A 112,828-nucleotide genomic window follows, 5' to 3' on the forward strand; every position below is an offset into this window, starting at 1 on the left:
TGGACAAGGGGGATCTCCGTTGTTTTTGTTGGATCGCTTTTTGCGATCTCTAGAGGGGAAGGCTTTCAGCCGTTCCGATCCTGATTGTCATCCCGAGGCCGCAGGCCGAGGGACCTTTGCCGTTCGCGAAAGGTCCCTCGCTACGCTCGGGATGACATCTTTATCGTGACGCCAACCGCACAACCGTTAGCGGTTGTGCGTGCCGACGATCTTGTCGCCTTCGAGCTTGGTGAAGGGCACGAACGGCACGATCTTGCCGCCGTAGATGTCCTCGCGGCTCGTCGTGATGGAGCCGTCGGCGCCCTGGGTCTTGGTCACCTTGAGCACGCGCTGCGCGCCCGGGGGGCCGACCGGGATCACCATCAGGCCACCGGACTTGAGCTGCTGCAGCAGCGGCGGCGGCACGTGGTCGATGCCGCAGGTCACGATGATCTTGTCGAACGGGGCGGCCTCTTCCCAACCGTAGAAGCCGTCGGCCGCCTTGGTCTTGATGTGCTTGAACTCGGTGTAGCCCTTGTCGATCAGCTTGTCGTACAGGCCGCGCGTGCGCTGGGCGAGCGGCGCGATGATCTCGATCGTGTAGGCGTTCTCGGTGAGGTTGGCGATGTACGCCGACTGCACGCCCGAACCGGTGCCGATCTCGAGCACCTTCTCGCCGCGCTTGACGTCGATGACGTTGGTCATGCGGCCCTGGACGTGCGGGCCGGACATGGTCACGCCGTAGCCGATGTCGAGGAAGGCATGCTCGTAGGCGCGCTTGGCGATCGCCGGGCTGATCGCGGAAAACTCTTCGCGCGGGGTGAGCAGGAAGGCGCGCATGGTCGCCTGGCCCCAGATGTCCTTGTTCTTGATGAGCGCCTGGAAGCGGTCCCAGCGCTGGCCGAGGAACACGGGGTCTTCACCGCGGGCCTTGCCCCAGGCGATGAAGTTTTCGCGCGAGTCCATCGGCGGGTTGAGGTCCCAGCTGTAGGGCTTGATCGTGGCGGCGATGGCCGGGGCGGCCAGGGCACCGGCGGCGAGCGCAACCGAGCCGGAGACGAAAGTACGTCTCTTCAAGATATTCCTCCTTGGCGCGGACCCATTGAACGAGGGGAGAAAACCGCCGGAAGAGCCCGGCGATTCGGGGCGGCCGCGCGTCGAATAGATACGGGAATTGTGGCGGATTTGCCAGCGCGGCCATGCTAGGTCGTCGGTAACAAATACGAATCAAGGGAGGAATTCGAGTGACCCGTAGACTGTCCCGCCGTGCCGCCTTGGGCGCCGCCGCGGCCCTGCCCGCCGCCGCCCTGCTGCCCCGCGGGCTGCAGGCCCAGGCCGCCTGGAAGCCGACCCAGAACGTCCGCATGATCTGCCCGGCGGCGCCCGGCGGCACCACCGACATCGTGGCCCGCATGCTGGCGGCCTACCTGACCGACGCCTGGGGCCAGTCCTGCGTCGTCGACAACAAGTCGGGCGCCGGTGGCGTCATCGGCTCGGCCGAGGTCGCCAAGTCGGCGCCGGACGGCAACACGATCCTGATGGGCAATATCGGCCCGCAGTCGATCGCCTACTCCCTCTACCGCAACATGCCCTATACGCCGGCCGGCCTGATCCCGGTGTCCAACGCCATCACGGCGCCCAACGTGCTGGTCGTCCACCCGTCGGTCCCGGCCAAGACGGTGCCGGAGTTCGTGGCCTGGCTGAAGGCTCAGAACGGCAAGGCCTCCTACGCCTCGTCCGGCACCGGCCAGTCGCCGCATCTCTGCGGCGCGTGGTTCCTGCAGCTCACGGGCACAAAGGCCGAGCATATCCCCTATCGCGGCGCCGCCCCGGCGCTCAACGACCTGACGGCCGGCGTCACCCAGTTCTTCTTCGACAACCTGACGACCGCCATCGAGTTCGTGCGCGCCGGCAAGCTCCGGGCGCTTGGCCTCACCTCGGCCCAGCGCAACCCGCTGACCCCCGACCTGGTCCCGATCTGCGAGACCATGCCGGAGCTGAAGCCGTTCGACGTCTCGACCTGGTTCGGCGTCTTCCTGCCGGCCGGCACGCCCAAGCCCATCGTCGATTCGCTCAACGCCCAGATGAAGGTATGGCTCTCCGACCCAAAGACCCTGGAGCGCTTCAAGACCATGGCGGGCTTCCCCGCCTACGGCACGCCCGACCAGTTCAACGCCTTCGTGAACGCGCAGATCGCCCAATGGAAGGGCGTCATCGACAAGGAAGGCCTGAAGCTCGACGTGAACTGAGGGCTGGGGGCGCGCCACTCCAGTGGCGCGTCTTTACTGCGAAAGACGAAGATCGCGCCACTGGAGTGGCGCGCCCCCAGCGGTTCAGCCCTTGAGCCACCGGGCGGGAATTGGATGGGCGGCGCTTTCCTTGTCCCAGGCCTGCGCCGCGATCCGCCATCTTCCCTCGCTTTTGACCAGCAGCAGCATCTCGACGTTGCGGCTGGTCTCCGTCCCGTTCTCGAGCAGCTTGCAGGGCGCCACGGCGACCGCGACGGTGCCGTAGACGAGGATCTCGGCGCCGAGCACGGTCTCCTGCAGGGAGCGCAGGCTGCTGCCGGCGAGACCGTTCATGCGATCGAGGAACGCCGGCACGGTCTGCGGCACCGCCGGCCGCGCCGAGGGATAGAGCGGCGCACCGGCGATGAAGTCGTCGGCAAAGCCGTTCCAGTCGGCAGGCGCTTCCGGCCCCCAGCTCAGACTGGCAAACTGCCGCTCGATGAGTACCCGGATTTCCGCCTCGTCGTCCGCGATCATCAAATACCCCTCGCCTACATGATCTGATTCACCACGCCACCGTCGACGCGCATGGCGGCACCCGAGGTGCCGGAGGCCGCCTCGCTGCAGAGATAGACGCCGAGTGCCGCCACCTCCTCCGACGAGGTGAAACGGCGAATGAGCGTGGTCGGCCGGAAGTCACGCAGGAAGCCTGCTTCGACCTCGGCGACGCTCACACCCTCGGTCTTCGCCCGCTCGGCGCGCATCCTGTCGGTGTTCTCGGTGTGCGTCGGACCGGGCAGCAGCGCGTTCACCGTGACGCCGGTGCCCGCGAGTTCCGTCGCGAACCCGCGTGACAGCGAAAGCTGGGCGGTCTTGGTCATGCCGTAGTGGATCATTTCCTTGGGAATGTTGAGTGCCGACTCGCTGGAAACGAAGACGATGCGCCCCCAGCCGCGCCCGGCCATGCCCGGTGCGTAATGGCGCGTGAAACGCACGCCGCTCATCACGTTGACCTCGAAGAAGCGCTGCCATTCGCCGTCGTCGATCTCGAAAGCCGGCTTGCGCCCGTAGATGCCGAGATTGTTCACCAGAATGTCTATCTCGGGCACTTTGCCGAACACGATCCGTGCGCCTTCCGCCGTCGCGCAATCGGCGGCGACGCCCGTCACCCTGGCGCCCGGCACGGCATCCGCGATGCGCTTCAGTGCAGCATCGACGCCGGCCTGCGTGCGGCCCGTTATCACCACGCTGGCCCCCTCGGCGGCCAGCCCCTTGGCGATCGCGTAGCCGATGCCGGCGGTCGAGCCGGTGATCAGCGCATGCTTGTTGCTTAACCCCATATCCATGACGCTCTCCGCCTAGCTCCGACCCATGAGGTGCGACGTTCCCTTGAGGCGATAGCCGATACGCTCGTAGAAGGCCCGTGACCTGTCGCGATCGATACGAGTGTAGAGCGCGGTCGAGGGAAGGCCTCTCGCCACCGCCCAGGCTTCGGCCTCGCGCATCAATGCTTCGCCGATGCCGGCGCTGCGGTGCCCGCGATCGACAACGAGGGCCTGGATGACGGCTTCGCAGGGCTTCTCGAGGGCCGGCCGCTCGAAGACATGCAGCACGCCGACGACCCCACCTTCCTCCTCGGCCACGAGGATGCGATGGCTTTCGGTTGCCAGCACCCGATCGAGGCGATGACGGAACTCTGCCTCGTCCGTCGGATAGCCCAACTGGCCGATCAGCCGATGGACCGCGTGAAAGTCGGCCACCCCGATATCGCGGATGATCATGGTTCGATGGCCTCAGGTGTACTTCCGGACGTCGTCGATCACCTTGCCGTCGTTGGGCAGGGAACCGGGTGCTGTGAACTCCACGGCGCCGCCCACCTTGCAGACGGCGCGGACTGTCTCGGTCACCGCCTTGGCGAGATCAGGTGTCGGCGCGGACGCCTCGACCTTGAGCACCATCGTGTCGGCCTGGTTCACCCAGTCGATGACGAGGCGCAGGCGGCCGAGGCCGGGGTGCTTCCGCGCGATCTCGGCGATCTGCTCGGGATCGACGAACATGCCGCGCACCTTGGTGCGCTGGTCGGCGCGGCCCATCCAGCCCTTGATGCGCATGTTGGTGCGGCCGCACGCGCTCGCGCCCGCCAGCACGGCCGTCATGTCGCCGGTGCCGAAGCGGATCAGCGGATAGGCGCGATTGAAGCTGGTCACCACCACTTCGCCGACATCGCCATCGGGCACCGGATCGCCGGTGCCGGGCCGCACGATCTCCACGATCACGCCCTCGTCGACGACCATGCCCTCGACCGTGCCGTCGGGCGCGGCGGATTCGTAGGCGATGGTGCCGAGATCGGCGGTGCCGTAGCTCTGCAGGCAGCTCATGCCCTTGTCCTGGAACAGCTTGCGCAGCGACGGCGGCAGCGCCTCGGCGCCGACGAAGGCGTGCTTCAGCGAGGAGATGTCCTTGCCCAGCTCCGCCGCCTTCTCGATCAGGATCTTCAGGAACGACGGCGTGCCGACATAGCCCTTGGGCCGCAAGGCTGCGATGGCATCGAGCTGCAGCTCAGTGTTGCCGACGCCGCCCGGCACGACGGCGCAGCCCAGAGCCCGTGCGGCCGATTCCATCATCATGCCGGCCGGCGTCAGGTGATAGGCGAAGGTGTTGTAGACGAGATCGCCCGGACGGAAGCCCGCCGCATGCATGGCGCGCGCGCCGCGGAAATAGTCGGGCTCGTCGGTGTCGATCTCGAAGATCGGGCCAGGCGACATGAAGACGTGGCGCACCTTCTCCATCGGCACGGTGATCAGCCCGCCCATCGGCGGCTTCTTCTTCTGCACTTCGCTCAGGGTCGACTTGCGCAACACGGGCAATCCGGCGAGCGCGGCGCGCGAGATCACCGAGGCAGGATCGACGTCCTTCAGCCACTTGGCAAAGAACGGCGCGTTCGCCTTGGCGTTGGCGATCTGCTGCGGCAGGGCGTTCATCAGCGCCGCCTCGCGCTCGGCGGGCGTGCGCGTCTCCAGGGTGTCGTAATGCCGGGACATGGGTTTCCTCGCCTTTTGAGGCACGGTAGGCGGCGCTCCGGGCCTTGCCAAGCGGCGGTCCACGCTTAATATCAGTACTCTGATATATGGAGTCGCCGATGTCCCAACCCCGCCTCACCTACGATGCCTTCGCGAAGATCGCGCCCGTCGCCCAGCAGTCGCTGATCGCCATGGGCAGGCAGGCCGACGAATCGGGCATCGACAAGCAGATCATCGAGCTGGTGAAGCTGCGCGTCTCGCAACTCAACAATTGCGCCTTCTGCCTGCAGATCCATCTCAACGTCTCGCGCAAGCTCGGCCTGCCGCAGGAGAAGCTCGACCTGGTCGCGACCTGGGAAGAGGCCGGCATCTTCTCCGAGCGCGAGTGTGCAGCCCTCGCCTGGGCCGAGACACTGACCCGCCTCGTAGGCCACAGCGTGCCGGACACCGCCTACGAAGCCGTGCGCCGCCACTTCAGCAAGGAGGAGGTCACCTTCCTCTCGGTCTCGATCGCCACGATCAATGCCTGGAACCGGCTGGGCGCCGCCTTCCGCTTCGCGCCGCCGATCCAGAAGGCCGCGAAGGCAGCAGCATAGGGCTCGCTACCTCACAGGTAATTGCCGGTGCCCGCGCCGGCGGCCGAAGCTCGGCGGCATGTGGATCGCCATCGCCCTGCCCCTCGCCTTCGCCATCGTCGGCGCCATTCACCTGATGCCGGTCGCGCCGGTGTTTCTGCCCGAGACGCTGCAGCGTCTCTACGGCATCGCGCCGACCGACACGACAATGCTGGTGCTGATGCGCCATCGCGCGCTGCTGCTGGCGCTGGTCGGCATCCTCTGCCTGTGGGCCTGCTGGTGGGTCCCGGTGCGGCCCGCCGCGCTGCTGGCCGCCGCCATCAACGTCGTGGGCTTCCTGGCCTTCTATGCGCTCTACGGCAATCCGGCCGGCGCGCTCCGGGTCATCGCCATCGCCGACCTGATCGCGCTGCCGTTCCTGGTCTTCGCCGCCTGGGGGACCCTGCTGCGCTAAGGAAATATTGCAACTGACAATCGTTCGCACATGAGCTAGAGGTGCTGTCATGCCTGACATCACCCATGCGCGCGAGCCTCGTCTGCTCGCCCTCGACGAATTGCTGTCCCGCCGCTCGGTGGGACTGCTGCAAGAGCCGGCGCCCGAGGGCGCCGACCTCGACCTGATCCTCGATGCCGGCCTGCGGGCGCCCGATCACGGGCGGCTGAAGCCCTGGCGCTTCGTGGTCATCCGCGGCGAGGCCCGCCTCGCCTACGGCGAGAAGCTGGTCGAGGCCGTCGCCGTGCGCGATCCGGCCAATGCCGCAACGTTCGCCGAGCGCTATCGCGCCTGGGTCCGACGCACGCCGATGCTGATCGCCGTCGGCGCGATCGTGAAGCCGGGCAACATCCCCGAGATCGAGCAGCTTCTCGCCGCCGGTGCTGCAGCCATGAACATGCTGAACGCGGCCCACATGCTGGGCTATGGCGCCATGTGGGTCACGGGCCCGAACGTCTACGACGCCAACGTGAACAGGCTGCTGGGCTTCGAGGCGCCGTCGCGCCTCGTCGGCCACCTCACCCTCGGCACACCCGCCCCCTCGACCGCCCCGATCCCGGCGCGGCCCGACCGGGCCGCGCACGTGGCCGAATGGACGCCCTGAACTAAGCCGCGCTCTTCAGCTTGCCGGCGGCTTCGAGAGCCTGCGAGAGATCGGCAAGGATGTCGTCGATGTGCTCGATGCCGATCGACAGGCGCACATAGCCGTCCGACACGCCGGTCGCGAGCTGCTCCTCGACGGAGAGCTGCGAATGCGTGGTCGAGGCGGGATGGATCGCCAGGCTGCGCGCGTCGCCGATATTGGCGACGTGATAGAGGAGCTTCAGCGAATCGATGAAGCGCCTTCCCGCCTCGCGGCCCGCCGCCAGTTCGAAGCCGACCAGCCCGCCATAGCCGCCCTTGAGATAGGCGTCGGCCCGACGGCGAGTCTCGCCCTTCTGCTGCGACGGATGGATGACCTTCGCGACCTCGGGCCGGTTGACCAGGAAGTCGGCGACGGCCTGGGCGTTCTTGACGTGGCGTTCCATGCGCAGCGCCACCGTCTCGATGCCCTGCAGGATCAGGAAGGCATTGAAGGGCGACAGGGCCGAGCCGAGATCGCGCAGCAGGGTCGTGCGTGCCTTGATGATGTAGGCGACCGGACCGATCGGCTTCACCGCCTCGACCCAGACCGCGCCGTGATAGCTGGGATCGGGCGTGTTCAGCGCCGGCTGGCGCTTGGGATGCGCGGCCCAGTCGAAATTGCCACCGTCGACGATCAGGCCGGCGATCGAAGTGCCATGGCCGCCGAGATACTTGGTGCCGGAATAGACGACGATCGCCGCGCCATGATCGAGCGGCCGAGTCAGGATCGGCGCCGCCGTATTGTCGACGATCAGCGGGATGCCGAGCGGCCGGCCGATATCGGCCACCTCCTTGATCGGGAAGACCGCGAGCTTCGGGTTGGGCAAGGTCTCGGCATAGTAGGCACGCGTGCGATCGTCGGTGGCGCGGGCGAAGGCCTTCGGATCGGACGGATCGACGAAGCGGACCTCGATGCCCTGGTCCTTCATCGTGTGAGCGAACAGGTTCCACGTGCCGCCGTAGAGATCGGTCGAGCTCACGACATTGTCGCCGGCCTTGGCGAGGTTCTGGATCGCGAAGGCCGAGGCGGCCTGCCCCGAGCTCACCGCCAGCGCGGCCGCGCCGCCTTCGAGGGCCGCGATGCGCTGCTCCAGCACGTCGACCGTGGGATTGCCGATGCGCGTGTAGATGTTGCCGAGTTCCTTGAGCGCAAACAGGTTCGACGCGTGCTCGGTGTCGCGGAACTGGTACGAGGTTGTCTGGTGGATCGGCACGGCAACCGAACCTGTGGTGGCGTCGGCGCGCCAGCCGGCGTGCAGGGACAGGGTCTCGGGATGGCGGGAATTGGTCATGATGGCCTCGCTTTGCGACGAGCGGCCAACGTCATGGCAGCCGGCGTCGCAGTCAAAGGGAATGGCTGCCGACGCCCGACTGTTGGACGACAGGTCCGGCCTGTGGGCCGCGACCGTGGTAGGAAATCCTTCTCCTCCGGGCTTGTCGAGTCCCGAAAGCGGTAACCACAACTTCCGATTACTGTCGCGTCGCCGACGTATTCTGCGGGGTCGGCGGCGGGAAAGCGGGCGGCGCCGGATTGGGCTGGTTGAGGCCGCCGATCGGCACGGGAGGCGGCAGATCCTCTTGGCGCCAGCCGCCGCCCAGCGCCTTCACCAGGTTGGCGCTGGCGACGAGGCGAGAGAGGCGGATGGTGAGCAGGGCCTGCTCGGCCGAAAGTGCGGCGGCCTGTGTCTGCACCACGGTCGTGTAGGGCACGGTGCCGACGAGATATTGATTGAGGGACAGCCGCTCGGCTTCGCGCGCGGCGGCGACGGCGGCGCGCTGCACCCGCTCCTGCGCGACCAGGATGCGCTGCTGTGCGAGCGCATCCTCGACCTGCTGGAACGCCGTCAGGATGGTCTGGCGATAGGTGGCGACCGTGGCGTCGTAGCTGGCGCGGGCGCCCTGGACCTGCGCCGCCATCGCGCCGCCGTCGACCAGGGTGCCGGCGATCTGCGGGCCGACCGACCAGGCCGCGGTGCCGAGCTGCAGCAGCGAGCCCAGGCCGCCGCTCAGGAAGCCGATCGTGGCTCCCAGCGAGATCTGCGGATAGAAGGCGCCCTTGGCCACGCCGATCTGGGCATTCGCCGCCGCCATCTGGCGCTCGGCCGAGGCGATGTCGGGCCGCCGCTCCAGCAGGGTCGAGGGAACGCCGGAATCGACCGTCGGCACGGTGAGCTGGGTCTTGGCCGGCTCGATGGTCACCTCCGACGGCGCTTTGCCGACGAGCAGCGCGATCGCGTGCTCTAGCAGCGCGCGGTTGATGCTCTCGTTCACGAGCTGCGCGCGCGTCTGTTCATATTGCGTCTGCGCCTGCGCGAGGTCGACCCGCGAGACGATGCCGGCATCGACCTGGTTCTGCGCGATCTGCATCGAGCGCAGATAGGCCGCGACGGTTGCTTCATAGAGCCGCTTGCGATCGTCGGAAATACGCAGCGAGGCGTAGTTGGTGACGAGATCGGTCTGCGCCGACAGGCGCGCATTGGCGAGATCGCCGCCGCTCGCCTGCGCCGCCGCCGAATCGCTCTCGATCTGGCGACGCAGCGTGCCCCAGAGGTCGATTTCCCAATTGAGCGTAAAGCCGGTCGAGAACTGGCCGACCGTGGAATCGAAGCGCTGCAGAGTCGATGTGCTTGTGCTGGTGCCGGTACCGCGCAGGCCGCCGGTGCCGGTCTGCTGAGCCGAGCCGGTGCCGGAGATGCTGGGATAGAGCGCCGACTGGTCCTGGCGGATCAGGGCCCGCGCCCGGCGATAGTTGGCCTCGAAGATCTTGAGGTTCTGGTTCGAGACGTCGATCTGCGCCGCGAGGCTGTCGAGCGTGGGGTCGCCGTAGACCTGCCACCACCGTCCGCGATCCGCCCCGTCGCTCGGCTGGGCCGGGCGGAACAGCGAGGACGCACCCGACGGTAGCTCCGCCTCTTTGTATTGGGGCGCCACGGGGCTGGCCGGCGGCGGGCGCTCATAGTCGGGCCCGACGAGGCAGCCTGAGACGAGCAGCAGGGGAAGAAGCGCCGCGCTGCGCCTCATGCCGTTGCTCCGGCACTGCCCATGGCTCGGGCGACGCGGCTCGGCCGGTCGCGGTCACGGCGGCGGAAACGGTCGAGATAAAGATAGATCACGGGTGTGGTGTAGAGGGTCAGGATCTGACTCACGATGAGGCCGCCGATAATCGAGATGCCGAGGGGGCGACGCAACTCCGCGCCGTCGCCATAGCCGAGCGCCAAGGGCAGCGCGCCCAGGATCGCCGCCATGGTCGTCATGAGGATGGGCCGGAAGCGCAGCAGCGCCGCCTGGTGGATCGCGACAGAGGGTTCGAGTCCCTCGGCGCGTTCGCGCTCCAGCGCCACGTCGATCATCATGATGGCGTTCTTCTTCACGATGCCGATCAGCAGCAGCACGCCGATCATGGCGATGATGCTGAACTCCACGCCGGAGAATTGCAGCGCCAGCAGCGCGCCGATGCCGGCCGACGGCAGGGTCGACAGGATCGTGATGGGATGGATGTAGCTCTCGTAGAGGATGCCCAGCACGATGTAGACGGCAGCCAGCGCCGCCAGCACCAGCACGAGCTGGTTGCCGAGCGATTGCTGGAAGGCGCGCGCCGTGCCCTGGAAGGATCCGTGCAGGGTCGAGGGCACGCCGATCTCGCGCATCGTATCGTTCACATATTGCACGGCGTCGCTCAGCGTCTTGCCCGGCGCCAGATTGAACGAGACGGTGCTGGCCACGAACATGCTTTGATGGTTCACGGCCAGCGGCGTCGTGCCGTACTCCCAGCGCGTCACCGCCGACAAAGGCACCAGCGTGTCGGGCGTGGTGCTGATCGCCGCGCCCGTGGAGGCCGAGCTCTTGCCGCTGACCGCGATCTGGTTGGTGCGCAGGTTACGCACCGCCTGGGCCGGATCGATGGTCAGTGCGCCCGTTCCGGCCGCGCCGGTCGACGTTGGGGTTGTCGTCGTGGAGGCGATGCCGCCCGTCGACTGCGTGCCGCTCAACGCACCGCCCGAAGTGCTGACATAGATGTCCTTCAGCGACTCCGGGCTTTCCCACCATTGCGGCGCCACTTCCATGACCACGTGATACTGGTTCAGCGCATTGTAGATGGTCGAAACCTGGCGCTGGCCGAAGGCGTCGTAGAGCGTCGCCGAGATATTGCGCGTCGATATGCCGAGACGGCTCGCCGAATCGCGATCGATCGTCAGGTTGAGTTGCAGCCCGCGCTGCTGCTGGTCGGAATCGACATCGGTGATCACCGACGTGTCGGCCTGCAGCGCCTGGGTGAGCTTCGGCCCCCAGGTGTAGAGGTCGGGCAATGAATCGGCCTGCAGGGTGAACTGGTATTGCGCATTGCCCTGGCGGCCGCCGACGCGGATGTCCTGCACCGATTGCATGAAGAGCATGGCGCCGGGCACCTGGTTGAGCTTCGGTCTCAGGCGGGCAATGACCTGGTCGGCGGTGACATCACGCTCGCTGAGCGGCTTCAGGGTGGCGAAGATGAAACCGGAATTCGTCTGCCCGCCGCCGGTAAAGCCCGCGACGCTTTCGATCGCCGGATCCGACCGCACGATCTCGACGAATTGGCGGAACTTCCGGCGCATCGCCTGGAAGGAGATGCTCTGGTCGGCACGGATGCCACCCATCAGGCGCCCCGTATCCTGCTGCGGGAAGAAGCCCTTGGGGATCGTGACGTAGAGATGGATGTTGAGCAGTACGGTCGCCAGGAAGACGAACATGGTGAGCAGCGGATGGCGGAGCACCAACCCCAGGCTGCGGCCATACGCCCACTGCAGTCCGCCCAGGCCGCGCTCGCTGAGGCGTGCGAAGAAGCCGGGCTTGTGCTTGCCCGGCGCCTTCAGCACATAGGCGCACATCATCGGCGTCGTGGTGAGCGACACGACCATCGAGATCAGGATGGCGATGGACAGGGTCACGGCGAATTCGCGGAACAGGCGACCGACGATGCCGCCCATCAGCAGGATCGGGATGAAGACGGCGATCAGCGAGATGCTCATCGACACGACGGTGAAGCCGACCTCGCGCGCGCCCTTCAGTGCCGCCTCGATGCGCGACATGCCGGCCTCGAGATGGCGGGTCACGTTCTCCAGTACGATGATGGCATCGTCGACCACGAAGCCCGCGGCGATGGTCATCGCCATCAGCGACAGGTTGTTCAGGCTGAAGCCCAGCAGGTACATGCCGCCGAAGGTGGCGACCAGCGATACCGGTACCGTGACCGCCGCGATGAAGCCCGCCCGGGCCGAGCGCAGGAAGGCGAAGGTCACCAGCACCACCAGCAGGACGCCGATGAGCAGCGACATCTCGACTTCCTTGAGGGCGGCGCGGATCGTCGTCGTGCGGTCGCTCACCACCGTCAGCTCGACGTCGTTCGGCATCGAGGCCTGCAGTTCGGGCAGCAGCGCCTTTATCTCGTCGACCGTCTCGATGATGTTGGCGTTGGGCTGCTTGTAGATGATGACCAGCACCGAGCGCTTGCCGTTGGCCTGGCCCTCGTTGCGGATGTTCTCCGTCGAATCAAGGACTTCGGCCACGTCCGACAGCCGGACGGGCGCGCCGTTGCGCCAGGCGATGATCAGCGAGCGATACTCGTCGGCCACCGTCGCCTGGTCATTGGAATAGATCTGCAAGCGCCGGTCGCCGACCTCGATGGCGCCCTTGGGCGAATTGGCGTTGGCGGCGGCGAGCGCGGCCCGCACGCTCTCCATGCCGATGCCGTACTTGTTGAGGGCCGTCGGATTGAGCTCGACCCGGACCGCCGGAAGCGAGCTGCCGCCCAGCGTCACCTGGCCGACGCCGCTCACCTGGCTCAGCTTCTGCTGCAGGATATTGGAACCGGCATCGAACAGCCGCCCCTGGCCGAGCGTGTTCGAGGTCAGCGCGATCACCATCACCGGCGCGTCGGCGGGATTGACCTTGCGATACTGCGGATTGCTGCGCAGGTCGGCCGGCATGTCGGCGCGGGCGGCGCTGATCGCCGCCTGGACGTCGCGGGCCGCCCCGTCGATGTCGCGCGACAGGTCGAACTGCAGGGTGATGCGCGCGTTGCCGACGGTGCTGGACGAGGTGATCTCGGTGACACCCGCGATCGCGCCCAGCCGCCGCTCGAGCGGCGTCGTCACGCTGGTCGCCACCGTCTCGGGCGAGGCGCCGGGCAGGCTCGCCGTCACCTGGATGGTCGGGAAATCGACGGCGGGCAGCGGCGAGACCGGCAGGCCGAAGAAGGCGAGCAGGCCGGCCAGCGCCAGCCCGATCGTCAGCAAGGTCGTGGCGACCGGGCGCGCGATGAAGGGCGCCGACAGGTTCACGGCGCGCCGCTCTCTTCCGCCTCAGGCCGCACCGGATGGAGCGGCGTGTCGACCGGTACGCCGCGAATGCGGCGGCCGAGCCGGTCGAAGGCAAGGTAGATGACCGGCGTCGTGAACAGCGTGAGGAGCTGGCTGACGATCAGGCCGCCGACGATGGTGAGGCCGAGCGGCTGGCGAAGCTCCGAGCCGGTGCCCGTGCCCAGCATCAGCGGCAAGGCGCCGACCAGGGCCGCGACGGTGGTCATCAGGATCGGCCGGAAGCGCAGCAGGCAGGCCTGGTGGATCGCCTCCTTGGGCGCCTTGCCCTCGTTGCGTTCGGCGTCGAGGGCGAAGTCGATCATCATGATCGCGTTCTTCTTCACGATGCCGATCAGCAGCACGATGCCGATGATGGCCACGATGCTGAGATCGGTGCCCGCCAGCATCAAGGCCAGCAGCGCACCGATGCCGGCCGATGGCAGGGTGGAGAGGATCGTGATCGGATGGATGTAGCTCTCGTAGAGCACGCCCAGCACGATGTAGACGGTGACGATGGCGGCCAGGATCAGCAGGAGCTGGCTGTCGAGCGACTTCTGGAAGGCCAGCGCCGCGCCCTGGAAATGCGTCGTGATCGAGCGCGGCATGCCGATCTCGCGCTGGGCGCCGACGATGGCGTCGACCGCCTGGCCCAGTGCAAAGCCCTGCGCCAGGTTGAAGGAGATCGTCGTCGACGGGAACTGGCCGAACCGGTCGAGCCTGAGCGGCGCGGTGCGCTCCTCGAAAGTGGCGATGGCCGACAGCGGTACCTGCTTGCCGCTCGCGGAGCCCGGCAGGTAGAGATTGTTGAGCGACGCGATCGAGCGCGCCATGTCGGGCTCGACCTCGTAGATGACCCGGTACTGGTTCGACTGGGTGTAGACGGTCGACACGATGCGCTGGCCGAACACGTCGTAGAGCACGTTGTCGACCGTGGCGGCCGTGATGCCGAAGCGCGCCGCTGCATCCCGGTCGATCCGGATGAACATGGACAGGCCCTTGTTCTGCAGGTCGCTCGTCACGTCGACGAGCTCCGGCAGCTTCTCGAGCTTGTCCATCAGGCGCGGCACCCAGGTGTCGAATTCGGCGGCGACCGCCGATTCCAGGACGAACTGATACTGCGTGCGGCTCACCGTCGAATCGATCGTGAGGTCCTGGGCCGGCTGCATGTAGAGCGAGATGCCCTGGATGCCCGACGTCTCGCGCTGCAGCCGGCGGATCACCTGGGTGGCCGACAGCGTGCGCTCGCCGCGCGGCTTGAGGTTGATCAGCATGCGGCCCGAATTGAGCGTCGGATTGGTGCCGTCGACGCCGACGAACGAGGTCAGGCTGGCGACGTCGGGATCCTTGAGGATCGCTTCGGCCAGTCGCCGCTGGCGCTCGCTCATCGAGGCAAAGGAGACGCTCTGCGGCCCCTCGGTCACGGCCTGGATCAGGCCGGTGTCCTGGACCGGGAAGAAGCCCTTGGGGATGACGATGTAGAGAAACGCCGTCAGCGCCACCGTGCCGATCGCGACCAGCAGGGTGAGCGCCTGGTGCCGGAACACCACGATCAGGCAGCGGTCGTAAAAGCGGATGAGGCGGGCGAACCAGCCCGTGCCCATCATCTCGGCTTCGGCCGAGGCGGACGCCTCCTCATGCACGGCGCCGGGCGTGTGCGGCCGCTGGCGCAGGAACTGCGCGCACAGCATCGGCACCAGGGTGAGCGACACGACCGCCGAGATCAGGATCGTGACCGAGAGGGTGACGGCGAACTCGCTGAACAGGCGGCCGACCACGTCGCTCATGAACAGCAGCGGGATCAGCACGGCGATCAGCGAGACGGTGAGCGACACGACCGTGAAGGCGATCTGCTTGGAGCCCTTGAGCGCCGCTTCCTTCGGATCCTCGCCGCGCTCGATGTAGCGCGCGATGTTCTCGATCATGACGATGGCGTCGTCGACCACGAAGCCGGTGGCGATGGTGAGCGCCATGATCGACAGGTTGTTGAGGCTGAAATCCGCCAGGTACATCACCGCCAGAGTGCCGATGAGCGATAGCGGCACCGACAGGCTGGGAATGAGCGTCGCCCGTGCGTCCCCCAGGAAGGCGAAGATGACCGCCACGACCAGCACGACCGCGAAGCTCAGCTCGATCTGCACGTCGTGCACCGAGGCGCGGATGGTGATCGTGCGGTCGGTGAGGACGGCGATGTCCAGCGAATTGGGCAGGGTCTCGCGCAGGGTCGGCAGCAGTTCCTTGATGCGATCCACCACCTCGATGACGTTGGCGCCGGGCTGGCGCTGGACGTTCACAATCACCGCCTGGGTGTTGTTCACCCAGGCAGCGATGCGGTTGTTCTCCTGGCCCTCCTCGACCGTCGCCACGTCGCGGATGCGCACCGGCGCGCCGTTGCGATAAGCCACGACGATGTCGCGGAAGGTGTCGGGATCGGTGATCTGGTCATTGGCGTTGATGGTGAGCGCGCGCGCCGGCCCGTCGAAATTGCCCTTGGGCGTGTTGACGTTGGCGTTGGAGATGGTCGTGCGCAGGTCATCGACGTTGAGGCCGTAGGCAGCCAGCGCGGTCGGGTTGGCGCGGATGCGCACGCCGGGTTTCTGGCCGCCCTCGAGGCTCACCAGGCCGACGCCGGGAAGCTGCGAGATCTTTTGGGCCAGCCGCGTATCCACCAGATCGTGGACCTTGGTGAGCGGCTCGGTTTTCGACGTGACGGCCAAGGTCAGCACCGGCGCATCGGCCGGATTGAACTTGGCGTAGGTGGGCGGCGCCGGCAGGTCGCCGGGCAGCAGGTTGCCGGCGGCGTTGATGGCGGCCTGGACCTGCTGCTCGGCTATGTCGATGCCGAGCTTGAGATCGAACTGCAGGGTGATCGACGAGGCGCCGGCCGAGCTGGTCGACGTCATCTGGTTGAGGCCCGGCATCTGGCCGAACTGGCGCTCCAGCGGCGCCGTCACCGAGGTCGTCATAACCTCCGGGCTGGCGCCCGGATAGAGGGTCAGGACACGGATCGTCGGATAGTCGACCTGCGGCAGGGCCGACAGCGGCAGGAAGCGATAGGCGATGATGCCGACGAGCATGATCGCGACCATCAGCAACGAGGTTGCGACCGGCCGTTCGATGAAGATCCGCGACGGATTCATGTCGCGGCCGGGTTACTGGTTGGTCTGTGTCGCCGGCCGGCCGGGATTGGGCCCGCCCCCGCCGCCGGCACCACCGTTGGCCTGTTGCCGCCGGCGCTGCCCCTCCACCGGAGGAGTCTGGGCGTCGGGCGGTGCGTTGGCGACCGGCGGTCCGGCCGAGGCACGCGGCGTGGGCGTCGGGCGGCGGATCTTGGCACCGTCGCGCAGGCGGTCGACGCCGTCGATCACGACCTGGTCGCCGACCTGCAGGCCCTTGAGGATCGCCACCTTGTCACCGTCGGTGGCGCCCAGCTCGACGACGCGAATCTCCACCGAATCGTCGGCCTTCGCGAGGTAGACGAAGGTGCCGGGCTGGCCGCGCTGGATGGCGGCGACCGGCACGACGACGGCGTCCTTCACCGTGTCGGCCAGCAGGCGGACGTTCACGAACTGGTTGGGAAACAGCGATTCGTCGGTGTTGTCGAAGATCGCGCGCAGCTTCACCGTGCCGGTCGTCAGGTCGATCACGTTGTCGGTCGTGTCGAGGCGGCCGACGCCCAGTTCGACCTTCTGCGAGCGGTCGAGCACGCGCACTTCGAGGTTCTCGCCGGTCTTCAGGCGTTGCCGCACCAGCGGCAGGGAATCCTCGGGGATCGTGAAAAGGACCGAGATCGGCTGCACCTGGATGATGACGCAGATGCTGCTGGCATCGCCCATGGTGACGTAGTTGCCCTTGTCGACCATGCGCAGGCCGATCCTGCCGGTGAGCGGTGCCACGATCCGCGTATAGGTGACATTGAGCTTGGCGGCATCGACCTGCGCCTGGTCGACGACCAAAGCCGCCTCGTACTGGCGCACCAGCGAGACCTGGGTGTCGTATTGCTGCCGCGCGATCGAATCCTGCTGGACGAGCTTGCGATAGCGTTCGAGGTCCGCCTGGGCGTTCTTGAGAAGGGCTTCGTCACGCTGCTGCTGACCGAGGACCTGCTGCAGGGCGACGTCATAGGGCCGCGAATCGACCAGGGCCAGCAGGTCGCCCTGCTTCACCATCTGGCCTTCCTTGAAATAGACGTCGACGAGCTGGCCGGTGATCTGGGTCTTCACGTTGACGGTCTGCAGCGGCGTCACCGTGCCCAGGGCCCGCAGCACGATCGGAATATCGCCCTTGCTGGCCGTGGCCAGTCCCACGGGGACGGCCGCGCCCGCGGCAAAACGGCCAGCCCCCTGACGGGGCGGGGGTGCAGTACCGGACTGCGAAATGTACCAGCCCGCGCCAGCCACGATGGCCAGCCCGAAACCGATCCCGAGAAGGGTTCGCAGCCGTGTCATTCGTCCCATACACCCCAGAAAGACAGCTCGTTACACATACGAACTGAACTGGTGGAGTCTCCCCCACGGAAATGGCGGACGCAAGGCAGGCGCCCACCTAACCGGGCACTCAACGTCCGAGAGGCCAAAAAGACCCCTCAGACGCCTGATAAAGATTATCAGTCCGTAAGTTTGCCCTCGACATAGAGACTGCCGCCGCCGGCCCGGAACTTGGCGCTCATCTCGTCCATGCCCTTCTTCGCATAGTCCCTGATGTCCTGGGTGATGCGCATGGAGCAGAACTTCGGCCCGCACATCGAGCAGAAATGCGCCGTCTTGTGGGCCTCCTTGGGCATCGTCTCGTCGTGGAACTTCTCGGCCGTGGCGGGATCGAGCGACAGGTTGAACTGGTCGCGCCAGCGGAAGTCGAAGCGCGCCCGGGACAGCGCATCGTCGCGCAGGCGGGCGGCCGGATGGCCTTTCGCCAGGTCGGCGGCATGGGCCGCGATCTTGTAGGTGATGACGCCCACCTTCACATCGTCGCGGTCCGGCAGGCCGAGATGTTCCTTGGGCGTCACGTAACAAAGCATCGCGGTGCCGAACCAGCCGATCATGGCGGCGCCGATACCCGAGGTGATGTGGTCGTAGCCCGGCGCGATGTCGGTCACGAGCGGCCCCAGCGTATAGAACGGCGCCTCGCCGCATTCGCGAAGCTGCTTGTCCATGTTGGCCTTGATCTTGTGCATGGGCACATGGCCCGGCCCCTCGATCATGACCTGGCAGCCTTTGTCCCAGGCGACCTTGGTGAGCTCGCCCAGGGTCTCCAGCTCGGCGAACTGCGCGGCGTCGTTGGCATCGGCGTTGCAGCCCGGGCGCAATCCGTCGCCCAGCGAGAAGGAGACGTCGTACTTGCGCATGATGTCGCAGATGTCGCCGAAATGTTCGTAGAGGAAGCTCTCGCGATGCTCGGTGAGGCACCACTGCGCCATCATCGAGCCGCCGCGGCTGACGATGCCGGTGACCCGGCTGGCGGTCAGCGGCACATGCGCCAGGCGCACGCCGGCATGGATGGTGAAGTAGTCGACGCCCTGCTCGGCCTGCTCGATCAGCGTGTCGCGGAAGACTTCCCATGACAGTTTCGTCGGATCGCCGCCGACCTTTTCGAGCGCCTGGTAGATCGGCACCGTGCCGATCGGCACCGGCGCGTTGCGCACGATCCATTCGCGCGTGTCATGGATGTTGCGGCCCGTCGACAGGTCCATGACGGTGTCGGCGCCCCAGCGGATCGACCACACCATCTTCTCGACCTCTTCCTCCATCGAGGAGGAGACGGCGGAGTTGCCGATATTGGCGTTGATCTTCACCAGGAAGTTCCGGCCGATGATCATCGGCTCCAGTTCCGTGTGGTTGATGTTGGCCGGGATAATGGCGCGACCGGCGGCGATTTCCTGGCGGACGAACTCCGGCGTGATGAACGCCGGCAGTGCAGCACCAAAGCTCTCGCCGTCGGCCAGACGCGCCTCGGCCTCGTCGAGCACGGTCTTGCGGCCGAGATTCTCGCGGGCCGCGACATAGATCATTTCCTTGGTGATGACGCCCGCGCGCGCCCATTCGAACTGGGTGATCGGCTTGCCGTCGAGACCACGCAAGGGCCGCGGCGTATGCGGAAACGGTCGCAGCACCGATTCCTTCACGTTGCCGTTGTCGATCGGCTGGATGGCGCGGCCGGCATATTCCTCGACGCCGCCGCGCTCGAGGACCCAGGCACGCCGCGTCGGGGCGAGACCCTTGCGCACGTCGATCGCGACATCAGTGTCTGTGTAGGGACCGGTCGTGTCGTAGACACGCACCGGCGGTTCGGATGGCGACGAGAGCTCGATCTCGCGCAGGGGAACGCGCAGGTCGGGCGCTGCTTCAGGCGTTGCGTAGACCTTGCGTGATGCAGGCAGCGGCCCCGTCGTGACGGTCGGAGCTGGTGTGGTGACGATGGTGTCCATGATGGATCTCCCGTGGCTGGTTGGCAGACGGAGATCCGGTGTTGTCGTGCAAAGGATGTATCCATTCCCTTCGCCGGCATGACCCGGATCAGGTTCAAAGGGTCACCGCGCCGACGCCAGTTGGGACTGGCGACCATCGGTATCTCAGCCCCTTGCGGGACCCCCCTTGGACGGGATGAGCCTAGTGCGCCGGGATTTCGATCTCAAGCACGCGTTCGCAAACTGTCGCCTGCCTGGCGCAATTCCTTAACGGCCCCTCTTTAAGCCTCGACCCGCAAGAGCGGGGGAGTAGCCAATGTTGCGAGCACCACTGTCCACCAGGGTGACTGGCTGGCTTGTTATGGCTTTGCTCACCGGGGCGCCGCTCGCGCCGGCATACGCCCAGGATCGCACAGAAGCTGCAGAACCACCGGCCACTGGCCTCAAGGCGGAATTACAGCGCTTCCTCTACGATGAAGCGACGGCCGTCCTGCACCTGCGCAGCTACCTGTTCGATAGAAACCAAAACCAGACGCCTCCCAACGCGGCGGCTGCCGTCACCGGCGGTTGGGTCGGCCTGCAGACCGGCTGGTTCTATGACACCCTCCAGCTCGGCGCCGTTGGCTACACGACACAACCGGTCTGGGCGCCGCAGGGCCAGTACACCACCTCCGACGGCACGTCGCTGCTCAAGCCGGGTGGATACGGCTACTTCACCCTCGGCCAGGCCTACGCCTCGGTCCGCTGGCAGAAACAGACCGCCACCGTGTTCCGCCAATACATCGATGAACTCGAAGTGAATCCGCGCGACGACCGCGAAATACCGCAGACCTTCGAAGCGTATGCGATGCGTGGCGTCCTCGGGCCGGTCAACTACTTCGCGGGCTACGTCGCCGCCATGAAGCCGCGCGACTACTCAGCCTTCATCAATATGGGCGAAGCGGCCGGCGCGCCGAACGTGAACAAGGGCATGGCCCTGTTCAGCGCGAAGTACGGCAGCATGAACGATATCCAGGTCCGCGCGTCGACCTATTATGTCCCGGACGTCCTGTGGTCGAGCTATGGCGATGTCGGCGGCATAATCAAGGTGAACGACGACCTCAAGATCTCGCTCGCCGCGCAGTTCGCCGCCCAGGGCAGCAACGGCATGAATCTCCTCACCGGCCAGCCCTTCAGCACCTTCTGGGGAGGCTTCCGCGCCGACGCTTTCTGGGGTCCGTTGGCCTTCCGCTTGTCCTACACGCAGGTCGGCTCAGCGGCCAACTGGCGTTCGCCCTATGGCATCTTCATTGGCTACAACAAGATGCAAGTGCTGGACTTCAACCGGGCCGGTGAAATGGCAGTGACCTTCGGCCTCAGCTACGATTTCAAGGGGGCCGGCCTGCCGGGCTTTGTTTTGATCGGGTCGGCAACCAATGGCAGCAACGCCGTCAATCCCGCCACGGGGCTCGGTGTGGCGACCAACTGGGAATACAATTTTGAGCTGGCCGTCAGGGGCGACGCCATGACGGACGCGCCCGATTGGCTGAAGCCGTTCAACCTGCGCAACCGGGTCGCCTTCGTCGAGCAGTACCAGGGACGCACGCTCACTTCGTTTACGGAGTATCGCATTCAGCTCAACTACGAGCTGACCTGGAAGGGCCCGCGCCTGCGCCAGGAATCAACGCACTAGAGGCTTTCGCTTCGGAAGGCCGAGCTTCGCTCGGCCTTAGACGACCTTGCCGTCGCGCATCTCGGCGATCTCGGCGGCGGAATAACCCGCTTCCTTCAGCACCTCGTCGGTGTGCTGGCCGAGCGTCGCCGGCGGGCGGTCGATCGAGCCGCCGCCATGCTCCAGCCGGAAGCCGGAGCCGACGACCTTGATCGGGCCATGCTCGGTCTCGACCGTCTGCAGCACCGTGCGATGCTTGAAGAGGTCGAGCTGCGCGGTCTCCGGGATCGAATGCACGCGGCCGGCCGGCACGTCGGCCTTGGCGAAGCGCTCGATCCAGGTGCCGGACTCCTCGGTCTTCATCGCCCCTTCGACGATCTCGTGCAGGGCGGTATTGTTGGCGATGCGCGTCGCCCAGTCGACGAAGCGCGGATCGTCCAGTGCATCCTCGCGGCCCAGCACCTTCATCAGGCGCTTGAACTGCGGATCGGTCATGACGGCCAGCACGATCCAGCCGTCCCTGGTCTTGAAGAGATTGCCCGTGGGCTTGCGCGTCACCGACAGGTTGGCGGCCTGGCCGTGCACGCGGCCGGTCATCATGTGCTCGGTGAACTGTTGCGCGAGATAGCCCATCACCGAGTCGATCATGGCGACGTCGACGAGCTGGCCCCTGCCGGTATGGGTGCGCTGGTAGAGCGCCGAGGCGATGCCCAGTGCTGCCGTCGCACCCGACATCACGTCGGCGCCGGCGAAGCCCACCCTCGTCGGGCCGTTGTTCTCGAAGCCGGTGATCGACATCAGGCCGGACATGGCCTGGATCATGCCGTCGAAGGCCGCCGTCTTGGAGTCAGGCCCGACCTGACCGAAGCCCGACACGGCGCAGTAGATCAGCTTGGGATTGATCTTCTTCAGCGTCTCGTAGCCGATGCCGAGCTTGTCCATGACGCCGGGACGAAAGTTCTCGACGACGACGTCGGCCGTCTCGACCAGGCGCTTGATGACCTCGATCGCCTTGGGCTGCTTGAGGTCGAGCGTGATCGAACGCTTGTTGCCGTTCACCGCGACCCAGGGCGCCGCCAGGCCGCGCTTCTCCCAGTCGTTGGACCGGGTGCCGAAGCGCATGTCGTCGCCTTCGCGCGACTCGATCTTCACCACATCCGCGCCGAGCAGAGCGAGCTGGTAGGAGCTGTAGGGCCCTGCCAGCACGCGCGTGAAATCGACGACCTTTACGCCCGCAAACGGCTTGCTCATGTCACTCCTACGCCACACCCGCCTGCTTGCGCTGGCTGAGCGCGACCTGCTTCACCTTGTCGAATTCGGCGCGCCGCTTGGCGACTTCTTCCGGAGGCATGCGCTCGAGGTTGTTGTAGTCGTTCTTCCAGTCCCCGTCCTCGTTCCAGCGCAGCGGCGACTGGACCGTCGTGCGCGGGCCGATCGAGCTTTCGAGGACCTTCAGCGCCAGATCGAGCGTGAAGCGCTGGGTATCCGGTTCGTGCGGCTTGCCGCAGGAATTGCCGAGCGGGAAATCGCTGTACAGGAAGCGGGGCACGCCCGCCCATTCGACGATGTCCTTCGCCGCCCCCATCACCACGGTGGGGATGCCGTTCCGTTCAAGATATCGTGCGACCAGACTCACGGTCTGGTGACAGACGGGTCACGTAGGGACAAGCAGCGCGGCGTCGACCTGGTCCTGGCGGCAGCGCGCGAGGATTTCCGGCGCATCGGTTTCCAGCGTGACGCGCTGGCTGCGGTTGGTCGGCGCGCCATGGAAGCGCGGGGCCAGCTTGAAGCGGCCCTGGCTTGCGAACTCGCGCATCAGCGGCAGCGGGAACCAGGTGTTGCTGTCCTTCGCCGTCGTGTGCTTGCGGTCGTAGCCGATGTGGGAGATGCGGGTGTCGTGGTCCTGGGCGGTATCGCCCGAATAGACCGAGTAGAACTTGGCGCCGGCGTTGTAGAGCGCGCCGGGACCCTGGTCGCCCTTGTCGGGCTGGTAGGGGGCCGCGGTCGAGATCAGCGCCAGGGTGCTGTCCTTCAGCGGCTTCGTGAGCGGCGTGAACGGCGCGTCGGTGTAGTGCGCCCAGCGATAGGGATTGTCGTAGCCCAGCGCGAGATAATACTCGCGGGTGCGGCGCATGTATTCGAGCGGCGCGTCGTATTCCGGCGCAAAATCTGTCGTATCGACCATGGGCGAAAACTGAGCGCTGGAACGGGCGAAGTCAAACAAGCAGACGCGAGTATTCGCATGACGATTTGTCAGGCGAGGCCGTTCCAACGGCTGGAAAGCTGACCCCGATGTAACCCCCCGGCCATAGTGCGGCCCAACTCCACCGCGCTATATATGAAACGAGGTCAGACAGGCTGGGGAGCGCATCGCATGGCGATCAGACGGCGCAGCGTATTGGCGGGCGGAGCGGCCCTTTGGGTCGGCGCCCCGGCGATTCTGCGGGCCCAGACTCCCCCGGCCCCCAAGCCCGATCCGGGTACGATCCATGTGAGCCACGGCTTCGCCATGCATGGAGAGCCTAAATATAAGGCAGATTCCGGCCCGCCGGACTATCTGAACCCGAATGCCCCCAAGGGCGGCACCGTCCGGCTGGGCGCCCGCGGCACCTTCGATTCGCTGCATCCCTTCATCATCAAGAGCGTTCCGGCGGCCGGCATCAGCCAGCTCTGGGATACGCTCTGCTGGAACTCGCGCGACGAGGCCTCGACCGAATACGGGTTGATCGCCGAGACCATCGAATGGCCCGAGGACCGGTCATGGGCAGCCTTCACCCTGCGGCCGCAGGCGCGCTGGCACGACGGCAGCCCGATCACGGTCGAGGACGTGATCTTCTCGCTCGACATCCTGAAGACGAAGGGCCTGCCGAACTACGCCTTCTATTACAACGACGTGCTCAAGGCGGAGAAGGTCGGCGACCGCAAGGTGAAGTTCACCTTCCGCGACGACACCAACAAGGAACTGCCGCTCATCATCGGGCAACTCCCGATCCTGCCGTCCAAGTGGTGGGCCGGCCGCGACTTCGAGAAGGTGTCGCTCGAGCCCGCACTGGGCAGCGGCCCCTACAAGGTCGATTCCTTCGATGTCGGCCGTTCCATCGCCTATCGCCGCGTCGACGACTGGTGGGCGAGGGACCTCTGGATGAATCGCGGGCGGAACAATTTCGAGGTGATCCGCTATGAGTATTACCGCGACGTCACCGTGCAGTTCGAGGCCTTCAAGGCCGGCGATCTCGACATGCGCCAGGAGAACATCGCGCGCAACTGGGCGACCGCCTACGACATCCCGGCGGTGCGCGACGGCCGCATCCAGCGCGCCGAGATCCCGCACGAATTGCCGACCGGCATGCAGTGCTTCGCCTTCAACACGCGCCGCGACTATTTCAAGGACAAGCGCGTGCGTGAGGCGGTCGCCACGATGTTCGACTTCGCGTGGGCGAACAAGAACCTGTTCTACGGCATGTACAAGCGGAACATCTCGTTCTTCGGCAATTCCGAGCTCGCCTCGTCGGGCCTGCCCACGCCTGCCGAGCTGAAGTATCTCGAGCCGCTGCGCGGCAAGATTCCCGAGGAAGTCTTCACCAAGGAATTCAAGCTGCCGGAGACCGACGGCACCGGCAACGTCCGCGACCTGGCGCGCCGCGCGCTCGCCCTCCTCAAGGAGGCCGGCTGGGAGATCAAGGACGGCAAGATGACGGAGACGAAGACGGGCAAGAAGCTCGCCTTCGAGATGCTCCTGAACGACGCCAGCTTCGAGAGGGTCGTGCTGCCCTACAAGCAGAACCTCGAGCGCATCGGCATCGACATGAACGTGCGCACCGTCGACACCGCGCAGTTCAAGCGCCGCGAGGACGATTTCGACTACGACATGATGGTCGACGGCTTCGGCCAGTCGCTCTCGCCCGGCAACGAGCAGCGCGACTTCTGGGGCTCGAAGGCCGCCGACAGCAAGGGCAGCCGCAACACGCTCGGCATCAAGGATGCCGCGATCGACCAGCTGATCGAGACCCTGATCGCCGCGCCCGACCGCGAGAGCCTGATCAACGTCACGCGCGCGCTCGACCGCGTGCTGTTGTGGAGCAGCTTCGTCGTGCCCAACTGGCACAGCAACACCGCCTACGTCGCCTACTGGAACCGGTTCGACCGGCCGGCCAAGAGCGCGAAGTATGCCCCGGTCGCCTTCGATACCTGGTGGATCGACGAGGCCAAGGACCGCGCCCTGCAGCGCGAGAGGAAGTAGGCGTCCGGCCAATCCATGATCGCCTACATACTGCGCCGTCTCATGCTGGTGGTGCCGACCCTGTTCGGCATCATGGTGATCAACTTCTTCATCATCCAGGCCGCTCCCGGCGGTCCGGTCGAGCAGATGCTGTCCCAGATCCAGGGCACCGCGGTCGACGCCACGGAGCGCTTCTCGGGCAGTTCGAGCGGCGGCGAGACAATTCGCAAGGGCGGCTCGGACTCGTCGAGCGGCACCTATCGCGGCGCCCGCGGCCTGCCGCGCGAGCTGATCGAGCGTATCGAGAAGATGTACGGTTTCGACAAGCCGCTCGGCGAGCGCTTCGTGCTGATGATGAAGAACTACCTGGTCTTCGATTTCGGCGAGAGCTTCTTCCGCAACAAGCGGGTTGTCGACCTCATCATCGACAAGATGCCGGTGTCGATCTCGCTCGGCCTTTGGACCACGCTGCTGATCTATTTCGTGTCGATCCCGCTCGGCATCGCAAAGGCGGTGCGCGACGGTTCGCGCTTCGACGTGTCGACCTCGACCACACTGATCGTGCTGAACGCCATCCCTGGCTTCCTGTTCGCGCTGCTGCTCGTCGTGCTGTTCGCCGGCGGCGGCTATTTCAAGTGGTTTCCCCTGCGCGGCCTGGTCTCGGACGACTGGAGCTCGCTCGGACCCATCGACAAGGTGCTCGACTATTTCTGGCATATGGCGCTGCCGATCGGCGCCATGGTGATCGGCGGCTTCGCGACGCTGACCTTCCTCACCAAGAACTCCTTCCTCGAGGAGATCCACAAGCAGTATGTGCTGACCGCCCGCGCCAAGGGCCTGGTCGAGCGTCGCGTGCTCTACGGCCACGTCTTCCGCAACGCCATGCTGATCGTGATCGCGGGTTTCCCCGCGGCCTTCATCGGCGTGCTGTTCACCGGCTCGCTGCTGATCGAGGTGATCTTCTCGCTCGACGGGATCGGCCTCCTGGGCTTCGAGGCGGCGCTGAACCGCGACTACCCGATCATGTTCGGCACGCTCTACTTCTTCGGCCTGATCGGCCTCGTCATGGGGATCCTGGGCGACATCATGTACACGGTGGTCGATCCCCGGATTGATTTCGAGGCGCGCGGCTGATGAACCCGATGAACCGTCGCCGCCTCGCGGCCTTCCGTTCCAGCAAGCGCGGCATGATCTCGCTCGCGATCTTCGGCCTGCTGTTCTTCGTCTCGCTGTTCGCCGAGCTGCTGGCCAACAACAAGCCGATTCTCATCCGCTACGACGGCGCCTTCTATTCGCCGCTGGTGAAGGACTATCCCGAGACGACCTTCGGCGGCGATTTCCCGACCAACACCGTCTATTCCGACCCGGAAGTGCAGAAGCTGATCGAGGAGAAGGGCTGGATCCTCTGGCCACCCATTCCCTACAGCTACGACACGGTGTTGAAGGGCGACGGCCGCACGACCCTGCAGCCGCCTTCGAGACAACACTGGCTGGGCACCGACGATAGCGGTCGCGACGTCATGGCCCGCCTGATCTACGGCTTCCGCATCTCCGTCCTGTTCGGGCTCGCCCTCACCGTGGCCAGCACGGTGATCGGCATCGCCGCCGGCGCGGTGCAGGGCTATTTCGGCGGCGTGGTCGACCTGCTGATGCAGCGCTTCCTCGAGATCTGGTCGAGCATGCCGACCCTCTACCTCCTGATCATCCTGGCGAGCTTCATCCAGCCGGGCTTCTGGGTGCTGCTGGGCATCATGCTGCTGTTCAGCTGGATGGCCCTGGTCGGGCTGGTGCGCGCCGAATTCCTGCGCGGCCGCAACTTCGACTATGTCCGCGCGGCCCGGGCGCTGGGTATGATGGATGCGCGCATCATGTTCCGGCACATCCTTCCCAATGCGATGACGGCCAGCCTCACCTTCCTGCCCTTCATCCTGGCGGGCTCGGTCACGACGCTGACGTCGCTCGACTTCCTGGGCTTCGGCCTGCCCGTGGGTTCACCCTCGCTGGGCGAGCTGCTGCTGCAGGGCAAGAACAACCTCACCGCCCCCTGGCTCGCCTTCACCGGCTTCTTCGTGATCGCGCTCATGCTGTCCCTGCTGGTGTTCATCGGCGAGGCGGTGCGCGACGCCTTCAACCCGCGCAAGGTGCTGGCGTGAGCGACGATCCCATCCTGCTCGAGGTCAAGGACCTCTCCGTCGACTTCGGCGCCGGCGCCAAGGCCGTGCATGCGGTGCGCGGCGTCAGCTTCGACATCAGGCGCGGCGAGACCGTTGCGCTGGTGGGCGAATCGGGTTCCGGCAAGTCGGTCACGGCGCTGTCGGTCCTGCAGCTCCTGCCCTATCCGGCGGCCAGCCATCCCACGGGCAGCATCCGCTTCCAGGGCAGGGAGCTGGTCGGCGCCTCGACGCGCGATCTGCTGTCGGTGCGCGGCAACCGCATCTCGATGATCTTCCAGGAGCCGATGACCTCGCTGAACCCGCTGCACACGATCGAGCGGCAGGTGAACGAGGTGCTGATCCTGCACAAGGGCCTGTCGCGCGACGCCGCCCGCAAGCGCACGCTGGAACTGCTCGACCAGGTCGGCATTCCCGACGCCGCCAGCCGCCTCGACGCCTATCCGCACCAGCTCTCGGGCGGCCAGCGCCAACGCGTGATGATCGCGATGGCGCTCGCCAACGAGCCCGACCTGCTGATCGCCGACGAGCCCACGACGGCGCTCGACGTCACCATCCAGGCCCAGATCCTGAAGCTGCTGAAGTCGCTGCAGGCGCGCTACGGCATGGCGCTTCTCTTCATCACCCACGACCTCGGCATCGTGCGCAAGATGGCCGACCGGGTGTGCGTGATGACCCAGGGCCGCATCGTCGAGCAGGGCCCGGTGGCCGAGGTCTTCGACAATCCGCAGCACAGCTACACCCAGCACCTGCTCTCGGCCGAACCCAAGGGCCGGCCGGCCGCCGCCGACCCGTCGGCGCCCGAGATCCTGCGCCTCGACGAACTCAAGGTGCATTTCCCGATCCGGCGCGGCGTCATGCGCCGCACGGTCGGCCACGTGAAGGCGGTCGACGGCGTCAGCCTCGCGCTGCGCGAGGGCCACACGATCGGCCTGGTCGGCGAATCGGGATCGGGCAAGACGACGCTGGGCCTCGCCTTGCTGCGACTGGAGCGCAGCGAGGGCGGCATCCGGTTCGACGGCCGCGACCTGCAGGGGCTCGGCCAGCGCGAGCTGCGGCCGATGCGCCGCGAGATGCAGATCGTCTTCCAGGACCCGTTCAGTTCGCTGAGCCCGCGCATGTCGGTGGGCGAGATCGTGGGCGAAGGACTGGAAGTCCACGGCATCGGCACGAAGGAGGAGCGCAACGTCCTGATCGAACAGGTGCTGCGCGAGGTCGGTCTCGATCCCGCGAGTCGCGATCGCTATCCGCATGAATTCTCCGGCGGCCAGCGCCAGCGCATCTCGATCGCCCGCGCCTTGGTCCTGAAGCCGCGCCTGATCGTGCTCGACGAACCGACCTCGGCGCTCGACATGAGCGTGCAGGCCCAGATCGTCGACCTGCTGCGCGACCTGCAGCAGCGGCACAAGCTTGCATACCTCTTCATCAGCCACGACCTGAAGGTCGTGCGCGCGCTGGCCGACGAGGTCGTCGTCCTGCGTCACGGCAAGGTCGTCGAGCGCGGACCGGCCAGCCGGATTTTCGAAGCGCCACAGACGCCTTACACGCAGGCGCTCATCGCCGCGGCCTTCAATCTCGAAGCAATCGGCGGCGACAACCGCGTGGTCGCCACCTAGTTAATTTCAATTGCATTGAAATTTCAGGGGTCTTGCAGGCTTCGCGCGACAAAACTATGAGGAGGGCCTGAAAGGGAGGACGTCATGATCGGCCTTCGCCGCGTCTTGCTCGCCGCTGCTCTTGTCGTCGCCGCTCCTCTCACAGCCCTTGCCCAACCGCAGCCTCTTATCCTGGGGACCGCTTCCGTCGGCGGCACCTACTATGTCTATGGCGGCATCGTCGCGAGCTTGCTGAGCGACAAGGCCGGCCTGAAGGTAACGACGCAGCAGACGCAGGGGCCGAACCAGAACGTCATCATGATCGACGAGGGCAAGCTCGCGCTCGGCATGACCACGATGGGCGTCGCCCTGCAGGCGCTCCAGGGTTCCGCTCCGTGGACCAAGGGCAAGAAGTACGACGGCATCCGCGCGCTGTTCCCGATGTACGACACGCCGATGCAATGCGTGTCACTCAAGAAATCGGGCATCACGAGCTTCAAGCAGCTCGACGGCAAGACGGTCGGCACCGGCCCGAAGGCGGGCACGGCCGGCACCTATTTCCCACTGATCTTCGACGTGCTCGGCATGAACGTGACCGCGCGCAACGGCCAGAGCGCCGAGGTCGGCAACCAGCTCAACGACGGCTTGATCGACGCTTTCTGCTTCGGCGCCGGCGTGCCGGTACCGATCTTCACGCAGCTCGACTCCGAGCAGGCGGTGAACTTCTTCACCTGGACGCCGGAAGAGATCGCGCTCATCCGGGCCAAGATGCCGGAATTCACCGAGGCGACGATCCCGAAGGGCCTCTACAGGCAGCAGGCGGAAGACCAGAAGACGATCGGCCTGTTCAATTTCGCGATCTCGGCCAAGGACCTGCCGGAGGCCACGGCCTACACGATCACCAAGACCATTCTGGAGAACAATCCGGCGATGCTGCGCGCCCACGCGGCGGCCAAGGAGTCGATCGCCGCCAACGCCACACGCAACACCATCCTGACATTCCACCCCGGCGCCGTGCGTTATTACAAGGAAAAGGGAATCAAGCTCGACCCGGCGACGCTGCCTCAGTAGAAGAGGGAATGGCCGACGCTATTGCCTATCTCAGCCGCGATACCGACGGCGTTCTCTGGAAAAAAGTCCTCGAAGCGGGCCTCGGTCCGCTCGATTTCCGCACCCGCGACAATCTCGGCAACAGGGACGATATCGAGGTCGTCCTCGCCTGGAAGCCCGATCGCGGGCTGATCGCCTCCTTTCCCAACGTGAAGCTGATCGTGTCGCTGGGCATGGGCGTCGACCACCTGCTGGCCGACGATCAACTCCCGGCGGGCGTGCCGATCACCCGCATCATGGACGACGGACTGGTCGGCCAGATGAGTGAATACGCCATCTACTGGGCGCTGCGGCACCATCGCGACATCGACAAGTACGCGGCCAGCCAGCAAGCCAAGCAGTGGAAGCCCGAGGACTTCGTCGACACGATCGATCGCCGCATCGGCATCACCGGCCTCGGCACGATCGGCCAGGACACGGCGAAGAAATTCGCGGCCCTGGGCTTCCCGACCGCCGGCTGGAGCCGCACGCAGAAGACGCTGCCCGGCGTCGAGACCTTCCACGGTCCGGACGGGCTGGCGGCGTTCCTCGCCCGCACCGACATCCTGGTGAACGTGCTGCCGCTCACGCGCGACACGAAGGGCCTGCTCGATGCCAGGCTGTTCGCCGCGCTGCCGAAGGGCGCCTACGTGATCAACATGGGTCGCGGCGGGCACGTGGTCGACGACGACCTGCTGGCGGCGATCGACTCGGGCCACCTCGCCGGCGCCGCGCTCGACGTGTTCAACACCGAGCCGCTGCCCGAGAGCCATCCCTACTGGACGCATCCCAAGGTCAAGGTGACGCCGCACATCGCCGGCGCCACCAACCCGCGCACCGCCTCGCCCGGCGTGATCGAGAACATCAAGCGCGTGCGCGCGGGGCAACCGACGATCAACACAGTCGACCCGGTTACGGGGTACTAAAACAAGCCGTCGTCGAGATGACGGGCTTTGCTTTTTGGGCTCAGCCCTCTCTCACCTACTTCCCGAACCTGTCGGCGATTGTGCGATAGATCGCGCGCGAGACCTGGGCCTCGCCGCCTTCGGGGCGGCCCGGCCGGCTGGTGTTGTTCCAGGCCATCATGTCGAAATGCGCCCACGGCACGTCGTCGGGCACGAACTCCTTGAGATAGAGCGCGGCGGTGATCGAGCCGCCGAAGGCGCCGGCCGAGACGTTGTTGATGTCGGCCACCTTGCTGGCCAGCATCTGGCGATAGGGCGCGAACAGCGGCATCCGCCACATCGGATCGGTGACCTGCTGGCCCGCCGCGATCAGCGAGTCGGCCAGCGCGTCGTTGTTGCAGAACAGCGCCGGCAGGTCCGGTCCCAGCGCCACGCGCGCCGCCCCCGTCAAGGTCGCGCAGTCGATCATCATCGCGGGCTTCTCCGACGCGCCCTCGTGCAGCGCATCGCACAGGATCAGCCGTCCCTCGGCGTCGGTGTTGCCGATCTCGACGGTGATGCCCTTGCGCGTCGTGATCACGTCCATCGGCCGGAAGGCATTGCCCGACACGGAATTCTCGACCGCCGGCACCAGCACGCGCAGCCGCACCGGCAGGCGCGTCGCCATGATCATCGACGCCACCGCGAGCACGGTCGCAGCACCACCCATGTCCTTCTTCATCATCAGCATGCCGGCCGCCGGCTTGAGGTCGAGGCCACCGGTGTCGAAGCACACGCCCTTGCCGACCAGGGTCACCTTGGGATCGCTCGCCTTGCCCCAGGTGAGGTCGATCAGGCGCGGCGCGCGCGTCGAGGCGCGGCCCACCGCATGGATCGTCGGATAGTTCTGCTTCAGGAGATCGTCGCCCACGATCACCTTGATCTTCGCCTTGTGCGCCTTGGCGAGGCCCTGCGCCGCCGCCGCCAGCTCGGCCGGGCCCATGTCGGAGGACGGCGTGGTGATGAGATCGCGCGCCATCGAGATCGCCTCGACGATCGCGGTCGCGCGCTTCTTGTCGGCGCCCTGGGGCCACACGAAGCGCGGACCCGCCTTGCTCTTGGTCGCGCGATAGCGCTCGAACTTCCAGGTGCCGAGCCCGATCGCCACGGCGACATCGGTCATCGAGACCGGTGCCGTCTCGCCTTCCAGATGCCATGTGGCGACCGGCAGTTTCGACGCGAGCGCGCCGAAATCCCACAAGGTCGGGGCATTGGGAATCACAAGAACTGCACCTGAAGCCTTGCCGTCATCGCCCGGCAACACGACCAGGTCGCCCGGAGCGCCCGAAATACCGAGCGATTCGATCCACGCACGCTGCGCGGCGGACTGTACCTTCAACCAGGGCTGCCACGTCGATTGACCTACAAACTGCAGGGGTAAGGAGGAAGAAGAACGGTCGACGAACGGCAGCGACATGGCCATGCTCACAATCATCATGGAGAAGGACTAACATTGCCGGCCAAACTCCATGGCTGGCAAGGAGGGCGTCGATGGCCGAGTTCACCGTCGTGATCGGCAACAAGAATTATTCGTCGTGGTCCTTGCGCGGCTGGCTGATGGCCAGGATCGCCGGGATCGAGTTCGACGAAATCGTCGTGCCGCTCGACCGGCCCGAGACGCAGGCGGCGATCCGCAAGCACTCGCCGTCGGGCCGCGTGCCCGTGCTGCTGCACCGTGGCCTCGCGGTGTGGGATTCGCTCGCCATTGCGGAATACCTGAACGACATCAAGCCGGAAGCCGGCCTGTGGCCGCCCTCGGCCGGGGCGCGCGCGCATGCCCGCTCGATCTCGGCCGAAATGCATTCGAGCTTTCCCGACCTGCGCAACAACATGCCGATGAACATCCGCGCCTCGTTTCCCGGCAAGGGCATGACGCCGGGCGTGCGCGCCGACATCGAGCGCATCACCTTCCTGTGGCGCGACTGCCGCAAGCGCTTCTCGGGCGCGTTTCAGAAGGACGAGGGATTCCTGTTCGGCACCTTCGGCGCGGCCGACGCGATGTTCGCCCCCGTGGCGACCCGATTCAAGACCTACAGCGTCACCCTCGACAGCGACGCCGACGCCTACTGCACGGCCCTGCTCTCCCATCCCGCGATGAAGGAATGGATCGACGCCGCCCAGCACGAGCCCTGGCTGATCGACAGCTACGAGATCAAGTAGCGGTCACGCCCGGCGCCTTTTCCTGCCGATCCCAGTCCTGCCGTTCTTCTGGCGTCATGAACATGCGCCAGCGGCGGGCGCCGACGCCGAGGCTGCGGCGGCTCGACAGGACGGCGAGCAGCGGGGCCAGCAGAAGGCCGGCGACCACCGGCAGCAGCCAGTAGAGGAACGACGGCGCCCAGTAACCCATCACCGCGACCGCGGCGATGCCCAGCACGATCTGGCCGAGATGCCGGCCAAGTGCCACTTCCCACGACATGCCGCGATCGCCGCGTTCCTGCGGCGGCCAGCCGACGGCGTGACCGCCCAGGATGCCCAGCACGAACACCGAGTGGAACAGCATCATCACCGGCGCCAGCAGCATCGAGAACAGCGTCTCCAGCAGCACGCTGCCGATCAGCGCCAGTCGACCGCCATAGGCGCGCGCCGGCGAGAACAGGCCGAGCACCATGGCGAGCAGCTTCGGGAGAAACAGCATGACCGCCGTCACCAGCAGCAGCCCGTGCACGTGGCCGGTATTGTATTGCGGCCAGTTGGGGAACAGCGACGGCACGTTGCCGAAATAGACCGGGCCGACGATCTCGTGTTCCAGCACGATGGCGGCGCTGATCAGCAGCGAGCCCAGCCACAGCGGCGAGGCGAGATAGCCCATGATGCCCATCACCAGGTGGAGCCGGCTCACCCAGTGCAGGCCGCGCGCGGGCACCAGTCGGGCATGCTGCAGGTTGCCCTGCATCCAACGCCGGTCGCGGATCGCATAGTCGATCACGTTGGTGGGCAGTTCCTCGTAGCTGCCGCCGAGGTTCGGCAGGTTCCAGACGAAGAAACCGGCGCGGCGGATGAAAGCCGCCTCGACGAAATCGTGGCTCAGGATCTCGCCGCCGAACGGCGCACGGCCCTTGAAGACAGGCAGGCGGCAATATTCCGAAAAGGCCGCGACGCGGATGATGGCGTTGTGACCGAAGTAATTGGCCTCGCCCATCTGCCAGAAGGCGTGGCCCGTCGCCAGCATGCTGCCGTAGAGGCGCGAGGAGAATTGCAGGACACGGGCGAACAGCGTCTCGCGCCCCATCGCCACCGCATGGGTCTGGATGATGCCGGTGCGCGGGCTGGCTTCCATCAGCGCGGCCAGACGCACCATCGTATCGCCCGACATCACGCTGTCGGCATCGAACACGATCATGTGGTCGAAGCGGGCGCCGTGAGTGTCGACCCAGTCCATGATGTTGCCGGCCTTGCGGTGGATATTCTTCCCGCGCCGGCGCCAGTGCAGCCGCTCGCCGATGCCCAGCTGCTGACGCAGCAGCTCGATGCCCGCCGCTTCTTCCGCCGCGATCTCGTCCTTCGTCGTATCGCTCAACACGAACATCTCGAAGGCATCCGACCGGCCGGTCGACTCGAGCGAGCGCCAGGTGGTCGCCATGCGGGCAAAGACTTCCGACGGCTCCTCGTTGTAGACGGGCACGAGGATCGCCGTGCGGCCACGCAGGACCGGCACCTCGCCATCGCCCGCACCCTGGCGGCGCAGCGACAACGGATGCAGGCCGAAGACCTTAAGCACGAAGCCGATCAGAGCGGCCCAGAAGGAGAGCGTGATCCAGCCGAAGCCCAGCGCGAACACCACGAGCAGGGCAATGGCCAGCCCATAAGGCACCTGCGGCCCCAGCGCCGTCGCCAGCAGATGGATGCCGCCCACCGTCGTCGCGGTTGCCAGAACGAAAAGGATGAACCGCCGCCAGCCCGCACGCCCCGCATGCCGGTCGAGGTTCCAGTGCGTGCGGTCTTCTGTGTGTTCCATGGGACGCGCCCTCCTTGGGGCCAAAGCTGGGACACGAATCGGGGTTACTGCCGTATCTGGATGCTGAGGGTCTCGCTCAACCGCTTGCCGTCCATGGTCAGGAAGGCGCGGACCTCGGCGGTCCGGCGGCTCTCCGGTTCGACATCGATGAACAGACGCCGGTTGGTCGAGCCCGGCGGGCGGTCGATCTCGACCCGCACGAGCTTGCCACCGTTCACCTCTACGTTGGACTCGACCAGCCGTTGCTCCGGCAGCCTGGTCAAAGTGTCGCCCTCGAACTCGATGACGAGGCGGCGTGCCTTGTTGTTGCCGTCGACCGGCGCCTGGCGCGTCGCCACCACACGGGCTTCGGGCGAAAGTGCCGCCTCGTCGCTCAAGGCCGAGAGGCGATAGCGATATTCCAGCGGCTTGCCCTTCTCGACCGGCCACTTCGAGACCCAGAAGGCCACGATATTGTCGTGATATTCCGACGGCGTCGGGATCTCGACGAGGCGCACCTCGCCCTCGCCCCAGTCGCCCTTGGGTTCGACCCAGAGGCTGGGCCGTGTCTGGTATTTGGCGACCGTGTCCTGATAGCGGTCGAAATGGCGTTCGCGCTGCTGCAGGCCGAAGCCGCGCGGATTGTTGTCGGCAAAGGACGAGACCTGCAGCGAGCCGGGATTGCCCAGCGGCCGCCAGATGCGCTCGCCCTTGCCGGTCAGCAGCGCGAGCCCGTCGGAGTCGTGGATCTCGGGCCGGAAGTCGTCACGCCACGGACCCATCTTGCCCGACAGGAACATGCTGGTGAGCGGCGCCACGCCCAGCATCGACACGTTGTGGCGCAGGAAGAGGCGCGCATCGACGTCGACCGTTGTGCGCGACCCCGGCGTCACGGTGAAGGCATAGGCGCCGCTGGCGCCCGGCGATTCGAGCAGCGCGTAGATCGTCAGCGATTTGTCGCCGGGCGCCGGCTCGACCAGCCAGAATTCGCGGAACTCGGGAAACTCCTCCGGGCGTGACGTGGCCGTGTCGATTGCCAGTCCACGCGCCGAGGCGCCATAGGCCTGGCCCTTGCCGATCGGCCGGAAATAGCTGGCGCCGAGAAACGAGACGATCTCGTCGAACTTCTGGCCGTTGTTCAATGGATGGGTGACCTTGAAGCCCGCAAACCCGACCTTGGCGGGCGGTACGGCCTTGCCGAAATCGAACATCTCGGGCGATGCCGAGAGCGCCGTTGCCGCCCCCGCCGTTGCTGCCGTTTGGCCGCGCCGGATCACGTACATCTTCACCGGCGTCTGATAGAGGAAGCCAGTGGGAAAGAACTCGACGTGGAATTTGCTGCCGGCGTAGCGCCACAGGATGGAGTCGGGACGGAAGCGGATACCGCGATAGGTGTCGTAGCCCAAGTTCGCCGTATCGGGGACCGGCGCCTCCTTGGCGTAGGCCTGCGTGGCCGAGACCTGAGCCCGCTCGATGAGCTTGTCGAAGAATCCGTCGGCATGAGCGGTCGAGAGACTGGCGCCCACGAACACGACAAGCAGCGCGAGCAATCGGACCACGGTATCTCCTCATACAACGATAGCAACGACGTGCCGCAACGCAGCATTGTCGAATTCGGTTGCTGTCCGGATGGTCACAGGGCGCGGCGCAAAGCCCGGCCGAAGCAGAAGACGGATCGCTGTGGCGCGTGCACCACAGTTCGCTCTCTCCCGCTCCGTTCGCCACGGTACATGACCGTCCCGTGAGCGAAAGTTGAGGAACGAAAACCGCTCAGAGCACGTTGGCGGCGCGCGACCATCACGGCGTTCGCCCAGGGAGAACCAGATGTCCGACCTAACCCAAACTCACGAAAACAAGAACGCCAAGCCCGATCTCGGCGCGGCGGTTACCGAGATCAAGACGGCGCTGACCGGCAAGGCCGAGGAACTCGCCAGCCGGTCGACCGAGAGCGGCGCCGCCGCCGTGTCGGCGCTGGGCAAGACCGCCGAGACGCTCGCCGGTTCGCTGCAGGACCAGTCACCCGCCGTCGCCGACTACGTGCGTTCGACCGGACAGCGCATCGACCGGCTGGCCGACGACCTGCGCGACAAGTCGGCCGGCGAGCTGCTGACGATCGCGACCGACTTCGGCAAGCGCCAGCCGCTCGCGCTGCTGGCCGGATCGGCCATCGTGGGCTTTGCGCTGGCGCGCATCGTCAAGGCGGGCATCGGCGCCGCGGCCGACGCGCCGGGTCCGCGCGCGGATGAGTCCAATGTCGGCCGCATCGACGTCTAGGAGGCCCACATGAACACAACCGAAAGACCGGGCGTCGTTGCCCTCGTCACGGACGCCCTGGGGCGCAGTGCCGACCTGATCCAGACCGAAATCCGCCTCGCCCGGGTCGAGCTGGGCGAAAAGGCCGACGCGTTGAAGACCAGCGTCGTCAGCGGCCTCGTCATGATGCTGGTGGGAACGGTGTTCCTGATTGCGGCCCTCATCCTGGTTCTCCAGGCGCTGGTCGCCGCGCTGATCGAGAGCGGAGTCGCTCCCGCCCTCGCCATCCTCATCGTGGCAGGCGGCTCCGCCGCGGGCGGCATCGTCATGCTTATGGCCGGCAAGAAGACGATCGGCGCCGTCGATCCCACCCCCACCCGTACCATCAACTCCCTGCAGAACGATGCCCGCATGGCGAAGGAGAGCCTGACATGAGAGAGAGCGCCCAACTCCAGCGTGAGGCCGAAGCCCAGCGCGCCGGCCTGTCCAACACCCTCGGCCAGCTGCGCGACGGCATGACGACCTCCGCCATTTCGAACGAGCTGGTCGGCGTCCTGCGGGACAGCAGCCTCACCCTGGTGAAGAGCCTGGCCGATTCGGCGCGCAGCAATCCCGGCGCCGCCCTGCTGATCGGCGCAGGCCTCACCATGATGCTGACCAGGACGACCGGCGCCGACGTCATGTCGGCGGCAGGCTCGGCGCTCAAGGCCACCACCTCCGCCGGTGCCGATGCCGCCGTCGCGGCGGCCAGCGGCGTGAGGAGCGCCGCCGGTTCGGCGGCCGACACGGCCCGTTCTCTGGCCGGCCAGGCCAGCGACACCGCGAAGTCCCTCGCCGGGCAGGCGAGCGACAAGGTGACGGACATGGCCGGTAAGGTGACGGACAAGGTCACCGGCCTGGCGAGCGGTGCCACCCAGTCGCTGAAGGACACGGCCACCAGCACCGCCGACTCACTGCGCGGCACCGCCGACACGTTGCGCGACAAGGCGGGCGAACAGGTCGATCAGGCCCGGCGCCTGGTCCATGACGGCCAGGATGCCGCCCAGCATCTCGAGCAGGATGCGACGCGCCTCGCGGCCGACACCAAGCAGGCCGTATCCCGGCTGCTTGAAGAACAGCCCATCCTGGTCGCGGCCATCGGCACGGCCCTGGGCGCGATCTTCGGCGCCGCGCTGCCGGTCTCCCAGGCCGAGCGCAACGTGCTGGGCAAGGTCGGCGCCCAGGCGATCGACAAGGGCCGCGAGGCCCTCGAAACGGCCAAGGAGTCCGTCAGCGAACAGATCGCCGACGCGCATCTCGGCGAGAAGGTCGGCGACATGGCCGGCAAGCTGGTCGACACGATGGTGCCGACCTCGCCATCGCGCACGGCCTGAGCTTCGCCGAGCCAACCCATGAAAAAGCCCGGCGAATTGCTTCGCCGGGCTGCTTGGGGAGGATTCACCGCGAAGGGTGAAGGATCACGAGTTGGGCTTGGGCAGTGATGTCGGGCTGATCCGAAGGATCTTGTAGCCGACCTGCTCCAGCTTCACGGCCTCGGCCTGGGCTTCCGCCAGGCTCGAATAGCCGATGCCGATTTCAGACTGGGTGCGCGGGTCTACCGTCCACACCATGTGCTTGCCGAATGCTTCGTTGCTCATTGCCCCTTGTACAGGCCTTCAGGTCCGGAGTCCGTACCCTCTCATACCGCCCGCCGCTCAATGCGCCAGCAGTAGCGGCACGGGGCATGAAGCGATCACCTTCGCCGTCGCGCCGCCGAGACCCAGGAAGTTCGACAGTCCGCCATGGCCATAGGCGCCCATGATCAGCAGGTCCGCGTCTTTCTCCCGCGTATAATCCAGCAGCGCCCGGCCACGGGCACGACCCGACACGTCGCCTGGATCCATTGTCTCCACCGTCGCCGCGATACCGTGGCGGCCGAGCGTGCGCACGAGGAACGCCGTGCCGACAGTATCGGACGGCGCGCCGGCCACGACGATCGTCACCGTCTTCGCCCGGGCGAGAAAAGGCAGGGCATAGCCCACGGCACGCGCGGCCTGGGCGCTGCCGTTCCAGGCCACGACGACCGAGGACATCGGCCAATCGCCGCGATGGGGCGGTGCGATCATCACGGGCCGTGCGCACTCGTAGAGTGCCGCATGAACGGTTTCGGGGGCGATGTTCTCGGGATCGGTGCCGGGCCGGCCGAGCAGCAGCAGGCTCGATTCGCGGCCCATGGCGACGAGCCGCTGGCGCTTCAGGCCGGGGCCGCTGAACGTCGCGCCGGCGAGCGGCGCGATCAGCTCGCGGTAGGCCCGCTCGGTCTCGGCCGCGCGCCCCTCGACGCGGGTGTCGGACTCGGTCTTGAGGAAGGGCATCGACTGCAGCGCGATGTCGGCATCGCCCCGTTTGACCTCCGAGAAATGGACCGCATCCACCGTGGCGTCGAACAGCCCGGCGATCTGCGCGGCGAGGCGGAACGACATGGCCGCATCCGGCCCGCCCTCGGAAATCGCCAGAATGGATTTGTACATGGACCGGCCTCCCCCACCGTTATCGATGAGGAATTAGCACAGACCGGACATCATCGGGCAGAAAGACGGCCTTCCCCCAGCACGGAGGACGGCGCGGCGGTTCGGATCGGGTCGGCGCGGCCTCAGCCGTCCACCTTGGCGCCGCTCGCCTTGACGATCGGCGCCCACACCGCGATCTCGCTCACGATGCGGTCCTGCAGGCCCTTGGGCGACATCGGCCAGGGATCGGTGCCGAGCGCGGCGAACTTGGCCTTCACGTCGGCATCCTCGAGCGCCTTGGTGCCGGCAGCCGCCAGCTTGTCGACGATCTGCTGCGGCACGCCGGCCGGGCCGCCGAAGCCCATCCAGACTTCCACGACATAGTTCGGCACGAATTCGATGATCGCCGGCACGTCGGGCGCCGCCTTGTTGCGCTCGCGGCTGGTGACGCCCAGCGCGCGCAGCTTGCCCGCCTGCACATGCGGGAAGCAGCTCGGCATGTTGTCGAACATGATGTGGACGTTGCCGGCGATGAGATCCTGCATCGCGCCGGCGCTGCCCTTGTAGGGCACGTGCACCATGTCGGTGCCGGTGAGCTGCTTGAACATCTCGCCGGCCAGATGGATCGTGGTCCCCGAACCGGACGAGGCCATGTTGTACTTGCCGGGGTTCGCCTTCAGCAATGCGATCAGCTCCGGCACGGTCTTGGCCGGCACGCTGGGATGGACCACCAGCATGTTCGGCCACACCGACATGCCGGCCATCGGCGAGAAGTCCTTGGCCGAATCGTAGGGCAGCTTGGCGTAGAGGGCCGGCGCCATGCAGAACATGGAGATGGTGACGAGGCCGATCGTGTAGCCGTCGGGCGCTGCCTTGGCGATCGCGTCGGTGCCGATCGTGCCGCCGCCACCCGCCCTGTTGTCGATCAGCACCTGCTGGCCCAGCAGCTCCGAGACCTTGGCCATGACGATGCGCGAGATGTTGTCGGTCGCGCCGGCCGGCGTGTAGGGCACGATGAACTTGATCTGCTTGTTGGGGAAAGCGTCCTGCGCGCGCACGACGCCCGGCGCGGCGAGGGTTGCAGCGGCGCCGGCAAGAACGGCACGACGGGTAGCCTTGAACTCGAACATGACTCCTCCACACACGACTTTTCTTATCTATGGCGCGGACGCTAACAGTCCGTCCGGCGGGCGTCACGCGAACCCGTCCCGCCGGCTCGCGCTGCGGGTCGGGAAGCAGAAATTTTCATCCCGCCCCTGGAAAACATCGTTGGCCGGGCCGGCCCATAGCAGCAAGCATCATGGCGAAAAGGAGATGCAAATGCTCGCCTACAGGACTCCCGCCGAGATCGTCGCTCACGACGCTTCGATGCCGACGACCGCAGCGGCGGGCGCCCGTATCGCCGCGACCTTGCGCGGGCTCGCGATGCGACTCCGCGCGCAACAGGCGCGCGGCGTTTTCTATTTCGTCGGCGATGCGTTGAGCGCCGTCGACATCTACTGGACCACGGTCATGAACATGATGCTGCCGCTGCCGGCGGCGCAGTGCCCGATCCGCGAATCGTCACGCCCGGCCTTCGCCGCCAGCGACCCGCAGATCGTGGCGGCGCTCGACCCGATCCTGATCGAGCATCGAGACCGCATCTTCAAGGCGCACTTCCGCGACCCGATGGAGTTCTAGGGCAGGCGCGCGTCGATCCACGCGGTGATATCGGCCATCACGCCTTCCTTGCCGGTGTCGGCCAGCAGGTCGTGGAAGTGGTCCTTGTAGAGCTTCAGGGTTTTGTCGGCGGAGCCGGCCGTGTCGTAGAAGAACTGGCTGCCCTCGCAGACGGTCGCCTTGTCGGCGGTGCCGTGCATGATGAGGACGGGCAAGGTAATCTTCGGGAATTCCTCGCGCAGGCGCTCGTCGGCGCGCACCAGTGCGGCGACGGTGGCGGCCGGCTGGATCTCGTGGGCGGTGAGCGGATCGGCGTTCAGGGCCGCCACGGCCGCGGGATCGCGCGAGAAATCCTCGTTCTTGAGCTTCAGCACCGGCAGGCGCGGCGCGATGTGGCTCAGCCCCTTGATGGCGGCGAGCGCGAAGCCCGGCGCCGGCACCTGGAAGGCGAAGCTCTCGCAGATGAAGCCCGCGAGCTCGGCCTGGTTGTCGAGCGTGTAGGTGGCGGAGACGACGCCGCCGGCGCTGTGGCCCAGCAGGAAGACCGGCAGGCCGGGATGGCGCGCCTTGGCGATCTTCACGACGCCGGCCACGTCGGCGACATAGTCGGCGACGTCGTCGACATAGAAACGCTCGCCGTCCGACTTGCCGCGGCCGCGCAGGTCGAGCGCGAAGACGGCATGGCCCTTCTTCACGAGTTCGCCCGCCGGCCAGAGATACTGGCCGCCATGCGAATTGACGCCGTGGCAGATGATGACGACGGCGCGCGGCGCACCCTCGGGCTTCCACGAGCGCAGATGGATCTTGAGGTCGCCCTTGCTGTCGAAAGTCTCTTCGGTCGCGGTCGTCATGGTGTCTCTCCCCCAGGCTGAAAAACTTAGGGGCAGAGTTTTACTGTGCGATTACTGCATCGGCCATTCGACCTTAGACAAGCCACCGAAATCCCGGGAATCGGTTCCCGGGGGTGTCCGTTTCGTTCGTTGCGTTTATTTCGTTTGTTTCGTTTATGCGTCTTGCGCTCTAGTCGAGCCAGCGCAGGCAGCCGGTTTCAGCGAGCACGGGATCGAGCCGGTGCCGCACGTCGACCGGCAGAGCGGCGAGCTTCTTGCGCAGCGCGTCGTAGCACTTCACCTGGTAGCGGAACGGCGCCTGACTCCACTTCCGGCCGAGAATGTCGAGATCGACCGACGGCGCGCCGCGTTCGAGCGCCGCGCGATTGGCGGCGAGGAACGGCAGGTAGGTCTCGCCGCAATGTTTCAGCAGGGCCGTCACCGCCTCCGGCAACGGCGCATCGGCCGCCAGCCATTCGCCCTCGACGCCCGAGGCATCGTCGAGACGCATCAGCCAGCAATAGACGTCGGGCGCGCGTTCGCGCATCTCGGCCATCGGCGTCGGATCGACCGACAGGATCTGGAGTTGGCCGAACAGGCCGAACTCGGCCAGCGACGGCCGCGAGCCGAACAGGAACTCCATCTTTCGGACATGGGCATCGAGCGCGTCGAGGATGATGCGATAGCTGTCCTCGATGATCGGCCGGTTGGCGTCGGTGCAGCCGACCATCGCCATGCGGCCGACCTGGCGGTCGTTGAACGCCTGCATCGCCTCGCGCCGCTCGGCGTCCGGCATCTGCGGATCGCGCGAGGTGATCACCCATCCCTGCGCGAACGCCCGGTCGGGCGCGTAGTACCAGCGATAATGGAACATGATCTTGGTGACCCACTCGTCGCCAAAATCCTCCAGCAGGTCGCTGAGATAGGCGTGCGCCGGATCGTCGGGCACGATCGAGCGCTGGCCGGGATGCGCGCGCTCCAGCGCATAGGCGAGCGGCGTCGAATCGTTCATCACCGTGCCGTCGGGAAACGTCAGCGCCGGGATGACCGGCGGCAAGCCGGCCGCGACCGCGACGTCGCGCGGCCAGCCCACGGCCTTCCAGATAAAGGGCAGCCGGCGATAGCGCAGAATGGCACGCATCTTCACCGAATAGGGCGACGGGCCGAAGCCGTGAAGGATGTAGGGCTGGTTGCTCATCTCACCACTGTCCAAAGAAGATGCCGTGCTGGCGATGCTTGGCCGTGCGTGCCGCGACGTAAGTGTCGTCGACGGTGACGCGACTCTTGCGCGCCTTGGCCCAGGCGTTCAGCCGCTCCTCCATCTCGCGGAAGATCGGCGCGTAGGTCAGGTCGCCGCCGAGATCGCACCGCTCCTTCGGGTCGTTGGCGAGATCGAACAGCATCGGCCTGAAACCCTGCCACCAGACATATTTCCAGCGTTCGGTGCGGACCATGATGGCGCGGCACTCGTTGGGCTTGCGGCCGAGGATCGTGCGCGCCTCGCGGAAGGAATAGTCGAGTTCGGAGAAGACAGCGTCGCGCCAGGTGTCGAGATGGATCTTGCGCAGGAGCGGCAAAAGAGATCGGCCCTCCAGCAGGTGATCCTGCGGCGGCAGGCCCAGCGTCTCGAGGATGGTGGGCACGACATCGATCGCCTCGACGAAGCGCTCGTCGACCGTGCCGCGCGTCAGGTCGGCCTCGGGATCGGGATCGACCACGATGAAGGGCACGCGCTGCGCCTCTTCGTAGAACATCTCCTTTTCGCCCAGCCAATGGTCGCCCAGGAAATCGCCGTGGTCGGCGGTGAAGACGATCAGCGTGTCGTCGAGCCGGCCGGCGCGCTCCATGTGGGTGAACAGGCGGCCGAGCCAATCGTCGAGCTGGGTGATGAGGCCCATATAGGCCGGCCGCACGATGCCCGGCGCCTCGGGCCGGCTGAAGGAGACCGATTCCTCCATCTCGCGATAGGCGGCGAGCACGGGATGCTCGTTGACCCGCTCCCGCTCGTCGCGGTTCAGCGGCAGCATGTCGGCGGCACCGTACATGTTGTGATAGGGCGCCGGCGCCATGTAGGGCCAATGCGGCTTCACGTAGCTGAGATGCAGGCACCATTGCTTGGCGCCCATCTCGTCGATGAAGCGCATCGCCTCGCGCGTCATGTAGGCGGTCTCGGAATGCTCCTCCTTCACGCGCGCCGGCAGATGGACGTTGCGCATGTGCCAGCCCGAGGCCTTCTCGCCATTGGGCCCGTCGGCTGCGATCACGAAGTCGCTCCACGGATCCTCGGAGACGTAGCCGTGGCGCCGCAGATATTCGGGATAGCCGCTCTCCGCACCCGGCGGCGAATGGCCGTCATAGCGGTCCAGCTCCTCGAAGCGGCCGGCCCGCATCAGCGCCTCCAGCGCCGAGCCGCCCTCGATGCCGAAGCGCTCCAGCGCCTCGAGGTCGGGCAGGATGTGGGTCTTGCCGGCCAGCGCCACCTTGATCCCGGCCATCGACAGGAATTCGCCGAGGGTCTTTTCGCGCAAGGAGAGCGGCACCCGGTTCCAGGTGGCGCCGTGGCTCGACACATAGCGGCCGGTATAGAAGCTCATGCGGCTCGGCCCGCAGACGCCCGACTGCACATAGGCGCGCGGGAAGCGCACGCCGCGCGCCGCCAGCGCGTCGATCGCCGGTGTCCTGAGGTGCGGATGGCCGGCGCAGGACAGGTGATCCGCGCGCAGCTGGTCGCACATGATGAACAAAACGTTTCTGGCCTTGCCCACGGTTTCCTCTCTCGACGGGTTCTGTGCGCCCTGTCTACCTTAAGACGCATGACACAGACGCCGTCCATCCGCGACATCATCGATTTCTGGTTCCTGCCGCTCGGCCATCCCGACCACGGCAAGCCGCGCGACATCTGGTGGAAGAGCACGCCCGAATTCGATGCCGAGACCATCGGCCGGTTCGGCGGCGCCATCGAACGGGCCATCGCGGGCGAACTCGACGCCTGGAAGGATTCGCCCGAGGGCGCCCTGGCGCTGATCCTGCTGTGCGATCAGTTCACGCGGAACTGCTTCCGCAAGACGGCGCGCGCCTTCGCCGGCGATAACAAGGCCATCGAGATCGCGCGCTACGCGGTGGCGCGCTTCTATCCGTCGGTGTTCCCGGTCGACATGCGGCTGTTCTTCTACATGCCGTTCGGCCACAGCGAGCAGCTCGCCGACCAGCAGTTCGCCTGCGCCCTGTTCGACACGATCGGCGGCGAGGACAATCTGAGGTCAGCCGCCGACCACCGCGACGTCGTCGCCCGCTTCGGCCGCTTCCCCCACCGCAACGAGGTTCTGGGCCGAGCCACGACGTCGGAGGAGCTGGAATACCTGAAGAACGCCAATCGCTACGGGCAGTGACGGTAACAACGGAGCGCGCAACTCCAGTTGCGCTCATCCTCTGTGCCTCGACGAAGCTTGAGCGCCACTGGAGTGGCGCGCTCCATTGATAGGCTAAGCGCCGACGATCTCGCGATAGACGTCGGCGGTCGCCTTGTCGAAGCAGCAGAAGATCACGTGTTCGGGCATGCGGATCATGTTCACCTCGTGGACGGCGATCTCGGCGGCTTCCTGCTTCGGGTAGCCGTAGATGCCGGTCGAGATGGCGGGGAAGGCGATGCTGTGGAGGCCGTGCACGATCGCGAGCGCCATGCTGTTGCGATAGCAGCGGGCCAGCAGTTCGGGCTCGCCCTGCGTGCCGCCGTGCCAGACCGGGCCGACCGTATGGATGACGTGGCGCGCCTTGAGGCGATAGCCGGCGGTGATCTTCGCTTCGCCCGTGGGGCAGCCGCCAAGCGTGCGGCATTCGGCGAGCAGTTCGGGGCCGGCGGCGCGGTGGATGGCGCCGTCGACGCCGCCGCCGCCCAGCAGGCTCTCCTTGGCGGCGTTCACGATGGCATCGACGTCGAGGCGCGTGATGTCGCCCTCGACGATTTCGATGCGGCTCATGGTGTTACCAGTAGCGGACGGGACCGGTGTCGAGATGCACGAAGCCGGAGCGCGGGTAGAAACCAACGCCGCCCATGTTGAGCGACCGCGCGGCCTGGCGGATGCGGAACACCGGGACGCCGGGGAACCGGATGTCCATGGCGTTGCCGTTCATGTGCTGGCTGTCGCGCGCCACGCCGCGGCTGACGCTGGCCAGCCAGGCATTGCTCTCGGGCGAGCGGAAGGCCGACAGGACCTCGATCTGGCCGGCATAGCCCGCGATGCGGGCGGTGTGCCACAGCACGTCGAACAGCAGCGGATCCATCTCGGTCACGCCGCTGTCGCGGCTGTCGCGCAGGAACTGGTTGAGCTGGTCGAGCGCGGTGCGGTGATAGGAGCCGTTCGACCAGTAGGTGACCGTCACCTCTTCCTTGGTGTTGAAGTTCACCAGGCTGAGGCTGCGCGGGCTGGAGAGGTCGAGATCGGGCGCCGGCAGCGGCGCGGCCAGGGCGGCGGCAGAGGGTGCGAAACCGCCATAGCGGCCGGCGCGGGACGAGGTGGCCGGTGCCTTCTTCTGCTGGGCGGCGGCCTTCTGGATGTTCGCCGACTTCGCGGGTGCAGCAGTCGTCTTCTTCGTGGTAGCAGCCTGGGTCGTCGCGGTGGCGGCGGTCTTGACCTTGGGAGCGGTCGAAGCGCCTGTATTTGTTTGGGCGAAGCCCGTGCCGGCAAATGCCAACAGTGTCGCCAGGCTCAGTACAAAACTACGCATCCCTGCCCCGGTGTTGTTGCATTTTTGTCACAGACACCCTTATCAGAGACCCATTCTCGACTCAAAGCTTAATTCCTGGTCACGGCTGAGGGCCAAGCCGACCACTTCACCCACCATGCAGAGCGTGGGACCGCTCAGGTAAGCCCGCTGCGCCTGCCGATCGATCGTGGCCAACGTCCCGACGACCCGACGCTCGCGGTCCGTCGTGCCGTTCTCGATCAGCGCGACGGGAGTCGAAGACGGCAGGCCGTGGGCGATCAGTTTCGAGGCGATCTGCTGCAGCGCACCCGCCCCCATATAGATGACGACGGTCTGCCGCGGCCGAGCGAGCATCTGCCAGTCGAGATCGACCGTGCCGTTCTTGAGATGGCCGGTGACCATCACGCAGGCCTGGGCATGGTCGCGATGGGTGAGCGGAATGCCCGTGCTGGAGGCACAGCCCAGGGCCGCCGTCACGCCGGGCACCACCTCGACGGCGACGCCCGCTCTCACCAGCGCTTCGACTTCCTCGCCGCCGCGGCCGAACACGAAGGGATCGCCGCCCTTCAGCCGCACGACGCTCTTGCCGGCACGCGCCAGCGCCGCCAGCCGGTCGTTGATCTCCTGCTGCGGCATGCAATGGTTCGCCCGCCGCTTGCCGACATAGACGCGCTCGGCATCGCGGCGCGCCATCGCCAGGACCTCGTCGGAGACCAGCCGGTCGTAGACCACGACGTCCGCCCGCTGCAGCAGGCGATGCGCCTTCAGGGTCAGCAGGTCGGGATCGCCCGGCCCGGCGCCGACCAGATGGACCATCCCGGCCGACGGCGTCTCGCCGCGCACAGTGTCGAGCAGGCGGATCAGTTCGCGGCGCGCACCGATCTCGTCGCCGGCCAAAGCGAGCTCGCCGACCCGGCCCTCGAAGACGCGATCCCAGAAGCGGCGGCGCGCCCGCGGCACGACGAGGGTGCGGCGAACCTGTTCGCGGAAGATTTCGGCGAAGCGCGCCAGCCGGCCCAGCGCCGCCGGAAGGCTGCGCTCGAGCTCGGCGCGGATGCGGCGGGCGAGCGCGGGCGACGTGCCGGCGGTCGAGATGGCGATGGTGATCGGCGCGCGATCGATGATCGCCGGCATGATGAAGGTCGAGAGCGCCGGCCGGTCGACGACATTGACGGGAACGCAACGCGCCTGGGCGGCGGCCGACACACGTGCCTGCACCGACTCGTCCTCGGCAGCCACGATGACCAGCGACACGCCCTCGAGATCGTCGTCGTCGAACGCGCAGCCGGCCCAGGAAATATGCCCCTCGGCAATGAAATGGGCGACCTCGCCACAGACGGTCTCGGCGATCAGCGAGACCTGGGCGCCGGCCTTGAGCAGCAGCTCCGCCTTGCGCGCGGCGGCCTCCTCGCCGCCGACGATCAGCGCGCGGCGGCCCTGCAGCGAAAGGAAGAGCGGGAAAGTCTGCATCACGCGGCCTTCACCTGGCGCGCGGCGCGCAGCAGCGCGCGAATCTCGGGACGGCAGGAGCCGCAATTGGTGCCGGCATGCGTCTTCGCGCCAACGGCAGCCAGCGAGGTCGCACCGTCGGCGATGGCCGCTTCGACGGCACCGCACGACACGCCGAAGCAGGCGCAGATCTCGCCGCCGCGATGCATGTCGGTCCCGCCCTGCAGCAGCGCGTCGCGCTGTTGCATCGTGAGGCGGTCCATTGCCATGAACGGTGCGAAGCGATCGCGCGCCTCGGCCTGGTATGTCGACCCCAGCGTCATCACCGCTTCGACCCGGCCGTCGCTGACGACCGCGCCCACGCCATCCTCGCCCGCGAGCCAGGGGCCCGGATTGGCCGTGCGCACGGCGGCAGACAGGGCCTGTTGGGCCACGGCGAGAGGCTGGTCGCCCGCAACGATGTAGGCGTGATAGCCGGCGCCTCTGATCCGCGCCCAGTAGGAAATCTCCGGCAGCATCACCGCGCGCCGAGCGAGAATCGTGCCATGCCAGCGCATATCAAGACGACGAATCTCGACAGGGGTGTGCTTCAACTCCGGCTGGCCGGAAATAGGATCGACGGCCGGATTCACTGCAGCGTTGATGCGACCCGCGCGGCTCACCTGCGCGGTCCAGTGCATGGGCCCGAAGGCCTCGCCCTTGCGTAACGAGTCCGTCACATGAACACGCAGCACGCCCCGCCCCCAGGCGCTCGTCACTTCTGCGATGTCGCCATCGGCCAGGCCGCGCACCGTGGCGTCGCGCGGATGCAGTTCGATCGCAGGCTCGGGCCGATGACCGGCAAGCCGCACCGACTTCCCGGTGCGTGTCATCGTGTGCCACTGGTCGCGCACGCGACCGGTATTGAGGATCAATGGCCGCGCCTCGTTCGGTGCGTTCACCGGTGCGCGCGCCGTGGTGGCGATGAACCGCGCGCGCCGGTCGGCATGGAAGAAGCTGCCATCGCCGAAGAAGCGCTGGTCCGCGCCGCCGCCCCAGGTGAAAGGCTGAAGCGACTCGTAGGCCGCATCGTCGAGCGTGGCGCGATCGCCGATGTCGAAATCGCGCGTGCCGGCGTTCTCGAAGCCCGAGAGCGCGGCATGCTCGCGGAAGATGTCGGCGACGCCGCGCCACGCGAAGGCGTCGCCATGACCGAGGCGCCGAGCGACTTCGGAGAGGATCCACCAATCCTGTTTCGCCTCGCCGGGCGGCGGCAGGAACGGCCGCTGGCGCGAGATGCCACGCTCGGAGTTCGTCACCGTGCCATCCTTCTCCGCCCAGGCGAGTGCCGGTAGCCGGATACGGCAGGCATCGACGGTGTCGGTGGCGCGGATCGCCTCGGAGACGATCGATAAGTCGCACCCGCGCAACGCCTCGCGCACGGCATCGGCATGGGGAAGGCTGGCGACGGGATTGGTCGCCATGATCCACACCGCCTTGATGCGGCCGGCACGCACGGCTTCGAACAGGTCGACCGCCTTGAGGCCGGGCCTGGTCGCCATGTGCGCGGCGCGCCAGAAGCGACCGACCCTGTCGATCTCGGTCGCACCGAAATCCATATGCGCGGCGAGCGTGTTGGACAGCGCACCGACCTCGCGGCCGCCCATCGCATTGGGCTGGCCGGTGATCGAGAAAGGCCCCATGCCCGGCCGACCGATGCGACCGGTCAGCAGGTGGCAGTTGATCAGCGCGTTCACCTTGTCGACGCCGGCGCTCGACTGGTTAACGCCTTGGGAATAGAGCGTCACCACCTTTTCGGTGCGGGCGAACCAGTCGAGGAAGGTCGCGATGTCGGCCGGCGGCAAGCCACAGGCCGCAGCATCCGTTGCACGCGCGGCGGCGAGCGCCGCATCGAGGCCCGACGTATGCCGGTCGACGAAGTCGCGGTCGGTCACGCCGCGCTCCGCAAGACCCGCGAGCAGGACGTTGAACAGCGCCACGTCGCTGCCGGGCTTCAGCGCCAGATGCAGATCGGCGATGTCGCAGGTCTCGGTGCGGCGCGGATCGATTACCACGACCTTCATCGAGGGCCGCGCGCGCTTGGCGGCTTCCAGGCGCTGGAACAGCACGGGATGGCACCAGGCGAGATTGCTGCCGACCAGCACCACGAGATCGGCCTGCTCGAAATCCTCGTAGCGGCCCGGCACCGTGTCGCTGCCGAAGGCACGTTTGTGGCCCGCCACAGAGGAGGCCATGCAGAGGCGCGAATTGGTGTCGATGTTAGCGGTGCCGAGGAAGCCTTTGATCAGCTTGTTGGCGACGTAATAATCCTCGGTCAGCAACTGTCCGGAGACATAGAAGGCGACGGCATCGGGCCCATGCTGCTCGATCGTCTTCCGAAAGCCCTCCGCCACCGTGTCGAGCGCGACCTCCCATGAGACGCGCCGTCCGTGGATCTCGGGATGCAGCAGCCGGTCTTCGAGCGACAGCGTCTCGCCCAGCGCCGCACCCTTCGAGCACAGCCGTCCATGATTGGCGGGATGCGCGCGGTCGCCTGCAATGGCCGCCCCGCCCTTCCCGTCGGCCGTCGCGACCAGCCCGCAGCCCACGCCGCAATACGGACAGGTCGTGTGGACGCCGGCGGCGGTCATGACGAAAGGTCCCTCGCTACGCTCGGGATGACAAAAAAGCGTGTCATCCCGAGCGCAGCGAGGGACCCTTGCTCGGTCGTACGACTAGTAAACATCACGCTGATACCGGCCGGCCTTCGCAAGACCGTCAAGCCAGGCTTTCGCCTCCGACTCACTCTTGCCGCCCGGCCCCATCGCGACGTCGAGCAACGCCGTCTCGACATCCTTGGCCATGCGCTTGGCGTCGCCGCAGACATAGAAGTGCGCGCCCTGCTCGAACCACGCCCACAGCTCGGCGGCGTTCTCGCGCATGCGGGTCTGGACGTAGATCTTCTCGGCCTGATCGCGCGAGAAAGCGAGGTCGAGGCGGGACAGCACGCTGCGCCGCTGCCAGTCGATGATCTGGTCCTCGTAGAGGAAATCGGTGGTGCGCTTCTGGTCGCCGAAGAACAGCCAGTTCCTGCCCTTCGCGCCGCGCGCGTCGCGCTCTTCGAGGAAGGCGCGGAACGGGGCAATACCGGTGCCCGGCCCGACCATGATGGCTGGCGCCGCATCGTCGACCGGTGGCGCAAAGCCGTGGGCCTTCTGCACGAACACCGGGATGACGTCGCCGGGCTTGGCGAAGTCGGCGAGATAGCAGGAGCCGATGCCGGTGCGGGTGCGCTCGTTGGTATCCCAGCGCACGGCCGACACGGTGAGATGGACTTCGCCCGGATGCGCCTTGGGCGACGAGGCGATCGAGTAGAGGCGAGGCTGCAGCCGGTCGAGCGACTTCAGCAGGCCGGGCAAGGAGGGCGACACGGAGGGGAAGGCCTGCAGCAGGTCGAGCAGGTCGGCCTCGGCCAACTCGGGTGGTCCCTCGCCCGATGCCAGCGCCTGCAGCTTCAAGGCTTCCTCGCCGTCGAAGGCGCGGCTCGCCAGGAACAGCATGCATTCGTCGCTCGGGCGTGCGATATCGACCTTGCTCAGCAGCGCCTGTCGCAACGGCAGTGCCTCGTGGTCCACGCCGACCATCTCCTCGCCGGTGGCGCCCAGCCGGTCGAGAACGGCCTGGACGAGTTGCGGGTTCTTGCGGGCGAAGACGCCGAGACTGTCGCCCGCCTCGTAGGTGACGTCGCTCGCCGAAAGATCGAGCACAACATGACGCACATCCTTTTCGGAACCGTTGCGGTTCAGCGGATGGGCATCGACGAGGGTGGCGAGCGCGGGCCGGTCACGCGAGAAGCCGACCTGGCCGGCGGGCTTCACCGACGGCGCGGCCATGGCCGACCCGTCGCGCATCGGCTCCAGCGCGGCGACGAGTTCCTTCACCTTGCGCTGTGTTTCCTTGCCGCCCGGCACGCAGCGGCCCATGTCGGCCTCGGCGCCAGACCACACGGCCTCGGCATAGGTCTGGCAGAGATAGCCGCACTGGCCGCAGTCGAGCTGGGCCATCGCCGCCATCAGCTGGCGCTCGGGCTTTTTATCTTTTGCAAGTTCAAGACGCTCAGCCAATGAGAGCGCCCCGTCGTGCCAGGGAAAATCCTCGGGCTCGGCAGGCTCCGCCGTCGTCCCACCTGTGTCGCCGGCGTTCACGCCGAGATAGGCCGCGAAGAAACCGTTCAGCCAGGCGCGCTGCTCCGTCGAGAAGGGCGCGTTCTCGGGGATGATCTGCGGAATGAGTGAGATCGCGTTCATGCCGCGAGCGCCGAAACGGGTGCGCGCTCCGCCAACTCGCGCAAGGTTGCGATCTCGTGGCGGCGGCAGAATTCGAAGAACGATTCCGCCGGTGACTGACGATGACCCAGATAGGCCGAAAGCAGCCGCTCGAGGAGCGGCGGCAATTCGTCGAAGGCGATCGAGGTCGCGTATTCGCGTGCCATCGCCTGCTCGGCGGTCGAAGCGGCACCGCCACCGATGAAGACGTGGTAGCCCTCGACGCTGTCCTCGCCGCGCTCGACCTTGGCTGCGATCAGTCCGATGTCGCCGACATAATGCTGGGCGCAGGAATGATGGCAGCCAGTCAGGTGGATGTTGATCGGCGTGTCGATCGCCAGCCGCATTTCTAGATAGTCCGCAAGCTTCAGCGCATGACTCTTGGTGTTCGAGGCCGCGAACTTGCAGCCGGCATTGCCGGTACAGGCCACCAGGCCGCGGCGGATGGCACTGGCCTCGACGCCCAGACCCAAGGCCGCGATGGCTGCGATGCAGACACCAACGTCGCGGTCGGCCACGTCCGAGATCAGCAGGTTCTGCCACACGGTGAAGCGGATCGTGCCGCTGCCGAAGCGCTGCGCGATCTCGGCGATGCCGCGCATCTGCTCCGAGGTCATGCGGCCCACCGGCAGCACGAGGCCGAGATAGCTGAGACCCATCTGCTTCTGGTCGTGCACGCCGATATGGCCGTGCTTGTCCGCGAGCGTTCGGGGCGTCACCTGTGCGCCCGCCGCGCGGCGCAGCTTGGCGCCATGTTCCTTCTCGACCTCGGCCACGAAGGCCTCGCGGCCCATGCGGTCGATCACGTATTTCAGGCGCGCCTTCAGCCGGTTGGTGCGGTCGCCATGGATCGCGAAGGCCCGCACGATGGCACCGGCCACCGTCACGCACTCCTCGGGCTTCAGCAGGATGCCGGTCTCGAAGGCAAAGTCGAGATGGCCGGTGATGCCGCCGAGCTGCAGGCGGAAATAGATGCCGGGCTCGAACCCCTCGCCGCCCGTCACCTCGGTCGCGACGAAGCCGATATCGTTGGTGTCCTCCAGCACCGGCACGCGCCCACCGCCATCGAAGGCGATGTTGAACTTGCGCGGCAGGCCGTACATCTCGCGATGATTGAGGATGTAGTGGTGCATGGCGCGGCACAGCGGCCGCGTGTCGTAGAGTTCCTGTGGGTCGATGCCGGCGGTCGGGCTGCCGGTGATGTTGCGGATATTGTCGGCGCCCGAGCCGCGCGAGGTGAGGCCGAGTTCCTGCACGGCCAGCAGCAGGTCGACGGCATGCCGCGCCGGAATCTCGCGGATCTGCAGGTTGGCGCGCGTCGTCACATCGGCATAGCCGCCGCCGAAGGAATCCGCCGCATCGGCCAGCCCGCGCATCTGCCAACTGTTCAGGATGCCGTTGGGAATGCGCAGCCGGCACATGAAGGAATCCTGCGCCGGCGCGACGTAGAACAGCCCGTGATACTTGGTGAGAAAGACGTCGATACCCTTGGGGAACTGTCCCGCCTCGGCGCGCCCCACCACCTCGTCCCAACGATCGAACGGATGGCGCGCGCGCTTGGCGGTCTCCTCGGCGACCAGCTTGCCGCCGGCCGCGACGGTGCGGTCCTGCGCGGCATGCTGCAGGGCGTCCGGTCCGATCGGCTGGCCGCCGGCCGGGGCGCCCGCCGTGCGCGAGGCAAGCTTGTCGGCCGCCTTGCGGGCCTCGATCCCGCTGACGAAGCCTTGCAGCCATTGTTTCTGGGCGTCGTCGAATTCTTCGCTCATGCGGCCCGTGCCGGAACCCTGTGACGTGCGTAGAGGAATTCGAGTACGGCGGCGCGGCAGCGAGCGTATTCGGCGTCGGTCGCGAGTTCGAGGCGGCGGCGCGGCCGCGGCAGGTTGATCGGCAGGATCTCGCCGATCGTGGCGGCGGGCCCGTTGGTCATCATCACCACGCGATCCGACAGCAGCACCGCCTCGTCGACATCGTGGGTGATCATCATCACCGTGTTGCCGAGCCGGGAATGGATTTCCATCACGCTGTCCTGCAGGTGCGCGCGGGTCAGCGCGTCGAGCGCGCCGAACGGCTCGTCCATCAGCAGCACTTTGGGCTGCATGGCGAGCGCCCGGGCGATACCCACCCTTTGCTTCATGCCGCCGGATACCTCGTGCGGCCGCTTGTCCTTGGCCTGGGCCATCTGCACCAGCTCGAGATTGTGCATCACCCAGTCGTGGCGCTCGGCCTTGCTCTTGGAGCTGCCGAACACCTTGTCGACGGCGATGGCGATGTTGCCGTAGACGGTGAGCCACGGCAGCAGCGAGTGGTTCTGGAACACGATGGCGCGGTCGGGGCCCGGTTCGTCGACCACCTTGCCTTCGAGGAAGACCTCGCCGCTGGTCGACTTCAGCAGGCCGCCCAGGATGTTGAGCAAGGTCGACTTGCCGCATCCGGAATGGCCGATCATCGAGACGAATTCGCCCTGCTCGATGCGCAGGTTGACGTCGCGCAGCACTTCCGTTGCCATCTGGCCGCGACGGAAGCTCATGCCGATCTGCTCGAACTTGAGATAGGGCTGGGTTGTCATGGTCTTTGCTCCTACTGCGCCGAGACGCCGTGCGAGACGAAGTGACCGACCACGGCAATCAGCTTGTCGAGCAGGAAGCCGACGATGCCGATATAGACCAGGGCCACGATGATGTCGGAGATGCGCGAGCTGTTCCACGCGTCCCAGATGAAGAAGCCGATGCCCACGCCGCCGATCAGCATCTCGGCCGCCACGATGGCGAGCCAGCTCAGGCCCACGCCGATGCGCAGACCGGTGAAGATGTAGGGCACGGTGGCCGGCAAGGTGATCTTGTAGAAGACCTCCCACCAGGAGAGACGGATCACCGCCGCGACGTTGCGATAGTCCTGCGGGATGTTCCGCACACCCACCGACGTGTTGATGATGATCGGCCAGATCGAGGTGATGAAGATCACGAACAGTGCCGAGGGATCGGCATGGCGGAAGCCCGCCAGCGACAGCGGCAGCCAGGCGAGCGGCGGCACGGTGCGCAGAACCTGGAAGATCGGATCGAGGCCGCGCATCGCCCAGGTGCTCTGGCCGACCAGCACGCCCAGCGCGATGCCGACGACGGCGGCCAGACTGAAGCCGATGGCGACACGGCCCAGGCTCTTGGAGATCTGCCAGAAGGCGCCCTTGTCGATGCCGCCATTGTCGTAGAACGGATCGGCGATGAAATCCCACGCGTCCGACACGACCTTGGTCGGCGGCGGCAGGCGCGCGCCGGGTTCCGAGCAGAGGAGCTGCCACACGAACAGCGTGAGCGAGATCACGATGAGCGGCGGCAGGACGACGCTCGCCACGTGTCGCGCGATTTCCATCGCGCGCTGCAGGGCCGGCCGTACGGGCGGCCGGAACGTCACGATCTCGGCCGAGCTCTCCGGAACGGGAACGGCGGCGACCACCGATGCGGCAGACTTGGCGACGGCCGTCATCATGCCACCTTCTTGATCTGGAGCGCCGCGAGATAGGCCTTCGGATCGGCCGGGTCGAAGACCTTGCCGTCGAAGAAGGTCTCCTTGCCGCGCGAGGTGCCGCTCGGCATCTCGTTCGCGGCGACGCCGATGGCCTTGGCGGCCTCGCGCCACAGATCCTCGCGATTGACCTTGGCGATGATCGCCTTGGTGTCGAGGTCCGGCGCCATCATGCCCCAGCGCTGGTTCTCGGTTAGGAACCACAGTTCGTGGCTCTGGAAGGGATAGGAGGCGTGGTCGCGCCAGAACTTCATCGACAGGTCGCGATTGTCGATCTTGCGGCCATCGCCGTAGTTCACCTTGCCCTCGATGCGGTTGATGATGTCGGCCGGCGGGCAGTTGAACCACTGGCGCTTGCCCACGATCTCCGACAATTCCTTGGCGTTCTCGAGCTTGTCGCACCATTGCGCGGCTTCGAGCACCGCCTGCAGGACGGCCAGCGCCGCCTTCGGGTTCTTGTCGACCCAGTCGGCGCGCAGGCCGAGGCTCTTCTCCGGATGGTTCTTCCAGAGGTCGCCCGTGGTGCAGGCCGAGTAGCCGATGCCCTGGTTGACCAGCTGCTCGTTCCACGGCTCGCCGACGCAGAAGGCCTCCATGCTGCCGACCTTCATGTTGGCCACCATCTGCGGCGGCGGCACGACGATGGTCGAGACGTCCTTCTCGGGATCGATGCCGCCGGCAGCCAGCCAGTAGCGGATCCAGAGATCGTGGGTGCCGCCGCGAAAGGTCATGGCGCACTTCACTTCCTTGCCGCCGGCCTTCATCTTGGCGAAGGCGGCCTTGAGCGGCTCGGCATTGACCGTCGCGCCGGTCGGCATCAGCTCCTTCGCAACCGAGATCGCCTGGCCGTTCGTGTTGAGGCGCGACAGGATGTACATCGGCACCGGCTTGTTCTCCGGCGTCGTGAGGCCCAGCGAGATCTGGTAGGGCTTGGGCGTCAGGATATGCGCGCCGTCGATGCCGCCCGCACCGGAGCCCAGCACGATGTTGTCGCGTGTCGTGCCCCATGAGGCCTGCTTGGCGATGTTGGCGTCGGTGATGCCGTACTTGTCGAACAGCTTCTTCTCCTTGGCCACGATCAGCGGCGAGGAGTCGGTGAGCGCGATGAAACCCAGCGTGACCTTGTTGGTCTCCGGTCCCGCTCCTTGCGCGAAGGCGCCGGCGGGCAGGGCCGCGCGCGCCGCGCTCAACAGGGCGGCCGTCGCCGCAACGCCCGAGGCGCTCTTGAAAAGGTCACGCCGTCCCAGGCCCTTGCGGCCGCTCTTAGTTGCCATGATTGCTCTCCTGCTGTTTGAAGGTCGTTGAGGTTTCTTTGTTGCTGGGGTCGAACACCGACCCGTCGAGGAAACTGTCGGGGCCCATCGCGACCGGGGCACCGTTGGTCGGCAGGATCCACGGATCGGGATGCGCGCCCTCGACCTTGCGGTCGCTGAGCGGGCACGGCAGGCCCAACTCGCTCGCCGCCGCGCGAAAAATGTCGCTGCGGAAGACGCGGTCGGCGACGGCGCGCATGTCCGGACGCGGCGCGACCTGGCCCCAGCGCACCATCTGCGACAGGTACCAGTCGGCGTGGCTGCGCCACGGGAAGTTGGCGAGCTGGCGATGGAAGATGTGGAAGTCCGGCAAGCTCAAGGAGCGGCCGATCACATCCGCCGGCACGTTGAGGAAGCGCGGCGTCGCCAGGATGCGCGCGGCTTCGGGACGGTTGGCCGGCTCGTCGAGCCAGGCGCCGGCCTCGGTGATCGCCTTCACGAGAGCAATGAGCGTCTTTGGATTGCGCTGTGCCCAGGCTTCCGTCGTGCCGAGCATCTTCTCCGGCATTGAGTCCCAGATCTGGCGGCTGCTTGCGGCGATACGGCCGATGCCGAGCATCGCGGATTGCTGGTTCCACGGCTCGCCGACGCAGTAGCCGTCGATCGTGCCGCCGGAGAGATGGGCCACCATGTGCGGCGGCGGCACGACCGTGAGCCGCACGTCGCGGTCGGGATCGACGCCGCCCGACGCGAGCCACAGGCGCAGCAGGTGATTGTGCGAGGAGTAGGTGAAGACCGAGGCGAGCGTGACCGGCGGCCGGCCCTCGCGCGCACGGCGGGCGATGACGGCGGCCAGCGCCCGGGCGTCGAGCGGCGCGCCGGCGGGCAGGTTGCTGCCCACGAACTCGGGCGCCGCGTCCTCGATCTCGCGCCACAGCGCGTTCGACAGGGTGATCGAATTGCCGTTGAGATGCAGCGTCATGGCCGCGATCATCGGAACGTTGACGCTGTCGATGCCGAGCGTGGTCGCGAGCGGCATCGGCGAGAGCATGTGCGCCGCATCGAGCAGGCCGACCGCTAGCTTGTCGCGGATGTTCGACCAGGAGACTTCGCGGCGCAGCTCGACCTCGAGCCCGTGGCGTTCGTAGAGGCCGAGAACCTCCGCGAACAGCACGGGCGCGCAGTCGATCAGGGGAATGAACCCCACCGTCACCCTCGGTCGCTCGACTTGTCCCACCAGACGCAACTCCAAAAAAAACGACGCCCCAAGCGGCCGCCGTAAAGCGACCGTGTGGGACGTCGTTGTCCGTGAAGGCAGACCGCCATTGGCCTGCCCGAAATTCAGGAGCCGCCCGTCATTGGGCGCCTCGCCCATAGAACAGCAGGAAATATGCCAACGGGCGTCGATATCTCGATGATTTGGGAAGCGACTGATATAGTTGAGGAAATCGGCGAAGCCGTTGTTCGGCGTCGAAATCACATCCGAATGGCTGTGATACCACCTGCACGCTTACGCGCCAGTGCCGCCAAAGAGGCAGGCAGTTCGCGTGCAGCGAAAGGTCCCTCACTTCGTTCGGGATGACAGCTTTTTTCTGCATCGACGCACTGCGCCAATCCCAACAACGTTGTCATCCCGAACGAAGTGAGGGACCCTTGCTCATGCAAGGGATCAGAACTTGAGCGCCTTGGCGTAAGTCAGGAGATCCTGCGCCACTTCGCCGATGCGCTTGTTCTGGTCCATCGCGAGCTTGCGCAGCAACTTGTAGGCGGCCTCCTCGCCGATCCCCTTCTGCTCCATCAAGAGGCCCTTGGCGCGATCGACCGTCTTGCGTTCGACCAGCGACAGGCGCGCGCGGTCGAGTTCCTCGCGCATCGCGTGATAGCGATTGAAGTGCGCGACCGCGACATCGACGACCGGTTGCACCCGATCCTGCGTCAGCCCCTTCACGACATACGCGGAAACCCCCGCCTCCATGCCGGCCGCGATGGTCGCGGGATCGGAACGGTCGGCGAACAGGGCGATCGGCCGCGGCCGTTGCTCGGTCGTGCGCCGCAGATCCTCGATCGCGTCGCGGCCGGGACTGTCGATGCTGACCACGATCACGTCGGGCTGCAGCACCTCGACCCGCGCCGCGAGATCGTAGGTGCCATCGAGCCGCGCCAGCAGCACGTAGCCGGCATCGCGCAATCCCGATTCCACGATCTCGGCGCGGGCGGGATTGTCGTCGATCAGCACGACGGAGAGGGGCTTGGACACGGCGGCTGCGGAAATTCCCTTGCACCCCGCGGGGCGCAACTTCCGTGCCACCGATGTTACGGCGCCGATTCGACGAGCTTTCCGTCGGCCCAGCGGCCCGCGCGCGTCTTGCCGTCGGCGTCGGTGACCTGGCCGTAGCCGTTGCGTTGCCCGCCGCGGAAATCGCCTTCGTAGCGCTCGCGCTCGCCGGTGCGTTCGATGCCCGGCCCGTCGAGCACGTCGCCGTGGAATTCGCCGCCCTGCACGACGTTGGGATCGACGAGCGTGCGGCGGATGGCGAGGCCCTCGAGGCGGCCGTTGACGAAGTTGCCTTCCGACCGCTCTGCGCCGGGCTTTTCGCGCAGGCCGAGCCCGGTCGACTTGCCGTCTTTCCATTGCCCGGCATAGCGCGTGTCGTCGGATAGACGCACCGTGCCGAGACCGTTCATCAGGTCGGCGCTCCAGTCGCCGGCCTGGCGCTCGCCGTTGCCCAGTTCGGCAACACCTAGCCCCTGACGCTTGCCGTCGGCGACCTGGCCGATGTAGCTCGCGCCGCCGCTATAGGTGAGACGCTCGCTGTTCTCGAGATCGGGACGCGCCGCCCGCGCCGCCACGATGCGCGCCTCGCCCGCCATGGCGCGTGCTGCCCGCGCCGCTTCCTCGGCGCGCTCGAACATCGCCCGCGCTTCGGTCGCGGCGCGCTGCGCCTGATCGGTCAGCGCCTTCTGCGGCGATGGGTTGGGCGCGGCGACGGGTGGTCTGGCGGCCGGTGGCGTTGTCGTGGTGGGCGGCGTCACGGTTGGTGCCGCCACAGGCGGGACGGGCGTCGGCGTCGCGGCCGCTTGCGCCGGCTCCTTCGGCACAGCGATCGGAACGGGCGACGGCGAGGTCGCCTGTGTCTCGACCTTGGACTTGCCGAAAACGCGCTCACGAAGGTGAGGCTGAAAGATCACGACGGCGCCCAGGATCAGCAACACGAACGGCAACCGCCGGCGCAGGAATTTTCCGCGCGGTCTGCCCGGCACCGCGACGTCGACCGTCTCGTCTGGGGGACGGCTCACGCCACCAAGACGGGGCGCCGACTCCACGACAGTCGGCATGCGTTGCGTCAGTGCGTCTTCGACACGGGGCAGCGAGGCGCCGAACATTGTGCGCCACTCGGAGATGGTCTGCGGCCGCTGCTCGGGGGCGAAGGCCAGGCCCCGATCGATCGCCGACAGCATCGACGGATCGAAGCGATCGGCATGCGTCGCCGCCAGCGGCCGGTACGGGTCGGCGCCAACGCGGCTGACCGCTTCCGGTGGGGCGACGCCGGCAATCGTGTGATGCAGCACCGCGGCCGTCGCGTAGATGTCGGTCCACGGACCCTGCTTGCCCTCGGTCGCATACTGCTCGATCGGCGCATATTGCGGCGTCAGGATGCTGGTCAAGGTGCGCGTGCGGCCGCCCATCGCCTGCCGCGCCGCGCCGAAGTCGATCAGGATCGGCACGCCGTCGCGCCGCACGATGACGTTCGACGGCTTGATGTCACGATGCAGGAAGCCCTGGGCATGCACGGCGCCGAGGCCGCTCAGCATGCCCTCGGTCAGGCGCCGGATCTCGTCGGGCTGCAGGCGACGGCCGGGCTGGCGCAGGAGCTGCGCGACGCTGTGGCCGTCCTCGAACTCCATGACCGTATAGGCCGTGCCGTTGGCCTCGAAGTAACGCAGCACCGGCACGATATGGACATGACGGAAGCGCGCCAGCGCCCGCGCCTCGTCGAGGAAGCGTTCGCGGCCCCAGGCGAAGTCGTCGGCATAGCGCGAGCTGCGTGGCGCCACCTCGCCATCGGCCCGACGCATCGCGAACTCGACCGGCATGTATTCCTTGATGGCGACGAACTTGGCGAGCTGGGTGTCGAACGCGCGATAGGTGATGCCGAAGCCGCCATGGCCGATCAGCGCATCCAGGCGGTAGTCGCCCAGGCGCGTGCCGACCGGCAAAGCTTGATCGTGTTCTGCTGTCATGGGCACGCGCAACCTCGGCCCCTAAATGCGCGCTCCGGGGCAGCCGCACAAGCGGCTGAATAGGCGTCTAGCGGCTGACGTGCGACGCGGTGATCGTCGCCTGCGGTCCGGCGTCGCGGATTTCGGGCACGAGCTGCATGATCATCAGGAGAACGCACAGGCTGATCCCTGTCAGCATCGTGGCAGGCCCTGTCCGCAGATAGGGTGTGGGCGTTGAGGCCCGTCGCTCGTCCGCCATATCGGACAACTCCAAAAATAAACTTCGTCAAAAAACGATGGCCGAACGGCCCTAAAATTGGGCCAAGCCTGAACACATCATAGATCAATTCGCCTTAATAATCCAACAAAGCCGTGGAATCACAATGGCTTGGCAGATGATGTGAAGAACAAAAGCGAACCCACTAGGACTTGCAATGCCTGTCGTGCGAATCGGACGCGAAGTCATCACTCAGGCAGGGTAGTATGATCTCCATGAATACAGCCCTTCCTCGCGACAATGTCCGCACCCTGGTTCTGACCGGTGCAAGCCGAGGCATCGGCCATGCGACTGTCAAGAAGTTCAGCGCCGGCGGCTGGCGGGTCATCACGATCTCGCGCCAGCCCTTCAGCGCGCTCTGCCCGTGGCCGAGCGGCGGCGAAAACCACGTGCAGCTCGACCTCGCCGATCCGGTCGATATCGGCCGCGGCATCGAGCAGATCCGCTCGCGCCTCGCCGGCGGCCGGCTCGATGCGCTGGTGAACAACGCCGCCATCTCGCCCAAGGGCAAGGAGGGCAGCCGCCTCGGCGCCATGGACACGCCCTTCGACCTGTGGCGGCAGGTCTTCAACGTGAATTTCTTCGCGCCGGTGGCGCTGGCGCGCGGCCTCGTCGACGAGCTGGCGTTGGCGCAGGGCTGCGTCGTCAACGTGACCTCGATCGCCGGCAGCCGCGTCCATCCCTTCGCCGGCTCCGCCTATGCCACGTCGAAGGCGGCGCTGGCGGCGCTCACGCGCGAGATGAGTCACGATTTCGGGCCGCGCGGCATTCGTGTGAATGCAATCGCGCCGGGCGAGATCGACACCGCGATCCTGTCGCCGGGCACCGAGAAGATCGTCGAGGAGCAGATCCCCATGCGACGGCTCGGCACACCCGACGAGGTGGCCGACGTGATTCACTTCCTTTGCGAGAAGGGATCGAGCTACGTTTCCGGGGCCGAGATCCAGATCAACGGCGGACAGCACGTCTAGGAGTTCGCGATGGACAGCACGATCACCACGCTGAAGGGCGAGACCGGCCGCGACGCGCGGCGCCGCATCCGTAACGGCGGCCATCGCCTGCCAACCTCCGGCATGGCGCCGGGCTATGTGCAGGGCAACCTCGCGATCCTGCCGAAGTCGCTCGCGGCCGACTTCACCCGCTTCTGCATGCTCAATCCGAAGCCCTGCCCCCTGCTCGGCCAGTCCGAGCCCGGCGACTGGCGCCTGCCGACCCTGGGCGAGGATCTCGACATCCGCACCGACATCCCGCTCTACCGCATCTGGAAGAACGGCGAGCTGGTCGAGGAAGTGACCGACCTGAAGAGCGTGTGGCGCGACGATCTCGTCTCCTTCGTGCTGGGCTGCTCCTTCTCCTTCGAAGAGGCGCTGATCGAGAACGGGCTGGAGATCCGCCACATCACGCAGAACACCAACGTGCCGATGTTCCGCACCAACATCGAGTGCACGCCGGCCGGTCCGTTCCACGGCCCGATGGTCGTGTCGATGCGCCCGTTCAAGCCGGCCGACGCGATCCGCGCCGTGCAGGTGACGACGCGCTTCCCCTCGGTGCATGGTGCGCCGGTCCATCTCGGCAAGCCGGAGATGATCGGCGTCAAGGACATCGCCAAGCCCGACTATGGCGATGCCGTGCCGGTGCGCGACGACGAGTTGCCCGTGTTCTGGGCCTGCGGCGTCACCCCGCAATCGGTCGTGGCGACGGTGAAGCCCGAGTTCTGCATCACCCACGCGCCGGGCTACATGCTGGTCACCGACCTGCTCAACTCGCGCCTGGCCGTCCTCTGACGATGACGCGGCTGGAGTTCGAGGGTCACGCCAAGGGGGCGATCGAGAAGGTCGCCGTCGACATCAGGGATCTCGTCATCGCCGGCTGGACCGGCCGTGACGTGACCGCGCTGAACCATCATATCGAAGAGCTGAAGGCGATCGGCGTGCAGCCGCCGTCGCGGGTGCCGATCTACTATCGTGCCGCGGCACAGATGCTGACCCAGGCCGACAAGATCCAGGTCCTGGGCGACGACAGTTCGGGCGAGGTCGAGCCCGTGCTGATCGGCGCCGCCGACCGGCTCTGGGTCACGGTGGGCGCCGACCACACCGACCGCAAGGTCGAGAGCTACGGCATCGCCGTCTCCAAGCAGATGTGCGCCAAGCCGATCGGCCGCGTCGCCTGGCGCTTCGAGGAGGTCGAGCCGCACTGGGACAGGGTGATGCTGCGCAGCTTCGTGCTGGAGGGCGGCAAGAAGGTCCTCTACCAGGAAGGGCCGCTGGCCAAGATCCGCGATCCGCGCGAACTGATCTTCTCGTGGAAGGACAACAAGCGCCTGCCCATGGAGACCGTGATGTTCTGCGGCACCATGCCGGCGATCGGCGGCATCCGCTCCTCGTCGCGCTTCGAGATGGAGCTCGACGACCCGGTGCTCCACCGCAAGATCACCCACGCCTACGACATCGAGACGCTGCCGATCATTGCCTGACGAACCACGGGCGTGGACGTCAGAAAATCAGGAGGTGGCGCGGAAAGGTCGTGAGGTATTCGGCGCCCTGCTCCGTCACCAGGACCATGTCACCGATCGACGCGGCGCCAACCTTCTCGATGAACAGGTTGGGATGAAGCTCGAACAGCATTCCCGCCTGGGCGAGAGCCGGCTTGCCGGCCGCGCGCGCCCCTTCATAGGGTTGCGGAAAATCGCTCGTGCCGGCCGGGTCTTCGTAGCTGTGACCCAGGGCATGGCCGGAGCGAAACTGGAAGACGCCTTCCTCGGCCGGAACGACACCGGCATTGCCGACGGTCGTAATCTCGGCGTTCGGCCGCAGGCTGTCGAACATGGCGGCGTGCATGGCGGCGACCTGCGCAAAGATGCGCTCGGCATCTTGGGTGCTGCGCCCGATCGCGCCGGTACGGATGGCGTGACCCCAATGCCCGTGCAGAATCAGCATGATGCCGAGGAGAACCTGATCCCCCTCCCGCGGCACGTTGTAGTTCTCGTCGCGACTGTAGCGGCAGCGGTCCGGCACCGGGGCGACCGTCAGCCAGGTCTTGCACAGCTCGCAGCCGCGCGAACGGGCATGGTGTTCGAGTTCGGCCTGGATCTGGAAGACGGCCTTTCCCGTGTGCAATGCCGGTCCGAGCCGTTCGAAAATCTCGTCGCAGATCCGTGCAGCTTCGCGATGATAGGCGATCTCGACCGCGTCCTTGGTCGCGCGCCGTCGCGCCAGTTCGGGTGAACAGTCGATCCAGCCGGAGGCCCCGGCGGCCGCCAGTTCGTCCCAGACCGCCACGGGGATTTCCTCGCGACCGACGATCCCGACCCGGCTCGCCCCTGCGGGCAACAGGGCAAGGACTTCCTTCGCGAGACCAGGTCCTTTTCCGAACCGCACGTCGCTTATCCAGGCCTCTTCGCGTGCGCGCATGACCGAGAAGACGTTGCCGACGGCGAGGCTCGGAGCGCCCTGTGCCGGCAGCACCAGGACCGACTGCGCGTACTCGGCATCCCAGTCCAGGAGATAGCGCAGATTGCCATGGCTGCGCGTGGCCATGGCGAGCGCGCTGCCGTGGCCAAAGACCACCAGCGCCTGCAAGCCCCACTCGACCATCCAGGCTTGCAGCGAGGACAGGCGCGCCTCCAGGACGGCGCGCGGTACCGGCCTGGTCGGGTCGCAAGCCACGGCGGCGGCGGTTGGTTGAACTTGCATGGTCATCGCGGTCCCCTTGAGTCCTTGCCGATCCAGGATGTCGGGCTTTGTCGCGCCACCCTGAAGCCTCACCGCGCCGAACGTCCAGCGCCTTGTAAGCGGCACGCTCCTTGCTGCTGAACGGAGGTCCGATCATCGCAGTGAAGAAGGTGAAATGAACACGTTTCTCCATCGACGTGCCTTCCTCGCGGGAAGCGCCGCACTGGCTGCCGGCCCGGCGTTTGCGGCGACATTCCCCGATCGGGCGCTGAAGCTCGTGGTGCCGTTCCCGCCGGGCGCCGGAACCGATGCGACCGCGCGCATCGTGGCGCAGAAACTGGGAGAAGTTCTGCGGCAGACCGTCGTGGTCGACAATATTGCCGGCGCCAACGGCCTCATCGGCATGAAGGCGGTGGCGAAGGCGGCGCCCGACGGTTACACGCTGGGCGTCGCCGTGCCCGGGCCGATGACCATTGCGCAATTCATGTTTCCGGACATGCAGTACGATCCCGAGGCGGACTTCGTCCCGGTGATCAAGATCAACGAGGCCCGTATCGGCCTGGTGGTGGGCAAGCATGTAAAGGCCGACACCTTGCAGGACCTGCTTCGCCTGATTCGGGAGAATCCCGGCAAGATCAATGCCGGCAATGCCACGGTGGGCTCGGTCCATCACCTGATCGCGGAACTGTTCCGCATCGAAGAGAAGCTCGATTTCACCCTGGTCAACTACAAGGGTGGGGCGGGTGCGCTGAACGACCTGATCGGCGGTCATGTCGACTTCATGTTCATCGGCCTGTCGAGCGTCACCTCCCAGGTGAAGAACGGCTCGCTCAAGGCGCTGATGGTGGCCGGCGACTCACGCAGTTCGGTCCTGCCCGATGTGCCGTGCAGCCGCGAACTTGGCATTGCGGGGCTGATCGGCGCGCAATGGCAGGGCATCGTGGTGCCGAGGGGGACACCGCCTCAGGTGGTGGAGATCCTGCACGCTGCGTTGCTGCAGACGCTGCAGTCGCCCGACGTGAAGGAAAAGCTCGAAGCCATCGGCACCGAGGTGACGACCGGATCGGCGGCCGAGTTCGCGGCCTTCCTGCAGGCCGAGCGCAAGCGTTGGGGACCGGTGATAAAGACGGCCAACATCAAGGTGGACTGAAATTCCGCGAAGACGCATGGCTTGACTGCAGGTCCGGCCTTGCATGAACGGCGTCGGTAAACGTACGTTCAGCGCTTCGGGAGGAATCAAAGTGACCACGATCAAGGGCGCCTTCGACGGCATTACCGTACTCGATTTCACGCAGGGCATTGCGGGGCCGCATGCCTCCATGCTGCTCGCGCTGCATGGCGCCGACGTCATCAAGATCGAGCCGCCGGAAGGCGACTGGGGCCGCGCGCTGGGCGAGCTGAAGGGCGACCATTGCGCCCATTCCGTCGCCTTCAACCGCGGCAAGCGCTCGATCGCGCTGGACCTCAAGTCGGCCGACGGCGTCGACGTCGTGAAGAAGCTCGCGGCCAAGGCGCATGTCGTGATGGAGAGTTTCCGTCCCGGCGTCATCTCGCGGCTGGGCTTCGGCTACGAGGACGTCAAGAAGGTCAATCCGAACGTCGTCTACTGCTCGGTCTCGGGCTTCGGCCAGACCGGCCCCTACAGCAAGCGCCCGACCGTCGACGGCCTGATCCAGGCGTTCAGCGGCATGATGGTGATGAACAAGATGCCCGACGGCACACCGTGGCGTCAGGGCATGATCGCCGTCGACGTCACGACCGGCCTCTACACCTTCCAGGCACTGTCGACCGCGCTGATGCGCCAGTTCCGCTTCAACGAAGGCTGCTTCATCGATTCGAGCCTGATGCGCGCGGCTGCCGCCTTCCAGGGCGCCAAGCTGATGGAATGGGTGTTCTCCAAGGGCGCGCCGCCGGTGCTCTACATGCCGGCCGGCAGCTACAAGTCGGCGAACGGCTACATCATGGTGAGCGCCATGCGGCCGCACCATTTCCGCCTGCTGTTCGAGCTGATCGGCCGCCAGGACATCGCCGACGATCCCGACCTGCAGAGCCACGAGAACCGCATCAAGAACGCCGCCAAGATCATCAAGGCGCTGAACGAGACGATGCCGACCAAGACCACCGAGGAGTGGATCGCGATCCTGCAGCCCAAGGACGTGTTCTGCGAGCGGGTGAACAATTACTCCGACTATCTCGACCATCCGCACGTCAAGGAATCGGGCGCGATCGACTGGATCGAGCAGGACGGCTTCGGCCGCATGCCGGTCGCCAACATCGCAGGCCTGCCGCCGGCCTCGGAGCATGCGCCGCAGCAGCACGCGCCGCATATCGGCGAGGACGGGCCGGACATCCTGAGCGAGCTGGGCTACGGCGCCGCCGACATCGATGCGATGCTGGCGCGCGGCGGCGTGCGCGCGCCTTTGCCGGCGGTCAAGGCAGCGGATTAGCGGCGAAGCGTTCGATGTCGCGGCGGCTGCTGAGCCGCACGATCCTCTTCTCCCCAGCCAGCGCTTCGCATTCCTGCGCGAAGCGCTCGCGATTGCGGCGATGCGTCTTCAGCGCATAGAGCAGGATCGAATTGCGGCTGAGGAAGGCGTTGCCCAGCGTCTCGCGATTGCCGGTGCCCCACAGCTCCTCGGCCGTCACGGCGCGCTTCACCGTCCGTCGCAGTAGCCGTCCCATCACCACCGGCAGAGGCAGGTCGAGCCAGACCAGCGTGTCGGCCGGACGCCAGACGAGATCGCGCACCTGGCCGTAATTGCCGACGACGATCCAGCCATCACCGGCGGTCTCGCGCTCGACGCGATGACGGAACAGGTCGACGGGCGCCGGCTGCCAGTCGCGGCCCCAGAAGAGCGCATCGAGTTCGACGAGACGCAGGCCGGTGCGGTCGGCGAGGCGCTCGGCCAGCCAACTCTTGCCTGATCCCGTCGTTCCGAACACAGCCACCCGTCGCATGGACAAACTCTAGCCTCCGCGACAGTCGTTCTGCAGGGACGCTTTTCGCCACACCCCGATGTTGCCGCCCTCCTGTTGCCGCATCGCGACGGATCGAGGACAGTCGCCCATGCATATCGGACTAATTGCCGGCATCGGGCCGGCCGCCACAGACTTCTACTATCGTGGCTTGATCGAACGGCATGTCGCCGGCGGCCTCCCGCTCGACCTCACCATGGCGCATGCCGATGTGCGCGAGATGAGCCGCAACCTCGTCGGCAAGAACCCGAAGAAACAGGCTGAAATCTTCGCGGGCCTTGTCGGTCGCATGAAGGCGGCCGGCGCGCAGGCCGCCGCCATCACCTCGATGGGCGGCCATTTCTGCGTCAACGAACTGATCGCGATCTCGCCGCTGCCCATGCTCAATGCCATTCCCGCGGTCGACGCGGCGCTGGCAACGGGCAAGTTCAGGAAGATCGGAATCCTGGGAACCCGTACCGTCATGGAGTCGCATCTTTACGGCGGCATTCCTTCGGTTGAAATCGTGCCGACTGAAGGCGCCGCGCTCGATGTGGTCCATGACAACTATGTTGCGATGGCCACCATCGGGCAGGTCACCGAGGCGCAGCGGCAGGTCTTCTTCGAGGAAGGCCGCAAGCTCTGTGAACGCGGTGCCGAAGCGATCATGCTGGGCGGCACCGACCTGTTCCTCGCCTTCGCCGGACACGATCCCGGCTTTCCCGTCATCGATTGCGCCGATATCCATGTCGACGCGATCTACACCAAATCGGCCGCCTGAACGGCCGGGAGCTTCCAGATGGCCGACGACAACCGACCGCGCCGCTTTGCCGTCCTGATCGACGCCGACAACACCTCGCCGCGCATAACGGCAGGTTTGTTCGAGGAGATCGCCAAGTTCGGCGAGGCGAGCGTGCGGCGCATCTACGGCGACTTCTCGAGCACGCGCCTCAAGTCATGGGCCGAGATCCTGCAGAAGTACGCGATCGATCCCTACCAGCAGTTCGCCTACACCTCGGGCAAGAACGCCTCCGACATCGCACTGGTGATCGATGCGATGGACCTGCTGCACAGCCGCCGGTTCGACGGCTTCTGCCTCGTCTCCTCCGACAGCGATTTCACGCGCCTCGCCTCGCGCCTGCGCGAGGAAGGCGCCGACGTCTACGGCTTCGGCGCCCAGAAGACGCCCGAGAGCTTCCGGCAGGCCTGCCGCCGCTTCATCTACACCGAGAACCTGCTGCCCGAGGCCGCGGCGCCGGCGCCCGACGAGGGAACGGCGCCCAATGCCCTGCAGCCTGCGAGCGCGGCCATTCCGTTCCTGACGAGAGCGATCGCGCAGATGGAGACGGAAGATGGCTGGGTCGGCCTGGGCTCGGTCGGCCAGCGACTGGCCAACATTGCGTCCGACTTCGATCCACGCACCTACGGCTTCCGCAAGCTGAGCGACCTGATCCGCAAGACCGGCGCCTTCGACATGGAACAGCCCGACGGACGGACCGTGCGCATTCGCGCCAAGCCGGCTCCGTCCTCTCAGGGAAGCGGCACCGGACAGGGCCGGGGTCGCCGCCGGCGGTCGCCTTCGTCGTAACCACGGACGAATCGCCGCGCTGGGCTACTTCGCTGGTTGCTTTTGCCCCTGCCGCCGCCTAAGGCCGACGAGCGGTTTGCCGACGCCCGCCTCTTCTCACAAGGAAAATCACTCGTTTGAGCACCACTCCGGAAGCCGCCGGTCCGCGCGCGCACATGGTAAAAGCCGCCCGCGCCTGGACCCAGGTCCTGGCGCGCTATCGAGAGCCCAGCCACAGCCGCAGCATTTTCGAGATCGTCGTGACGATCGTGCCGCTGGTCGCCCTGTGGGCGCTGGCTTGGGCAACACTCGATATCGGCTACTGGCTGGCCCTGCCGCTCGCCTTGGCCGCCGGCGGATTCATGCTGCGGCTGTTCGCCATCCAGCACGATTGCGGGCACGGCGCCTTCTTTCGGCAGCGTTCGGCCAACGACTGGATCGGCCGCGTCGCCAGCGTGCTGACCTTGACGCCCTACGAAGTCTGGCGCCGCGTGCATGCGACCCACCATGCCAGCACGGGCAACCTCGACCGGCGCGGCCTCGGCGACGTCGACACGCTGACGGTCGAGGAGTATCGCGCGCGTTCGATGTGGGGCCGGCTGCGGTATCGCCTCTATCGCCATCCGCTGGTCATGTTCGGCCTCGGACCGGCCTACCTGTTCGTCCTTCAGCATCGCCTGCCGATCGGGCTGATGCGCAACGGCTGGCTGCCGTGGCTCAGCACGATGACCAACAACCTGGGGATCGTGCTGTTTGCCGGCCTCCTGATCTGGCTGGTCGGCCTGAAGGCCTTCCTGCTGGTCCACCTGCCGATCCTGCTGGTCGCCACATCGGTCGGCGTCTGGCTGTTCTTCGTTCAGCACCAGTTCGAGCACACGAAGTGGGACAACGATCCGGACTGGAACCTGCACGACGCCGCGCTGCACGGCAGCTCGCATTACGACCTGCCGGCCTTCCTGCGCTGGTTCACCGCCAATATCGGCATCCACCACGTGCACCATCTCAGCAGCCGCATCCCCTACTACCGGCTGCCGCAGGTGCTGCGCGATCATCCCGAATTGCGCGACGTGGGACGCCTGACCTTGTGGCAGAGCTTCCGCTGCGTACGCCTCGTCCTGTGGGACGAAACCCAGCGCCGCCTCGTGTCGTTTCGCGAGGCCCGCGCCTCAGCCGTCTGACGGGCAGCTTTTAAGCAAATTCGTCGCCGCCGGATCGCCCGGCGCCATCGCGAGGCTTTCCTCGAAATGGCGGCGTGCCGTGTTCGTGTCGTGGTGCAGCAGCGCCGTGACGCCCTGTAGCAGCGACTCGCGGGTCTTCAGCTTGGTTGCACGGACCTCCGGCGGATCGCGGTCGAACGCCTCGAACAGCACGACGGGCCGCGTCTTGCCGCGGACCACGACGACGTCGATCGGGCGGATCGCGTGAGCGCCGGGATCGGTCAGATGATCGTAGGTGTACTGCGTGAGCAGCATGGCGGTCCGGTAGACCTTGGTCAGGCTCTCGACGCGCGAGGCGAGGTTGACGGCATCGGAGATCACCGTGCCGTCCATGCGGTGCAGCTCGCCGATCGTGCCCATCATCAGCGAGCCGGTGTTGAGGCCGATGCCGATCCTGACCGGCGCCAGGCCTTCCGCCGTGCGCGACGCGTTGAAGCGATCGAGCGCCTCCATCATCGCGATGCCGGCCCGCACGCCGTCGTCGGCCTTTTCGAACAGGGCCATGATGGCGTCGCCGATATACTTGTCGATGAAGCCGCCATGCTCGCGGATCACCGGCCCGATATGCTCGAGATAGGAATTGATGAAGGCGAAGTTCTCGTCCGGCGTCATCGTCTCCGACAGGGTCGTGAAGTTCCTTATGTCGGAGAACATGATGGTCATGTGCTCGTGCTTGTTGTCGCCCAGCGCGACCGAGACGATGTTCGGCTTGCCGATCTTGGCCAGGAAGGCTTTTGGGACGAACCGCTCGATCGCCAGGTTGGTATCCCGCAGGTCGTTGATCCTCGACCGGACGGAATCGCGCATCGAGGCGAAGCTGCGGGCGAGATGGCCGATCTCGTCGCGCCGATCGGTGTTGGCGATCGCATGGTCGAGGTCGCCGCCGGCGATGGCGCCGGCCTCGCCGCGCAGGTTCAGCAGCGGATCGAGGATCTGTCGCTGCAGCAGGCGCGAGGCGAGCCAGAAGACGAGCGGCAGCATCAGGGCCAGCACGATCATCGAGCTCACGAAGACATGCTTGACGGCCTCGCGCGCCAGCTCCAGATCGTAGGTGACCTTGCGCACGCTGATCAGCGGCGTCGCATCCTTGGCGGTATCCGCCCTGTTGTAGCGACTGTAGACGGTGACGTGATGGCCGCCCGGGTCCTTCACCTCGCGGCGCCCCGTCTTCAAGACGTCGGCAGCCAACTCGGGATCAAGCTTCTGGCCGACCCGGATCAGGGACCATGTGCCCGACGTGTTGATCAGATAGATGTCGACGTCCATCACATAGGCGTTGGACTGGACGGCATCGGAAAAATAATCCTCGAAGAAGAACTGACTCATCCAGCCGAAGTCACTCTGCTTCAGCGTCGTGCGGACCTCCGTCGATGTCTCGATGATATAGTCCTTACCCGGCGGGCCGTAAAAGGTGTAGGTCCTGAGCTTGCCGGTCAGCGTCGACAGGTCGATGCCGTCGCTCATGACCTTGCCCTTGTCGAACACCGAATCAAGAAAGTCCGCGGAGCGGCCCTTCGGGAAAACGAGCCCGATGTCGGACACGAGGTTGCTCTGGAAGATCGTGTGAGCGCGGTTGAAGAAGTAGATATGCTCGACGCCGTGTTTCGCTGCCATGGCGTTCAGCTCGTCGAGCGTGAGATCGGCCGGCGGGCGACCGCTGCGCACCACATCCGCTTCGATCTCCGGCAACACCTTCGCCATAGCGGTGTTGTTGCGCTGGTTCTCGCTGCGCAGCATCGTCTCGAAGACGTCGAAGCGCTGGCTGAGGCTGGCCTCGATGCGGCGCAGCTCCTCGTCCTGCATTCCTGATACCAGGCGATACATGGCGAGCGACGCCACGATGGTCGCGCCGAAACTGACGGCCACCATCACCGTGAGAAGGAACAGACCGACCTTTCGTCTCATCGAAGGACCGGTCCCTTTTACCCGGTCAGCTATTCTGCCACAGCCGCGTCGTGTAGGCGCCCTCGACATTGGCGTCGATCTGGGCGGCGACGGCCTCGCTCTCGCCGATGCGCGGCGCGATGATCTTGCCGAACGAGATGCGGTTCGGCGCCGGCCAGGACTTGGGATCCCACAGCTTCGAGCGCACGATCGAGCGGGCGCAATGGAAGTAGCAATGCTTGATGTGGACGCGCGTCGCCAGCAGCGCGGGCTTGCCCAGCGAGCTCAGCGAAGCCAGCAGGTCGGCATCGTCGAAGATCTCCGCGGTGCCGGAAATGCGCAGCGTCTCGCCGGTCGCCGGCACCAGGGCGATGATGCCGATCTTGCCGGTGGCGATGATGTTGCTCAGCCCGAAGGCGAGGTTGTTGCCGATCCTTTCCGGGATAACCAGCGTCCTCGTATCCTCCATGCGGATGAAGCCCGGCTCGTCGCCCTTGGGCGATACTTCGATGGTGCCGTCCGCCGCCGTCGTGCCGACCAGGGCGAAGGGGCAGCGCTTCAGGAACTCGACCGACTGGTCGTCGAGCGCATCGAGAATCTTGACGTGAGCGGCCGGACGCGGCTCGGCAATGATGCGCCGCAGCTCTTCCTTCGTGCCGATGCGAGCCATAAGTCAAACTCCTTCAAGACGCGTTTCGCGGCACAATCCGCCACTTGCGAACGACTTGCAACCTTGAGTGCGGTGGGGATTCAACCCCCCGACCGCACGTCAGGCAAAGTGCGGTGCCACCTCGAGCATGAAGCGCTGCATCTGCTCCTTAACCATCGCATGCGGCTTCTGTCCGTAATTGAAATACAGGATCACCTCGGCGACGCCGGCCGCCTCGACCTGCTTTAGCGTATCGACGATATGCTGCGGGCTGCCGCACAGGATCGACTTGTCGGTGAGCTTCTCGGGCCGCATGTCGCGCAGGATGTTCACGATCTCGACGAAGTATTTGTAGGTCGGCGGTACCTTCTCGCCCGAGGAAGACGGGAAGGCCGCGATCAGCGCATCCTGGAAGTAGCGCACCAGCGCCTCCTTGCCGTAGCGCTCCTCCTCCGGGTTCGAGGCGATGTGCACGAAGTAGGAGCACATGGCGCGCCGCATCGGCCGCTTGAACCGGGTCTCGCAGGTCTCGCGATAGACCCGCACCGCGTCGGCCAGCGAGCCGTAGACCATGGCCGCCGCGAAGGGCGCATAGATCACGTTCCAGTCGTTCTTTGCGGCCAATTCCATCGACGGCCGCGAGAAGCAGGCCACATAGGGGCGCAACGGGCTCTGCGCCGGCTTCGGCCGTACCTCGACGTCGTTGAATTCGTAGAACCGGCCCTTGTGGGACCACTTGCCCGGCTCGGTCCAGGCGCGCCACACGATCTCCAGCCCCTCGGCGAACAGCTCGGCCGAGTCATCAAAGGGCATCTGGAACGGGTCGTATTCCTTGCGGTCGTAGCCGCGGCCGGCAGCGAGATCGACGCGGCCTCCCGACAGGAGATCGAGCGTCGCCCATTCCTCCGCGACATGCAGCGGATGATGCACCGGCAGCAGGGTGACCGCAGGCGCCAGCCGCAGCTTCGTCGTGGCACCGGCGAGCTGCGCCAGCATCGCGAGCGGCGAGGCGTTGACGCCTAAAAGGTTGAAATGATGCTCGCCGATCCAGGCCGAGTTCAGCCCGACCGTCTCCGCCCACAGCGCCTCGGCATAGATGTCCTTGATGAAGGACTCGGCCGAGCGCGGATTGTTCGGGTAGCGGTTGTCGGAGAGCGTGAAGTAGCCGAACTGCACGATCAGGACTCCAAGGTTCAGGCCGCCTGTTGCGCTACCTCCGAGAGCGACACGATCCAGTCGCGGAAGGCCTTGATCTTGCGCCGCCGGATCGCCTCGGGCGGATAGACGAGATAGTAGGCGAAGTCCGAGGAGCGCTTGAACTCGAAGGGCACGACCAGCCGGCCGGCCTTGAGGTCGGGTTCGACCAGCGGGTTGCGCCCCAGCGCCACGCCCAGCCCGTCCATCGCGGCCTGGTAGCCGGCAAGGGCGAAGTCGAAGGTGACACCGCGCGAGGCATCGACGCCCTTCACGCCGGCGGCAGTCAGCCAGACCTGCCAGTCGTCGGGAAAGCTGCCGATATGCAGCAGGGTGAAGCGCTTGAGGTCGGCCGGCTTCCTGAGGCCGTTCGGTCCCTTGACCAGCGACGGCGCGCAGACCGGCATCACGTCCTCGCTGACCAGCCGCTCGGCCATCAGGTTGGGCCATTGGCCGCGGCCGTAGCGGATGCCGATATCGACATCCTCGCGCGAGAAATCGACCAGCCCGGTGCCGGTCGAGATGCGCACGTCGATCTCGTTATTGGCGCGCTGGAAGCCACCCAGCCGCGGCACCAGCCACTTCATGGCGAAGGACGCGGTGGTGGTGACCGTGAGATGGCCACCGCGGTCTTTCTGCAGCAGCTTCTCGGTCGCCTCGTTCAGCTGGTCGAAGGCCGCACGTACCGAAGGGAGATAGGCCTGGCCGGCTTCCGAGAGCAGCAGCGAGCGATTGCGCCGCACGAACAATTTTAATCCGAGCCTTTGCTCCAGCCCGCGCACCTGATGGCTGATCGCGGCCTGCGTGACGCTCAATTCCTCCGCAGCATCGGTAAAGCTCATGTGGCGTGCCGCGGCCTCGAAGGCACGCAAGCCATTGAGCGGCGGCAGGGATCGTTTCATGGCGCGTCCTTCACATGAGTTATTTTAATCAAAACAGGACAAAGGGTCGTTTGTAAAGGGGGCCTCCGGAGCGCAAATCCCGCTCAACAGAGTTCAACCCCTTCGGGAGCAGTCCCATGGCCAACATATCGCTCCATTATTCCTCGCAGGCCCCGCTGGCCGGCACCTTCACCGCCTTCAGCCAGATTTTCGCCACGTGGCGCCAGCGCGCCAAGCAGCGCCGCGAGCTCGCCACCCTCGACTACCGCACGATGCGGGATCTGGGCATCAGCCCGACCGATGTCCAGTTCGAGGCGAATAAGCCCTTCTGGCGCGTCTGACATTCGAATCCGGAGCGGTTCCGTTTCCTACCCTGCGCGGAACCATCCCACTCCGGTACCTGGCCGGCGGTCGCTCCAGCCTCCCTTGCGACCGCCGGCTTTTTCTTTGCCTGCCGTGAAGGCTCTGTTAGAGCCGTCGCGTGCCACTCAACGACCAGCAGATCCAGACCCTCGGCCGTGACGCCCTGCAGCGCGCGGCGACGGGGGATTTCGCGTCGGCCGAGGAGATGTTCGCCCGCATCGTCGAGGCGCGACCCAACATGGGCCAGGCGCTTCACCTGCTCGGCCAGGTCCGGCTGAAGCTCGGCCGCTTCGCCGAGGCGCGCGAGCCGCTGGAGCGGGCCGCACAGTTCCTGCCGCGCGAAGTCGCGGCGCAGACCAATCTTGCCGGCTGCCTCATCCAGCTCGCCCAGTACGAGCCGGCGCTGGTGGCGCTGGCCAAGGCGGCGCGGCTGAAGCCGGACGACGCCGTCATCTCGCTCAATACCGGCCGTGCCCTCGAAGCGCTGGGCCGGACCGAGGAAGCCGAGCGCGCCTACGACCTCGCTCTGTCGATCGACCACCGGCTGTTGCCGGCCCTCAGCGCCCGCGCCGACCTGCTGGCCGCGCGCGGCGAATGGGCGGGCGCCCTCACCGATCTCGAAACGGCCCTGGTCAGCAAACCCAACGATCCGCATCTCAGGCTGCGCCGCGGCGAGCTGATGCTGCGCCAGGGCGACTGGTGGCGCGGTCTCGGCGACTACGAGGCGAGGCTGGAGATCCCGGGCGAGCGCTACACGCCCGACCTCCCGCGCTGGCAGGGCGAGGCCCTGGATGGAAGGCTGCTGCTCTATCCCGAGCAGGCCGACATCGAAAGCGACGCCGCAATGCGCGACACGCTGATGCTGGCGCGCGGTGTCGACACCACCGTGCAATGCAGCGCCACCCTCGCCGATTGGCTCGAGGGTCCGACCGTGCGCCGCGGCGAGCCGCTCGACGGTTTCGTCGCCGCCGCCCCGCTGCGCAGCCTGCCGCTTCTCCTGAACTGGTCGCGTGAAGCGCTGCCGCCGCCGGCGAAGCTGCGACGCACGCCGGAGCCTTCGTCACGCATTGGCTGGTTCACCGCCGCGGAGCCCCCAGCCAATCTCGACCTCGTGCGCACGCCCGTGGAGATCGCGTCCTGCCGCCTCGTCGTGGGCGACGACAACTGGTCCACTCATGCTGCCGCTTCGCTCGGAATTCAGACGCTGATCCTGCTGCCGCGTACCGCAGACTGGCTCTGGGGTCCGAGCCTCGGAATATCGCCCTGGTATGCGTCTGCCGAATTGCTGCGCGACGATGATCGCGAGGGGCTGGCGGCGCGGCTCGCCGAGTGCTGATATCCGCGTCCGGCAAATAACAACCTCAACACCCAAAGGCCAAACCCATGGGCAAGACCCTGTTCGACAAGATCTGGGACAGCCACGTCATCACCGATCTCGGCAACGGGTTCGTGCTCCTGCACATCGACCGGTTGCTGCTGCACGACATGTCGGGCGGCAAGGCGCTGAAGGAAGCCATCGAGAAGGGCTATCCCCCGATCCAGCCGCGCCTGACCTACGGCACGCCCGACCACACCATGTCGACCAAGCCCGGCCGCGACGAGTTCACCCATCCGCCGGGCCTGCCGCTGATCAAGTCGATGCGCGAGACGACCAGCGCCTATGGCATCAAGCTGTTCGATCTCGGTCAGGACGGACAGGGCATCGTGCACGTCATGGGGCCTGAGCAGGGGCTGACGCTCCCCGGCACGACCTTGGTCTGCGGTGACAGCCACACCTCGACGCACGGCGGCTTCGGTGCGCTGGCCTTCGGCATCGGCTCCTCCGAGCTGGTGCATGTGATCGCGACGCAGACGATGGTGCAGCGCAAGCCCAAGCGCATGCGCGCCAGCTTCGAGGGCAAACTGATGCCGGGCGTCACGGCCAAGGACATGATCCTCCACCTGATCGGCGAACTCGGCACCGCCGCCGGCACCGGTTTCTCGGTCGAGTATGCCGGCTCGGGCGTGCGCGCCCTGCCGGCCGAGGCGCGGCTCACACTCTGCAACCTCACCATCGAGATGGGCGCGCGCACCGGCATGGTGGCGCCCGACGACACGACCTACGAATATCTCAACGGCCGCGACTATGCGCCCAAGGGAGCGATGTGGGACCGCGCCGTCGCGCACTGGCGCACCCTGCCGACCGATCCCGACGCCGAGTTCGATCGCGAGCACACGGTCGACATGAAGAACGTGGCGCCGCAGATCACCTGGGGCACCAGCCCCGAGCATGTCATCGCCGTCGACCGCGCCATCCCCGATCCCAGCAAGGGACCGGAGGAGAAGCGCGGCGCCTGGGAAGCCGCGCTGAAGTACCAGGGCCTGGAGCCCGGCAAGCCGATCGAGGGCACGCAGGTCGACTGGGTGTTCATCGGCTCCTGCACCAACTCCCGCATCTCCGACCTGCGCGCCGCCGCCGAGATCGTGAAGGGCCGCCACAAGGCCGACCACGTCACCGCCTGGGTCGTGCCCGGCTCCGTGCGCATCAAGGCCGAGGCGGAAGCCGAGGGCCTCGACCGCGTGTTCACCGACGCGGGTTTCGAATGGCGCGAGCCCGGCTGCTCGATGTGCCTCGCCTCCAACGGCGAGCGGGTGCCGCCCGGCAAGCGCAGCGTCTCGACCTCCAACCGCAACTTCGTCGGCCGCCAGGGCCCCGGCGCGCGCACCCATCTCGCCAGCCCGGCCATGGCCGCGGCCGCCGCGATCAAGGGCGCCATCGCCGATGTTAGAAAGATTGGGTGAGGAAGATCTGATCATGGACAAGTTCACCAAGGTGACCGGCGTCGCCACCCCGCTGATGCGCCAGAACGTCGATACCGACCTGATCATCCGCATCGAGCGGCTGGTCGACAACGTGACGCGCGACGGGCTCGGGCCCTACGCCTTCGAGCAGATCCGCTTCAAGCCCGACGGCAGCGAGGACCCGGACTGCATCTTCAACCAGACACCCTATCGCGACGCGCCGATCATCCTCAGCCGTGAGAATTTCGGCTGCGGCTCGAGCCGCGAGGGCGCGGTGTGGGCGCTGAAGGGCATGGGAATCAAGGCGGTGATCGCCCCCTACTTCGGCGACATCTTCAACAACAACTGCTTCCAGAACGGCCTCTTGCCGGTGGCGCTGCCGATCCACGAGATCGAGCAGCTCGCCGACGAGATGAAGGCCTCGCCCGGCAATGCCCGCATCACCGTCGACCTCGAGAACTGCGAGGTGATCTCGCCGACCGGTCGCACCATTCCGTTCCAGGTCGACGCGCGCCGCCAGCACGCCATGCTGAACGGGCTCGACGACATCGCGCTCACCATGTCGCGCCGCGACGAGATCGAGGCATGGCAGGCATCGGACAAGACTGCGCGTCCGTGGGTCTGGCTGTAGCCGCTTGAGCCCGCTGCATCTCGCAGCGGCCCTCCTCATCGTGGCGATGTGGGGGCTGAACTTCACGGTCATCCGGTTCGGCCTCGACGAGTTCACGCCCTTCGCCTTCGCGGCCTGGCGCTTCCTGCTGGCCGCGCTGCCTGCCTTGTTCGTGCCGAAGCCTGCCGTCTCCTGGACGGTACTGGCCGGCATCGGCGCGCTGATGTTCGGCGGCCAGTTCGTCTTCCTGTTCTTCGCCATGGGCGCAGGCCTGCCGCCCGGCCTCACCTCCGTGCTCGTGCAACTCCAAGGTCCGCTCACCGTCGTGCTGGCGGCCCTGTTCCTGCGCGAGCATGCCACGCGCGGCCAGTGGCTCGGCCTTGCCGTCGCGACGGCCGGCGTCGTGCTGCTGGCGCGCTCGATCTCGGACGACACGCCGCTGATGGCGCTCTTCCTCGCGCTGATGTCGGCCTTCACCTGGGCGCTGGGCAACCTGGTCTTTCGTTCGGCGCGCGGCGTCTCGATGTTCGCGGTGACGGTGTGGGCCAGCGTCCTGCCGCCCATCCCGCTGGCGCTGGCGTCGCTCGTGCTCGACGGGCCGGCGGCGCTGGCCGCGCCGATCCTCGCACCGACCTGGCGCGGCTGGTTCGTGCTCTTCTACACGGTCGTTCCGGTGATGTGGCTGGGCTACCTGATCTGGGGCACGCTGCTGCGCACCTATCCCGCCGCCAAGGTCGGACCCATCAGCCTGCTGGTGCCCTGCGCCGCGCTGGCGATCTCCGGCGTCCTGACGGGCGAGCCGCTGGAGGGGATGCGCATGGTCGCCGTCGCCGTCGTGCTGGGCGGCGTGGCGCTGGGCGTCTACGCCTCGGCGCGCCGCCTGCGCTGAGCCCCACGCGCCGTCTTGCCGAACACCGAGGGTGGCACCGCGCGGTTCACGACCTCGCGCAGCGCGAAGCTCGATTCCAGCCGCGCGACCCTCGGCAGGCGCGAGAGCTCGGTGCGATGGATACGCTCGAAATCCTCGATGTCGCGCGCCAGCACGATGACGACATAGTCGTCGCTGCCCGACATCAGGAAGCAACGCACCACCGAGGGACAATCGAGGACGCCCGCCTCGAAAGCCTTCAACGCCTCGTCGCTCTGACTCTCAAGGGTGATCCGCACCACCACCGTGGTGGCGAGCCCGAAGCGGCCAAGATCGAGCACGGCCTGGTAGCTGCGGATGAGGCCCTGCTCCTCCAGCACGCGCTGCCGCCGTGCCACCGCCGTGCTCGACAGGCCCACCCGCGTCGCCAGCTCGATCTGACTCACGCGGGCATTCTCCGTCAGCTCCGACAGGATGGTGGCGTCGATCTTGTCGATATCCATGTTTGGATTCCTGCGCGATTGGGCCCTCTAGCGTAGAGTTCCGGCGCGATCGACACAATTCGTCTCCAGAATGCCGGGAAACGAACCCGCTTTCCTTGGTTTGATGATCTCCTGAGGAACCTGGAGAATCCCATGCGCGTCGGTGTGCCGAAGGAGATCAAGACCCACGAATATCGCGTCGGTCTGACACCGGGCGCGGTCCGCGAATACGTCCATGCCGGCCACGAGGTCGTGGTCGAAACCGGCGCGGGTTCAGGCATCAGCGCCAGCGACGAAGTCTATCGCGCGGCCGGCGCGCGCATCGCCAACACCGCCGCCGAGATTTTCGCGACCGCCGACATGATCGTGAAGGTGAAGGAGCCGCAGCCCGGCGAATGGGTCCAGCTTCGGCCCGGCCAGATCCTGTTCACCTATCTCCATCTCGCCGCCGATCCCGAGCAGGCCAAGGGCCTGATCGCGTCGGGCTGCACCGCCATCGCCTACGAGACCGTAACCGACGCGCGCGGCGGCCTGCCGCTGCTGGCGCCGATGAGCGAGGTGGCGGGACGCCTCTCGATCGAGGCGGCGGGTGGCGCCCTGCAGCGCCATCGCGGCGGCCGCGGCCTGCTGCTGGGCGGCGTGCCGGGCGTGCAACCCGCCCATGTAGTCGTGCTGGGCGGCGGAGTCGTGGGCACGCATGCCGCGCGCATGGCCGCCGGTCTCGGCGCCAGCGTCACCGTTCTCGACCGTTCGCTGCCGCGCCTGCGCGAACTCGACGAGCTGTTCGAGGGCCGTGTCCGCACGCGCTACTCGACCCTCGCCGCCGTCGAGCAGGAAGTCTTCTCGGCCGACGCCGTGATCGGCGCCGTGCTGGTGCCCGGCGCCAGCGCGCCCAAGCTCGTGACCCGGGCGATGCTGAAATCGATGAAGCCCGGCTCGGTGATCGTCGACGTCGCCATCGACCAGGGCGGCTGCTTCGAGACCTCGCACGCCACGACGCACGCCCAGCCGACCTACGAGGTCGACGGCGTCATCCATTATTGCGTCGCCAACATGCCGGGCGCCGTGCCGCTGACCTCGAGCGAGGCGCTGAACAACGCCACGCTCCCCTTCGGCCTCGCGGTCGCCGCCAAGGGCCTCGCCGCCGTCGCTGAGAACCCGCACCTGCGCGCCGGCCTCAACATCCATCGCGGCCGCTTCACGCATAAAGCCGCCGCCGAAAGCCTCGGCCTGCCCTACGCGCCCGCGGAGCAGGCGATCGCGGCGTAATCGCTCTTCCCGTCCTATTTCTTTCTTATCGTCCTCTCCGCCCACGCAGTGGGGGAGAGGACACATGAGGCGGTGAGGCCGATCAGACCTTCTCGAGCCCACACCATTCGGAGATGAACAGCGCCGTCGACTGGGTGATCTTGCGGATCGATTCGATGTTCACCCTCTCGTCGAAGCCGTGGACGTCGTCCGACTGCGGCCCGTAGACCAGTGCCGGCAGGCCGGCATAGAGGCCGAAGAAGCGGGCGTCGGTTGTGCCGGTGGTGCGGCGGTCGTCGAGTTCGGCGCCGAACACCGTCTTGTGTGCATCCGCCAGCAGTTCGCGCACATGCTCGTGGTTCTTGAGCACATAGGGCTCGGCCTGGAAGCCTTCCCACGTCACTGTCGGCAGGTTGTTGCCGAGGAAGGGATCGTTGGCCGCGGCGGTGCGGATCGTGTCCTCGACCTCCTGCCGGCATTCCTTGAGGGTCTGCGTCGGCAGCACGCCCACGCGCATGTCGAAGGTGCACCAAGACGGAACCGAGCTCGCCCAGTCGCCGCCGGCGATCTTGCCGACGTTGAAGTTCACCGGATGGTGATGGTCGCAGTAATGCTTGTCGTGGACCTTGAGCGCGTTCCACTTCTTCTCGAGCTCACGCAACTGCTGGATCAGGCGATAGGCCGATTCGATCGCGTTCGAGCCGGCATCGGCCTTGTAGACGTGCACGGGATGGCCGGTGACCTTGACCTGGAACCACATGACGCCGACCTGCGAGACGGTGAGCGTGCAGCCCGACGGTTCGGGGATCAGCGCAGCCTCGGCGCGATAGCCGCGCTGCAGGCAGGCGAGTGCGCCGTTGCCGGTGCACTCCTCCTCGACCACCGACTGCTGGTAGACGTCCGCCGCCGGCATATAGCCCAGTGCGCGCAGGGCACGCAGCGCGAAGACGTTCAGGATCAGACCGGCCTTCATGTCGCCCGAGCCGCGACCGTACATCCAGCCGTCCTTGACGTAGGCGTCGTAGGGATTGCGCGCCCACATCTCGTGCGGACCCTCGGGCACCACGTCGATATGGCCGTTGAGGATCAGCGACCGGCCCTTCGGGTTCGACGGCCGCCAGGCGCCGACCACGTTCCAGGCATCGTCATAGTCCAGCGAGTGCGGCGAGTAGCCCGGCAGATGCTTCAGGTCGTCGATCTTGATCTGCCAGCGGTCGACGCCAAGCCCGTCTTCCTTGAACAGGCGGGCCATCATGTCCTGCGCCGGCGCTTCCTGGAACCGGGTCGAAGGGATCCGCACCAGGTCGGCCAGCACCTTGAGCTGGTCGTCGAACTGGCGGTCGACCTCGTCCATGATCTTCGTCTTCACCGCAGAATCGATCATCGCAAAACCCCTCGTACGAACCTTTACTTCCAGGCGCGTGCGCGCCGTTGCGAGCGTGACAGCAGGGCGGCCGGAAACAGGGCCAGAAGCGCCACCACGCCCACGACGATGAACGTATCGGAAAACGCCATCATCTGCGCGTTGCTTTGCAACATCGTGGCCAAATACTCGAGGGCGCCGGCCTTCTGCTGCTGGAACGGCAGGCCACTCTTCTGCATCAGGTGCTCGACCTGGGTCAGCATGCGGTCGGTGGTGCGATTGCCCCAGTCCTGCGTCGCCGTCAGCGCATCGGCGTGGAAGCGGGTGCGGATCTCGAAGAAAGCGACCATCAGGTTGATGCCGAAGGCGCCGCCCAGCTGGCGCATGAAGTTCGCGACGCCGGAGCCCTGGCGCACCTTGTCGGCCGGCAGCGCCTTCAACGAGGAGGCGTTGAGGCTGGGATTGATGAAGCCGAGGCCCAGCCGCGAAACCATGACCATGCAGACCAGGGTCCAGAAGGTCGTGTCGATGTCGGCGGTCGTCATCCAGGCGAAGCCCGCGGCGAACAGGACCAGCCCGCCGATGATCATGGTCGAGGCCGGCATGGCGTCGGACAGGCGTCCGGCCAGCGGGAAGATGAAGGCCAGCATGATGCCGGCCGGCATCATCATCAGCCCGGCCAGCAAGGGCGTGAAACCGATGATGGTCTGCACGAAGACCGGGATGATGTAGGTCGAGCCCATCATGCCGGCGCCGAAGATGAAGGCGATGAGGGCCGCGGCCGAGAACTCGACATTGCCGAAGATGCGCACGTCGAGCAGCGCCCGCGGCGTATGGAGCTCCCAGAGGATGAAGCCGACCGTGGCGCCGGCGCCGAGGAGCAGCCGGAATACGATGGCGTCCGAGCTCCAGCCCTCGCGCTGACCGTCGGCAATGCCGGTCATCAGGCCCAGCAGCGCCGTGCAGAGCAGCGCGAAGCCCAGCCAGTCGAAGGGCGGGATGACCTTGGGAATCGGCCGAGTCGGCATGAAGATCATGCCCAGGACGGCGGCGACGACGCAGAAGGGCAGCGAGATGAAGAAGACGTAGCGCCAGGAGAAGTATTCGATCATCAGCCCGCCCAGGGTCGGCCCGATGGCCGGCGCAAAGACGACGCCGAGCCCAAACACGCCCATCGCCATGCCGCGGCGCTCGGGCGGGAAGACGGTGAAGATCGTGGCCATGACCAGCGGCTGGGCGACACCGGCGCTGAAACCCTGCAGGACGCGAGCGAAGATCAACGCGTCCTCGGTCGGCGCCGTACCGCCCATCAGCGCGCCCACCGAGAAGAAGAACAGTGCGCCCACAAAGGTGCGGCGCTCGCCCAGGATGCCGCTCAGCCAGGCGTTGATCAGCATGCCGGCGGTCATGGTTGCCATGTAGGCCGACGACATCCACTGCGCCTTGTCCTGGCCGATGCCGAAGGCGCCCATGACGTCAGGCACCGCGACGTTGACCGTGGTCATGGCGAGCACCATCGACACGACGCCCATCATGCCCGTGACGGTGACCAGCCAGCGATAGGAGGGACCGTAGCGCTCGGTGAGCGCGGCGGCCGTCTGCAGCGGAACAGCCGCGGTCGTCATGCTGCCGGGGGCGCGCCACTCCAGTGGCGCGTCATAACTCGTGGGAAGCGAAGATCGCGCCACTGGAGTGGCGCGCCCCCAGCATTCATGACGTCAGCGGATATCAATTTCGACTTCGACCATCATGCCGGGCGTGAGCGGCTTCGGCATCTGGACCATGTCGATCTTCACCGGCACGCGCTGCGTGATCTTGGTGAAGTTGCCCGAGGGATTGGGCGTCGGCAGGAGCGCGAAGCGGGCCGTCGTGGCGCTGCCGATGCGGCCCACCTTGCCGACGAACGTGTCGTTGGGATAGGCGTCGACCGAGACACGCACCATCTGGCCAAGCTTGAGCTTGCCGACCTGCGTTTCCTTGATGTTGGCCTCGACCCAGACCTCGTCCGGATTGTGCAGCAGCAGAATGCGCTGGCCCGATGCCACATACTCGCCCGGCAAAGTGAAGGTGCGGTCGATCACGGCCGGGATCGGGCTCTTGATCGTGCGATCCTCGACATCGACCTGCTGCTGATGGAGTTGCGCGGCCAGCACGGCGACCTGATGGGTCAGCGCCTCGATCTGCGCATCGATGACGCCCAGCCGGTCATGGCCGACCTTCGCTTCGGCCAGGCTGCCTTCGGCCTGCTCATGCTCGGCCTGGAGCTGCAGGATCTGGATCTCGAGCTTGGTCACCGCCGCCTGCGCCATCTGGAGCTGCCGCTCGTTGATGACTTTGCTGGCGAACAGCGTGCGGCCACGTTCCAGTTCCAGCTTGGCGAAATCGAGATCGGAGCGCAGGGCACCCAGCGCCTTCTCGCGGACCGTGATGATCGAGGTGCGCGTGCGCATCGCCGCGTCGGCCTGGTTCTGGTCGAGCTTGCGCTCGGCGCGCAGCCGCGCCCGCTCCACCCGCACGCCCTCGATCTGCGCGCGCAAACCATCGACCCGCAGCTTCGCCGTCCGATCGTCGATCTTGACCAGGGTCTGGCCCACCTCGACCCGCTGGCCCTCGCGCACCGCGAGATCGACGATCCAGCCGTCAGCGCGGCTCGACACCGTCACGATGTCGGCGGTCACCCGGGCATCGTATTCGTAGACGTGCGTCAGGCGCAGATGGAGTTCGCGCCCGCCATAGGCCAGGGCGATCAGCAATCCGATGCCGATGACGAGGAAGCGCGGACGCAGCAGGACACGAACGAGGCCGGATGTGCGACTGAGGCGCCCACGCGGCACCACGCCGATGGCCGGAGATTCAGGCGGCGTTTTCAGGGCGGCCGGCGGCACCGATTGATCCAAGACTATCCTGCTGTTCTCAACCGTGGGTTCGGCTGTATGTCGGCGTGACGAAAGCGCCGTTTGGTACTGTCATCAAAAAAGAATACGGCCGAAACAATCGGCGGGCCATCGATCTTCGCAGCAGCCGATGCTTTCCTGCAGCGCGCCGAACGCATGACGGCGCCAGTTCCGCATCCGTGCTCACCGCTCTTGCCAAAACGAACGACCGGGTCGACGCTCGCAAACGCAGCCCGTCGGCCACCTCTCGCAGAGCAAAAATTCAACCAGGACCCGCCGCCATGCCCGATGCTTCCCACGCTTCCGCGCCTCGCCAGCCCGGCGTAGCCCCCCTCGATGTCGCGATCGTCGGCGGCGGTCTGGGTGGTCTCTACGCCATCCATCGCCTGCGCAAGCTCGGCCTCAAGGTCCGGGCCTATGAGGCGGGCTCCGGCATCGGCGGCACCTGGTTCTGGAACCGCTATCCCGGTGCGCGCTGCGACGTGGAGAGCCTCGAATATTCCTACAGCTTCTCCGACGAGCTGCAGCAGGAGTGGAAGTGGCCGGAGCGCTACGGCACGCAGCCCGAGATCCTGAAGTACATCAACCATGTCGCCGACCGCTTCGACCTGCGCCGCGACGTGCAGCTCAACACGCGCATCAAGGCCGCCACCTTCGACAGCAAGGCCAACGAATGGACCCTGCGCACCGAAAGCGGCGAGGAGATTCGCGCGCGCTACTGCATCATGGCGGCGGGCAACCTCTCGACGCCGCGCGTGCCCGACTTCAAGGGCATCGGGAGCTTCAAGGGCAAGTGGTACCATTCGGGCCTGTGGCCGCATGAGGGTGTCGACTTCACCGGCCTGCGGGTCGGCGTCATCGGCACCGGCTCCTCGGGCGTCCAGATGATCCCGCTGATCGCCAAACAAGCCAAGCATCTGCACGTCTTCCAGCGCACCGCCAATTTCAGCCTGCCGGCGCGCAACGCGCCGATGGAGGAAGAGCGCGAGAGCCGCCACAAGGCCGAGTATCCGGCCCGCCGGCGCGCCGCCTACGACACCCCGTTCGCGATCGGCGGCTATCCGCGGCCGACCAAGTCGGCGCTCGACGTCACGGAAGAAGAGCGCAACGCTGCCTATGAGTCGAAGTGGCAGGAAGGCGGCAGCATCAGCTACCTCTACACCTACACCGATCTGCTGGTGAACAAGGAGGCCAACGACACGGCCTCGGAGTTCGCGCGCAACAAGATCCGCGGCATCGTGAAGGACAAGAAGACAGGCGAATTGCTGGCGCCCAAGGACCATCCGATCGGTACCAAGCGCCTCTGTCTCGATACGAATTATTACGAGACCTACAATCGCGACAATGTCGTGCTGGTCGACGTGCGCTCCGCCCCGATCCAGGAGATCACCGAGAAGGGCGTGCGGACGACCGAGCAGGAATACGAGCTCGACGCCATCGTCTTCGCCACCGGCTTCGATGCCATGACCGGCGCGCTGCGCGAGATCGACATCCGCACCAGCGACGGCGCGGTGCTGGCCAACCATTGGGAGGGCGGCCCCCTCACCTATCTCGGCCTGATGGTCTCGGGCTTCCCCAACATGTTCGTCGTCACCGGCCCCGGCAGCCCCGGCGTGAAGACGCAGATGATCGCGTCGATCGAGCAGCATGTCGACTGGATCGCCGATGCACTCGATCATCTCGGCAAGCACCAGCTCGATCGCATCGAACCCTTGGCGCAAGCCGAGAGCGAATGGGTCGGACACGTCAACGAAGTGGCCGACAGCACGCTCTATCCGCTGGCCAACTCCTGGTACGTGGGCGCCAACATTCCCGGCAAGCCGCGCGTGTTCATGCCCTATGTCGGCGGCTTCGATCGCTACAAGCGCCACTGCGACGCGATCTCGGCCGGCGGCTACGAGGGCTTCACGCTCAGCCGCCACGAAACCGTGACTTGAGTTCCACCTTCGTCCATCACCGCATCGGCGCCGCCCCGCGTCGATGGCAGGAAGTGGCGGATCGGCTCGCCGCCGACGGTGCGCGTCGCATCGCCGAGGCCGGCGGCCAGCTTTACGGCGCCTGGCGCAGCCAGATCGGACGGCCGCGCGACGAGGTGCAGGCGATCAGCGTCTGGCCGCAGGGTGTCACCGCCGTGGCCGCCGAGGCCGCGCTGCTGGCCGACAAGACCGACATCCGCGCCGTGACCAGCGAGGCCATGGTGGCGACGCTGCGTCCGACCGACACCGTGCCGCCGACGCGCCAGGGCAACTACGCCTTCCGCTGGTTCGCGGTCCCCGAACCGCAATGGCCGGAATTCCTCGACCTCTGCGCCGCCGCCTGGCCCGGCTTCGAGGGCGCCTACGATTCGCAGGTGATCGGCCTCTGGCAGGCCACCGGCGACCGCACCGGCACGGCGCCCGACGAAGTCACGGGTGCGGGCTTGCACGGCGGCGTGCGCAGCCTGCTGCTGACCCGGCGGCCCAATCTCGCGATGTGGGAACGCTCCAAGCTGCCGGAAGGCGCGGCCGAGGCGGCGGTGCGCGACAAGCTCAGCCGCCGCTACGACCTCTGCGACTGGACCGTCGTGTCCACTGCCACCCTGCTCACCGCCATCGACCGCGCAGATACCGCCCGCTGGACTTGAGCGGCCGCGCCGCCTATCTCCCCGCCGCCATGCCGACGCTGCGATCCCTGGAAGCCCTGGAACGCGAGGGCCTGCTGTCGCCCGATCCGCGGCTGCAGGAGGCCGCGCAATCGATGGCGATCGCGATCACACCCGAGATGGTGGCGCTGATCGACCGCGCGCGCCTGGCCGACGACCCGATCGCCCGGCAGTTCGTGCCCAGCGGCGAGGAGACCGAAGTGTCCGAGGCCGAACTTGCCGATCCGATCGGCGACGAAGCCCGCTCGCCGGTGAAAGGCATCGTCCATCGCTATCCCGACCGCGTGCTGCTGAAGCCGCTGCATGTCTGCCCGGTCTATTGCCGCTTCTGCTTCCGCCGCGAGAAGGTCGGACCCGGCGGCGAGGCGCTGTCGGCCGAGGAGCTGGCGGCGGCGCTGGCCTATGTCCGCAGCCGGCCCGAGATCTGGGAAGTGATCCTGACCGGCGGCGACCCGCTGATGCTGGCGCCGCGCCGGCTGGCCGAACTGATGGCGGCATTGGATGCGATCCCGCACGTGGCCATCGTGCGCCTGCACAGCCGCGTGCCCATCGTCGACCCCGAAAGGGTCACGGACGAGCTGGTGCAGGCGCTGAAGCCCGGCCGCGTCAGCACCTGGCTGGCTGTGCACTGCAACCACGCGCGCGAACTCGCCCCCTCGACCCGCGCGGCCCTGGCGCGGCTGGCCGATGCCGGCCTGCCGCTGATGGGCCAGACGGTCCTGCTGAAGGGCGTGAACGACGATGTCGACACCCTGGAGCAGCTCATGCGCGCGCTGGTGACGGCCCGGGTGAAGCCCTACTACCTGCACCATCCCGACCTGGTGCGCGGCACCGGCCATTTCCGGGTGTCCATCGAGCACGGCCAGGCCCTGATGAAGGCCCTGCGCGGTCGCTTGTCAGGGCTCGCCCAGCCGACCTACGTGCTGGACGTGCCCGGCGGCCACGGAAAAGTGCCGGTCGGCCCGTCCTATCTGGCTGATGACCCCGGCGCGATGCTGGTCGAGGACGTCTTCGGCGGCCAGCACCGCTATCCGAAAGACTAACCCATCAATGGAGCGCGCCACTCCAGTGGCGCTCATGATCATGATTGCGCCACTGGAGTGGCGCGCTCCATTACGACTACTTCGACTGCGCGGTGACGTCGTGCGGTGGTGTCGATGAGGCAGGCGGCGGCGGCGCGTCCTTCGTGCTGCCCAGGAGGCTGGTGAGATCGCGCTGGCGGCCGGTGTCGATCTTCACGGTCGCGGTCATGCCGGCGCGCAGCGGCGACTCGCCGACATGGGGCAGCAGGCGCAGCTTCACCGGCAGGCGCTGCACGACCTTCACCCAGTTCCCGCTGGCATTCTGCGGCGGCAGGATGGCGAACTCCGCGCCGGTCGCCGGACTGACGCTCTCGACCAGCGCCTCCCAGACCTCATCGGGATAGGTGTCGAGCACCACGGTCGCCTTCTGGCCGACCTTCACGTGGGTCAGTTCGGTTTCCTTGTAATTCGCCTCGACCCAGGGCCGGCTCAGCACCACCAGCGAGAAGAGCGGCGTCGACGCCCTGATCTGCTCGCCCTGCTGCAGGCGCATGTTCACCACCACGCCGTCGACCGGCGCGCGCACTGTCGTGCGCGCAAGGTCGAGTGCCGCCCGCTCCCGCGCCGCGATCTTCTCGCGCACCATCGGATGCGACTCGGCTGGGAGCTGGGGATCGCCATTGAGGGCCGTCAGCACGCGCTGCAGCTTTTCACGCGCCGTCGACACGCGGTCGGCGGCAGCGCGCGCGTCGTTCTGCGTTTCGTCGCGCTTGCTCGCCGACGCGACACCCTTTGCCGCGAGTTCCTCCTGGCGCTGTGCCTGGCGCTGGAAATAGACGGCGCGGGCCTCGGCATCGGCCAGCTCCGCCACCGCCTCGCGCCAGACGCCGCGCAGGGTCTCGACATTGGTGCGCGCCGAATCGAGTTCGGCTTCGGCGCTGTCGAGCGCCAGCCGGAACGGACGCGATTCGATGGTGAGCAGCGGCTCGCCCGCCTGGACGGTCGCATGATCCCTGGTGAGCACCCGGCGGATCTGGCCCGACACTTCCGGCGCGATCTGGACGATATGGGCCTTCACATAGGCATTGTCGGTCGAGACATAGCGGCCGCCCGACAGCCACCACCAGCCCGCCCCCGCGACCGCCAGCAACGGCACAACGAACAGCAGCGCCAGGCGGATTACGGGAACCGGGCGGCGGCTCATGATCCGTTCGCTCCCGCCATGGACTGGAGCTGGACCTTCACCCGCGCCGCCAGCCGGGTGAACTGGTCGCGTTCGCTCGACGACAGTGGCGCCAGCGCATCGTCGACCGTGGCCTCGGCGATCGCCCACATCTCCTTGTGCGCGCGGCGGGCGTCGGCGGTCAGATGCAGGCGGTTGACCCGGCGGTCGCCATTGTCGGCGCGGCGCTCGACCCAGCCGTTCTTCTGCATGCGGTCGATCATGCGCCCGGCGCTGGCGCGGTCGATTTCCAGCATGTCGGCGAGTTCGGTCTGGCTGGCGCCGGGACGGCGGTAGAGGCGTGTGAGCACCAGCCACTGGGCGCGGGTCAAGCCGATGTCGCGCACGCGGCGGTCGAACACGGTGCGGATCAGACGCGCAACGTCGGATAGCACGTAGCCGATATATTCGTCGTCGTCGGGGCCCAAGGGTGCTCGCTCGAGATTGTTGCCTAGGCTACAATAGCCCAGTCCATGACTTCAAGCGCGACCACCGCCGACGCTGCCCCGCCCGCTCCCGAGGAGGCCGAAGCCTCGCTGGGCAAGCGCGTCCTGATTCTCGTCATGGTGGTCCTGGGCTCGACCCTCTACGCCACCACCCTGCTGATCGCCTCGACCCTGCTTCCGCAGATGCAGGGCACCATGTCGGCCACCCAGGACGAGATCGCCTGGGCCATGACCTTCAACATCCTGGCCACCGCCGTCGCCACGCCGATGACCGGATGGCTGGCGGCGCGCTTCGGACGGCGCGAGACCATGATCTGGTCGGTCTTCGCCTTCACCCTGACGACCCTGATGTGCGGGCTGGCCGATTCACTGGAGAGCCTGATCCTGTGGCGGGTCCTGCAGGGTGCGCTGGGCGCCCCGGTGATCCCGCTGTCGCAGACCATCCTGCTCGATACCTTCCCCAAGCGGCAGCAGGGGCTCGTCACCTCGATCTTCGGCATGGCCGTCGTCATCGGCCCGGTGATCGGCCCGACCGTCGGCAGCATGCTGTCGGAGATCTACAGCTGGCGCTGGGCCTTCTACATGATCGTGCCGGTGGGCGTGCTGTCGTTCATCGGGCTGCGCCTCACCCTGCCCTACGACCGGCCGACCGGGCATGCCCGGCTCGACTGGACGGGCTTCCTCTCGCTCTCCGTCGCCATCGCCTGCGTGCAGCTCGTCCTGTCGCGCGGCCAGCGCCTCGACTGGTTCGAATCGGGCGAGATCCAGATCGAGGCCTTCATCGCGGTGATCTCGTTCTGGATCTTCCTGGCGCACAGCCTCACCGCCGAGCGGCCGTTCCTGAACCTGAAGCTCCTGCTCGACCGCAAGTACGCGATCGGCCTGGTCCTGGTGCTGATCTACGGCATGCTGAACTTCACGCCGATGGTGCTGCTGCCGCCGCTCCTGCAGCAACATGCCGGCTTCCCCGACTCATTGATCGGCGAGGTCATCGCCGCGCGCGGCGTCGGCGCCACCATCGGTTTCTTCCTCGCCATCTTCATTGGCCGCGTGGATCCGCGCATCGGCCTGGCCGCGGGCTTCACGGTGCAGACCCTGTCCGGCGTCTGGCTGATGGCGATCGACCTCAACGTCGACATGAACACGCTGATGCTGAACAGCATGCTGCAGGGCATCGCCGTCGGCGTCATCTGGGTGCCGCTCACCCTGGTCACCTTCTCCAACATGAGTGCGGCCAACCTGGCCGAGGGCACGGCGGTCTACCACCTGCTGCGCAACATCGGCTCCAGCTTCTTCATCTCGATCTGCGTCGCCGAGATCGTGCGGGCGACCAGCACCAACTACAGCCGCATGGTCGAGCTGGTGAATCCCTACAACAGGGCACTGGCCTTTCCCTGGGTGACCGGCGGCTGGGACTACGAGACCGTGTCGGGCCTCGCGAAACTGTCGAAGGAGATAAACCGACAGGCCGCGATGATCGGCTACATCAACGCCTTCGGCCTCTACACGGCTGCCTCGGCGATGGCGATCCCGCTGATCCTGCTGATCGGTCGGCGCACAAGAAGATGAGCACTACACACCATCGTCCTTGAAACAGGAAACTCTCATTGGAGCGCGCAACTCCAGTTGCGCTCATACCTTGCTGTCTGATGAATCCTGAGCGCCACTGGAGTGGCGCGCTCCATTGCTTGACCGTGCCTCTTGGTACGCCGCCCGTGCGACCTTCGCGGCCTTGAGGGCCGCCTCTCGCCGCGTGGCTGCGCGGTCGTCGAGCACGTAGAGTAGACCGGCGAAGAAGATGAAGGCACCGCCCAGGATGTAATAGTGCCAAGCCTCCAGGTAGAGCCGGAAGGTCACGACGACCAACGGGACCGGGATGAACACCAGGGCGAACCGGATCCACGAGGCGCGATTATAAGTCCGCACCGCCGCCCTCGCCTGCTTCTGCCGCGCCCACATCTCCCGCCGCAGCACGTCGAGATCAGGTTGGGGCTCATCGCTCACGAGATCGTCCTCCGGCCCGGGCCATCTCACGGGCGACCAGCCGCGCGGCGAGTCCGCTGCGGGCCGCCGAATCCGGCTTCACCAGATTGCCGATCTCGAAGCGCAGGAGCTGCACCTCGGGATGCAGCACCGCCGCCTGCCGCATCGCCTCGCTGCCCAGCACGATCTTGTCGAAATTCGCCGGCCGCTCGCCTTGGGTGCGCGGATATTCGAGATCGACCATGGCGGCGAGCGACCAGGCCTGCCGGCTGACCTCCGCCGCCCGCAGCAGGTAGGCCGCCGCGATGCCGTCGAGGCTCCCCTGCCAGTTCGCCAGCACATCTCGCAAAGCGACGGCGTGGCCGGCCGCGACCGACATGCCCTGACCGAAGGTCGGATTGAAACTCGAGATGCAGTCGCCGATCGGCAGAACGCGTGGCGGCAATCCCGTGCCGCGCTCGAAATGCCGCCATCGTGCCTCGGCGATGCGATAGCGGCGCACCGGCGTCAGCGGCGCGGAATCGCGGAGACGGTCGGCGATGTCGGGCACGGGCAGCGCCTCGGCATAGGCGCGAAAGCCATCGAGATCGTCCGGCACCCTGTCGTCGAAGCGGCTGCATAGCGTGATCAGCCATTCGTCGTTCTCGACCGGGCAGACCAGGCCATAGCGGTCGTCCGGTGGCTGCGGAATGCAGGCGATGAATCTTCCCTCGCCGCGGAACCGTGCCGGCTTGGCAAAGCGGGCCGAGCTGTAGCTCACCTCGATGCCGAGCACCGTCTCCGGCACGTCGAGATCCGCCAGCAGCCTGCCGCCTCGCCCCGTCGCGATCACCGTCAGGTCGGCGCCTGACGGTAGCGCTTCGATTGGCGTGCGATCGTGGATCGTGACGTTGCCGAGCTTCAGCACCTGCCGACGCAGCACCTGCTCGAAGGCCGGTCGGCTCATCATGAGCTGCGTGTATCCGAGGTCGCGCGACGTGTGCCAGGCATCGCGTTCCCAGACGGAGACGTCCTCGGTCTGGCGGACATCAATCGCACCGGCCGCCAGCAACGCCGCGCGCGTGCCCGGCATCAGGCTTTCGAACGAGAGTTCGCCGCCCTTCAGCAGGATATGCACCTGCAGGTCGTGCGGAACGCCCTTTCGCGGACGCGACTCGTCGGGCAGCTCGTCCCTGTCGAAGACTTCGACCGTTTCGAAGAACGATGCGACAGCAGCCGCGGCCGCGAGGCCTGCAATGCCCGCTCCGACGATGACGGCGCGTGCGCCCAGCCTGCCCTCGGTTATCATGCCGCGACATTAGAGGTGACGGGAGGTTTCAGGAAATGAAGTCGTTGACGCGACGCACGACGATCGCAGCCCTTCTGGCAGCCCTGCCGGCCAGTGGCACCTTTGCGCAGGCTGGCTATCCCGACAAGCCGATCCGTCTGGTCGTCCCGTTCGCGCCCGGCGGCAATGCCGATCTCACGGGCCGGCTCTTCGCCGAAGCACTGGCCAAGCGGCTCGGCCAGCAGGTGATCGTCGAGAATCGCGGCGGCGCCGGCGGTGCGATCGGCGCCGAGGCGGTCGCGAAGTCGCCGCCCGACGGCTACTCCCTGGTCCTGGGCTCGACCGGCACCTTCCTCGTGAGCCCGCGCATGACCGGCGGCAAGCCGCCCTACACCCTGGCGAGCTTCGCGCCGGTGGCCCTGCTCGCCACCTCGCCCATGGATTTCGTGATCAACGCCAGCAATCCGATCAAGGATTGGGCGGGCATGCTGGCCTACCTGCGCGCCAATCCGGGCAAGGTCACGGTCGGTCATCCCGGCAACGGCAGCACCAATCACCTGGCCCTGCTGCAGATGCAGAAGGCGCTCGACGTGCGCTTCAACATCATTCCGTACAAGAGCAACGGCCTCGCATTGAACGATCTTTTAGCCGGCCAGATCGACGCCGTGATCGACCAGGTGCCGGCCTCGATCGGCCACATCCGTGGCGGCCGCCTGCGCGCCATCGTCGTGACGACCGCGCGCCGCGCCGGCCAGCTTCCCGACGTTCCGACCTTGCAGGAAACCGGCGTAAAGGATTTCGTCAGCACTACGCCGATCATCCTGATGGCCCCGGCCGGGACATCGCCTGAGATCGTGAAGAAGCTAAACGATGCGGTGGCCAATCCGCTCGCCGATCCGGCGGTGAAGGAGAAGCTGAACGATCTCGGCGCCGAGACCGAGGCCCTCTCGCCTCAGCAGCTCACCGCCTTCCTACAGAAGGAAGATGCCTTCATCGAGGAGCTGCAGAAGAGCGGCCTGCTGAAGCCCGAGTAGGCGCTACTCGCGCCGCAGCCAGGCCGCCCGCATCGGCCGCAGCACGGCGATGCCGAGGATGGCGGCGATGGCGTTGGCGGCGACCGCCAGCGCGAAGACGATCTGCCAGTCGCCTGTCCATCGCACCAGCGTATCCGACAGCGGCACCAGCATGGCGGCGAAGCCTTTCGCCGTATGCAGCATGCCGGCATTGGTGGTGGCATAGCCCGAGCCGAAATAGTCCGTGCAGGTCGCGGGGAAGAGGCTCGCCACCTCGCCCCAGGCGAAGAAGACCAGGCTGACCAGCAGCACGAACATCACCGGCTCGTCGCCCCACCGGGCAAAGGCCAGGATGCTCAGGGCTCCCAGGGTAAAGGCGAAGAACATCGTGTTCTCGCGGCCAATATAGTCGGACAGCCAGCCACAGAGCGGCCGTGCAATGCCGTTGGTGACGCGGTCGAAGGTCAGCGCAAAGGTCAGCGCCGGCAGGGTCAGGCCCAGCATGCTGACCGGCACGCCGGCCACCCCGAAGTTGCGGGCGATGCCCGCGAGGTTGGCCGTGAAGGTCAATCCGGCCGCCGTCACCAGCAGCGACATCACGAACAGCACCCAGAAGAGCGGCGACCGCAGCACTTCGCCCGGCGTGTGATCGTGCAAGGCATGCGGCAACCGCTCAGGGATCGCCAGCGCCTCGGCCTCGGGCTTGCGCAGCGCCAGTGAGCCCAGGCAGATCAACGCGCCCTGCCCCAGGCCGAACCACAGGAACGTGGCCTCGAAGCCGTAATGCTCGATCGTGTAATGCATCGGGATGATGGTGAGCGCCGAGCCGATGCCATAGCCCGCGACCGTCAGGCCGGCCGCCAGGCCGCGCCGGTCGGGAAACCATTTCAGCGCGTTGCCGAGGCAGGTGCCGTAGACGCAGCCGGCGCCGATGCCGCCCAGCGCCGCGCCGAGATAGAGCAGCGGCAGCGAATCGGCGACCGAGTTCAGGCTCCAGGCGATGGCCACCAGCGCACCGCCCGCAAGCGCAACCGGCAGCGGCCCGAACTTGTCGACGAACCAGCCCTCGAACGGCACCAGCCAGGTTTCACTCAGGATGAAGATCGTGAAGGCGATCTGGATCGCGGCGCGGCCCCATTCGTACTTCGCGTTGATCGGATGCACGAACAGCGTCCAGCCATGCTGAAGGCTGGAGATCATCACCATGCAGACGATGCCGGCCAGAAGCTGGACCCAGCGATTGCCAAGGGGACCCGTCATGTTCGCCGCTGCACCGGTTGATTATCGTGGCGTTGATGAGGATTGGACATTGGCGCGGCTAGTTTTCACTGGAAAGACAGGATGACTTGCGATGCATTAGGGTCCGATAACAACATCACGGACCGTAAATGAGCCAGCGCCTCGCGTCGATCCTCGGACTTTCATTGGCAACGCTTTGCTTCGCAGCGCAGCAAGCCCCTGCCCAGTCGCCTTCCGTCACAGGAACCTGGGCGAACGACCACGGGTCGGTGCTGATCATCCAGTCGGTCGGCGCGAACGGAAGCGTCACCGGCACCTATGCCAACAATGCGCCCGGCTACAAATGCGCCGGCGTCGCCTTCCCCCTCGTCGGCTGGATGGACGGCCAGCGCATTTCATACACCGTGCTCTGGAAGAACGCGTCGGTGGACTGCAACTCGATCACGTCCTGGACCGGCTACTTCAATGGAGGCCGCCTCGGCGTCAACTGGGTCGTGACCTTCGACGAGTACGGCGCGCCCACGATACGAACCGGCTCCGATTCCTACACCAAGCAGTAACGACGACCTCGCGATATAGTCAGTTGGACACAGCGCGGGTTGCGCCCACATAGAGGCCGATCCCTCGGAGGAGGCCCCATGGTAAACGCTGCCCAACCCAATCGAAGGCACGTCCTGAAACTGGGCGCCGGTGTCGGCGCCGTGGCTCTGCTGGCAGCAGCAGCCCTGCCTTGGCGCACCCGGCCCGCTGCCGCCGAAGCGACCTTCAAGGTCATGCACACCGATGCCGAGTGGAAGAAGCTCCTCACGCCGGCCCAGTACGCCGTGCTGCGCCACTCCGGCACCGAACGGCCCTATTCGAGCCCGCTCAACGAAGAGCACCGCAAGGGCACCTTTGCCTGCGCGGGCTGCCAGCTTCCTTTGTTCTCCTCGGCCACCAAGTTCGACAGCGGCACCGGCTGGCCGAGTTTCTGGGCGCCGCTCGACCATGCGGTCGGCACCGAGACCGACACCACGCTCTTCATGAAGCGCATCTCGGTTCATTGCGCCCAGTGCGGCGGTCATCTCGGGCACGTCTTCGACGACGGGCCGAAGCCGACCGGCCTGCGCTACTGCATGAACGGCGTGGCGATGGTTTTCGCGGTAGCCGCTGCCTGAGGGAGGAACGACCGATGACCGATATTCGAAATAATCGAAATATCCGCAATAATCGAAACCGAAGGGCCGTCCTCCGTATTTCCGGCTTCGCCGTGCTGGGAGCGACCCTTTTCGCGGCGACGAAGCCATGGGCGCAGGACTCGATGGTCGTGGTGCCGCCGCCCATGCTGGACGAGCGCAAGGCCGACGCCACGTCCGAGACGGCTGTGTTGGCCGGCGGCTGCTTCTGGGGCGTCCAGGCGGTGTACCAGCACACCAAGGGCGTGACCCGCGCCGTCTCCGGCTATGCCGGCGGCCCGAAAGACAAGGCCGTCTACGAGATGGTGACGTCGGGCCGGACCGGCCATGCCGAGAGCGTCGAGGTGACGTTCGATCCGAGGGTCATCAGCTACGGCCAGATCCTGCAGATCTTCTTCTCGGTGGCCCATAACCCGACGCAGCTCAACCGGCAGGGTCCCGATGTCGGCCCGCAATACCGCTCGGCGCTGTTCTTCGCCGATCCGGCGCAGCGCAGGATCGCCGAAGCCTATATCGCCCAGCTCGACAAGGCCGGGATCTTCCCGAAGAAGATCGTGACGCAGCTCAACGATGCCGTGCCGTTCTATGCGGCCGAAGCCTATCATCAGGATTACGCGACCTTGCATCCGACCAATCCCTACATCGCCCATCACGATCTCCCCAAGATCGAGGGGCTGAAACGCCTCTTCCCTGCGTCGTGGCGCGCGGAACCCGTTCTCCTGCGTGTGGCTGCTGCGAAGTGAAGACGGCTTTCTCGACAGCCTTTCTGGCGTCCACGCTCGCGGTCGGCGCATTTTCCGCCGGCGCCGCCGCCCAGACCGCCGACTTCCGCTGCTCCGCCGCGGGCACGGAGTTCACCTACAAGAGCGGCGACACATCGTCCGTCCATGTCGCCGCCGGACAGGAAGGCAATACCTGCCTGATCAAAGCGACTTCGGGCGGCAAGACACAGACAGTGCGCGTGCATGGGGGCCTGATCGGCTCGGTCGACGCTGCCGGGGATTCCTATGCAGGCGGCCTCGATCTCAAGTCGCTTTGGCCTCTCAAGGTCGGCAACAGGATCCAGCAGACCGTCAAGGCGACCGGCCGCGACGGCAAGCCCTACAGTTCTGACGTCACCGTGACGGTCGCCGCCTACGAGAAGATCACCGTGCCCGCCGGCACGTTCGATGCGTTTCGCGTCGAGGAGATCAAGTCAGGTGAACCCGCCATGCGTACACGCTGGTGGGCACCGAGCCTCGGCTCATCGGTGAAGGAAAGCTTTCCCGACTGGACCGATCGCACGAATCTCAAGGTCTACGAACTCGTCGCGGTGAAGGCCGCGAAGCCGTGAGCTGGCGTTAAGGACTGCCGACGGTCGCGAAAGCGATTACCGACACGGATACTTACGCTGCAACCCGACGAGCAGAACCCACGGCGCGTCTTCGTTTGCGGTCCCGGGTTCCAGCTTCACGATCCCTTCGATGATGGAAATGTGGTGTTCCGGTGTCGTCACCAGCGTATCGGGCGCGCAGAACAAGGGCGTACTCTTACGGATCTCCAGGGCGGCATTGGCCAAATTGAGACCCTGCCCGACGCCCATGATGTAGACCTTCGCGAGGTCTTCGTTCTTGTGCTGAATGACCCATTTGGCGGGCTGTTCGGCATGCGCCGTGCCCCCGTGCAGCGCCAGCAACAACACCAGGCTGCCCGGAATCCATCTGGCCTTGCTCATTCCATCTCTCCCCGATCCCCGGATGTCAGCCTACAGCAGACGGGCCAGCAGCGGCCAATATGTCGGGGAGGAGAATGGCGTTCCCTACGGGATTCGAACCCGTGTCGCCGCCGTGAAAGGGCAGTGTCCTAGGCCTCTAGACGAAGGGAACGAAGCCGAAGAGCGGCTGAGATACCGACTTGAAGGCGGAAAATCAAGCAATCACCGAGCCCGCCGTCGTCGCGGCATCGTCGATCTGCAGTCGGACGGTTTCGCGGCCGCCGAACCGGTCGATCTTCAGCGCGCCGGCAACATGCAGCACGGGCCGCGCGGAATCCAGGAGAGCCGGCCCCAGCGCGCTCTGGTTGGCCCGGAAGGCGATGGCGTCGACCCGGCCCCGCTCGGCGCCCTGCAGGGTGCAGCGGACATGCCCCTCCCCGACCGGCTGGGCGTAGCTCACCCGCACGCCGGTGAGGGCAAAGCGCGGTTGCGCATTGCCCGCCCCGAACGGGCCGGCGCGCTCGATCATCGAGACCAGTTCTGCCGTGGCCGCCGCCGGGGCCAAGGCGGCGTCGATCCCCAGTTCCCGGACCGGCGGTGCGGCGCCGAGCTGCGGGGCGATCCGCTCGTCGAGGAAGCGCGTCAGCTCGGGCAGCGAGTCACGGGCCACGGTCAGGCCCGCCGCCATGGCATGGCCGCCGCCATTGACCAGCAACCCGGCCTGGCGCGCCGCGATCACCGCAGCGCCGAGATCGACGCCGCGCACCGAGCGGCCCGAGCCCTTGCCCAGCGCGCCGTCCATTCCGATCACGAAGGCCGGCCGGCCATAGCGCTCGACCAGGCGGCTGGCCACGATGCCGATCACGCCGACATGCCAACCCTCGCTCTCGACCAGCAGCGCCGACGGCAGGTCCTTGGTGTCCGGGCCGTACAGGCCTTCGATTCGCGTGATCGCCTGGTCGAGGACCTCGCGCTCGATGGCGCGGCGCTCGGCGTTGAATTCGTCGAGCCGGATGGCGAGCGCGCCGACCTCGTGCGGATCGTCGCTCGAGAGCAGCCGCGCACCAAGATCGGCCTGGCCGACACGGCCGCCGGCATTGACCCGCGGGCCCAGCAGGAACCCCAGGTGATAGGCCTCCGGCGCTTCCTTGAGACGCGCCACGTCGGCCAAGGCGGAGAGCCCGGCATTGCCGCGCTTCGCCATCACCTGCAGGCCCGCCCGCACCAGCGCGCGGTTGACGCCGAGCAAGGGCACGACATCGCACACAGTCCCTAACGCCACGAGGTCGAGCCATTGCCGCAGGTCGGGCTCGGGCCGCGAGGTGCCGTACCAGCCGGCCTCGCGCAGCGCCCGGTTGACGCCGACTGCCAACAGGAACGCGACGCCGACGGCGGCAAGATGCTTGTGCGGGCTCTCGTCGTCGATCCGGTTGGGATCGACCACCGCCACCGCCTCGGGCAGCGCGATCTCGGCCATGTGATGGTCGATCACGATCAGGTCGAGACCGGCGCGCCTGGCTTCGGCCAGCGGCTCGAAGGCGGTGATGCCGCAGTCGACCGTGACGACGACCTGGGCGCCCTCCTCCCGGATCTTCAGCAGCGCCGGCGCGTTGGGCCCGTAGCCTTCCTTGCGGCGGTCCGGGATATAGACGCCGATATTGCCGCCGACGGCGCGGAAGAAGCGCAGCAGCAGCGCCGAGGAGGTGGCGCCGTCGACGTCGTAGTCGCCGAATACGACGATGCGCTGGCCCGTCTGCACGGCACGCACCAGTCGCGCAACGGCGGCATCCATGTCCTTGAGGTGCGACGGGTCAGGCAGGAACTTGCGCAAGGTCGGCTCAAGGAAATCGCCGACCGCATCGAGGCCGACGTCACGCGCCGCCAGCAGGCGGCTGATCGCATCGGGCAGGCCGTGGCGCTGCGCAATGGCCGTCGCCAAGCGCTCGTCGCCGAGCCGCGTGGCCCAGCGCTTTCCCGTCAGCGAGCGCTCGACGCCCAGAAAGGCCGGGCGCTCGTTTCTCGAAACTTCGGACATGCGGCCACCTTAGCCCAGCGCGCGGTGGATACGCGCCGGGGAGTCGGCCGACGGAGCCGGGCTTACGCCCAGCTCGGCAGGCCGGTCTTGATCGTGAAATTGTGGTGGGCGGAAACCCAGCGCACCGTGCCGGTCTTGGAGCGCATCACGATGGAATGCGTCTCGGCGCCGTTGTGGAAGCGGCGCACGCCCTTCAGCATCGACCCCGAGGTGACGCCGGTGGCCGCGAACATCACGTCGCCCTTGGCCATGTCGGTCATCGAGTATTTGCGGTTGAGGTCGGTGATGCCCCACTTCTTGGCGCGGGCCTTCTCGTCGTCGTTGCGGAACAGTAGCCGGCCCTGGATCTGGCCGCCGATGGCGCGCAGCGCGGCGGCCGCCAGTACGCCTTCCGGCGCGCCGCCGGAGCCCATGTAGATGTCGATGCCGGAATCGCCGGTCGAGGTCGCGATCACGCCCGACACGTCGCCGTCGCCGATCAGCATGATGCGCGCGCCGGCCTCACGGACCTTGGCGATCAGCTCGGAATGGCGCGGACGGTCGAGGATGCAGACCACGAGGTCGATAACGTCGACCTTCTTGGCCTTGGCCAGGTCGTTGAGATTCTGCGCCACGCTCTTGTCGAGGTCGACGATGCCCTCGGGCAAGCCACCGCCGACGGCAATCTTGTCCATGTAGACGTCGGGGGCGTTGAGGAAGCCGCCATGCTCGGCCATCGCCATGACGGCGAGCGAATTGGGGAGGCCCTTGGCGGTGATGGTCGTTCCTTCGAGCGGATCGAGCGCGATGTCGATCTTCGGGCCGCCGCCCATGCCGACCTTCTCGCCGATATAGAGCATCGGCGCCTCGTCGCGTTCGCCCTCACCGATCACCACGGTGCCTTCGATATTCAGCGAATTGAGCGAGGTGCGCATGGCGTCGACGGCGGCCTGGTCGGCCATCTTCTCGTCGCCGCGGCCCATCAGCTTGGAGGCCGCAAGCGCTGCCGCCTCGGTCACCCGCACCGCTTCCAGCGCGAGGTTGCGGTCCATCTTGCCAGCATCATCGTTCTTATCGGCCATCGTCTCCTCCGCGGCGTATTCCACGCCCTTCTAGAAAGCCTCGATCCTGATCACGCACGGCGCCTCGGCAACGGCGCCGAGCTTGGCGATACGCGCCAGGGCGCGCTGCATCGCAGCCTCTTCGGTCTCGTGGGTGGTCAGCACCACCGGCACTTCACCCGACTCCGAACGTCCGCGCTGCAGCATCGATTCGAGAGAGATCCGTTCCTTGGCCAGGGCACCCGACACGGCGGCGATCACGCCCGGCCGGTCCTGCACCATCAGGCGCATGTAATAGGCGCCGACATGGCGATCCATCGGCGAGGCCTTCTTGGTCGCGAGCTTGTCGGCCGGCACGACGAAGGCCGGCATGTGCCGCCCGCGCGCCACGTCGACCAGGTCGGCCACGACAGCGGACGCGGTCGGCCCCTGCCCGGCACCGCGCCCCTGGAACATCGTCGTCCCGACGAAGTCGCCTTCGACCACGACGGCGTTGAACACGCCCTCGATATGGGCGATCGGCGTGTCGAGCGGCACCATGCAGGGATGCACACGCTGCTCGATGCCGTAGCGCGTCTCGCGCGCCAGGCCGAGCAGCTTGATGCGATAGCCGAGCTCCTCGGCGAACTCGATGTCCATCGAGGTGACGCGACGGATGCCCTCGACATGCACGCCCGCGAAATCGACCCTGGCGCCGAACGCCGCGCCGGTCAGCACCGCGAGCTTGTGGGCGGCATCGATGCCGTCGACGTCGAAGGTCGGGTCGGCCTCGGCGTAGCCCGCCGCCTGCGCCTCGGCCAGCACGACACTAAAGTCGCGGCCGGTCTCGCGCATGGTCGTCAGGATGTAGTTGCAGGTGCCGTTGAGGATTCCGTACAGCCGCTTCACGCGGTTGCCGGCCAAGCCCTCGCGCAGCGCCTTGATGATCGGGATGCCGCCCGCCACCGCCGCCTCGAAGGCGAGATTGCGCTGCTTCTTCTCGGCCGCCGCGGCGAGCTCGGCGCCGTGCAGCGCCAGCAGCGCCTTGTTGGCGGTGACGACATGCTTGCCCGAGGCCAGCGCCTTCTGCACCAGCCGGCGCGCCACGCCGCCCGAGCCACCGATCAATTCGACGACGACGTCGATGTCCGGCGCGGTCGCCAGCGCCATCGGATCCTTCTCCCAGCGCATGCCGGCGAGGTCGATGTCGCGCTTCTTGGCCTTGCTGCGGGCACTGACGGCCACGATCTTGAGGGGACGTCCGCCGCGCACGGCAAGGAGCCGGCCATGTTCGGCCAACAGCTTCACAACGCCTGCGCCCACGGTGCCGAGCCCGGCGATGCCGATCCTGAGAGGAGAATTCATGGGGCGCCTGATACGACAGGATGAGGTCAGGCGCGAGCCTTGATCGGCGTGATGTTGTCCCCAACGCCGCGCAGGTAGAGATCGATCGACCGGCCCGGGTCGGCCAGCACCTGCCGGATGTTGCGGATGGCCTGGCGGATGCGGTGCTTGTTCTCCACCAGCGCGATACGGACATGCCCGTCGCCATGCTCGCCGAAGCCGATGCCCGGCGACATCGCGACATTGGCCTGGGTCAGCAGCAGCTTGGAGAAAGCCAGCGAGCCCAGCTCGGCGAAGTCCTTGGGCAGCGGCGCCCAGGCGAACATGCTGGCCGAGGGTGACGGCAGGTCCCAGCCCGCGCCCTTCAGCCCTTCGATCAGCACGTCGCGGCGCTCCTTGTAGGTGTTGCGCGCCTCGACGATGCAATCCTGCGGACCGTTCAATGCCGCGGTCGCCGCCACCTGGATCGGCGTGAAGGCGCCGTAGTCGAGGTAGGACTTGATGCGGGTGAGCGCCTGGATGAGCGTCTTGTTGCCGGCCGCAAAGCCCATGCGCCAGCCGGCCATCGAGTAGGTCTTGCTCATCGAGGTGAATTCGATGGCGATGTCGCGCGCACCAGGCACCTGCAGCACCGACGGCGGCGGCACGCCGTCGAAGTAGATTTCGGCATAGGCGAGATCCGACAGGATCCAGATGCCCTCGCGCTTGCAGAAATCGACGATGGCTCCGTAGAAATCGAGGTCGACGACCTGCGCCGTCGGGTTCGACGGATAGTTCAGCACCAGCGCCAGCGGCTTCGGCACCGCGTGCCGCACGGCCCGCTCGAGCGCCGGCAGGAATTCCTCGATCGAGGTCGAGCCCGGCACCGGAATGTGGCGCACGGCACCGCCGGCGATGATGAAGCCGTAGGGATGGATCGGATAGCTCGGATTGGGCACCAGCACCGTGTCGCCGGGCGAGGTGATCGCCTGTGCCAGGTTGGCGAGGCCCTCCTTCGAACCCAGGGTGACGATGATCTCGCTGTCGGGATCGAGTTCGACGCCGAAGCGGCGCGAATAGTAGGCTGCCTGCGCCTTGCGCAGGCCTGGAATGCCGCGCGACGCCGAATAGCCATGGGCGCGCGGGTTGGCGGCGGCTTCAGCGAGCTTGGCGACGATGTGCGGTGCGGTCGGCAGGTCGGGATTGCCCATGCCGAGGTCGATGACGTCCTGGCCGGCGGCGCGGGCGCGGGCCTTCATGGCGTTCACTTCCGCGAACACGTAGGGCGGCAGGCGCTTCAGGCGGTGGAATTCGGAGTCGTCCATGTCGTTCTTCCTTCGGCGCCTAGAAGTCGATGAAGACGTCTGCGCGCCGGTTGGCGGCGAGGCCGCGGGCGGTGCTGGTCTGATAGATCGGCTCGTCGTCGGAAGCCGCTTCGGCGACCATCTGGCCGGTCGGCACACCGAGCCGGCGCAGTTCCTGCGCGACCGCCAGAGCGCGGCGGCGCGACACATCAAGGTTGTCCCGATCCTGCGCGGCGTGGGCGACGATGCGCACGGTGCCGCCATTGTCGCGCTGGATCTCCGCCACGCGCGCGAGCACCGCCGCATCGATTCCGTCCAATCCGGTTGACCCCTGGCCAAACTGGATGGTCGCGACCTGCAACGAGCCGTCGAACGGTGGCGACTTCAGCGCGCTGAATGGCACTTCGCCCGACTGCGCCGTGGCGACGTTGCCCTTCACCGGTGCCGGATCCGCGCAGGCATCGCCGGCAGACGCCGTGAACGCGACCTTCAAGGGCGCAAGCGTCATGAGCGAGCCGACGTTGACGCCCGGCGGCATCCAGCCCGGCTGCGGCGCGAAGGCCTTGTTGGGATCGGCCGGCGGCGCCGGAGCGGCCGGTGCCGGTGTGGGCTCAGGCGCTGCCGCCGGCGGCGCACCGGTCGTCACCGAGCCCGGCTCGGCTCCAGGCGGTGTCCAGCCAGGCGGCGGGCTGAACGCCCTGTTCGGATTTCCCGACGGCGTCGGCGCAGCCGGCGCCGGGACAGGCGCGGGAGCCGCGGTTGGATCGGGCGCTGCAGACGGCGGCGCCACGGGGGTCGTGGTCACGGGAGCCGGCGGCGGCACGGGAGCGGAGACCGGCGGCTGATCGGAGGTGATCGTGCCGGCGCCCACCGGCGGCGCACCGACCGGGGCCGACACCGGAGTCGTCCCCTCCTGCTGCTTCTCCTTGGCCTTCTGTTCCTTGTCGGCCGCCTCGCGCTCGAGCCGCTCCTCGCGGTCCTTGCGGTCGCGGTCCGCCTGCTCCTTCTCGATGGCGTCGCGCTGGGCTTTCTGGCCGCCCTTGCCCGAGACGATCGAACCGATCGCCGGTGCGCGTTCTTCGCCAGCGCCCACACCCGCGTCGTACTGCGGATTGGCGGGAGCCGCGGGAATGCTGGCGGACGGTTGGACACCCTTCTCCGCGCCGGGGCGCGGCGGCGCGCCGACAGGCGGCGAACCACCGAAGATCCAGTCGCAGCCGCTCAGAAGGGCCAGCGCCGACACGCCGAGCAGGCCGAGCCAGCGGCCGCTGCCGTTCGTGTCCTGGTGTCGCTGCATCGTCATCACCCGCCGTGTAAGCTTGAACCCGATTTTCCGCTTGTTTAGCGGAGACCGAGAGGAAATTTGACCCGTCAGTTGTCGCAGCCTACCTATGAAAGGCAAGTGGCGGCCCAATTCGGTACTAGCTATGGTATCGAGGCGTTGATTTTACCGCAAGAAACGCCACAAAGGCAATGATTCGGAAGGGGAAACGCATGTCCGATAGTCCCGTCCCCGCAGCCCTCGGCGGCCTCTCTCCGGAGGAGTCCGAGAAGCTCCAGGAGGCCTTCAAGGACATCGCGACGCGCAGCCAGCATCTGCTGCAGGAGTTTTCCCAGCGCTATCAAGCCGACGGGCAGCAGCCGACCGACCCGCTCCACCTCACCCAGACCTTCATGGACTTCACGGCCAAGATGCTGGCCGATCCGAACCGGCTGGTGCAGGCCCAGGTCGAGTTGTGGCAGCAGTACATGAAGCTCTGGCAGGTGACCGCCCAGCGCATGATGGGCCAGCAGGTCGAGCCGGTGGCCGTGCCCGCGCGTGGCGACAAGCGATTCAACGACCCGGCCTGGAAGGACGAGGTCGTCTTCGACTACCTGAAGCAATCCTATCTGCTCACGGCGCGCTGGCTGCAGGGCACGATCAAGGAGGTCGAGGGCGTCGACGACAAGACCGCCCGCAAGGTCGACTTCTACACCCGCCAGTTCATCGATGCGGTTTCGCCCTCGAACTTCGCCGCAACCAATCCGCAGGTCGTGAAGGCCACCGTCGAGTCCAGGGGCGAAAACCTGCTGAAGGGCCTGCAGCACCTCCTGGCCGACCTCGAGCGCGGCAAGGGCCGGCTGGCCATCCGCCAGACCGACATGGATGCCTTCAAGGTCGGCGGCAACGTCGCGACCTCGCCCGGCAAGGTCGTCTACCAGAACGACATCATCCAGCTCATCCAGTACGCGCCGGCGACCGAGGAGGTCTACGAGATCCCGCTGCTGATCGTGCCGCCGTGGATAAACAAGTTCTACATCCTCGACCTCAAGCCCGAGAATTCGTTCATCAAGTGGGCGACCGAGCAGGGCTACACGGTGTTCGTCGTCTCCTGGGTCAATCCCGACGAGCGCCTCGCGAAGATGTCGTTCGAGGATTACATGAACCAGGGCCCGCTGGCTGCGCTCGATGCCATCGAGAAGGCGACGGGGCAGCGCAAGGCCTCGGCGATCGGCTACTGCATCGGCGGCACGCTGATGGCCGCGACGCTGGCCTACATGGCGGCCCGCGGCGACGACCGGATCGCCGCCTGCACCTTCTTCACCGCGCAGGTCGACTTCAGCGAGCCGGGTGAACTCGGCGTCTTCATCGACGAGGACCAGCTTGCCAGCGTCGAGGAGATGATGAGCAAGAAGGGCTACCTCGAAGGCAGCGAGATGGCCACGACCTTCAACATGCTGCGCGCCAACGACCTCATCTGGTCGTTCGTCGTGAACAACTACCTGATGGGCAAGGATCCCTTCCCCTTCGACCTGCTGTACTGGAACGCCGACGCCACGCGCATGCCGGCGGGGATGCACAGCTACTACCTGCGCAACATGTACCAGAAGAACCTGCTCAGCCAGCCGGGCGGCATCGTCCTCGACAACGTCCCGATCGACCTGCGCAAGATCAGCATTCCGGTCTACATCCAGGCCGGCAAGGAAGACCATATCGCGCCGGCGCGGTCGGTCTACAAGGCGACCCAGCTCTACAGCGGCCCGGTGCGCTTCATGCTGGCAGGTTCGGGGCACATCGCCGGCGTCGTCAATCCGCCGCGCAACAAGAAGTACCAGCACTGGCTGAACGAGACCGACAAGAACCCGCCGACCTTGGCCGAATGGCAGGCCGGCGCCCAGGAATTCCCCGGCTCATGGTGGCACGATTGGGACAAGTGGCTCTCGGCCCTCTCGGGCCCGAAGGTCCCCGCCCGCGTGCCCGGCACCGCAGGACTGCCGGCGATCGAGGACGCGCCCGGCAGCTACGTGAAGGTGCGCTCGGGCGAGTAGTCCTCCGTCGTCTCGACCGAAGACTCGCCCCTCGAATACCTCGGGGTAAACTCCACGAGGCGTAGTGGAAAGACCTTTTTTCGCTACCCGCCTCCGGCGCTCCGGTCGAGACGCCGGGGTGTTTATTGCGGCGCGGGAATGCCCATCCGCTTGTTGCGCAACAGGGTCTCCATCGTTGCGATTCCCTTCTGGTAGTCGCCCCTCTCGCAATCGATGCCGGCACCGATGCGGGTCATGTTGCGCTCGCCGTCGCTGACGCCTTCGCCGCGGCTTTGGCCGTAGTAGTCGAAATAATCCATCAACTGATCGCAGCGCTCCTTGCTCGGCGGCACCTGCGCGTAGGCGAGCGGTATCGCCATGGCTGCGGCCATGACGGCGATCAGTATCGATCGAACGATGAGATCGTGCATGCGCGTTCGAACGCTAAGACGAGCCGCGAGTTGCCGGGCGTGCGGTCGTGCCGCGCCCTACTCCGCCGCCTTCGGACGATTGACCATATAACGCTGCCCCAGCCGCACATAGGCCGCGGCCGAGCGCCGGAAGGATTCGATGTCCTTCTCGGTGATGTCGCGCATCTTCACCGCGGGATTGCCCGCCCACAGCTCCCCCTTGCGCACGATCTTGCGCGGCGTCACCACCGCGCCCGCCGCGACCATCGCGCCGGTCTCGACCACCGCCTCGTCGAGCACCGTCGAATGCATGCCGATGAAGGCGTCGTCTTGCACCTCGCAGGCGTGCAGCAGCGCCAGGTGACCGACCGTGACGTTGCGGCCGACCACGGTGCCGACGCCGCGCGCGGCGACGTGGATCACGGTGCCGTCCTGGATGTTGGAGTTCTCGCCGATCTTGATGCCCGGCCCGTCGCCTCGCAGCACGGCGCCGAACCAGATGCTGCAGTTGGCGGCGATCTCGACCTCACCGATCAGCGTCGCGTTGGGCGCGACGAAGGCCGTGCTGTGAACCTGGGGCACGAAGCCGTTGAAGGGCACGATGAGACCGGACATCGAAACGACACTCCACAACACCAAAGGCCACAAAAACGAAGGGCGCCCTGAGGCGCCCTTCGAAGATATCGGAAACGCGGGTTTAGCGCTTCGAGAACTGGAAGCGACGACGCGCACCCGCGCGGCCGTACTTCTTGCGCTCGACCACGCGGCTGTCGCGGGTCAGGAACCCGGCAGCCTTGATGCCGCCGCGCAGGCCGGGCTCGAACTTGGTGAGCGCCTGCGAGATGCCGTGACGCACGGCGCCGGCCTGGCCCGACAGGCCGCCGCCCGAAACCGTGGCGACGACGTCGAACTGGCCATTGCGCTGGGTCACGTCGAACGGCTGCTGGATCATCATGCGCTGCGTCGGACGAGCGAAGTAGATCGTCTGGTCGCGGCCGTTGATGGTGATCTTGCCGGTGCCGGGCTTGACCCAGACACGGGCGACAGCGTTCTTACGGCGGCCCGTGGCGTAGGCACGACCCTGCGCGTCGATTTCCTTCTCGCGCGGAGCGCCGGGAGCCTGCGCCGTGGCGGTCGGGGCCTTCTTCAGTTCGGCAAACGACGAAAGTTCGGTAGCCATGTTAGCCGATCCTCGAGTTCTTGGGGTTCATAGCAGCGATGTCGAGCTTCTCGGGCTGCTGGGCCTCCTGCTCGTGGTTCGGTCCGGCATAGACGCGCAGGTTCTTCATCTGCGCCCGGCCGAGCGGGCCGCGGGTGATCATGCGCTCGACGGCCTTGATCAGGACGCGCTCCGGGAAGCGGCCTTCGAGGCGCTTGCCCAGGGTCTCGCCCTTGATGCCGCCGGGATGGCCGGTGTGCCAGTAGAAGACTTCGCGCTCGGCCTTGCGGCCCGTGAGGCGAACCTTCTCGGCGTTGATCACGACGATGTTGTCGCCGCAGTCGATGTGGGGCGTGAACATCGGCTTGTGCTTGCCGCGCAGGCGCATGGCGATGATCGTGGCGAGGCGGCCGAGAACGAGGCCTTCGGCGTCGATCAGGAACCACTTCTTCTTAACGTCAGCAGTCTTGATGCTGGCAGTCTGGTGCGTAAGGGCTTGCATGGGTCTTTCTTCCAATGAGCGCGCGCTTATGGGGAGATCGCAGAGACTTGTCAAATCGTCATAATTTACCAAGCAGAATCAAATGCTTAGAATTGGGGTATAATAATACCTCTCGTTTAAGCCTTGGGCGGTATGGCATATGTCACTGTCGCGTGCGCCACTGGTTCGGCCTTGCCGTCGCTATAAATCGTGAAGTCTCCAACGGCGAGGGTCCTGCCGAGCTTCATCAGCCGCCCTTCCCCGATCAGGTCGGCAGGCTCGGGCTTGCGCATGAAGTTGATGTTGAGGTTGGTCGTGACCGCTAGCGCCACCGGCCCGAGCTGGCCCAGGATCAGCAGGTAGAAGCCGCAATCGACCAGCCACATCAGGGTCGGGCCCGAAATCGTGCCGCCCGGTCGCAGGTGCCGCTCGTGCGTCGGCAGCCGCAGGCGAATGGTCTTGTCGTCGAGATGCTCGATGGCGAGGCCGAGATGGGCGGCCTGCGGGAAGTGTTCGTCGAGGAACTTCATCAGGTCGGCAGGCGACATCACCGGCATGACGCACCTGCCCTCTTCCCATAGACTACCGCCATGACCGTCGCCTCCAACGAACCCGTGCTGCTGCGCCGCGACGAGGGTCGCGTCGCCTTCCTCACACTCAACCGCCCGCACGCCATGAACGCCCTCTCGGGCGAACTTATAGACGCGCTGCAGGCGGAATTCGACCGGCTGGCCAAGGACACGGACATACGCTGCGTCGTCATCGAGGCGCAGGGCGAGCGCGCCTTCTCGACCGGCCACGACCTGCGCGAGGTCGCCTCGACGCGCGACTACGCTTTTCACCACGACCTGATGGCGCGCTGCTCGGCGATGATGCTGTCGATCGGCCGCCTGCCCCAGCCGGTCATCGCCAAGGTGAAGTCCGTCGCGACCGCCGCCGGCTGCCAGCTCGTCGCCGCCTGCGATCTCGCCGTCGCCTCGAGCACCGCCACCTTTGCGACCTCGGGCATCAACAACGGCTTGTTTTGCGGCACACCCTCGGTGGCGGTCGGCCGCAACGTCGGCTCCAAGCGCGCGCTCGACATGCTGTTCACCGGCCAATTCGTCGATGCCGAGACGGCGCTGCGCGACGGGCTGGTGAGCCGCGTCGTCCCGCCTGCCGACCTCGACCGCGAGACCAAGGCGCTGGCCGATCACATCGCCAATCAGCCGCCGCAGCAGATCTCGTCCGGCAAGGCGATGTTCCGCACGCACATGGAGATGA

Annotated in this window: 103 protein-coding genes, 1 tRNA gene and 1 riboswitch (2 of these 105 cut by a window edge); of the genes, 42 read left to right on the top strand and 62 right to left on the bottom strand. The window is 66.6% G+C overall.

The features are described from left to right. Together AC1ROX_RS21690 and AC1ROX_RS21695 are read right to left on the bottom strand one after the other, a co-directional pair. Positions 1-7, bottom strand: partial view of a hypothetical protein gene (locus tag AC1ROX_RS21690; protein ID WP_493128996.1) — the start only. Its footprint begins 2,663 nt before the window's first position; only the first 7 of its 2,670 coding nucleotides appear in the window; its start codon is at positions 5-7; the stop codon falls past the left edge of the window. A gap of 179 nt (positions 8-186) precedes the next feature. After that, positions 187-1,056, bottom strand: coding sequence for a protein-L-isoaspartate O-methyltransferase family protein (locus AC1ROX_RS21695; RefSeq protein WP_493128999.1), 870 nt, complete (start codon positions 1,054-1,056; stop codon positions 187-189). A 167-nt stretch (positions 1,057-1,223) separates the two neighbouring features. Here AC1ROX_RS21695 and AC1ROX_RS21700 point away from each other — a divergent pair, with 167 nt between their 5' ends. Then, on the top strand, positions 1,224-2,228 hold the full coding sequence (locus tag AC1ROX_RS21700) for a Bug family tripartite tricarboxylate transporter substrate binding protein (RefSeq protein ID WP_493129001.1): 1,005 nt from the start codon (positions 1,224-1,226) through the stop codon (positions 2,226-2,228). Positions 2,229-2,312: 84 nt separating this feature from the next. On the opposite strand, the gene AC1ROX_RS21705 is transcribed toward AC1ROX_RS21700, so the two are convergent. From AC1ROX_RS21705 to AC1ROX_RS21720, 4 genes are read right to left on the bottom strand one after another with little or no spacing between them, the layout of a single operon-like run. Next, on the bottom strand, positions 2,313-2,744 hold the full coding sequence (locus AC1ROX_RS21705; RefSeq protein WP_493129003.1) for a nuclear transport factor 2 family protein: 432 nt from the start codon (positions 2,742-2,744) through the stop codon (positions 2,313-2,315). Between the two features lie 14 nt (positions 2,745-2,758). Further along, the gene (locus tag AC1ROX_RS21710) at positions 2,759-3,553 is read right to left on the bottom strand and encodes an SDR family NAD(P)-dependent oxidoreductase (protein WP_493129005.1); all 795 of its coding nucleotides are present in this window, start codon (positions 3,551-3,553) and stop codon (positions 2,759-2,761) included. A gap of 12 nt (positions 3,554-3,565) precedes the next feature. Then, positions 3,566-3,988 carry a GNAT family N-acetyltransferase gene (locus tag AC1ROX_RS21715; protein WP_493129007.1) on the bottom strand — a complete coding sequence of 141 codons (423 nt, stop codon included), beginning with the start codon at positions 3,986-3,988 and terminating at the stop codon, positions 3,566-3,568. Between the two features lie 12 nt (positions 3,989-4,000). Continuing rightward, positions 4,001-5,248 carry a phenylacetate--CoA ligase family protein gene (locus AC1ROX_RS21720; RefSeq protein WP_493129009.1) on the bottom strand — a complete coding sequence of 416 codons (1,248 nt, stop codon included), beginning with the start codon at positions 5,246-5,248 and terminating at the stop codon, positions 4,001-4,003. A gap of 98 nt (positions 5,249-5,346) precedes the next feature. On the opposite strand from AC1ROX_RS21720, the gene AC1ROX_RS21725 reads away from it, so the two are divergent. The 3 genes from AC1ROX_RS21725 to AC1ROX_RS21735 are packed head-to-tail and all read left to right on the top strand — an operon-like array spanning position 5,347 to position 6,899. After that, entirely contained in the window at positions 5,347-5,823 is a 477-nt protein-coding gene (locus tag AC1ROX_RS21725; RefSeq protein WP_493129011.1) for a carboxymuconolactone decarboxylase family protein, read from the top strand. Between the two features lie 58 nt (positions 5,824-5,881). Continuing rightward, positions 5,882-6,256 (top strand): hypothetical protein, encoded by a 375-nt coding sequence (locus AC1ROX_RS21730; RefSeq protein ID WP_493129013.1) that lies wholly within the window; start codon positions 5,882-5,884, stop codon positions 6,254-6,256. A gap of 49 nt (positions 6,257-6,305) precedes the next feature. After that, positions 6,306-6,899 (top strand): nitroreductase family protein, encoded by a 594-nt coding sequence (locus AC1ROX_RS21735; protein ID WP_493129015.1) that lies wholly within the window; start codon positions 6,306-6,308, stop codon positions 6,897-6,899. Between the two features lies 1 nt (position 6,900). On the opposite strand, the gene AC1ROX_RS21740 is transcribed toward AC1ROX_RS21735, so the two are convergent. From AC1ROX_RS21740 to thiC, 6 genes are all read right to left on the bottom strand, one after another. Then, complete coding sequence (locus tag AC1ROX_RS21740) at positions 6,901-8,211, bottom strand: O-acetylhomoserine aminocarboxypropyltransferase/cysteine synthase family protein (RefSeq protein ID WP_493129017.1); 1,311 nt, start codon at positions 8,209-8,211, stop codon at positions 6,901-6,903. Positions 8,212-8,389: 178 nt separating this feature from the next. Beyond that, positions 8,390-9,940 (bottom strand): efflux transporter outer membrane subunit, encoded by a 1,551-nt coding sequence (locus AC1ROX_RS21745; protein WP_493129019.1) that lies wholly within the window; start codon positions 9,938-9,940, stop codon positions 8,390-8,392. After that, on the bottom strand, positions 9,937-13,236 hold the full coding sequence (locus AC1ROX_RS21750) for an efflux RND transporter permease subunit (RefSeq protein ID WP_493129021.1): 3,300 nt from the start codon (positions 13,234-13,236) through the stop codon (positions 9,937-9,939). Before AC1ROX_RS21750 ends, AC1ROX_RS21745 begins: the two co-directional genes overlap by 4 nt. Beyond that, a complete protein-coding gene (locus AC1ROX_RS21755; RefSeq protein WP_493129023.1) occupies positions 13,233-16,391 on the bottom strand; it encodes an MdtB/MuxB family multidrug efflux RND transporter permease subunit in 3,159 nt (1,052 codons plus the stop codon). Before AC1ROX_RS21755 ends, AC1ROX_RS21750 begins: the two co-directional genes overlap by 4 nt. A gap of 12 nt (positions 16,392-16,403) precedes the next feature. Then, the gene (locus tag AC1ROX_RS21760; protein ID WP_493129025.1) at positions 16,404-17,699 is read right to left on the bottom strand and encodes an MdtA/MuxA family multidrug efflux RND transporter periplasmic adaptor subunit; all 1,296 of its coding nucleotides are present in this window, start codon (positions 17,697-17,699) and stop codon (positions 16,404-16,406) included. 158 nt (positions 17,700-17,857) lie between these two features. Beyond that, entirely contained in the window at positions 17,858-19,675 is a 1,818-nt protein-coding gene (gene thiC, locus AC1ROX_RS21765) for a phosphomethylpyrimidine synthase ThiC (RefSeq protein WP_493129027.1), read from the bottom strand. Between the two features lie 47 nt (positions 19,676-19,722). Next, a riboswitch (TPP riboswitch) is annotated at positions 19,723-19,852 on the bottom strand. A gap of 163 nt (positions 19,853-20,015) precedes the next feature. Here thiC and AC1ROX_RS21770 point away from each other — a divergent pair. Next, the gene (locus AC1ROX_RS21770; protein ID WP_493129029.1) at positions 20,016-21,326 is read left to right on the top strand and encodes an OprD family outer membrane porin; all 1,311 of its coding nucleotides are present in this window, start codon (positions 20,016-20,018) and stop codon (positions 21,324-21,326) included. A 36-nt stretch (positions 21,327-21,362) separates the two neighbouring features. On the opposite strand, the gene AC1ROX_RS21775 is transcribed toward AC1ROX_RS21770, so the two are convergent. Both AC1ROX_RS21775 and AC1ROX_RS21780 read right to left on the bottom strand, forming a co-directional pair. Beyond that, entirely contained in the window at positions 21,363-22,556 is a 1,194-nt protein-coding gene (locus tag AC1ROX_RS21775) for a CaiB/BaiF CoA transferase family protein (protein ID WP_493129031.1), read from the bottom strand. A 7-nt stretch (positions 22,557-22,563) separates the two neighbouring features. Beyond that, positions 22,564-23,490: a glycine reductase gene (locus AC1ROX_RS21780; RefSeq protein WP_493129033.1), complete on the bottom strand. Its 927-nt coding sequence runs from the start codon at positions 23,488-23,490 to the stop codon at positions 22,564-22,566. A gap of 189 nt (positions 23,491-23,679) precedes the next feature. Between AC1ROX_RS21780 and AC1ROX_RS21785 the strand changes: the two genes are divergently transcribed. From AC1ROX_RS21785 to AC1ROX_RS21810, 6 genes are all read left to right on the top strand, one after another. Next, positions 23,680-25,545, top strand: coding sequence for an extracellular solute-binding protein (locus AC1ROX_RS21785; protein WP_493129035.1), 1,866 nt, complete (start codon positions 23,680-23,682; stop codon positions 25,543-25,545). 15 nt (positions 25,546-25,560) lie between these two features. Next, complete coding sequence (locus tag AC1ROX_RS21790) at positions 25,561-26,658, top strand: microcin C ABC transporter permease YejB (RefSeq protein ID WP_493129037.1); 1,098 nt, start codon at positions 25,561-25,563, stop codon at positions 26,656-26,658. Then, entirely contained in the window at positions 26,658-27,677 is a 1,020-nt protein-coding gene (locus tag AC1ROX_RS21795) for an ABC transporter permease (RefSeq protein WP_493129039.1), read from the top strand. Before AC1ROX_RS21790 ends, AC1ROX_RS21795 begins: the two co-directional genes overlap by 1 nt. Then, positions 27,674-29,311 carry an ABC transporter ATP-binding protein gene (locus tag AC1ROX_RS21800; protein WP_493129040.1) on the top strand — a complete coding sequence of 546 codons (1,638 nt, stop codon included), beginning with the start codon at positions 27,674-27,676 and terminating at the stop codon, positions 29,309-29,311. Before AC1ROX_RS21795 ends, AC1ROX_RS21800 begins: the two co-directional genes overlap by 4 nt. An 84-nt stretch (positions 29,312-29,395) precedes the next feature. Then, on the top strand, positions 29,396-30,361 hold the full coding sequence (locus AC1ROX_RS21805; RefSeq protein ID WP_493129042.1) for a TAXI family TRAP transporter solute-binding subunit: 966 nt from the start codon (positions 29,396-29,398) through the stop codon (positions 30,359-30,361). Between the two features lie 8 nt (positions 30,362-30,369). Next, the gene (locus tag AC1ROX_RS21810; RefSeq protein WP_493129044.1) at positions 30,370-31,305 is read left to right on the top strand and encodes a 2-hydroxyacid dehydrogenase; all 936 of its coding nucleotides are present in this window, start codon (positions 30,370-30,372) and stop codon (positions 31,303-31,305) included. A 55-nt stretch (positions 31,306-31,360) separates the two neighbouring features. On the opposite strand, the gene AC1ROX_RS21815 is transcribed toward AC1ROX_RS21810, so the two are convergent. Continuing rightward, on the bottom strand, positions 31,361-32,740 hold the full coding sequence (locus AC1ROX_RS21815; RefSeq protein ID WP_493129046.1) for a leucyl aminopeptidase family protein: 1,380 nt from the start codon (positions 32,738-32,740) through the stop codon (positions 31,361-31,363). Positions 32,741-32,814: 74 nt separating this feature from the next. Between AC1ROX_RS21815 and AC1ROX_RS21820 the strand changes: the two genes are divergently transcribed. Beyond that, positions 32,815-33,483 (top strand): glutathione S-transferase family protein, encoded by a 669-nt coding sequence (locus AC1ROX_RS21820; RefSeq protein ID WP_493129048.1) that lies wholly within the window; start codon positions 32,815-32,817, stop codon positions 33,481-33,483. Here the strand turns inward: AC1ROX_RS21820 and mdoH are convergent. Both mdoH and AC1ROX_RS21830 read right to left on the bottom strand, forming a co-directional pair. After that, positions 33,476-35,281 carry a glucans biosynthesis glucosyltransferase MdoH gene (gene mdoH, locus AC1ROX_RS21825; RefSeq protein WP_493129050.1) on the bottom strand — a complete coding sequence of 602 codons (1,806 nt, stop codon included), beginning with the start codon at positions 35,279-35,281 and terminating at the stop codon, positions 33,476-33,478. The two genes, AC1ROX_RS21820 and mdoH, sit on opposite strands and share 8 nt — an antisense overlap. 44 nt (positions 35,282-35,325) lie before the next feature. Then, the gene (locus tag AC1ROX_RS21830) at positions 35,326-36,819 is read right to left on the bottom strand and encodes an OpgD/OpgG family glucan biosynthesis protein (protein ID WP_493129052.1); all 1,494 of its coding nucleotides are present in this window, start codon (positions 36,817-36,819) and stop codon (positions 35,326-35,328) included. 265 nt (positions 36,820-37,084) lie between these two features. Here AC1ROX_RS21830 and AC1ROX_RS21835 point away from each other — a divergent pair, with 265 nt between their 5' ends. From AC1ROX_RS21835 to AC1ROX_RS21845, 3 genes are read left to right on the top strand one after another with little or no spacing between them, the layout of a single operon-like run. Next, positions 37,085-37,534 carry a hypothetical protein gene (locus AC1ROX_RS21835; RefSeq protein ID WP_493129054.1) on the top strand — a complete coding sequence of 150 codons (450 nt, stop codon included), beginning with the start codon at positions 37,085-37,087 and terminating at the stop codon, positions 37,532-37,534. Between the two features lie 9 nt (positions 37,535-37,543). Then, entirely contained in the window at positions 37,544-37,948 is a 405-nt protein-coding gene (locus AC1ROX_RS21840) for a phage holin family protein (protein WP_493129056.1), read from the top strand. After that, positions 37,945-38,886 carry a hypothetical protein gene (locus tag AC1ROX_RS21845; protein WP_493129058.1) on the top strand — a complete coding sequence of 314 codons (942 nt, stop codon included), beginning with the start codon at positions 37,945-37,947 and terminating at the stop codon, positions 38,884-38,886. Before AC1ROX_RS21840 ends, AC1ROX_RS21845 begins: the two co-directional genes overlap by 4 nt. 84 nt (positions 38,887-38,970) lie before the next feature. Here AC1ROX_RS21845 and AC1ROX_RS21850 read toward each other — a convergent pair whose 3' ends face one another. The 3 genes from AC1ROX_RS21850 to AC1ROX_RS21860 form a co-directional block, all read right to left on the bottom strand. Continuing rightward, positions 38,971-39,150 carry a hypothetical protein gene (locus tag AC1ROX_RS21850; RefSeq protein WP_493129060.1) on the bottom strand — a complete coding sequence of 60 codons (180 nt, stop codon included), beginning with the start codon at positions 39,148-39,150 and terminating at the stop codon, positions 38,971-38,973. 57 nt (positions 39,151-39,207) lie between these two features. Then, on the bottom strand, positions 39,208-40,023 hold the full coding sequence (locus tag AC1ROX_RS21855; RefSeq protein ID WP_493129062.1) for a universal stress protein: 816 nt from the start codon (positions 40,021-40,023) through the stop codon (positions 39,208-39,210). 122 nt (positions 40,024-40,145) lie between these two features. After that, on the bottom strand, positions 40,146-41,132 hold the full coding sequence (locus AC1ROX_RS21860) for a Bug family tripartite tricarboxylate transporter substrate binding protein (protein WP_493129064.1): 987 nt from the start codon (positions 41,130-41,132) through the stop codon (positions 40,146-40,148). A gap of 190 nt (positions 41,133-41,322) precedes the next feature. Between AC1ROX_RS21860 and AC1ROX_RS21865 the strand changes: the two genes are divergently transcribed. Then, positions 41,323-41,682 (top strand): hypothetical protein, encoded by a 360-nt coding sequence (locus tag AC1ROX_RS21865; protein WP_493129066.1) that lies wholly within the window; start codon positions 41,323-41,325, stop codon positions 41,680-41,682. Here the strand turns inward: AC1ROX_RS21865 and AC1ROX_RS21870 are convergent. The 3 genes from AC1ROX_RS21870 to AC1ROX_RS21880 all read right to left on the bottom strand — a co-directional run bounded on the left by AC1ROX_RS21870 (position 41,679) and on the right by AC1ROX_RS21880 (position 45,256). Then, complete coding sequence (locus AC1ROX_RS21870; RefSeq protein WP_493129068.1) at positions 41,679-42,512, bottom strand: alpha/beta hydrolase; 834 nt, start codon at positions 42,510-42,512, stop codon at positions 41,679-41,681. The genes AC1ROX_RS21865 and AC1ROX_RS21870 overlap by 4 nt on opposite strands. A 169-nt stretch (positions 42,513-42,681) precedes the next feature. Next, entirely contained in the window at positions 42,682-43,689 is a 1,008-nt protein-coding gene (locus AC1ROX_RS21875; protein WP_493129070.1) for a glutathione S-transferase N-terminal domain-containing protein, read from the bottom strand. A gap of 1 nt (position 43,690) precedes the next feature. Then, on the bottom strand, positions 43,691-45,256 hold the full coding sequence (locus AC1ROX_RS21880; RefSeq protein WP_493129072.1) for a sulfatase-like hydrolase/transferase: 1,566 nt from the start codon (positions 45,254-45,256) through the stop codon (positions 43,691-43,693). A 48-nt stretch (positions 45,257-45,304) separates the two neighbouring features. Here AC1ROX_RS21880 and AC1ROX_RS21885 point away from each other — a divergent pair, with 48 nt between their 5' ends. Continuing rightward, entirely contained in the window at positions 45,305-45,880 is a 576-nt protein-coding gene (locus AC1ROX_RS21885) for a DUF924 family protein (protein WP_493129074.1), read from the top strand. Between the two features lie 93 nt (positions 45,881-45,973). Here AC1ROX_RS21885 and AC1ROX_RS21890 read toward each other — a convergent pair whose 3' ends face one another. The 12 genes from AC1ROX_RS21890 to AC1ROX_RS21945 form a co-directional block, all read right to left on the bottom strand. Next, positions 45,974-46,468 (bottom strand): O-acetyl-ADP-ribose deacetylase, encoded by a 495-nt coding sequence (locus tag AC1ROX_RS21890; protein WP_493129076.1) that lies wholly within the window; start codon positions 46,466-46,468, stop codon positions 45,974-45,976. 4 nt (positions 46,469-46,472) lie between these two features. Further along, complete coding sequence (locus AC1ROX_RS21895; RefSeq protein ID WP_493129078.1) at positions 46,473-47,216, bottom strand: peptidoglycan L,D-endopeptidase MepK; 744 nt, start codon at positions 47,214-47,216, stop codon at positions 46,473-46,475. A 42-nt stretch (positions 47,217-47,258) separates the two neighbouring features. Continuing rightward, a complete protein-coding gene (cysG, locus tag AC1ROX_RS21900; RefSeq protein WP_493129303.1) occupies positions 47,259-48,665 on the bottom strand; it encodes a siroheme synthase CysG in 1,407 nt (468 codons plus the stop codon). Beyond that, positions 48,665-51,274, bottom strand: a complete 2,610-nt coding sequence (locus AC1ROX_RS21905; RefSeq protein ID WP_493129079.1) for a nitrate reductase — start codon at positions 51,272-51,274, stop codon at positions 48,665-48,667. Before AC1ROX_RS21905 ends, cysG begins: the two co-directional genes overlap by 1 nt. Positions 51,275-51,358: 84 nt before the next feature. Beyond that, on the bottom strand, positions 51,359-52,930 hold the full coding sequence (locus AC1ROX_RS21910; RefSeq protein ID WP_493129081.1) for a sulfite reductase subunit alpha: 1,572 nt from the start codon (positions 52,928-52,930) through the stop codon (positions 51,359-51,361). Next, positions 52,927-54,714: a NirA family protein gene (locus tag AC1ROX_RS21915; protein WP_493129083.1), complete on the bottom strand. Its 1,788-nt coding sequence runs from the start codon at positions 54,712-54,714 to the stop codon at positions 52,927-52,929. Before AC1ROX_RS21915 ends, AC1ROX_RS21910 begins: the two co-directional genes overlap by 4 nt. Then, positions 54,711-55,514, bottom strand: coding sequence for an ABC transporter ATP-binding protein (locus AC1ROX_RS21920; RefSeq protein WP_493129085.1), 804 nt, complete (start codon positions 55,512-55,514; stop codon positions 54,711-54,713). The genes AC1ROX_RS21915 and AC1ROX_RS21920 overlap by 4 nt, the downstream gene beginning before the upstream one ends. An 11-nt stretch (positions 55,515-55,525) precedes the next feature. Then, a complete protein-coding gene (gene ntrB / locus AC1ROX_RS21925) occupies positions 55,526-56,428 on the bottom strand; it encodes a nitrate ABC transporter permease (protein WP_493129305.1) in 903 nt (300 codons plus the stop codon). After that, positions 56,428-57,741 carry a CmpA/NrtA family ABC transporter substrate-binding protein gene (locus AC1ROX_RS21930; RefSeq protein ID WP_493129087.1) on the bottom strand — a complete coding sequence of 438 codons (1,314 nt, stop codon included), beginning with the start codon at positions 57,739-57,741 and terminating at the stop codon, positions 56,428-56,430. The genes ntrB and AC1ROX_RS21930 overlap by 1 nt, the downstream gene beginning before the upstream one ends. Next, positions 57,731-58,957, bottom strand: coding sequence for a CmpA/NrtA family ABC transporter substrate-binding protein (locus tag AC1ROX_RS21935; protein ID WP_493129089.1), 1,227 nt, complete (start codon positions 58,955-58,957; stop codon positions 57,731-57,733). The genes AC1ROX_RS21930 and AC1ROX_RS21935 overlap by 11 nt, the downstream gene beginning before the upstream one ends. A 432-nt stretch (positions 58,958-59,389) precedes the next feature. Continuing rightward, complete coding sequence (locus tag AC1ROX_RS21940) at positions 59,390-59,977, bottom strand: ANTAR domain-containing response regulator (RefSeq protein ID WP_493129091.1); 588 nt, start codon at positions 59,975-59,977, stop codon at positions 59,390-59,392. A gap of 56 nt (positions 59,978-60,033) precedes the next feature. Then, on the bottom strand, positions 60,034-61,962 hold the full coding sequence (locus AC1ROX_RS21945; RefSeq protein WP_493129093.1) for a protein kinase domain-containing protein: 1,929 nt from the start codon (positions 61,960-61,962) through the stop codon (positions 60,034-60,036). A gap of 471 nt (positions 61,963-62,433) precedes the next feature. Between AC1ROX_RS21945 and AC1ROX_RS21950 the strand changes: the two genes are divergently transcribed. Genes AC1ROX_RS21950 through AC1ROX_RS21960 form a run of 3 tightly spaced genes read left to right on the top strand, consistent with a single transcriptional unit; the run spans position 62,434 to position 64,691 of the window. Then, positions 62,434-63,189 (top strand): SDR family NAD(P)-dependent oxidoreductase, encoded by a 756-nt coding sequence (locus AC1ROX_RS21950; RefSeq protein ID WP_493129095.1) that lies wholly within the window; start codon positions 62,434-62,436, stop codon positions 63,187-63,189. A 9-nt stretch (positions 63,190-63,198) separates the two neighbouring features. Beyond that, on the top strand, positions 63,199-64,002 hold the full coding sequence (locus AC1ROX_RS21955) for a putative hydro-lyase (RefSeq protein ID WP_493129097.1): 804 nt from the start codon (positions 63,199-63,201) through the stop codon (positions 64,000-64,002). A gap of 2 nt (positions 64,003-64,004) precedes the next feature. Next, a complete protein-coding gene (locus tag AC1ROX_RS21960; RefSeq protein WP_493129098.1) occupies positions 64,005-64,691 on the top strand; it encodes a DUF2848 domain-containing protein in 687 nt (228 codons plus the stop codon). 19 nt (positions 64,692-64,710) lie between these two features. On the opposite strand, the gene AC1ROX_RS21965 is transcribed toward AC1ROX_RS21960, so the two are convergent. Then, positions 64,711-65,916 carry a M24 family metallopeptidase gene (locus AC1ROX_RS21965; protein WP_493129100.1) on the bottom strand — a complete coding sequence of 402 codons (1,206 nt, stop codon included), beginning with the start codon at positions 65,914-65,916 and terminating at the stop codon, positions 64,711-64,713. 148 nt (positions 65,917-66,064) lie between these two features. On the opposite strand from AC1ROX_RS21965, the gene AC1ROX_RS21970 reads away from it, so the two are divergent. Then, complete coding sequence (locus AC1ROX_RS21970; RefSeq protein WP_493129103.1) at positions 66,065-67,039, top strand: Bug family tripartite tricarboxylate transporter substrate binding protein; 975 nt, start codon at positions 66,065-66,067, stop codon at positions 67,037-67,039. A gap of 91 nt (positions 67,040-67,130) precedes the next feature. Beyond that, entirely contained in the window at positions 67,131-68,336 is a 1,206-nt protein-coding gene (locus AC1ROX_RS21975; RefSeq protein ID WP_493129105.1) for a CaiB/BaiF CoA transferase family protein, read from the top strand. Here AC1ROX_RS21975 and AC1ROX_RS21980 read toward each other — a convergent pair. Next, entirely contained in the window at positions 68,320-68,847 is a 528-nt protein-coding gene (locus AC1ROX_RS21980) for a P-loop NTPase family protein (RefSeq protein WP_493129107.1), read from the bottom strand. The genes AC1ROX_RS21975 and AC1ROX_RS21980 overlap by 17 nt on opposite strands. Positions 68,848-68,956: 109 nt before the next feature. Here AC1ROX_RS21980 and AC1ROX_RS21985 point away from each other — a divergent pair, with 109 nt between their 5' ends. From AC1ROX_RS21985 to AC1ROX_RS21995, 3 genes are all read left to right on the top strand, one after another. Next, a complete protein-coding gene (locus tag AC1ROX_RS21985; RefSeq protein WP_493129109.1) occupies positions 68,957-69,625 on the top strand; it encodes an aspartate/glutamate racemase family protein in 669 nt (222 codons plus the stop codon). Between the two features lie 18 nt (positions 69,626-69,643). Then, on the top strand, positions 69,644-70,432 hold the full coding sequence (locus AC1ROX_RS21990) for an NYN domain-containing protein (protein ID WP_493129111.1): 789 nt from the start codon (positions 69,644-69,646) through the stop codon (positions 70,430-70,432). Positions 70,433-70,587: 155 nt separating this feature from the next. Further along, positions 70,588-71,589, top strand: a complete 1,002-nt coding sequence (locus tag AC1ROX_RS21995; protein ID WP_493129307.1) for a fatty acid desaturase — start codon at positions 70,588-70,590, stop codon at positions 71,587-71,589. Here AC1ROX_RS21995 and AC1ROX_RS22000 read toward each other — a convergent pair. The 4 genes from AC1ROX_RS22000 to AC1ROX_RS22015 all read right to left on the bottom strand — a co-directional run bounded on the left by AC1ROX_RS22000 (position 71,578) and on the right by AC1ROX_RS22015 (position 76,257). Continuing rightward, on the bottom strand, positions 71,578-73,533 hold the full coding sequence (locus AC1ROX_RS22000; protein ID WP_493129113.1) for an adenylate/guanylate cyclase domain-containing protein: 1,956 nt from the start codon (positions 73,531-73,533) through the stop codon (positions 71,578-71,580). The genes AC1ROX_RS21995 and AC1ROX_RS22000 overlap by 12 nt on opposite strands. Before the next feature lie 25 nt (positions 73,534-73,558). Then, the gene (locus AC1ROX_RS22005) at positions 73,559-74,182 is read right to left on the bottom strand and encodes an MSMEG_1061 family FMN-dependent PPOX-type flavoprotein (protein ID WP_493129115.1); all 624 of its coding nucleotides are present in this window, start codon (positions 74,180-74,182) and stop codon (positions 73,559-73,561) included. 99 nt (positions 74,183-74,281) lie between these two features. Next, entirely contained in the window at positions 74,282-75,337 is a 1,056-nt protein-coding gene (locus tag AC1ROX_RS22010) for an LLM class flavin-dependent oxidoreductase (protein ID WP_493129117.1), read from the bottom strand. A 17-nt stretch (positions 75,338-75,354) separates the two neighbouring features. Further along, complete coding sequence (locus AC1ROX_RS22015; RefSeq protein WP_493129119.1) at positions 75,355-76,257, bottom strand: transcriptional regulator GcvA; 903 nt, start codon at positions 76,255-76,257, stop codon at positions 75,355-75,357. Positions 76,258-76,373: 116 nt separating this feature from the next. Here AC1ROX_RS22015 and AC1ROX_RS22020 point away from each other — a divergent pair, with 116 nt between their 5' ends. The 5 genes from AC1ROX_RS22020 to AC1ROX_RS22040 all read left to right on the top strand — a co-directional run bounded on the left by AC1ROX_RS22020 (position 76,374) and on the right by AC1ROX_RS22040 (position 80,879). After that, complete coding sequence (locus tag AC1ROX_RS22020; protein ID WP_493129121.1) at positions 76,374-76,577, top strand: DUF1127 domain-containing protein; 204 nt, start codon at positions 76,374-76,376, stop codon at positions 76,575-76,577. Positions 76,578-76,717: 140 nt separating this feature from the next. After that, positions 76,718-77,935 (top strand): tetratricopeptide repeat protein, encoded by a 1,218-nt coding sequence (locus tag AC1ROX_RS22025; RefSeq protein ID WP_493129123.1) that lies wholly within the window; start codon positions 76,718-76,720, stop codon positions 77,933-77,935. 47 nt (positions 77,936-77,982) lie between these two features. Continuing rightward, entirely contained in the window at positions 77,983-79,380 is a 1,398-nt protein-coding gene (leuC, locus tag AC1ROX_RS22030; RefSeq protein WP_493129125.1) for a 3-isopropylmalate dehydratase large subunit, read from the top strand. 13 nt (positions 79,381-79,393) lie between these two features. Further along, positions 79,394-80,011 carry a 3-isopropylmalate dehydratase small subunit gene (gene leuD, locus AC1ROX_RS22035; RefSeq protein WP_493129127.1) on the top strand — a complete coding sequence of 206 codons (618 nt, stop codon included), beginning with the start codon at positions 79,394-79,396 and terminating at the stop codon, positions 80,009-80,011. A gap of 4 nt (positions 80,012-80,015) precedes the next feature. Further along, positions 80,016-80,879 (top strand): EamA family transporter, encoded by an 864-nt coding sequence (locus AC1ROX_RS22040; RefSeq protein ID WP_493129129.1) that lies wholly within the window; start codon positions 80,016-80,018, stop codon positions 80,877-80,879. On the opposite strand, the gene AC1ROX_RS22045 is transcribed toward AC1ROX_RS22040, so the two are convergent. Further along, positions 80,852-81,361, bottom strand: a complete 510-nt coding sequence (locus AC1ROX_RS22045; protein ID WP_493129131.1) for an Lrp/AsnC family transcriptional regulator — start codon at positions 81,359-81,361, stop codon at positions 80,852-80,854. The genes AC1ROX_RS22040 and AC1ROX_RS22045 overlap by 28 nt on opposite strands. Positions 81,362-81,493: 132 nt before the next feature. Between AC1ROX_RS22045 and ald the strand changes: the two genes are divergently transcribed. Then, positions 81,494-82,609: an alanine dehydrogenase gene (ald, locus tag AC1ROX_RS22050; protein WP_493129133.1), complete on the top strand. Its 1,116-nt coding sequence runs from the start codon at positions 81,494-81,496 to the stop codon at positions 82,607-82,609. A gap of 82 nt (positions 82,610-82,691) precedes the next feature. Here ald and AC1ROX_RS22055 read toward each other — a convergent pair whose 3' ends face one another. From AC1ROX_RS22055 to AC1ROX_RS22065, 3 genes are all read right to left on the bottom strand, one after another. Next, a complete protein-coding gene (locus AC1ROX_RS22055) occupies positions 82,692-83,972 on the bottom strand; it encodes an ArgE/DapE family deacylase (protein WP_493108763.1) in 1,281 nt (426 codons plus the stop codon). Positions 83,973-83,995: 23 nt separating this feature from the next. After that, positions 83,996-85,576 (bottom strand): DHA2 family efflux MFS transporter permease subunit, encoded by a 1,581-nt coding sequence (locus tag AC1ROX_RS22060; protein WP_493129135.1) that lies wholly within the window; start codon positions 85,574-85,576, stop codon positions 83,996-83,998. A 93-nt stretch (positions 85,577-85,669) separates the two neighbouring features. Continuing rightward, the gene (locus AC1ROX_RS22065) at positions 85,670-86,848 is read right to left on the bottom strand and encodes an HlyD family secretion protein (RefSeq protein WP_493129137.1); all 1,179 of its coding nucleotides are present in this window, start codon (positions 86,846-86,848) and stop codon (positions 85,670-85,672) included. A 278-nt stretch (positions 86,849-87,126) separates the two neighbouring features. On the opposite strand from AC1ROX_RS22065, the gene AC1ROX_RS22070 reads away from it, so the two are divergent. Genes AC1ROX_RS22070 through AC1ROX_RS22080 form a run of 3 tightly spaced genes read left to right on the top strand, consistent with a single transcriptional unit; the run spans position 87,127 to position 90,529 of the window. Continuing rightward, on the top strand, positions 87,127-88,782 hold the full coding sequence (locus AC1ROX_RS22070; protein ID WP_493129139.1) for a flavin-containing monooxygenase: 1,656 nt from the start codon (positions 87,127-87,129) through the stop codon (positions 88,780-88,782). After that, positions 88,779-89,468 carry a hypothetical protein gene (locus AC1ROX_RS22075; protein ID WP_493129141.1) on the top strand — a complete coding sequence of 230 codons (690 nt, stop codon included), beginning with the start codon at positions 88,779-88,781 and terminating at the stop codon, positions 89,466-89,468. Before AC1ROX_RS22070 ends, AC1ROX_RS22075 begins: the two co-directional genes overlap by 4 nt. Before the next feature lie 29 nt (positions 89,469-89,497). Beyond that, positions 89,498-90,529, top strand: a complete 1,032-nt coding sequence (locus AC1ROX_RS22080) for a lysine-2,3-aminomutase-like protein (RefSeq protein WP_493129309.1) — start codon at positions 89,498-89,500, stop codon at positions 90,527-90,529. A gap of 76 nt (positions 90,530-90,605) precedes the next feature. Here AC1ROX_RS22080 and AC1ROX_RS22085 read toward each other — a convergent pair whose 3' ends face one another. Both AC1ROX_RS22085 and AC1ROX_RS22090 read right to left on the bottom strand, forming a co-directional pair. Beyond that, positions 90,606-91,712 (bottom strand): HlyD family secretion protein, encoded by a 1,107-nt coding sequence (locus AC1ROX_RS22085; RefSeq protein WP_493129143.1) that lies wholly within the window; start codon positions 91,710-91,712, stop codon positions 90,606-90,608. After that, entirely contained in the window at positions 91,709-92,158 is a 450-nt protein-coding gene (locus tag AC1ROX_RS22090) for a MarR family winged helix-turn-helix transcriptional regulator (RefSeq protein ID WP_493129145.1), read from the bottom strand. The genes AC1ROX_RS22085 and AC1ROX_RS22090 overlap by 4 nt, the downstream gene beginning before the upstream one ends. Before the next feature lie 45 nt (positions 92,159-92,203). On the opposite strand from AC1ROX_RS22090, the gene AC1ROX_RS22095 reads away from it, so the two are divergent. Beyond that, positions 92,204-93,745 (top strand): DHA2 family efflux MFS transporter permease subunit, encoded by a 1,542-nt coding sequence (locus AC1ROX_RS22095; RefSeq protein ID WP_493129146.1) that lies wholly within the window; start codon positions 92,204-92,206, stop codon positions 93,743-93,745. 63 nt (positions 93,746-93,808) lie between these two features. Here the strand turns inward: AC1ROX_RS22095 and AC1ROX_RS22100 are convergent, their stop codons facing one another. After that, on the bottom strand, positions 93,809-94,180 hold the full coding sequence (locus AC1ROX_RS22100) for a hypothetical protein (protein ID WP_493129148.1): 372 nt from the start codon (positions 94,178-94,180) through the stop codon (positions 93,809-93,811). Continuing rightward, complete coding sequence (locus tag AC1ROX_RS22105; protein WP_493129150.1) at positions 94,170-95,447, bottom strand: FAD-dependent monooxygenase; 1,278 nt, start codon at positions 95,445-95,447, stop codon at positions 94,170-94,172. The genes AC1ROX_RS22100 and AC1ROX_RS22105 overlap by 11 nt, the downstream gene beginning before the upstream one ends. Positions 95,448-95,482: 35 nt before the next feature. On the opposite strand from AC1ROX_RS22105, the gene AC1ROX_RS22110 reads away from it, so the two are divergent. Beyond that, the gene (locus tag AC1ROX_RS22110) at positions 95,483-96,460 is read left to right on the top strand and encodes a Bug family tripartite tricarboxylate transporter substrate binding protein (RefSeq protein WP_493129152.1); all 978 of its coding nucleotides are present in this window, start codon (positions 95,483-95,485) and stop codon (positions 96,458-96,460) included. 3 nt (positions 96,461-96,463) lie between these two features. Here the strand turns inward: AC1ROX_RS22110 and oxlT are convergent, their stop codons facing one another. Further along, entirely contained in the window at positions 96,464-97,699 is a 1,236-nt protein-coding gene (gene oxlT, locus AC1ROX_RS22115) for an oxalate/formate MFS antiporter (RefSeq protein ID WP_493129154.1), read from the bottom strand. Positions 97,700-97,827: 128 nt separating this feature from the next. On the opposite strand from oxlT, the gene AC1ROX_RS22120 reads away from it, so the two are divergent. From AC1ROX_RS22120 to AC1ROX_RS22135, 4 genes are all read left to right on the top strand, one after another. Beyond that, the gene (locus tag AC1ROX_RS22120) at positions 97,828-98,238 is read left to right on the top strand and encodes an avidin/streptavidin family protein (RefSeq protein ID WP_493129155.1); all 411 of its coding nucleotides are present in this window, start codon (positions 97,828-97,830) and stop codon (positions 98,236-98,238) included. Between the two features lie 78 nt (positions 98,239-98,316). Then, complete coding sequence (gene msrB / locus AC1ROX_RS22125; RefSeq protein WP_493129156.1) at positions 98,317-98,835, top strand: peptide-methionine (R)-S-oxide reductase MsrB; 519 nt, start codon at positions 98,317-98,319, stop codon at positions 98,833-98,835. Positions 98,836-98,978: 143 nt separating this feature from the next. Beyond that, complete coding sequence (gene msrA / locus AC1ROX_RS22130) at positions 98,979-99,596, top strand: peptide-methionine (S)-S-oxide reductase MsrA (RefSeq protein ID WP_493129312.1); 618 nt, start codon at positions 98,979-98,981, stop codon at positions 99,594-99,596. Further along, complete coding sequence (locus AC1ROX_RS22135; protein WP_493129158.1) at positions 99,593-100,186, top strand: hypothetical protein; 594 nt, start codon at positions 99,593-99,595, stop codon at positions 100,184-100,186. The genes msrA and AC1ROX_RS22135 overlap by 4 nt, the downstream gene beginning before the upstream one ends. Positions 100,187-100,222: 36 nt before the next feature. Here AC1ROX_RS22135 and AC1ROX_RS22140 read toward each other — a convergent pair whose 3' ends face one another. The 7 genes from AC1ROX_RS22140 to AC1ROX_RS22170 form a co-directional block, all read right to left on the bottom strand. Continuing rightward, on the bottom strand, positions 100,223-100,567 hold the full coding sequence (locus AC1ROX_RS22140; protein ID WP_493129160.1) for a hypothetical protein: 345 nt from the start codon (positions 100,565-100,567) through the stop codon (positions 100,223-100,225). Positions 100,568-100,642: 75 nt separating this feature from the next. After that, positions 100,643-100,718, bottom strand: a tRNA-Glu gene (locus tag AC1ROX_RS22145). 42 nt (positions 100,719-100,760) lie between these two features. Continuing rightward, positions 100,761-102,581, bottom strand: a complete 1,821-nt coding sequence (gene recJ, locus AC1ROX_RS22150) for a single-stranded-DNA-specific exonuclease RecJ (RefSeq protein ID WP_493129162.1) — start codon at positions 102,579-102,581, stop codon at positions 100,761-100,763. Positions 102,582-102,643: 62 nt separating this feature from the next. Then, positions 102,644-103,642, bottom strand: coding sequence for a class II fructose-bisphosphatase (glpX, locus tag AC1ROX_RS22155; protein WP_493129164.1), 999 nt, complete (start codon positions 103,640-103,642; stop codon positions 102,644-102,646). A gap of 30 nt (positions 103,643-103,672) precedes the next feature. Continuing rightward, positions 103,673-104,965 (bottom strand): homoserine dehydrogenase, encoded by a 1,293-nt coding sequence (locus tag AC1ROX_RS22160; protein WP_493129166.1) that lies wholly within the window; start codon positions 104,963-104,965, stop codon positions 103,673-103,675. Between the two features lie 26 nt (positions 104,966-104,991). Then, positions 104,992-106,248, bottom strand: coding sequence for an LL-diaminopimelate aminotransferase (locus tag AC1ROX_RS22165; RefSeq protein ID WP_493129168.1), 1,257 nt, complete (start codon positions 106,246-106,248; stop codon positions 104,992-104,994). A 19-nt stretch (positions 106,249-106,267) separates the two neighbouring features. After that, entirely contained in the window at positions 106,268-107,524 is a 1,257-nt protein-coding gene (locus AC1ROX_RS22170) for an OmpA family protein (protein ID WP_493129170.1), read from the bottom strand. 197 nt (positions 107,525-107,721) lie between these two features. On the opposite strand from AC1ROX_RS22170, the gene AC1ROX_RS22175 reads away from it, so the two are divergent. After that, on the top strand, positions 107,722-109,536 hold the full coding sequence (locus tag AC1ROX_RS22175; protein WP_493129172.1) for a PHA/PHB synthase family protein: 1,815 nt from the start codon (positions 107,722-107,724) through the stop codon (positions 109,534-109,536). A 122-nt stretch (positions 109,537-109,658) separates the two neighbouring features. Here the strand turns inward: AC1ROX_RS22175 and AC1ROX_RS22180 are convergent, their stop codons facing one another. From AC1ROX_RS22180 to AC1ROX_RS22200, 5 genes are all read right to left on the bottom strand, one after another. Then, entirely contained in the window at positions 109,659-109,946 is a 288-nt protein-coding gene (locus AC1ROX_RS22180; RefSeq protein WP_493129174.1) for a hypothetical protein, read from the bottom strand. Positions 109,947-110,003: 57 nt separating this feature from the next. Next, positions 110,004-110,540, bottom strand: a complete 537-nt coding sequence (locus AC1ROX_RS22185) for a gamma carbonic anhydrase family protein (RefSeq protein ID WP_493129176.1) — start codon at positions 110,538-110,540, stop codon at positions 110,004-110,006. A gap of 82 nt (positions 110,541-110,622) precedes the next feature. Next, the gene (rpsI, locus tag AC1ROX_RS22190) at positions 110,623-111,105 is read right to left on the bottom strand and encodes a 30S ribosomal protein S9 (RefSeq protein WP_493129178.1); all 483 of its coding nucleotides are present in this window, start codon (positions 111,103-111,105) and stop codon (positions 110,623-110,625) included. Between the two features lies 1 nt (position 111,106). Further along, positions 111,107-111,586, bottom strand: a complete 480-nt coding sequence (gene rplM, locus AC1ROX_RS22195) for a 50S ribosomal protein L13 (RefSeq protein ID WP_493129179.1) — start codon at positions 111,584-111,586, stop codon at positions 111,107-111,109. Between the two features lie 116 nt (positions 111,587-111,702). Continuing rightward, the gene (locus tag AC1ROX_RS22200; protein ID WP_493129181.1) at positions 111,703-112,122 is read right to left on the bottom strand and encodes a PaaI family thioesterase; all 420 of its coding nucleotides are present in this window, start codon (positions 112,120-112,122) and stop codon (positions 111,703-111,705) included. Between the two features lie 33 nt (positions 112,123-112,155). Between AC1ROX_RS22200 and AC1ROX_RS22205 the strand changes: the two genes are divergently transcribed. Beyond that, a protein-coding gene (locus AC1ROX_RS22205) for an enoyl-CoA hydratase (protein ID WP_493129183.1) crosses the window boundary here: on the top strand, positions 112,156-112,828 show its 5' portion. The gene runs 125 nt beyond the window's last position; 673 of the gene's 798 nt are visible here — the first part of the coding sequence; the start codon lies at positions 112,156-112,158; its stop codon lies off the right edge, out of view.

The organism is Reyranella sp. GW821-FHT14A01, from assembly GCF_058803965.1.

What these genes read in the sequence shown, in the direction of transcription:
- AC1ROX_RS21705 (WP_493129003.1), bottom strand. Translation starts at nt 2,744, where the DNA reads ATGATCGCGGACGACGAGGCGGAAATCCGGGTACTCATCGAGCGGCAG.
- AC1ROX_RS21710 (WP_493129005.1), bottom strand. Translation starts at nt 3,553, where the DNA reads ATGGATATGGGGTTAAGCAACAAGCATGCGCTGATCACCGGCTCGACC.
- AC1ROX_RS21715 (WP_493129007.1), bottom strand. Translation starts at nt 3,988, where the DNA reads ATGATCATCCGCGATATCGGGGTGGCCGACTTTCACGCGGTCCATCGG.
- AC1ROX_RS21720 (WP_493129009.1), bottom strand. Translation starts at nt 5,248, where the DNA reads ATGTCCCGGCATTACGACACCCTGGAGACGCGCACGCCCGCCGAGCGC.
- AC1ROX_RS21725 (WP_493129011.1), top strand. Translation starts at nt 5,347, where the DNA reads ATGTCCCAACCCCGCCTCACCTACGATGCCTTCGCGAAGATCGCGCCC.
- AC1ROX_RS21730 (WP_493129013.1), top strand. Translation starts at nt 5,882, where the DNA reads ATGTGGATCGCCATCGCCCTGCCCCTCGCCTTCGCCATCGTCGGCGCC.
- AC1ROX_RS21735 (WP_493129015.1), top strand. Translation starts at nt 6,306, where the DNA reads ATGCCTGACATCACCCATGCGCGCGAGCCTCGTCTGCTCGCCCTCGAC.
- AC1ROX_RS21740 (WP_493129017.1), bottom strand. Translation starts at nt 8,211, where the DNA reads ATGACCAATTCCCGCCATCCCGAGACCCTGTCCCTGCACGCCGGCTGG.
- AC1ROX_RS21745 (WP_493129019.1), bottom strand. Translation starts at nt 9,940, where the DNA reads ATGAGGCGCAGCGCGGCGCTTCTTCCCCTGCTGCTCGTCTCAGGCTGC.
- AC1ROX_RS21755 (WP_493129023.1), bottom strand. Translation starts at nt 16,391, where the DNA reads ATGAATCCGTCGCGGATCTTCATCGAACGGCCGGTCGCAACCTCGTTG.
- AC1ROX_RS21760 (WP_493129025.1), bottom strand. Translation starts at nt 17,699, where the DNA reads ATGACACGGCTGCGAACCCTTCTCGGGATCGGTTTCGGGCTGGCCATC.
- thiC (WP_493129027.1), bottom strand. Translation starts at nt 19,675, where the DNA reads ATGGACACCATCGTCACCACACCAGCTCCGACCGTCACGACGGGGCCG.
- AC1ROX_RS21770 (WP_493129029.1), top strand. Translation starts at nt 20,016, where the DNA reads ATGGCTTTGCTCACCGGGGCGCCGCTCGCGCCGGCATACGCCCAGGAT.
- AC1ROX_RS21775 (WP_493129031.1), bottom strand. Translation starts at nt 22,556, where the DNA reads ATGAGCAAGCCGTTTGCGGGCGTAAAGGTCGTCGATTTCACGCGCGTG.
- AC1ROX_RS21785 (WP_493129035.1), top strand. Translation starts at nt 23,680, where the DNA reads ATGGCGATCAGACGGCGCAGCGTATTGGCGGGCGGAGCGGCCCTTTGG.
- AC1ROX_RS21790 (WP_493129037.1), top strand. Translation starts at nt 25,561, where the DNA reads ATGATCGCCTACATACTGCGCCGTCTCATGCTGGTGGTGCCGACCCTG.
- AC1ROX_RS21795 (WP_493129039.1), top strand. Translation starts at nt 26,658, where the DNA reads ATGAACCCGATGAACCGTCGCCGCCTCGCGGCCTTCCGTTCCAGCAAG.
- AC1ROX_RS21805 (WP_493129042.1), top strand. Translation starts at nt 29,396, where the DNA reads ATGATCGGCCTTCGCCGCGTCTTGCTCGCCGCTGCTCTTGTCGTCGCC.
- AC1ROX_RS21810 (WP_493129044.1), top strand. Translation starts at nt 30,370, where the DNA reads ATGGCCGACGCTATTGCCTATCTCAGCCGCGATACCGACGGCGTTCTC.
- AC1ROX_RS21815 (WP_493129046.1), bottom strand. Translation starts at nt 32,740, where the DNA reads ATGTCGCTGCCGTTCGTCGACCGTTCTTCTTCCTCCTTACCCCTGCAG.
- AC1ROX_RS21820 (WP_493129048.1), top strand. Translation starts at nt 32,815, where the DNA reads ATGGCCGAGTTCACCGTCGTGATCGGCAACAAGAATTATTCGTCGTGG.
- mdoH (WP_493129050.1), bottom strand. Translation starts at nt 35,281, where the DNA reads ATGGAACACACAGAAGACCGCACGCACTGGAACCTCGACCGGCATGCG.
- AC1ROX_RS21835 (WP_493129054.1), top strand. Translation starts at nt 37,085, where the DNA reads ATGTCCGACCTAACCCAAACTCACGAAAACAAGAACGCCAAGCCCGAT.
- AC1ROX_RS21840 (WP_493129056.1), top strand. Translation starts at nt 37,544, where the DNA reads ATGAACACAACCGAAAGACCGGGCGTCGTTGCCCTCGTCACGGACGCC.
- AC1ROX_RS21845 (WP_493129058.1), top strand. Translation starts at nt 37,945, where the DNA reads ATGAGAGAGAGCGCCCAACTCCAGCGTGAGGCCGAAGCCCAGCGCGCC.
- AC1ROX_RS21850 (WP_493129060.1), bottom strand. Translation starts at nt 39,150, where the DNA reads ATGAGCAACGAAGCATTCGGCAAGCACATGGTGTGGACGGTAGACCCG.
- AC1ROX_RS21855 (WP_493129062.1), bottom strand. Translation starts at nt 40,023, where the DNA reads ATGTACAAATCCATTCTGGCGATTTCCGAGGGCGGGCCGGATGCGGCC.
- AC1ROX_RS21860 (WP_493129064.1), bottom strand. Translation starts at nt 41,132, where the DNA reads ATGTTCGAGTTCAAGGCTACCCGTCGTGCCGTTCTTGCCGGCGCCGCT.
- AC1ROX_RS21865 (WP_493129066.1), top strand. Translation starts at nt 41,323, where the DNA reads ATGCTCGCCTACAGGACTCCCGCCGAGATCGTCGCTCACGACGCTTCG.
- AC1ROX_RS21870 (WP_493129068.1), bottom strand. Translation starts at nt 42,512, where the DNA reads ATGACGACCGCGACCGAAGAGACTTTCGACAGCAAGGGCGACCTCAAG.
- AC1ROX_RS21875 (WP_493129070.1), bottom strand. Translation starts at nt 43,689, where the DNA reads ATGAGCAACCAGCCCTACATCCTTCACGGCTTCGGCCCGTCGCCCTAT.
- AC1ROX_RS21885 (WP_493129074.1), top strand. Translation starts at nt 45,305, where the DNA reads ATGACACAGACGCCGTCCATCCGCGACATCATCGATTTCTGGTTCCTG.
- AC1ROX_RS21890 (WP_493129076.1), bottom strand. Translation starts at nt 46,468, where the DNA reads ATGAGCCGCATCGAAATCGTCGAGGGCGACATCACGCGCCTCGACGTC.
- AC1ROX_RS21895 (WP_493129078.1), bottom strand. Translation starts at nt 47,216, where the DNA reads ATGCGTAGTTTTGTACTGAGCCTGGCGACACTGTTGGCATTTGCCGGC.
- cysG (WP_493129303.1), bottom strand. Translation starts at nt 48,665, where the DNA reads ATGCAGACTTTCCCGCTCTTCCTTTCGCTGCAGGGCCGCCGCGCGCTG.
- AC1ROX_RS21905 (WP_493129079.1), bottom strand. Translation starts at nt 51,274, where the DNA reads ATGACCGCCGCCGGCGTCCACACGACCTGTCCGTATTGCGGCGTGGGC.
- AC1ROX_RS21910 (WP_493129081.1), bottom strand. Translation starts at nt 52,930, where the DNA reads ATGAACGCGATCTCACTCATTCCGCAGATCATCCCCGAGAACGCGCCC.
- AC1ROX_RS21915 (WP_493129083.1), bottom strand. Translation starts at nt 54,714, where the DNA reads ATGAGCGAAGAATTCGACGACGCCCAGAAACAATGGCTGCAAGGCTTC.
- AC1ROX_RS21920 (WP_493129085.1), bottom strand. Translation starts at nt 55,514, where the DNA reads ATGACAACCCAGCCCTATCTCAAGTTCGAGCAGATCGGCATGAGCTTC.
- ntrB (WP_493129305.1), bottom strand. Translation starts at nt 56,428, where the DNA reads ATGACGGCCGTCGCCAAGTCTGCCGCATCGGTGGTCGCCGCCGTTCCC.
- AC1ROX_RS21930 (WP_493129087.1), bottom strand. Translation starts at nt 57,741, where the DNA reads ATGGCAACTAAGAGCGGCCGCAAGGGCCTGGGACGGCGTGACCTTTTC.
- AC1ROX_RS21945 (WP_493129093.1), bottom strand. Translation starts at nt 61,962, where the DNA reads ATGACAGCAGAACACGATCAAGCTTTGCCGGTCGGCACGCGCCTGGGC.
- AC1ROX_RS21950 (WP_493129095.1), top strand. Translation starts at nt 62,434, where the DNA reads ATGAATACAGCCCTTCCTCGCGACAATGTCCGCACCCTGGTTCTGACC.
- AC1ROX_RS21955 (WP_493129097.1), top strand. Translation starts at nt 63,199, where the DNA reads ATGGACAGCACGATCACCACGCTGAAGGGCGAGACCGGCCGCGACGCG.
- AC1ROX_RS21960 (WP_493129098.1), top strand. Translation starts at nt 64,005, where the DNA reads ATGACGCGGCTGGAGTTCGAGGGTCACGCCAAGGGGGCGATCGAGAAG.
- AC1ROX_RS21965 (WP_493129100.1), bottom strand. Translation starts at nt 65,916, where the DNA reads ATGACCATGCAAGTTCAACCAACCGCCGCCGCCGTGGCTTGCGACCCG.
- AC1ROX_RS21970 (WP_493129103.1), top strand. Translation starts at nt 66,065, where the DNA reads ATGAACACGTTTCTCCATCGACGTGCCTTCCTCGCGGGAAGCGCCGCA.
- AC1ROX_RS21980 (WP_493129107.1), bottom strand. Translation starts at nt 68,847, where the DNA reads ATGCGACGGGTGGCTGTGTTCGGAACGACGGGATCAGGCAAGAGTTGG.
- AC1ROX_RS21985 (WP_493129109.1), top strand. Translation starts at nt 68,957, where the DNA reads ATGCATATCGGACTAATTGCCGGCATCGGGCCGGCCGCCACAGACTTC.
- AC1ROX_RS21990 (WP_493129111.1), top strand. Translation starts at nt 69,644, where the DNA reads ATGGCCGACGACAACCGACCGCGCCGCTTTGCCGTCCTGATCGACGCC.
- AC1ROX_RS21995 (WP_493129307.1), top strand. Translation starts at nt 70,588, where the DNA reads ATGGTAAAAGCCGCCCGCGCCTGGACCCAGGTCCTGGCGCGCTATCGA.
- AC1ROX_RS22000 (WP_493129113.1), bottom strand. Translation starts at nt 73,533, where the DNA reads ATGAGACGAAAGGTCGGTCTGTTCCTTCTCACGGTGATGGTGGCCGTC.
- AC1ROX_RS22005 (WP_493129115.1), bottom strand. Translation starts at nt 74,182, where the DNA reads ATGGCTCGCATCGGCACGAAGGAAGAGCTGCGGCGCATCATTGCCGAG.
- AC1ROX_RS22015 (WP_493129119.1), bottom strand. Translation starts at nt 76,257, where the DNA reads ATGAAACGATCCCTGCCGCCGCTCAATGGCTTGCGTGCCTTCGAGGCC.
- AC1ROX_RS22020 (WP_493129121.1), top strand. Translation starts at nt 76,374, where the DNA reads ATGGCCAACATATCGCTCCATTATTCCTCGCAGGCCCCGCTGGCCGGC.
- leuC (WP_493129125.1), top strand. Translation starts at nt 77,983, where the DNA reads ATGGGCAAGACCCTGTTCGACAAGATCTGGGACAGCCACGTCATCACC.
- leuD (WP_493129127.1), top strand. Translation starts at nt 79,394, where the DNA reads ATGGACAAGTTCACCAAGGTGACCGGCGTCGCCACCCCGCTGATGCGC.
- AC1ROX_RS22045 (WP_493129131.1), bottom strand. Translation starts at nt 81,361, where the DNA reads ATGGATATCGACAAGATCGACGCCACCATCCTGTCGGAGCTGACGGAG.
- ald (WP_493129133.1), top strand. Translation starts at nt 81,494, where the DNA reads ATGCGCGTCGGTGTGCCGAAGGAGATCAAGACCCACGAATATCGCGTC.
- AC1ROX_RS22055 (WP_493108763.1), bottom strand. Translation starts at nt 83,972, where the DNA reads ATGATCGATTCTGCGGTGAAGACGAAGATCATGGACGAGGTCGACCGC.
- AC1ROX_RS22060 (WP_493129135.1), bottom strand. Translation starts at nt 85,576, where the DNA reads ATGACGACCGCGGCTGTTCCGCTGCAGACGGCCGCCGCGCTCACCGAG.
- AC1ROX_RS22070 (WP_493129139.1), top strand. Translation starts at nt 87,127, where the DNA reads ATGCCCGATGCTTCCCACGCTTCCGCGCCTCGCCAGCCCGGCGTAGCC.
- AC1ROX_RS22080 (WP_493129309.1), top strand. Translation starts at nt 89,498, where the DNA reads ATGCCGACGCTGCGATCCCTGGAAGCCCTGGAACGCGAGGGCCTGCTG.
- AC1ROX_RS22085 (WP_493129143.1), bottom strand. Translation starts at nt 91,712, where the DNA reads ATGAGCCGCCGCCCGGTTCCCGTAATCCGCCTGGCGCTGCTGTTCGTT.
- AC1ROX_RS22095 (WP_493129146.1), top strand. Translation starts at nt 92,204, where the DNA reads ATGACTTCAAGCGCGACCACCGCCGACGCTGCCCCGCCCGCTCCCGAG.
- AC1ROX_RS22105 (WP_493129150.1), bottom strand. Translation starts at nt 95,447, where the DNA reads ATGATAACCGAGGGCAGGCTGGGCGCACGCGCCGTCATCGTCGGAGCG.
- AC1ROX_RS22110 (WP_493129152.1), top strand. Translation starts at nt 95,483, where the DNA reads ATGAAGTCGTTGACGCGACGCACGACGATCGCAGCCCTTCTGGCAGCC.
- oxlT (WP_493129154.1), bottom strand. Translation starts at nt 97,699, where the DNA reads ATGACGGGTCCCCTTGGCAATCGCTGGGTCCAGCTTCTGGCCGGCATC.
- AC1ROX_RS22120 (WP_493129155.1), top strand. Translation starts at nt 97,828, where the DNA reads ATGAGCCAGCGCCTCGCGTCGATCCTCGGACTTTCATTGGCAACGCTT.
- msrB (WP_493129156.1), top strand. Translation starts at nt 98,317, where the DNA reads ATGGTAAACGCTGCCCAACCCAATCGAAGGCACGTCCTGAAACTGGGC.
- msrA (WP_493129312.1), top strand. Translation starts at nt 98,979, where the DNA reads ATGGTCGTGGTGCCGCCGCCCATGCTGGACGAGCGCAAGGCCGACGCC.
- AC1ROX_RS22140 (WP_493129160.1), bottom strand. Translation starts at nt 100,567, where the DNA reads ATGAGCAAGGCCAGATGGATTCCGGGCAGCCTGGTGTTGTTGCTGGCG.
- recJ (WP_493129162.1), bottom strand. Translation starts at nt 102,581, where the DNA reads ATGTCCGAAGTTTCGAGAAACGAGCGCCCGGCCTTTCTGGGCGTCGAG.
- glpX (WP_493129164.1), bottom strand. Translation starts at nt 103,642, where the DNA reads ATGGCCGATAAGAACGATGATGCTGGCAAGATGGACCGCAACCTCGCG.
- AC1ROX_RS22160 (WP_493129166.1), bottom strand. Translation starts at nt 104,965, where the DNA reads ATGAATTCTCCTCTCAGGATCGGCATCGCCGGGCTCGGCACCGTGGGC.
- AC1ROX_RS22165 (WP_493129168.1), bottom strand. Translation starts at nt 106,248, where the DNA reads ATGGACGACTCCGAATTCCACCGCCTGAAGCGCCTGCCGCCCTACGTG.
- AC1ROX_RS22170 (WP_493129170.1), bottom strand. Translation starts at nt 107,524, where the DNA reads ATGCAGCGACACCAGGACACGAACGGCAGCGGCCGCTGGCTCGGCCTG.
- AC1ROX_RS22175 (WP_493129172.1), top strand. Translation starts at nt 107,722, where the DNA reads ATGTCCGATAGTCCCGTCCCCGCAGCCCTCGGCGGCCTCTCTCCGGAG.
- AC1ROX_RS22180 (WP_493129174.1), bottom strand. Translation starts at nt 109,946, where the DNA reads ATGCACGATCTCATCGTTCGATCGATACTGATCGCCGTCATGGCCGCA.
- AC1ROX_RS22185 (WP_493129176.1), bottom strand. Translation starts at nt 110,540, where the DNA reads ATGTCCGGTCTCATCGTGCCCTTCAACGGCTTCGTGCCCCAGGTTCAC.
- rpsI (WP_493129178.1), bottom strand. Translation starts at nt 111,105, where the DNA reads ATGGCTACCGAACTTTCGTCGTTTGCCGAACTGAAGAAGGCCCCGACC.
- rplM (WP_493129179.1), bottom strand. Translation starts at nt 111,586, where the DNA reads ATGCAAGCCCTTACGCACCAGACTGCCAGCATCAAGACTGCTGACGTT.
- AC1ROX_RS22200 (WP_493129181.1), bottom strand. Translation starts at nt 112,122, where the DNA reads ATGCCGGTGATGTCGCCTGCCGACCTGATGAAGTTCCTCGACGAACAC.